This is a genomic window from Ruminococcus sp. AM42-11 (assembly GCF_003480145.1).
GTDB classification, from domain to species: domain Bacteria; phylum Bacillota; class Clostridia; order Lachnospirales; family Lachnospiraceae; genus Blautia_A; species Blautia_A faecis.
Genome location: NZ_QUIO01000007.1, coordinates 1 through 115,343, shown reverse-complemented (window position 1 = coordinate 115,343; position 115,343 = coordinate 1). Strand labels below are relative to the sequence as shown.

The 115,343-nt window shown below is 42.2% G+C and carries 103 protein-coding genes and 7 pseudogenes; 56 read left to right on the top strand and 54 right to left on the bottom strand.

From position 1 onward, the window contains the following. Positions 1 to 129 precede the first annotated feature (129 nt). Entirely contained in the window at positions 130 to 624 is a 495-nt protein-coding gene (locus DW904_RS06285) for a sigma-70 family RNA polymerase sigma factor (RefSeq protein ID WP_118578574.1), read from the top strand. 93 nt (positions 625 to 717) lie between these two features. Here the strand turns inward: DW904_RS06285 and sstT are convergent, their stop codons facing one another. Further along, positions 718 to 1,941, bottom strand: coding sequence for a serine/threonine transporter SstT (gene sstT, locus DW904_RS06280; RefSeq protein WP_118578572.1), 1,224 nt, complete (start codon positions 1,939 to 1,941; stop codon positions 718 to 720). 93 nt (positions 1,942 to 2,034) lie between these two features. Next, on the bottom strand, positions 2,035 to 2,640 hold the full coding sequence (locus tag DW904_RS06275) for a QueT transporter family protein (RefSeq protein ID WP_347562037.1): 606 nt from the start codon (positions 2,638 to 2,640) through the stop codon (positions 2,035 to 2,037). A gap of 420 nt (positions 2,641 to 3,060) precedes the next feature. Between DW904_RS06275 and DW904_RS06270 the strand changes: the two genes are divergently transcribed. Then, the gene (locus tag DW904_RS06270) at positions 3,061 to 4,650 is read left to right on the top strand and encodes a glycoside hydrolase family 43 protein (RefSeq protein WP_118578570.1); all 1,590 of its coding nucleotides are present in this window, start codon (positions 3,061 to 3,063) and stop codon (positions 4,648 to 4,650) included. 319 nt (positions 4,651 to 4,969) lie between these two features. Here the strand turns inward: DW904_RS06270 and uvrB are convergent, their stop codons facing one another. Beyond that, the gene (uvrB, locus tag DW904_RS06265; protein ID WP_118578568.1) at positions 4,970 to 6,958 is read right to left on the bottom strand and encodes an excinuclease ABC subunit UvrB; all 1,989 of its coding nucleotides are present in this window, start codon (positions 6,956 to 6,958) and stop codon (positions 4,970 to 4,972) included. A 250-nt stretch (positions 6,959 to 7,208) separates the two neighbouring features. Here uvrB and DW904_RS06260 point away from each other — a divergent pair, with 250 nt between their 5' ends. The 10 genes and pseudogenes from DW904_RS06260 to DW904_RS06215 all read left to right on the top strand — a co-directional run bounded on the left by DW904_RS06260 (position 7,209) and on the right by DW904_RS06215 (position 17,172). Further along, on the top strand, positions 7,209 to 7,784 hold the full coding sequence (locus DW904_RS06260; protein WP_118578566.1) for a chromate transporter: 576 nt from the start codon (positions 7,209 to 7,211) through the stop codon (positions 7,782 to 7,784). After that, positions 7,781 to 8,350, top strand: a complete 570-nt coding sequence (locus DW904_RS06255) for a chromate transporter (protein WP_118578564.1) — start codon at positions 7,781 to 7,783, stop codon at positions 8,348 to 8,350. The genes DW904_RS06260 and DW904_RS06255 overlap by 4 nt, the downstream gene beginning before the upstream one ends. Positions 8,351 to 8,442: 92 nt before the next feature. After that, the gene (locus DW904_RS06250; RefSeq protein ID WP_118578562.1) at positions 8,443 to 8,985 is read left to right on the top strand and encodes a TIGR00730 family Rossman fold protein; all 543 of its coding nucleotides are present in this window, start codon (positions 8,443 to 8,445) and stop codon (positions 8,983 to 8,985) included. Positions 8,986 to 9,429: 444 nt separating this feature from the next. After that, positions 9,430 to 10,469: pseudogene (gene hrcA / locus DW904_RS06245) on the top strand (heat-inducible transcriptional repressor HrcA). 16 nt (positions 10,470 to 10,485) lie between these two features. Beyond that, positions 10,486 to 11,148 (top strand): nucleotide exchange factor GrpE, encoded by a 663-nt coding sequence (gene grpE / locus DW904_RS06240; protein WP_243110321.1) that lies wholly within the window; start codon positions 10,486 to 10,488, stop codon positions 11,146 to 11,148. Between the two features lie 115 nt (positions 11,149 to 11,263). Beyond that, a pseudogene (gene dnaK, locus DW904_RS06235) lies at positions 11,264 to 13,145 on the top strand (molecular chaperone DnaK). Between the two features lie 151 nt (positions 13,146 to 13,296). Next, a complete protein-coding gene (dnaJ, locus tag DW904_RS06230) occupies positions 13,297 to 14,484 on the top strand; it encodes a molecular chaperone DnaJ (RefSeq protein ID WP_118578560.1) in 1,188 nt (395 codons plus the stop codon). Between the two features lie 160 nt (positions 14,485 to 14,644). Next, positions 14,645 to 15,325 carry a phosphatase PAP2 family protein gene (locus DW904_RS06225; RefSeq protein WP_226815525.1) on the top strand — a complete coding sequence of 227 codons (681 nt, stop codon included), beginning with the start codon at positions 14,645 to 14,647 and terminating at the stop codon, positions 15,323 to 15,325. A gap of 145 nt (positions 15,326 to 15,470) precedes the next feature. Further along, positions 15,471 to 16,423: pseudogene (prmA, locus tag DW904_RS06220) on the top strand (50S ribosomal protein L11 methyltransferase). 2 nt (positions 16,424 to 16,425) lie between these two features. Further along, entirely contained in the window at positions 16,426 to 17,172 is a 747-nt protein-coding gene (locus DW904_RS06215; protein WP_118578558.1) for a 16S rRNA (uracil(1498)-N(3))-methyltransferase, read from the top strand. Here DW904_RS06215 and DW904_RS25070 read toward each other — a convergent pair. Further along, positions 17,169 to 17,339 (bottom strand): annotated as a pseudogene (locus DW904_RS25070) (DUF6783 domain-containing protein); the annotation flags it as partial. The gene DW904_RS06215 and the pseudogene DW904_RS25070 overlap by 4 nt on opposite strands. Positions 17,340 to 17,386: 47 nt before the next feature. Between DW904_RS25070 and DW904_RS06205 the strand changes: the two are divergent. Further along, a complete protein-coding gene (locus tag DW904_RS06205) occupies positions 17,387 to 18,541 on the top strand; it encodes a cysteine desulfurase family protein (RefSeq protein ID WP_118578554.1) in 1,155 nt (384 codons plus the stop codon). Between the two features lie 82 nt (positions 18,542 to 18,623). Continuing rightward, a complete protein-coding gene (gene thiI / locus DW904_RS06200) occupies positions 18,624 to 19,805 on the top strand; it encodes a tRNA uracil 4-sulfurtransferase ThiI (RefSeq protein WP_118578552.1) in 1,182 nt (393 codons plus the stop codon). Positions 19,806 to 19,896: 91 nt separating this feature from the next. On the opposite strand, the gene DW904_RS06195 is transcribed toward thiI, so the two are convergent. Further along, on the bottom strand, positions 19,897 to 20,133 hold the full coding sequence (locus DW904_RS06195) for an HPr family phosphocarrier protein (protein ID WP_021925019.1): 237 nt from the start codon (positions 20,131 to 20,133) through the stop codon (positions 19,897 to 19,899). A gap of 295 nt (positions 20,134 to 20,428) precedes the next feature. Here DW904_RS06195 and mtaB point away from each other — a divergent pair, with 295 nt between their 5' ends. From mtaB to DW904_RS06150, 9 genes are all read left to right on the top strand, one after another. Further along, on the top strand, positions 20,429 to 21,760 hold the full coding sequence (gene mtaB, locus DW904_RS06190; protein ID WP_118578550.1) for a tRNA (N(6)-L-threonylcarbamoyladenosine(37)-C(2))-methylthiotransferase MtaB: 1,332 nt from the start codon (positions 20,429 to 20,431) through the stop codon (positions 21,758 to 21,760). A 231-nt stretch (positions 21,761 to 21,991) separates the two neighbouring features. After that, positions 21,992 to 22,264 (top strand): IreB family regulatory phosphoprotein, encoded by a 273-nt coding sequence (locus DW904_RS06185; protein ID WP_021925017.1) that lies wholly within the window; start codon positions 21,992 to 21,994, stop codon positions 22,262 to 22,264. Between the two features lie 2 nt (positions 22,265 to 22,266). Beyond that, positions 22,267 to 22,716: a Holliday junction resolvase RuvX gene (ruvX, locus tag DW904_RS06180; RefSeq protein WP_118578548.1), complete on the top strand. Its 450-nt coding sequence runs from the start codon at positions 22,267 to 22,269 to the stop codon at positions 22,714 to 22,716. Further along, positions 22,703 to 22,957, top strand: coding sequence for a DUF1292 domain-containing protein (locus DW904_RS06175; protein WP_118578546.1), 255 nt, complete (start codon positions 22,703 to 22,705; stop codon positions 22,955 to 22,957). Before ruvX ends, DW904_RS06175 begins: the two co-directional genes overlap by 14 nt. 198 nt (positions 22,958 to 23,155) lie before the next feature. Further along, entirely contained in the window at positions 23,156 to 25,018 is a 1,863-nt protein-coding gene (locus DW904_RS06170; RefSeq protein WP_243110325.1) for a ribonuclease J, read from the top strand. Positions 25,019 to 25,029: 11 nt separating this feature from the next. Further along, complete coding sequence (locus DW904_RS06165; RefSeq protein WP_118578544.1) at positions 25,030 to 25,368, top strand: YlbF family regulator; 339 nt, start codon at positions 25,030 to 25,032, stop codon at positions 25,366 to 25,368. A 9-nt stretch (positions 25,369 to 25,377) separates the two neighbouring features. Beyond that, positions 25,378 to 25,926, top strand: a complete 549-nt coding sequence (locus tag DW904_RS06160) for an endolytic transglycosylase MltG (RefSeq protein WP_118578542.1) — start codon at positions 25,378 to 25,380, stop codon at positions 25,924 to 25,926. Continuing rightward, complete coding sequence (locus DW904_RS06155) at positions 25,923 to 26,579, top strand: O-methyltransferase (RefSeq protein ID WP_118578540.1); 657 nt, start codon at positions 25,923 to 25,925, stop codon at positions 26,577 to 26,579. The genes DW904_RS06160 and DW904_RS06155 overlap by 4 nt, the downstream gene beginning before the upstream one ends. Then, entirely contained in the window at positions 26,572 to 27,798 is a 1,227-nt protein-coding gene (locus DW904_RS06150; RefSeq protein WP_118578538.1) for a U32 family peptidase, read from the top strand. Before DW904_RS06155 ends, DW904_RS06150 begins: the two co-directional genes overlap by 8 nt. A gap of 89 nt (positions 27,799 to 27,887) precedes the next feature. Here the strand turns inward: DW904_RS06150 and sigK are convergent, their stop codons facing one another. Further along, entirely contained in the window at positions 27,888 to 28,517 is a 630-nt protein-coding gene (gene sigK, locus DW904_RS06145; protein ID WP_118578536.1) for an RNA polymerase sporulation sigma factor SigK, read from the bottom strand. A 308-nt stretch (positions 28,518 to 28,825) separates the two neighbouring features. Between sigK and DW904_RS23705 the strand changes: the two genes are divergently transcribed. From DW904_RS23705 to DW904_RS06095, 9 genes are all read left to right on the top strand, one after another. Next, the gene (locus tag DW904_RS23705) at positions 28,826 to 32,419 is read left to right on the top strand and encodes a DUF5717 family protein (protein WP_243110318.1); all 3,594 of its coding nucleotides are present in this window, start codon (positions 28,826 to 28,828) and stop codon (positions 32,417 to 32,419) included. Positions 32,420 to 32,423: 4 nt separating this feature from the next. Further along, complete coding sequence (locus tag DW904_RS06130) at positions 32,424 to 33,701, top strand: DUF5716 family protein (protein WP_118578532.1); 1,278 nt, start codon at positions 32,424 to 32,426, stop codon at positions 33,699 to 33,701. A gap of 12 nt (positions 33,702 to 33,713) precedes the next feature. Beyond that, positions 33,714 to 34,496 (top strand): hypothetical protein, encoded by a 783-nt coding sequence (locus tag DW904_RS06125; protein ID WP_118578530.1) that lies wholly within the window; start codon positions 33,714 to 33,716, stop codon positions 34,494 to 34,496. A 524-nt stretch (positions 34,497 to 35,020) separates the two neighbouring features. Then, the gene (locus DW904_RS06120; RefSeq protein ID WP_118578528.1) at positions 35,021 to 35,914 is read left to right on the top strand and encodes an amino acid ABC transporter substrate-binding protein; all 894 of its coding nucleotides are present in this window, start codon (positions 35,021 to 35,023) and stop codon (positions 35,912 to 35,914) included. Positions 35,915 to 36,100: 186 nt separating this feature from the next. Further along, positions 36,101 to 36,751, top strand: a complete 651-nt coding sequence (locus DW904_RS06115; RefSeq protein ID WP_118578520.1) for an amino acid ABC transporter permease — start codon at positions 36,101 to 36,103, stop codon at positions 36,749 to 36,751. A 70-nt stretch (positions 36,752 to 36,821) separates the two neighbouring features. Then, positions 36,822 to 37,514, top strand: coding sequence for an amino acid ABC transporter ATP-binding protein (locus DW904_RS06110; protein WP_118578519.1), 693 nt, complete (start codon positions 36,822 to 36,824; stop codon positions 37,512 to 37,514). 96 nt (positions 37,515 to 37,610) lie between these two features. After that, a complete protein-coding gene (gene purB / locus DW904_RS06105; protein WP_118578518.1) occupies positions 37,611 to 39,044 on the top strand; it encodes an adenylosuccinate lyase in 1,434 nt (477 codons plus the stop codon). A gap of 61 nt (positions 39,045 to 39,105) precedes the next feature. After that, positions 39,106 to 40,386, top strand: coding sequence for an adenylosuccinate synthase (locus DW904_RS06100; RefSeq protein ID WP_118578517.1), 1,281 nt, complete (start codon positions 39,106 to 39,108; stop codon positions 40,384 to 40,386). A 250-nt stretch (positions 40,387 to 40,636) separates the two neighbouring features. Further along, positions 40,637 to 41,458 carry an HAD family phosphatase gene (locus DW904_RS06095; protein ID WP_118578516.1) on the top strand — a complete coding sequence of 274 codons (822 nt, stop codon included), beginning with the start codon at positions 40,637 to 40,639 and terminating at the stop codon, positions 41,456 to 41,458. Between the two features lie 195 nt (positions 41,459 to 41,653). Here the strand turns inward: DW904_RS06095 and DW904_RS22780 are convergent, their stop codons facing one another. Further along, positions 41,654 to 41,797 carry a hypothetical protein gene (locus DW904_RS22780; protein ID WP_202187678.1) on the bottom strand — a complete coding sequence of 48 codons (144 nt, stop codon included), beginning with the start codon at positions 41,795 to 41,797 and terminating at the stop codon, positions 41,654 to 41,656. Between the two features lie 59 nt (positions 41,798 to 41,856). Here DW904_RS22780 and DW904_RS24490 point away from each other — a divergent pair, with 59 nt between their 5' ends. Both DW904_RS24490 and DW904_RS06085 read left to right on the top strand, forming a co-directional pair. Next, the gene (locus DW904_RS24490; RefSeq protein ID WP_118578515.1) at positions 41,857 to 42,849 is read left to right on the top strand and encodes an Ig-like domain-containing protein; all 993 of its coding nucleotides are present in this window, start codon (positions 41,857 to 41,859) and stop codon (positions 42,847 to 42,849) included. Between the two features lie 11 nt (positions 42,850 to 42,860). Next, positions 42,861 to 43,397: a hypothetical protein gene (locus DW904_RS06085; protein ID WP_118578514.1), complete on the top strand. Its 537-nt coding sequence runs from the start codon at positions 42,861 to 42,863 to the stop codon at positions 43,395 to 43,397. 153 nt (positions 43,398 to 43,550) lie between these two features. Here the strand turns inward: DW904_RS06085 and DW904_RS06080 are convergent, their stop codons facing one another. The 4 genes from DW904_RS06080 to DW904_RS06065 form a co-directional block, all read right to left on the bottom strand. Next, entirely contained in the window at positions 43,551 to 43,979 is a 429-nt protein-coding gene (locus DW904_RS06080) for a type I-E CRISPR-associated protein Cse2/CasB (protein ID WP_118578513.1), read from the bottom strand. A 268-nt stretch (positions 43,980 to 44,247) separates the two neighbouring features. After that, the gene (locus tag DW904_RS06075) at positions 44,248 to 45,180 is read right to left on the bottom strand and encodes a DUF5688 family protein (protein WP_118578512.1); all 933 of its coding nucleotides are present in this window, start codon (positions 45,178 to 45,180) and stop codon (positions 44,248 to 44,250) included. Beyond that, the gene (locus DW904_RS06070; RefSeq protein ID WP_118578511.1) at positions 45,095 to 46,981 is read right to left on the bottom strand and encodes a type IV secretory system conjugative DNA transfer family protein; all 1,887 of its coding nucleotides are present in this window, start codon (positions 46,979 to 46,981) and stop codon (positions 45,095 to 45,097) included. The genes DW904_RS06075 and DW904_RS06070 overlap by 86 nt, the downstream gene beginning before the upstream one ends. Beyond that, positions 46,974 to 47,369 carry a hypothetical protein gene (locus DW904_RS06065; protein ID WP_118578510.1) on the bottom strand — a complete coding sequence of 132 codons (396 nt, stop codon included), beginning with the start codon at positions 47,367 to 47,369 and terminating at the stop codon, positions 46,974 to 46,976. The genes DW904_RS06070 and DW904_RS06065 overlap by 8 nt, the downstream gene beginning before the upstream one ends. 202 nt (positions 47,370 to 47,571) lie before the next feature. On the opposite strand from DW904_RS06065, the gene DW904_RS24485 reads away from it, so the two are divergent. Beyond that, a complete protein-coding gene (locus DW904_RS24485) occupies positions 47,572 to 48,054 on the top strand; it encodes a MobA/MobL family protein (protein ID WP_202187677.1) in 483 nt (160 codons plus the stop codon). A gap of 11 nt (positions 48,055 to 48,065) precedes the next feature. After that, positions 48,066 to 49,349 carry a MobA/MobL family protein gene (locus DW904_RS06055; protein WP_202187676.1) on the top strand — a complete coding sequence of 428 codons (1,284 nt, stop codon included), beginning with the start codon at positions 48,066 to 48,068 and terminating at the stop codon, positions 49,347 to 49,349. Between the two features lie 575 nt (positions 49,350 to 49,924). Here the strand turns inward: DW904_RS06055 and DW904_RS06050 are convergent. Beyond that, entirely contained in the window at positions 49,925 to 51,571 is a 1,647-nt protein-coding gene (locus DW904_RS06050; protein WP_118578507.1) for an Ig-like domain-containing protein, read from the bottom strand. 124 nt (positions 51,572 to 51,695) lie between these two features. On the opposite strand from DW904_RS06050, the gene DW904_RS06045 reads away from it, so the two are divergent. Further along, positions 51,696 to 52,037: a hypothetical protein gene (locus DW904_RS06045; protein ID WP_118578506.1), complete on the top strand. Its 342-nt coding sequence runs from the start codon at positions 51,696 to 51,698 to the stop codon at positions 52,035 to 52,037. Here DW904_RS06045 and DW904_RS06040 read toward each other — a convergent pair. Next, the gene (locus DW904_RS06040) at positions 52,028 to 52,876 is read right to left on the bottom strand and encodes an Ig-like domain-containing protein (protein ID WP_207664908.1); all 849 of its coding nucleotides are present in this window, start codon (positions 52,874 to 52,876) and stop codon (positions 52,028 to 52,030) included. The genes DW904_RS06045 and DW904_RS06040 overlap by 10 nt on opposite strands. Before the next feature lie 17 nt (positions 52,877 to 52,893). Next, complete coding sequence (locus DW904_RS23690; RefSeq protein ID WP_202187675.1) at positions 52,894 to 53,550, bottom strand: fibronectin type III domain-containing protein; 657 nt, start codon at positions 53,548 to 53,550, stop codon at positions 52,894 to 52,896. A gap of 278 nt (positions 53,551 to 53,828) precedes the next feature. Between DW904_RS23690 and DW904_RS06030 the strand changes: the two genes are divergently transcribed. From DW904_RS06030 to thrS, 4 genes are all read left to right on the top strand, one after another. Continuing rightward, the gene (locus tag DW904_RS06030) at positions 53,829 to 55,148 is read left to right on the top strand and encodes a site-specific integrase (RefSeq protein WP_118578504.1); all 1,320 of its coding nucleotides are present in this window, start codon (positions 53,829 to 53,831) and stop codon (positions 55,146 to 55,148) included. 324 nt (positions 55,149 to 55,472) lie between these two features. Then, positions 55,473 to 55,988 carry an SEC-C metal-binding domain-containing protein gene (locus tag DW904_RS06025; protein ID WP_118578503.1) on the top strand — a complete coding sequence of 172 codons (516 nt, stop codon included), beginning with the start codon at positions 55,473 to 55,475 and terminating at the stop codon, positions 55,986 to 55,988. Between the two features lie 207 nt (positions 55,989 to 56,195). Continuing rightward, a complete protein-coding gene (locus DW904_RS06020; RefSeq protein WP_118578502.1) occupies positions 56,196 to 56,942 on the top strand; it encodes a YdcF family protein in 747 nt (248 codons plus the stop codon). A gap of 494 nt (positions 56,943 to 57,436) precedes the next feature. After that, positions 57,437 to 59,374, top strand: a complete 1,938-nt coding sequence (gene thrS / locus DW904_RS06015; protein WP_334284991.1) for a threonine--tRNA ligase — start codon at positions 57,437 to 57,439, stop codon at positions 59,372 to 59,374. A gap of 172 nt (positions 59,375 to 59,546) precedes the next feature. On the opposite strand, the gene DW904_RS06010 is transcribed toward thrS, so the two are convergent. Both DW904_RS06010 and DW904_RS25065 read right to left on the bottom strand, forming a co-directional pair. After that, the gene (locus tag DW904_RS06010; RefSeq protein ID WP_118578501.1) at positions 59,547 to 60,416 is read right to left on the bottom strand and encodes a shikimate dehydrogenase; all 870 of its coding nucleotides are present in this window, start codon (positions 60,414 to 60,416) and stop codon (positions 59,547 to 59,549) included. After that, complete coding sequence (locus DW904_RS25065; protein ID WP_306467801.1) at positions 60,413 to 60,613, bottom strand: DUF6783 domain-containing protein; 201 nt, start codon at positions 60,611 to 60,613, stop codon at positions 60,413 to 60,415. The genes DW904_RS06010 and DW904_RS25065 overlap by 4 nt, the downstream gene beginning before the upstream one ends. On the opposite strand from DW904_RS25065, the gene DW904_RS25060 reads away from it, so the two are divergent. Further along, the gene (locus DW904_RS25060; protein WP_347562039.1) at positions 60,533 to 60,712 is read left to right on the top strand and encodes a DUF6783 domain-containing protein; all 180 of its coding nucleotides are present in this window, start codon (positions 60,533 to 60,535) and stop codon (positions 60,710 to 60,712) included. The genes DW904_RS25065 and DW904_RS25060 overlap by 81 nt on opposite strands. Before the next feature lie 449 nt (positions 60,713 to 61,161). Further along, the gene (locus DW904_RS06000) at positions 61,162 to 62,448 is read left to right on the top strand and encodes a hemolysin family protein (RefSeq protein ID WP_118578499.1); all 1,287 of its coding nucleotides are present in this window, start codon (positions 61,162 to 61,164) and stop codon (positions 62,446 to 62,448) included. Between the two features lie 123 nt (positions 62,449 to 62,571). Here DW904_RS06000 and DW904_RS05995 read toward each other — a convergent pair whose 3' ends face one another. Together DW904_RS05995 and DW904_RS05990 are read right to left on the bottom strand one after the other, a co-directional pair. Next, positions 62,572 to 63,168, bottom strand: a complete 597-nt coding sequence (locus tag DW904_RS05995) for a YdcF family protein (RefSeq protein WP_330590207.1) — start codon at positions 63,166 to 63,168, stop codon at positions 62,572 to 62,574. 90 nt (positions 63,169 to 63,258) lie between these two features. Beyond that, complete coding sequence (locus DW904_RS05990) at positions 63,259 to 64,023, bottom strand: N-acetylmuramoyl-L-alanine amidase (RefSeq protein WP_118578498.1); 765 nt, start codon at positions 64,021 to 64,023, stop codon at positions 63,259 to 63,261. A 167-nt stretch (positions 64,024 to 64,190) separates the two neighbouring features. Here DW904_RS05990 and DW904_RS05985 point away from each other — a divergent pair, with 167 nt between their 5' ends. Continuing rightward, positions 64,191 to 65,168, top strand: a complete 978-nt coding sequence (locus tag DW904_RS05985) for an ABC transporter substrate-binding protein (protein ID WP_118578497.1) — start codon at positions 64,191 to 64,193, stop codon at positions 65,166 to 65,168. A 112-nt stretch (positions 65,169 to 65,280) separates the two neighbouring features. Here the strand turns inward: DW904_RS05985 and DW904_RS25055 are convergent, their stop codons facing one another. Continuing rightward, positions 65,281 to 65,628, bottom strand: a complete 348-nt coding sequence (locus tag DW904_RS25055; protein ID WP_306467812.1) for a DUF6783 domain-containing protein — start codon at positions 65,626 to 65,628, stop codon at positions 65,281 to 65,283. Between DW904_RS25055 and DW904_RS25050 the strand changes: the two genes are divergently transcribed. Genes DW904_RS25050 through DW904_RS05970 form a run of 3 tightly spaced genes read left to right on the top strand, consistent with a single transcriptional unit; the run spans position 65,557 to position 67,436 of the window. Continuing rightward, positions 65,557 to 65,718 (top strand): DUF6783 domain-containing protein, encoded by a 162-nt coding sequence (locus DW904_RS25050; RefSeq protein ID WP_306467811.1) that lies wholly within the window; start codon positions 65,557 to 65,559, stop codon positions 65,716 to 65,718. The two genes, DW904_RS25055 and DW904_RS25050, sit on opposite strands and share 72 nt — an antisense overlap. Before the next feature lie 4 nt (positions 65,719 to 65,722). Further along, complete coding sequence (locus tag DW904_RS05975) at positions 65,723 to 66,649, top strand: ABC transporter permease (RefSeq protein WP_118578496.1); 927 nt, start codon at positions 65,723 to 65,725, stop codon at positions 66,647 to 66,649. Beyond that, positions 66,642 to 67,436 (top strand): ABC transporter ATP-binding protein, encoded by a 795-nt coding sequence (locus DW904_RS05970; protein ID WP_118578495.1) that lies wholly within the window; start codon positions 66,642 to 66,644, stop codon positions 67,434 to 67,436. The genes DW904_RS05975 and DW904_RS05970 overlap by 8 nt, the downstream gene beginning before the upstream one ends. Positions 67,437 to 67,579: 143 nt before the next feature. Here the strand turns inward: DW904_RS05970 and DW904_RS05965 are convergent, their stop codons facing one another. From DW904_RS05965 to DW904_RS05935, 7 genes are all read right to left on the bottom strand, one after another. Then, a complete protein-coding gene (locus tag DW904_RS05965; RefSeq protein ID WP_118578494.1) occupies positions 67,580 to 68,566 on the bottom strand; it encodes a DUF5688 family protein in 987 nt (328 codons plus the stop codon). A gap of 473 nt (positions 68,567 to 69,039) precedes the next feature. Further along, complete coding sequence (pckA, locus tag DW904_RS05960) at positions 69,040 to 70,644, bottom strand: phosphoenolpyruvate carboxykinase (ATP) (RefSeq protein ID WP_118578493.1); 1,605 nt, start codon at positions 70,642 to 70,644, stop codon at positions 69,040 to 69,042. 474 nt (positions 70,645 to 71,118) lie between these two features. Next, positions 71,119 to 71,595, bottom strand: a complete 477-nt coding sequence (locus DW904_RS05955; RefSeq protein WP_118578492.1) for a low molecular weight protein-tyrosine-phosphatase — start codon at positions 71,593 to 71,595, stop codon at positions 71,119 to 71,121. A gap of 215 nt (positions 71,596 to 71,810) precedes the next feature. Continuing rightward, entirely contained in the window at positions 71,811 to 73,025 is a 1,215-nt protein-coding gene (locus DW904_RS05950; RefSeq protein WP_022214379.1) for a site-specific integrase, read from the bottom strand. A 104-nt stretch (positions 73,026 to 73,129) separates the two neighbouring features. Further along, positions 73,130 to 73,351, bottom strand: coding sequence for an excisionase (locus DW904_RS05945; RefSeq protein ID WP_021650362.1), 222 nt, complete (start codon positions 73,349 to 73,351; stop codon positions 73,130 to 73,132). Between the two features lie 423 nt (positions 73,352 to 73,774). Then, complete coding sequence (locus DW904_RS05940) at positions 73,775 to 74,047, bottom strand: helix-turn-helix domain-containing protein (protein WP_059085550.1); 273 nt, start codon at positions 74,045 to 74,047, stop codon at positions 73,775 to 73,777. Continuing rightward, positions 74,034 to 74,471 (bottom strand): sigma factor-like helix-turn-helix DNA-binding protein, encoded by a 438-nt coding sequence (locus DW904_RS05935; protein ID WP_005426505.1) that lies wholly within the window; start codon positions 74,469 to 74,471, stop codon positions 74,034 to 74,036. The genes DW904_RS05940 and DW904_RS05935 overlap by 14 nt, the downstream gene beginning before the upstream one ends. A 504-nt stretch (positions 74,472 to 74,975) precedes the next feature. Between DW904_RS05935 and DW904_RS05930 the strand changes: the two genes are divergently transcribed. Next, the gene (locus DW904_RS05930; RefSeq protein ID WP_015524620.1) at positions 74,976 to 75,335 is read left to right on the top strand and encodes a helix-turn-helix transcriptional regulator; all 360 of its coding nucleotides are present in this window, start codon (positions 74,976 to 74,978) and stop codon (positions 75,333 to 75,335) included. A 63-nt stretch (positions 75,336 to 75,398) separates the two neighbouring features. On the opposite strand, the gene DW904_RS05925 is transcribed toward DW904_RS05930, so the two are convergent. Next, positions 75,399 to 75,734 carry a hypothetical protein gene (locus DW904_RS05925; protein ID WP_059085549.1) on the bottom strand — a complete coding sequence of 112 codons (336 nt, stop codon included), beginning with the start codon at positions 75,732 to 75,734 and terminating at the stop codon, positions 75,399 to 75,401. Between the two features lie 171 nt (positions 75,735 to 75,905). Here DW904_RS05925 and DW904_RS05920 point away from each other — a divergent pair, with 171 nt between their 5' ends. The 3 genes from DW904_RS05920 (at position 75,906) to DW904_RS05915 (ending at position 76,762) form a co-directional block, all read left to right on the top strand. Further along, on the top strand, positions 75,906 to 76,169 hold the full coding sequence (locus DW904_RS05920; protein ID WP_015541275.1) for a helix-turn-helix transcriptional regulator: 264 nt from the start codon (positions 75,906 to 75,908) through the stop codon (positions 76,167 to 76,169). Between the two features lie 94 nt (positions 76,170 to 76,263). Beyond that, positions 76,264 to 76,437 carry a hypothetical protein gene (locus DW904_RS22770; RefSeq protein WP_005426514.1) on the top strand — a complete coding sequence of 58 codons (174 nt, stop codon included), beginning with the start codon at positions 76,264 to 76,266 and terminating at the stop codon, positions 76,435 to 76,437. After that, the gene (locus DW904_RS05915) at positions 76,424 to 76,762 is read left to right on the top strand and encodes a type II toxin-antitoxin system RelE/ParE family toxin (RefSeq protein ID WP_019162149.1); all 339 of its coding nucleotides are present in this window, start codon (positions 76,424 to 76,426) and stop codon (positions 76,760 to 76,762) included. The genes DW904_RS22770 and DW904_RS05915 overlap by 14 nt, the downstream gene beginning before the upstream one ends. A gap of 47 nt (positions 76,763 to 76,809) precedes the next feature. Here DW904_RS05915 and DW904_RS05910 read toward each other — a convergent pair whose 3' ends face one another. Continuing rightward, positions 76,810 to 77,169, bottom strand: a complete 360-nt coding sequence (locus DW904_RS05910; RefSeq protein WP_019162150.1) for an MmcQ/YjbR family DNA-binding protein — start codon at positions 77,167 to 77,169, stop codon at positions 76,810 to 76,812. A 400-nt stretch (positions 77,170 to 77,569) separates the two neighbouring features. On the opposite strand from DW904_RS05910, the gene mobC reads away from it, so the two are divergent. The 5 genes from mobC (at position 77,570) to DW904_RS05890 (ending at position 80,787) form a co-directional block, all read left to right on the top strand. Next, entirely contained in the window at positions 77,570 to 77,911 is a 342-nt protein-coding gene (mobC, locus tag DW904_RS05905) for a plasmid mobilization relaxosome protein MobC (RefSeq protein ID WP_005426517.1), read from the top strand. After that, a complete protein-coding gene (locus tag DW904_RS25045; protein WP_347562033.1) occupies positions 77,860 to 78,300 on the top strand; it encodes a relaxase/mobilization nuclease domain-containing protein in 441 nt (146 codons plus the stop codon). Before mobC ends, DW904_RS25045 begins: the two co-directional genes overlap by 52 nt. Positions 78,301 to 78,321: 21 nt before the next feature. Beyond that, entirely contained in the window at positions 78,322 to 78,741 is a 420-nt protein-coding gene (locus DW904_RS25040; protein WP_347562032.1) for a hypothetical protein, read from the top strand. An 82-nt stretch (positions 78,742 to 78,823) separates the two neighbouring features. Next, positions 78,824 to 80,065 (top strand): IS256 family transposase, encoded by a 1,242-nt coding sequence (locus tag DW904_RS05895; RefSeq protein ID WP_092072812.1) that lies wholly within the window; start codon positions 78,824 to 78,826, stop codon positions 80,063 to 80,065. Positions 80,066 to 80,307: 242 nt separating this feature from the next. Next, positions 80,308 to 80,787 carry a hypothetical protein gene (locus tag DW904_RS05890; protein WP_243110317.1) on the top strand — a complete coding sequence of 160 codons (480 nt, stop codon included), beginning with the start codon at positions 80,308 to 80,310 and terminating at the stop codon, positions 80,785 to 80,787. A gap of 23 nt (positions 80,788 to 80,810) precedes the next feature. Here DW904_RS05890 and DW904_RS05885 read toward each other — a convergent pair whose 3' ends face one another. The 26 genes and pseudogenes from DW904_RS05885 to DW904_RS25035 form a co-directional block, all read right to left on the bottom strand. Next, positions 80,811 to 81,197 (bottom strand): response regulator transcription factor, encoded by a 387-nt coding sequence (locus tag DW904_RS05885; RefSeq protein ID WP_005426528.1) that lies wholly within the window; start codon positions 81,195 to 81,197, stop codon positions 80,811 to 80,813. Between the two features lie 268 nt (positions 81,198 to 81,465). Next, the gene (locus DW904_RS05880; RefSeq protein WP_243110316.1) at positions 81,466 to 82,386 is read right to left on the bottom strand and encodes an ABC transporter permease; all 921 of its coding nucleotides are present in this window, start codon (positions 82,384 to 82,386) and stop codon (positions 81,466 to 81,468) included. A 102-nt stretch (positions 82,387 to 82,488) separates the two neighbouring features. Beyond that, a complete protein-coding gene (locus DW904_RS05875) occupies positions 82,489 to 83,376 on the bottom strand; it encodes an ABC transporter ATP-binding protein (protein WP_005426530.1) in 888 nt (295 codons plus the stop codon). 69 nt (positions 83,377 to 83,445) lie between these two features. Beyond that, entirely contained in the window at positions 83,446 to 84,210 is a 765-nt protein-coding gene (locus DW904_RS05870) for a hypothetical protein (RefSeq protein ID WP_005426531.1), read from the bottom strand. Beyond that, a complete protein-coding gene (locus tag DW904_RS05865) occupies positions 84,207 to 84,719 on the bottom strand; it encodes an RNA polymerase sigma factor (protein WP_021650349.1) in 513 nt (170 codons plus the stop codon). The genes DW904_RS05870 and DW904_RS05865 overlap by 4 nt, the downstream gene beginning before the upstream one ends. Positions 84,720 to 84,996: 277 nt before the next feature. Then, complete coding sequence (locus DW904_RS05860; protein ID WP_005426535.1) at positions 84,997 to 85,248, bottom strand: transposon-transfer assisting family protein; 252 nt, start codon at positions 85,246 to 85,248, stop codon at positions 84,997 to 84,999. Further along, positions 85,245 to 89,099 carry a DUF3849 domain-containing protein gene (locus DW904_RS05855; protein ID WP_118578491.1) on the bottom strand — a complete coding sequence of 1,285 codons (3,855 nt, stop codon included), beginning with the start codon at positions 89,097 to 89,099 and terminating at the stop codon, positions 85,245 to 85,247. Before DW904_RS05855 ends, DW904_RS05860 begins: the two co-directional genes overlap by 4 nt. Before the next feature lie 54 nt (positions 89,100 to 89,153). Beyond that, positions 89,154 to 94,059: pseudogene (locus DW904_RS23685) on the bottom strand (SNF2-related protein); the annotation flags it as partial. A gap of 1,649 nt (positions 94,060 to 95,708) precedes the next feature. Continuing rightward, positions 95,709 to 96,050, bottom strand: coding sequence for a TnpV protein (locus tag DW904_RS23680; RefSeq protein WP_118049814.1), 342 nt, complete (start codon positions 96,048 to 96,050; stop codon positions 95,709 to 95,711). A gap of 431 nt (positions 96,051 to 96,481) precedes the next feature. Next, entirely contained in the window at positions 96,482 to 96,610 is a 129-nt protein-coding gene (locus DW904_RS24480) for a hypothetical protein (RefSeq protein ID WP_259893456.1), read from the bottom strand. A 22-nt stretch (positions 96,611 to 96,632) separates the two neighbouring features. After that, positions 96,633 to 96,935 carry a hypothetical protein gene (locus DW904_RS23675; protein ID WP_243110315.1) on the bottom strand — a complete coding sequence of 101 codons (303 nt, stop codon included), beginning with the start codon at positions 96,933 to 96,935 and terminating at the stop codon, positions 96,633 to 96,635. 198 nt (positions 96,936 to 97,133) lie between these two features. Continuing rightward, positions 97,134 to 97,235 carry a putative holin-like toxin gene (locus DW904_RS23670; protein ID WP_015524590.1) on the bottom strand — a complete coding sequence of 34 codons (102 nt, stop codon included), beginning with the start codon at positions 97,233 to 97,235 and terminating at the stop codon, positions 97,134 to 97,136. Positions 97,236 to 97,365: 130 nt separating this feature from the next. Continuing rightward, a complete protein-coding gene (locus DW904_RS05845) occupies positions 97,366 to 97,836 on the bottom strand; it encodes a helix-turn-helix transcriptional regulator (RefSeq protein WP_110925748.1) in 471 nt (156 codons plus the stop codon). Between the two features lie 63 nt (positions 97,837 to 97,899). Next, entirely contained in the window at positions 97,900 to 100,008 is a 2,109-nt protein-coding gene (locus DW904_RS23665; protein ID WP_243103315.1) for a SpaA isopeptide-forming pilin-related protein, read from the bottom strand. Between the two features lie 39 nt (positions 100,009 to 100,047). After that, a pseudogene (locus DW904_RS23660) lies at positions 100,048 to 100,137 on the bottom strand (SpaA isopeptide-forming pilin-related protein); the annotation flags it as partial. A gap of 11 nt (positions 100,138 to 100,148) precedes the next feature. Further along, complete coding sequence (locus DW904_RS23655; RefSeq protein ID WP_243110323.1) at positions 100,149 to 101,891, bottom strand: SpaA isopeptide-forming pilin-related protein; 1,743 nt, start codon at positions 101,889 to 101,891, stop codon at positions 100,149 to 100,151. An 11-nt stretch (positions 101,892 to 101,902) separates the two neighbouring features. Then, positions 101,903 to 104,635: a SpaA isopeptide-forming pilin-related protein gene (locus tag DW904_RS23650; protein WP_243110314.1), complete on the bottom strand. Its 2,733-nt coding sequence runs from the start codon at positions 104,633 to 104,635 to the stop codon at positions 101,903 to 101,905. Further along, positions 104,625 to 106,727 carry a DNA topoisomerase 3 gene (locus DW904_RS05835; protein ID WP_044925917.1) on the bottom strand — a complete coding sequence of 701 codons (2,103 nt, stop codon included), beginning with the start codon at positions 106,725 to 106,727 and terminating at the stop codon, positions 104,625 to 104,627. Before DW904_RS05835 ends, DW904_RS23650 begins: the two co-directional genes overlap by 11 nt. A gap of 48 nt (positions 106,728 to 106,775) precedes the next feature. Further along, positions 106,776 to 108,275: a CD1107 family mobile element protein gene (locus DW904_RS05830; RefSeq protein ID WP_005426557.1), complete on the bottom strand. Its 1,500-nt coding sequence runs from the start codon at positions 108,273 to 108,275 to the stop codon at positions 106,776 to 106,778. Further along, entirely contained in the window at positions 108,259 to 108,507 is a 249-nt protein-coding gene (locus tag DW904_RS05825; RefSeq protein ID WP_021652602.1) for a DUF4315 family protein, read from the bottom strand. The genes DW904_RS05830 and DW904_RS05825 overlap by 17 nt, the downstream gene beginning before the upstream one ends. A gap of 12 nt (positions 108,508 to 108,519) precedes the next feature. After that, positions 108,520 to 110,628 carry a CD1108 family mobile element protein gene (locus DW904_RS05820; protein ID WP_243110313.1) on the bottom strand — a complete coding sequence of 703 codons (2,109 nt, stop codon included), beginning with the start codon at positions 110,626 to 110,628 and terminating at the stop codon, positions 108,520 to 108,522. Beyond that, positions 110,601 to 111,359 carry a hypothetical protein gene (locus DW904_RS05815; RefSeq protein ID WP_118578490.1) on the bottom strand — a complete coding sequence of 253 codons (759 nt, stop codon included), beginning with the start codon at positions 111,357 to 111,359 and terminating at the stop codon, positions 110,601 to 110,603. The genes DW904_RS05820 and DW904_RS05815 overlap by 28 nt, the downstream gene beginning before the upstream one ends. Positions 111,360 to 111,386: 27 nt before the next feature. Next, positions 111,387 to 113,909 carry a VirB4-like conjugal transfer ATPase, CD1110 family gene (locus tag DW904_RS05810; RefSeq protein WP_342982470.1) on the bottom strand — a complete coding sequence of 841 codons (2,523 nt, stop codon included), beginning with the start codon at positions 113,907 to 113,909 and terminating at the stop codon, positions 111,387 to 111,389. Beyond that, positions 113,824 to 114,252 (bottom strand): PrgI family protein, encoded by a 429-nt coding sequence (locus DW904_RS05805; RefSeq protein ID WP_005426563.1) that lies wholly within the window; start codon positions 114,250 to 114,252, stop codon positions 113,824 to 113,826. Before DW904_RS05805 ends, DW904_RS05810 begins: the two co-directional genes overlap by 86 nt. A 14-nt stretch (positions 114,253 to 114,266) precedes the next feature. Continuing rightward, positions 114,267 to 115,139, bottom strand: a complete 873-nt coding sequence (locus DW904_RS05800) for a VirB6/TrbL-like conjugal transfer protein, CD1112 family (RefSeq protein ID WP_005426566.1) — start codon at positions 115,137 to 115,139, stop codon at positions 114,267 to 114,269. Positions 115,140 to 115,143: 4 nt separating this feature from the next. After that, a pseudogene (locus DW904_RS25035) lies at positions 115,144 to 115,236 on the bottom strand (Maff2 family protein); the annotation flags it as partial. Positions 115,237 to 115,343 lie beyond the last annotated feature (107 nt).

Below are 115,343 nucleotides of genomic sequence, written 5' to 3'. Positions count from 1 at the left end.
CATTTCTATAGTTAATACATCGCAAGGGGATATATCTTCTTGCGTGTAAAATTTCATATATCTTATTCAAGATAATTACCCTATTGGATAAAGGAAATTTCAAAATTTCCACTATAATACATTATCCCAATGATCATTGGAGAGATTAAGCGGTTTCTTAGGGATGATGGAATTCTGAAGGTGAGCCGCTCCATAAAAGAGAATCAATATAAGATCTGTAAAATGAGGGAGGAACTGGAGAAAAAGTTAGGCCGTGAGCCGGATCTAAGAGAACTTTCAGATGCTATGGATATGCCGATGGAAGAATTGGCGATGACGCTGGAATCGGCTGCAGAGGTGGATTCTATTTACAAGATTGTGTATCAGGGAGATGGAACGGATTTGCAGCTTGTGGACAGGCTTCCGGAAAAAGAGGATCGCCATGAAAAGCTTTTGAACCGGATTTTTCTGGAGGAAATTCTGGAAAAATTGGAAGGAGAGGAGAAAAGACTGATTGTATTTCGGTATTTTCAGGATATGACACAGACAGAGGTTGCAAAAAAAATGGGAATGTCCCAGGTTCAGATTTCCAGGATGGAGAAAAGGATATTGAAGAAGCTGAGAGAAATCTCCCACAAATTGTGATGCACATTTTGCAGAGAGCCTTTTTCAAACACGCTCTGGAAAAGGAGAAAAAAGCAAAGTATTTTCTCATATTTTCCAGAGCATTATTGGGTGTTAGAATTTAATCTCTTTTCCTTCCAGACGCCACTGTCTGAACTCTGCAGAAGCAGAGAGAAGCAGGTCAGAAGATGAGTTAAGGGCTGTCTCAACTGAGTCCTGGATAACTCCGATAATAAAGCCTACGGCTACAACCTGCATGGAAATGTCGTCAGAAATTCCGAAAAGGGAGCAGGCCATAGGAATCAGAAGGAGGGATCCGCCGGCAACACCAGAAGCACCACATGCAGAAAGGGCTGCAAGAAGGCTGAGGATGATAGCTGTTGGGATATCAACGTGGATTCCAAGGGTAAAAGCAGTTGCCATTGTCATAACGGTGATGGTGATAGCAGCTCCGTCCATGTTGATGGTTGCACCAAGAGGAATGGTTACGGAATAGGTGTCACGGTCGAGCCCCATCTCCTCACAGGCTTTCATATTTACTGGAATATTGGCAGCAGAACTTCTGGTGAAGAATGCGGTGATGGCACTTTTTTTCAGGCAGTGCAGAATCAGCGGATATGGATTCTTTCGGATACACCAGTAAACCAGAAGCGGGTTTGTTACAAAGTAGATGAAAAGCATGCTGCCTACCAACAGCAACAGTAGTCTTCCATAGGTAGTGAAAATGTCTAATCCATTGGTGGATACGGTGTTAAATACCAGACCGAAGATTCCGAAGGGTGCCAGGTTGATGATCCAGCTGACCACCAGGGATATTCCGTCTGCAATGTCAGCAAGGACTTTTTTTGTGGTGTTATTTGCTGTACGAAGGGCAAGACCAAGAAGGATGGCCCAGGTAAGGATACCTACATAGTTTGCATTCACCAGGGAAGATACCGGGTTGGCAACAATATTCAGAAGAAGGTTGCTGAGGACCTCCACAATACCCTGTGGGGCACTGGCGTCTGCGGCTGCATTGGTAAGTGTCAGGTGTACAGGGAAAATCATGCTGGCGAAAACGGCAATCACAGCTGCCAGTACAGTGCTGAACATGTAAAGGGCAACTACTGTTTTGATAACGCCGCCATGGGATTTTCCTGCGTTGCACAGTGAACTGAGAACCAGAAAGAATACCAGAAGGGGTGCGATGGCTTTCAGAGCACCTACAAATACATCGCCAAGGATGGCAATGCTGGTTGCACCGGGGGCTGCAACTCCAAGGATGGCACCAAGAATCAGACCAACGACGATTCGTTTCACCAGTGCAATCCCGGTCCATTTGTTCCATAAATTTTTCATTTGTTTCTTTACCTCTTTCCCTCTTTAATTTGATAAAAGATTAATTAATTATATAGTATGCAGGGAGGATTCGCAATAAAATATATGATGAAATTAATGAAAATGAGAGACTTTTTTGAAAAAAAGAAAAAATAGAGAAAAAAATCCGGGTAAGGAGGAGCATAAAAACCTCTTACCCGGGTTTGCAAATTGAAAAAAATTATTTAGCAGCAGCCTGTTTGCCAAACAGTGTATTCTTGTACTTGGAAAGTGCAGTGAGAAGTACCATTCCAAAGATTCCGCAGGAATGATCTCTCCGGCACCTACCGTAAGCATCATAAGTGGAATCGGAAGATTGACGGAATAGCCGTAACGAAGTACGAATGGAACCAGAACTGCATTGGCTACGATTGGTGGAACTGGTGCCAGCCATTTGTTGCTGTTACGAAGTTTGTAAGTAAATACAGCTCCGATGAGGGTTGCGATGCTTCCGAATGCAATATCCAGAGGAATTGCACCGCCAAGCAGGTTGGCAAGGATACAGCCTACAAAAAGACCAGGAATGGCAGCTGGTGTGAAGAATGGAAGAATGGTCAGGGCTTCGGAAATTCGAACCTGAATCTCTCCATAACTAAACGGTGCAAACACCAGTGTCAGTACAACATAGACAGCCGCAATCAGCGCTGCCTGCACCAGAAACAGGGTACTCTTGTTTTTCATATTCATTTGTCTCCTTTAGTTTTGTTTTACGAGTGGAAGGTCACGAACACTCGATTCATTTTCGCGCTGCAATGAGTCAAGCGGCCATGCTTACATGGACATTTGACGAATGCCGCGGAGGCATATACCGGAAGGTATATGGCCTACGCCGGGAATCGGCGGAAAAGCCGCTTAAGACCTTATTTTTCTGGGCTTTTCAACGGGCATCAGTATAACATATAGAATTCCGGTTTTCAAGAGGTTATCCCCAAAATGTTCGGAGCATACCCACATTTTCCCATATTTGCAGTGCCGTTTATACAACTTTTCCTGTAATACAGCAAAAGTTTTTAGGGTTGTTATTCCTTCTGAATCATAGTAATCTATAGATATCTTATGAAGAGAACCGCATTTGTCGGTTTGCAGGTCAGGAGGAAAAATATGCCAGATATCAGAATACAAAAATACAAAAATCCCATTATTTCTGGTTACAATCCAGATCCGTCGATTTGCAGAGTCGGGGATGATTTTTATCTTGTAAATTCAACTTTTGAATTCTATCCCGGAGTGCCGGTTTACCACAGTAAGAATCTTGTGAACTGGGAACTGATCAATTACTGTCTGAGAGATAAAGAGCAGCTTTATCTGGACGGTGTTCGGCCGTCAGGCGGAATTTATGCGCCGATGCTCTGTTACCATAACGGTGAGTTTTTTATGACCACTACCAATGTGTCACATAAGGGACATTTGATTGTACATACCAGCGATATTTATGGGAAATGGTCAAAGCCGGTATGGATTGATCAGGAAGGGATTGATCCTACTTTGCTGTTTGATGGTGAAGATGTTTACTTCGCCTCTACTTCCAGAGATAAAGATGACAGGGATGGAATTTTTATGTGTAAAATCAATCCATACACAGGAGAAAAGCTGTCCGAAAGTGTATGTATCAGTCATGGATGCGGCGGAATCTGTCCGGAGGGACCTCATATTTACAAGCTGAATGGAAAATATTATTTGCTTCTTGCAGAGGGTGGCACAGAATATGGACATATGGTTACCATGCAAAGAGCAGATTCTCCATTTGGACCGTATGAGGTGTGTCCCCATAACCCAATTCTCAGTCACCGGGATAATCCGGATGGCTCTATTTCCTGCACTGGACATGCTGATCTGGAAGTAGATCAGAATGGAAACTGGTGGCTGGTTTGTCTGGGAATTCGGCCTTCTTGCACTCCGCAGCGAGGTCTGAAACTTCATCATCTTGGAAGAGAGACATTTTTAAGCCCTGTAAAATGGGATGAAGAGGGTTGGCCGGTTGTTGGAAACGATGGCAGAATCGCTTTGGAAATGGAGGGACCACTTCCAGGCGACCAGGTGCAGCCGATATGCCGGGATTTTACAGATGATTTTTCGGAAGAGAAATTCAGCCTGCATTATAACTGGGTTCGAACTCCGCATATGGAAAATTATGTGCGTGATACCGCTGCCAGACGGCTTATTTTGAAAGGAACAAGCGTAACTTTAAATGACACGGATACTCCGACATGGGTCGGAATCAGGCAGAAGGAATTTGATGTTGAGGCAGATGTTGTGGTGAGTCTGAAAGGAAATTTTTCAGATGCCTGTCCGTTTTCCCAAGACAGCAACGTCAAAGGTCTAAATAAAAGAGTGGGACTGGGTACATTCTACAATCAATTTTATCATTATGAAATTTACTTAACCAGAGAGGGCGGACAGTACAAGGTTTGTCTTTCCAGGCATATTCATGATATGTTTGCAAGAACAGCTGAGAAGGTAGTATCCTCTGGGGAAAATATTCATTTTCGTATTATCGGTAATCCTCTGGAATATGATTTCTGGTACAGCGAAGATGGAAAATACTATGAGAAGCTGGGCAGCGGTTCTACTGCAGGGCTGGCTACAGAAGGAACTATGTACATGAGTTTTACCGGAACTTATATCGGAATGTTCTCAGAAAATGCGGAAGGGCATTTTAGAAATTTTTCAGTGAAGATAAATAAAAATTAATTGATGAATAATCAAGGTTAACGGAACCCCTTGCCGGGCGGGATCGCACTGCGGCGCAAATATAAATGTGGCCGGAGGCGATCCGCTGCAGGCAGAGAATCCTGTAAATTGTGACGTACATCTTACAGAAATCTTTTTCAAACAGAGACTGTGAGAAAAAGTCTGTAAATAAGATTTTTCTATGATATGCAAGGGCGGTGAGCCTGAAAATCAGGCTTTTCACTCTTCAAACACGCTTTAATCAGATCGTGAAGCGCTCTCTTGAAGCTGATAAATAGTGCCAAATCTGACTGGCAAAATGCATGGGGAAATCGAAGGATTACTTTTCCGCATCTGCAAGATTTTTCTTCAATTCGATCATTTTGTCACGCAGCTCTGCTGCCTGCTCGAAGTTCAAGTCTGCAGCAGCCTGGCGCATCTGTTTTTCCAACTGGGAGATTAGGTTCTTCAGCTCTTTTTTGCTCATGGATTCCGGATCCTTCTTCAGCTTCACTTCAGTTTCAGCAACTGCCTTGGAAACTGCAATCAGATCACGGACTGCCTTCTTAATAGTAGTAGGAGTAATTCCATGCTCTTTATTATAGGCTTCCTGGATTTCCCTGCGACGGTTGGTTTCCTCAATGGCATTTCTCATGGAATCCGTCATCACGTCTGCATACATGATAACGTGTCCTTCGCTGTTTCGGGCAGCACGGCCAATGGTCTGGATCAGGGAAGTCTCAGAACGAAGGAAGCCCTCCTTGTCTGCATCCAGAATAGCAACCAGAGTGATCTCAGGAATATCAAGTCCTTCTCGCAGAAGGTTAATGCCTACAAGCACATCAAATACATCCAGACGCATGTCGCGGATGATTTCTGCACGCTCCAGGGTATCAATATCCGAATGAAGATAACGGACACGGATTCCCACATCTTTCATATACTGGGTAAGATCCTCGGCCATTCGTTTGGTGAGAGTTGTGATCAGCACTTTGTTTTTTCTGGAGGTTTCTTTCGTTATTTCAGAAATCAGGTCGTCTATCTGTCCCTCTACAGGGCGCACCTCCACTTTCGGATCCAGAAGACCGGTAGGACGGATGATCTGCTCGGCGCGGAGAAGCTCATGGTCGTATTCATAATCTCCCGGGGTAGCAGATACAAACAAAACCTGGTCAAGTTTATTCTCAAATTCTTCAAAACTCAGAGGGCGGTTATCCTTAGCAGAGGGCAGACGGAAACCATAGTCTACCAATGTCTGTTTACGGTTCTGGTCGCCAGCATACATAGCGCCAACCTGTGGGACTGTCTTGTGCGACTCATCAATAATAAGAAGAAAATCATCCCCGAAATAATCCAGCAGAGTATAAGGTGGCTGCCCTGGCTCCAGTCCGGAAAGATGACGGGAATAGTTCTCAATACCGGAGCAGAAGCCGGTTTCTTTCATCATTTCAATATCAAAGTTGGTACGCTCGGAGATACGCTGGGCTTCCAGAAGCTTGTCTTCGCTTTTAAAGTAGTCTACCCGTTCTTTTAATTCCTCTTCAATGGCAATGGCTGCTTTCTGAATCTGCTCCGCTGGTACTACATAATGGGAAGCAGGGAAAATACCGATGTGCGCAAGCTGACATTTGATTTCTCCGGTGAGCACATCAATCTCAGAGATACGGTCAATCTCATCTCCGAAAAACTCCACTCTGACAGCGGTATCTGAGCTGTTAGCCGGAAAAATCTCCAGAGTGTCGCCACGGACGCGGAAGGTACTTCGGTGGAAGTCCATTTCATTTCGGGTGTACTGAATGTCGATCAGCTCCCGGATAACCTCATCACGATCCTTAGTCATGCCAGGACGCAGGGAAATCATCATGTCCTGAAATTCCTGAGGAGAACCCAATCCATAGATACAGGACACAGAAGAGATGATAATAACATCTTTTCGCTCTGACATGGCGGCAGTGGCAGAAAGACGGAGCTTGTCAATTTCATCATTGATCGCAGAGTCCTTGGCAATATAAGTGTCAGAAGAAGGCACATATGCTTCTGGCTGGTAATAATCGTAATAGGAGACAAAGTATTCCACTGCGTTCTCAGGGAAGAATTCCTTAAACTCACCATAGAGCTGCGCTGCCAAAGTTTTATTATGGGCCAGGATCAGAGTAGGCTTATTCAGCGCCTGAATAACGTTTGCCATAGTAAAAGTTTTACCAGAGCCGGTGACACCAAGCAGCGTCTCAAACTGATTTCCCTCTTTAAATCCCTTTACCAGTTTCTCAATAGCCTGTGGCTGATCGCCGGTTGGTTTATACTCGGAATGTAATTCAAAATGATCCATATGAGTCCTTTCTTTTATAAAATCAAACACGCTTTAACTGTTTTCAGTATAGCATCCTTTTTTATAAAAGTACAGCAGAATCGAATATTTGTTCTGCCTTCTGAAATGCCAGAAGCATTCCAAAACTTTAATTGACAGACATACCTATAGTGCGTTATCTTAAAAAAGAAAAGCGTGATTGTTCATGACCTGACCAGTAACACGCTTCGCGATGCACAGAAATCATGCAGAATTATTAGGAGTGCCGGAAATGGAAGAAAAACAAAAGAATAAAAGATATGTGCTGAGAAAGCTTTTTTTTGCCTCGTTATATCTTAGTACGTTTACTTTTGGCGGCGGATATGTGATCGTTACTTTATTGAAAGAGAAATTTGTGGATCAATATCACTGGATCGATGAGGAAGAAATGCTGGATCTGGTGGCAATCGCACAGTCATCTCCAGGAGCAATCGCGGTAAACGGAGCAATTGTGGTGGGATACAAGCTTGGGGGAATACCGGGAATGTTGCTGTCGGTTCTGGGGGCTATTATTCCGCCAATGGTGATCCTGTCCCTGATTTCCTTGTTTTATGATGCATTCTGCTCTAATTATTATATAGCAGCTCTTTTGAAAGGCATGACTGCCGGCGTAGGTGCTGTGATCATTTCCGTGGTATACGACATGGGGAAAAACGTGGCGAAGTCAAAAGACTGGGTAAATGTGATTATTATGGTCATCAGTTTTTGTGCAAGCTATTTTCTGAAGGTGAACATTATTTATATAATACTTATTGTGGCTGTATTTGGATTTGCGCGTACACTTGTGAAGGAGGGCAGCAAAAAATGATTTATCTTCAGCTCTTTTTCAGCTTCCTTCAGATTGGTGCATTAAGCTTTGGAGGTGGATATGCAGCAATGCCTCTTATACAGGAACAGGTAGTGACTATGCATGGCTGGCTTTCCATGGAAACCTTTTCGGATCTTGTGACCATTGCAGAGATGACTCCTGGTCCTATTGCAGTAAACTCCGCAACCTTTGTAGGAACCAGGATTGCTGGTCCTGGTGGCGCAGTGGTGGCTACTCTTGGCTGTATTTTACCCTCCTGTATAATTGTAACCCTGCTGGCATATATTTACACGAAATACCGGAAAATGTCCCTTCTCCAGGGAACTCTTACATCCCTTCGCCCGGCGGTTGTGGCCATGATCGCCAAGGCAGGAGTCACCATTTTAGTATCATCCTTTTTTATAAATGGTGCACTGGAACTGTTTCGGGAAAACATATGCATTCGAATGGTGGTGTTCTTTACTGCCGCACTGGTGCTTTTAAGAAAATTTAAAATGAATCCCATTCTGGTGATGGTTTTGTGCGGTGTGGCAAATATGTTGTTTTGCGCGGCTGTCGGAAGCTGACTGGAAAATATATGCCAGCTGACTTTCGTATATGGTGCTGCCGCAGGTAGGCTGCACCTGTGTTTAGAAGAAAAAATAAGGGGGATAACAGATTGAACATATGTGTATATGGCGCTTCAAGTGCACTGCTTAAAAACATTTATTATGAAAAAACAGAAGAGCTTGGAAGAGCAATGGGAAAAAGAGGTCACGGTCTGGTGTTTGGCGGCGGAGCTACCGGAATGATGGGAGCAGCAGCCAGAGGCGTGGCAGCAGAAAATGGTTACATACTTGGAATTGCTCCCCGATTTTTTGACCAGCCTGGAGTTCTGTATGAGAAATGCACGGAATTTATTTTCACAGAGAATATGAGAGAGCGCAAAAAACTTCTGGAAGAAAAATCAGATGCTACGATCGTAGCACCTGGCGGAATTGGTACCTACGAGGAATTTTTTGAGATTTTTACCTTGAAAAGCCTGAAACGTATTGACCGCCCAATTGTGCTGTATAACATTGACGGATATTATGACAAGATGAAAGCATTGCTGGAGTACACAGCAGAAGAGAAATTCATGGATTTTTCCGTGCTGGATCTGGTAGTCTTTCTGGATGAGCCGACAGCAGTTCTTGACTATCTGGAAAATTATAAAAAATAGAGGCTGCTATTCAGCAGGGGCTGTTTTGCGAAACATATAACTGTGAAGGTGCTGAACAGTTACAAAACGGATATGTCGCCTATGGGCGGTATTCCTATATAGGAAAGAAGATGCCAGGGAAAATTTTCTCAAGGCATCTTTTTCATTTATGCGGCAGCAAACATAAGACTGCGTTGGCAGATACCTGATAGTATCCTTGCTGTCCAAAAAAAGTATTGCAGTAAGGAGAATTTAGCCAGAATGGTAAAGTATAGGGTAAAAACTATCAAAAAAGATGAAAAAAATTTGTAAAAAATATTGACAAAAGGAATACTGAGGTGTATCTTAAGAACATAGATGTTAGCACTCCTAAATGATGAGTGCTAACAAAAGGAATTCGAAGAAGCCAGACGGAAATCAGAATCAGGTTTGACCGTCTGCTTTTCAGGAAGGAGCAGATATTTCATGGATGAAGTATTAGATGAGCGCAAACGGAAAATACTGAAAGCAATCATCAAAACTTATATGGAAACAGGTGAGCCTGTAGGTTCCAGAACTATTTCCAAATATCCGGATCTGAATGTCAGCTCTGCTACTATCCGAAATGAGATGTCCGACCTGACGGATATGGGCTACATCGTACAGCCCCACACCTCAGCCGGAAGAATTCCATCAGATAAAGGCTATCGCCTTTATGTAGATGAGCTTACCAGGGAGAAGGAAGCCGAGATCGCAGAAATCCGTGATCTGATGATTGAGAAGTCAGATAAGATGGATAAGGTGCTCAAGCAGGTGGCGAAGGTTCTTGCCACGAATACCAATTATGCGGCTATGGTTGCGGTTCCCCAGTATAAGGGAAGCACCCTGAAGTTCATTCAGCTTTCACGAGTCAATGAGCGGCAGCTGATTGCCGTAGTTGTATGTGAGGGTAATGTCATTCGGAACCAGATCATCAATATTGATGAGGAGATGGATGACCAGACGATCCTGAAGCTGAATCTTCTTCTTAACACGAACCTGAACGGTGTACCCATCCAGGACATTAATCTGGCATGATCGCCAGATTGAAAGAACAGGCGGGAAGCCACAGCGGTGTGGTTGCAGATGTGCTGGACGCAGTTGCAGCTACAATTCACGTGGACGAAGAAGATATGAAAGTATATACATCGGGAGCAACCAACATATTTAAGTATCCAGAGCTTGCAGATACATCCAGAGCCAGTGAGCTGATTTCCACTTTCGAGGATAAGCAGGAACTTGCGGATATGGTCCGTGAGGAAATGGGAGATCCGGAGAACACAGGAGTTCAGGTATACATCGGGGATGAAGTTCCGGTACGTACCATGAAAGACTGCAGTGTGGTCACAGCTACTTACGAGTTGGGAGATGGAATGCGTGGAACTATTGGAATCATCGGTCCCAAGCGAATGGATTACGAGAATGTAGTGGACAGCTTAAAGAAATTAAAAGTCCAGCTTGACGAAATGGTAAATAAGAAAACCTAGAAAGGCGGTTGAAAGCGTGTCAGAAGAAATGAATAAAGAAGCCGAAGTACAGGAAGAAGCAGTTGACATTCCGGTAACAGACGGAAGCGAAGAAGAGGCAGCAGATACAGCCCAGACAGCAGAAGAGGAGACTTCCGAGGAACCAGCACAGACAGAAGAAACTGAGCAGTCAGATCAGGAAGCAGAATCTCGGAAGGAACCGGAAACCAAGACAAAAACTTCTTTCTTCGGCAAGAAGAAAAAAGAGAAAGATAAATTCGAACAGCAGGTCGAGGAACTTACAGACAGACTGAAGCGCAGCATGGCTGAATTTGATAACTACCGTAAAAGAACGGAGAAAGAGAAATCCAGCATGTACATCATCGGCGCCAGGGACATCGTTGAAAAAATGCTTCCGATCGTGGATAACTTCGAAAGAGGTCTTGCACAGGCACCGGAGGATGATCCATTTGCAGAAGGCATGAAGATGATCTACAAGCAGATGATGACAGCTTTTGATGAGATGGGTGTGAAGCCAATCGAAGCTGTAGGTAAGGAATTTGATCCGAATCTGCATAATGCAGTGATGCATGTGGAGGACGAATCCGTTGGCGAGAACATCGTCGTAGAGGAATTTCAGAAGGGATATACCTACAAGGATTTCGTTGTAAGACACAGTATGGTAAAAGTTGCTAATTAACAGAAAGCAGCTTGGAGAATCAAACTTCATCGACATTTTCTAAAAACAAAGTATAAATGTTACTGTTCGTGTAATGGACAGCAACCATGAATTTTTAAACAGGAGGAAAATTATCATGGGAAAAATCATTGGTATTGACTTAGGTACAACAAACAGCTGTGTAGCTGTTATGGAAGGTGGACAGCCAACCGTTATCGCAAATACAGAAGGATCCAGAACAACACCATCTGTTGTAGCATTCACAAAGACAGGTGAGCGTCTGGTAGGTGAGCCTGCAAAACGTCAGGCAGTAACAAACGCAGAGAAAACAATCTCTTCCATCAAGAGAGAGATGGGTACAGATTACCGTGTAACAATTGATGATAAGAAATATTCCCCACAGGAAATTTCCGCTATGATTCTTCAGAAACTGAAAAAAGACGCTGAAGGATACCTTGGAGAGTCTGTTACAGAAGCAGTTATCACTGTTCCGGCATATTTCAATGATGCTCAGCGTCAGGCAACCAAGGATGCTGGTAAGATTGCAGGTCTCGATGTAAAACGTATCATCAACGAGCCTACAGCAGCAGCTCTTGCATATGGTCTTGACAATGAGAAAGAGCAGAAGATCATGGTTTATGACCTTGGTGGTGGTACATTCGATGTTTCCATTATTGAGATTGGTGATGGCGTTATCGAAGTTCTGGCAACAGCTGGTAACAACCGTCTTGGTGGTGATGACTTTGACCAGAGAATTACAGACTATATGCTTTCTGAGTTCAAGAGAACAGAGGGCGTTGACTTAAGCAACGATAAGATGGCTCTTCAGAGACTGAAAGAAGCTGCTGAGAAAGCTAAGAAAGAGCTTTCTTCCGCAACAACAACCAATATCAACCTGCCATTCATCACAGCAACAGCTGAAGGACCGAAGCATTTTGATATGAACCTTACAAGAGCTAAATTTGACGAACTTACACATGATCTTGTTGAGAAAACAGCAGAGCCGGTTCGCCGTGCACTTTCTGATGCAGGTCTTACTGCTTCTGATCTTGGACAGGTGCTTCTGGTTGGTGGATCTACACGTATCCCGGCTGTACAGGATAAAGTAAGACAGTTAACTGGCAAAGAGCCAAGCAAGGCCTTGAACCCAGATGAGTGTGTTGCACTTGGTGCTTCTATCCAGGGTGGTAAGCTTTCCGGTGAGGCTGGTGCAGGTGACATCCTTCTTCTTGATGTTACTCCACTTTCCCTGTCCATCGAGACAATGGGTGGTATTGCAACACGTCTGATCGAGAGAAATACAACTATTCCGACCAAGAAGAGCCAGATTTTCTCCACAGCAGCTGATAATCAGACCGCTGTAGATATCAATGTATTACAGGGCGAGCGTCAGTTCGCGAAAGACAACAAGTCCCTTGGACAGTTCCGTCTGGATGGAATCCCACCAGCACGTCGTGGTGTTCCGCAGATTGAGGTTACATTCGATATCGATGCCAACGGTATTGTAAATGTATCTGCTAAGGATCTTGGAACAGGTAAAGAGCAGCACATTACAATCACAGCTGGTTCTAACATGTCCGAGTCTGATATTGACAAGGCTGTTAAAGAAGCTGCTGAGTTCGAAGCTCAGGATAAGAAACGTAAAGAGGCAATTGATACAAAGAACAATGCAGACTCCATGGTATTCCAGGTTGAGAATGCACTGAAAGAAGCTGGTGATAAACTGGATGCAAATGACAAAGCTTCCGTAGAGGCTGACTTAAATGCATTAAAAGATATCCTGCTAAATATGCAAATACAGATGAGATCGGAGATGCTCAGGTCGCTGAGATCAAGCTGCTCAGGAGAAGATGATGGAAAGTGCTCAGAAGCTTTTCGCAAAGATGTATGAAGCACAGAACCCACAGGGCGGTGCTGGTCAGGCAGGCCCGGGACCGGACATGGGAGGAACTTCCCAGGGCGGTAACGAGGCAGGTTACGGCGATGATGTTGTAGATGCTGACTACAAAGAGGTTTAATTGAATAATAAGTTCCAATATTTCGGAACATGAAACTACAGCCCGGTCATGATTCATGACCGGGCAGTGGTGGTGAAAGACATATTACAGGAATTGCGCCGCTGGCGTCGTCCATAAGATAACCAAATACAAAAAGTTAGGAAAAGAAATCATGGCTGATAAAAGAGATTACTATGAAGTCTTAGGCGTTGATAAGAGCGCCGATGACGCTACATTAAAAAAAGCATATCGTCAGCTTGCCAAGAAGTATCATCCCGATGTAAATCCGGGAGATAAGGAAGCTGAAGCGAAATTCAAAGAGGCAACAGAGGCTTACAGCGTCTTAAGTGACCCGGACAAGAGAAGACAGTATGATCAGTTTGGTCATGCCGCTTTTGAAAACGGCGGCGGTGGCGGAGCAGGCGGTTTCGGCGGCTTTGATTTCTCCGGCGCAGACATGGGTGATATCTTCGGAGATATTTTCGGAGATCTGTTTGGAGGCGGCGGAAGCCGCAGACGTGCCAATAATGGACCTATGAAGGGTGCAAACCTGCGTGCACGCGTGAATATCACCTTTGAGGATGCTGTATTTGGCTGTGAGAAAGAACTTGAGATTACTCTGAAAGATGAATGTACTTCCTGTCACGGTTCTGGAGCTAAGGCTGGTACCTCACCGGTTACCTGTCCGAAATGTAATGGTGAAGGACAGATCGTTTACACCCAGCAGTCCATGTTTGGCATGGTTCGTAACGTTCAGGTGTGTCCGGATTGTCATGGTACTGGCAAAATTATCAAAGATAAATGTCCGGATTGCCGTGGTACCGGCTACATTTCCAATCGCAAAAAAATTAAGGTATCTATTCCAGCTGGTATTGACAATGGTCAGAGTATCCGTATCCGTGATAAAGGTGAACCTGGCACAAATGGAGGTCCGAGAGGCGATCTGCTGGTAGAAGTAAATGTAGCACGCCATCCGATTTTCCAGAGACAGGATATGAATATTTACTCTACTGCACCGATTACTTATGCACAGGCAGCGCTTGGCGGCGAAGTCAAACTGAATACAGTAGATGGAGAAGTTCTCTATGAAGTGAAACCAGGAACTCAGACAGATACCAGAATCCGTCTGAAGGGAAAAGGTGTTCCGTCCCTTCGAAACAAGAATGTTCGCGGTGATCACTACGTAACTCTGGTTGTTCAGGTACCAACCAACCTGAATGAGGACGCGAAAGAAGCTCTCCGCAAATTTGACGAGGCATGCGGCAATCGTCCTGCAGGCAGTGCCGGCGATAGCACAGAAAAGTCCGAAAAGAAGAAAAAAAGCTTCATGGACAAATTAAAAGAGACCTTTGAAGAGTAAAAAATCAGTTTTTCCATAAAAGAATAAAGAAAAGGGGAGATATCCTCTTTTCTTTTTTTGTTACTTATTGTATATTAAAGGGTAGCCGCAACGTTACTGTCCGTGCTGCTGGTCAGGAAATGAGCAGTAACATCGCAAGAGTCCGGAAAGGAGTTTTGCCTTGAAAACAAAGAAAAGAGATTTGTTAAACCGATATATCCCCCTGTGGTCTATTGTACCTCTTGTGACCATCATGGCAGTGAATTGTCTGATTTACTGGGGAAGCAGTGCGCTTACAGCTGGCAGGTATCACTTTGATTTTACGATGGCATTTGACAGGGAAGTTCCTTTACTGCCTGTATTTGTGTGGTTTTATATTCTGGCATTTCCATTCTGGGCGGTGGGGTATTTGCTGGCGGCAAGGCGTGGTAAGGATATGTTTTACCGGTTTGTTGCCACAGATCTGACCATACATTTTATTTGCTTTATCTGCTTTATTTTAATACCGACCACCAATATAAGACCGGAGATCCCAGGAAATACCCTTTCGGAAAAGATTCTCGCTCTGGTATATTCCCTGGATGGCGGGAACAGTCCTTCTAATTTGTTTCCCTCTATCCACTGCTATGTGAGCTGGATGTGCTGGAAAGGTGTGGAAGGCTCAGAGAAGGTGCCGAAATGGTATCAGAGATTTTCTCTGGTATTTGCAATTCTGATCATTATCTCTACCCAGGTGCTGAAGCAGCATTACATTGTGGATGCAGCAGCGGCGTTGCTTCTGGTAGAGTTTTTCTGGAGATTTTATCAGAAAGGGCAGCGACATAAGTGGGTTGTGCATGTTTTTGCACATAAAAAGAAGTAACATGGACATAAAAAACCAGTAATTGGTCAGGTGAATTGAAAAATCAGAATAAAGTAACAGATAACAACCGTTTCGCAAGATGTTAAAAAATACCATATTGTGATTATGAAGAAACAGCTTTCAATAAAAAGATTGGAGAAATAGTATGAAGTGGAATCGCTTTACCATCAAAACAAAAACAGAAGCAGAAGACGTTATCATCTCTGCCCTTGCAGACGTTGGAGTTGAGGGCGTAGAGATTCAGGACAAACAGCCCCTTACCGAGACAGATAAAGAGCAGATGTTTGTGGATATTATGCCGGAAGGTCCAGCGGATGATGGAATCGCCTATCTGAATTTTTATCTGGAAGAGGACACAGAAACTGCGCCTGTTCTCGAGAGAGTACGTGCTGTCCTTGAAGAAGTACGCGGATACATGGATATCGGCGAAGGCACCATCACAGAATCCCAGACAGAGGACAAAGACTGGATCAATAACTGGAAAGAATATTTCCATCAGTTCTATGTAGATGACATTCTTATTGTTCCATCCTGGGAAGAAGTGAAGGAAGAAGATAAAGATAAGATGATCCTTCACATTGATCCAGGTACAGCTTTTGGAACTGGTATGCACGAGACAACCCAGCTGGTAATTCGTCAGCTGAAGAAATTTGTGACAAAAGACACCCAGATGCTGGATGTTGGAACCGGAAGCGGTATTCTTGGAATTGTAGCTTGAAGCTGGGCGCTGCTCATGTTGTGGGAACTGACCTTGATCCCTGTGCAATTCCGGCAGTGGCTGACAATAAAGAAGCTAACGATATTAAGGATGAGACTTTTGACATGCTCATTGGAAATATCATTGATGATAAAGAAGTTCAGGATACTGTTGGATATGAGAAATATGACATTGTAACGGCTAATATCCTGGCAGATGTACTGGTGCCTCTCACACCGGTTATCGTAAATCAGATGAAAAAGGGTGCTTACTATATTACCTCTGGAATTCTGGATGTGAAAGAAGAAGTAGTGGTAAAGGCAGTGAAAGACGCCGGGCTTCAGCTGGTTGAGGTAACCCATCAGGGAGAATGGGTATCTGTCACAGCCAGAAAGGAATAATTATGCAGCGCTTTTTTGTGGAGCCTTATCAGGTCCTGGAGGAAGAACACAGGATCACTCTTACAGGTCCGGATCTGAACCATATGAAAAATGTTCTGCGCATGCGCATTGGTGAGGATGTGTGGATCAGCGATGGCAGTGAGAAGGAATATCACTGTACCATAGAAGAATTTCAGGAGGACAGCGCAGTTCTCCATATCCTTGATGCACAGGAATCCCAGTATGAACTCCCAAGCCGGATTTATTTGTTCCAGGGACTTCCCAAAGGGGATAAGATGGAACTGATCATTCAGAAGGCTGTGGAACTTGGCGCCTACGCTGTTGTTCCGGTTGAAACAAGGAGATGTGTGGTGAAGCTGGATGCAAAGAAAGCGCAGAAGAAGGTTAGCAGATGGCAGCAGATTTCCGAGAGTGCAGCCAAGCAGTCTAAGCGTATGCTGATCCCGGAAGTGAAAAATGTAATGAACTGGAAAGAAGCACTTGCCTTTGCAAAAGGACTGGATGTGGTTCTGATTCCTTATGAGCTTGCCCAAGGTATGAAAGAGACCCGGGAAATCCTGGCGGCAATTCAGCCTGGACAATCTGTGGGGATTTTTATTGGCCCGGAAGGCGGTTTTGAGGAGGAAGAAGTGAGAGATGCCATGGAAGCCGGAGGGAAACCGGTGACCCTGGGAAAAAGAATCCTGCGCACAGAGACAGCAGGTATGACCATGCTGTCTATTCTGATGTATACGCTTGAGTCTGTTTAAAAATATTTTAGCAATCTGCAAGACGTGCCAGAGCCTGTTTGAAAAATCATTTCAGCAATCTGCACGCCCCACTTTGCGGTATGCTTCACCTGAATTCGGCTGCCGCAGCTCGCTGCTGCGCCCTTATCCGGGTAAAGGCTTCCGCAAATTGTGATGCACATCTTGCAGAAAGCCTTTTTTTAACATGCTCTGGAAAAAAGAGGAAAAGTAAGAAATGGAAGCATATTTTGATAACTCTGCTACCACAAGATGTTATCCTGAGGTGGCAGAGATTGTAGTAAAAACAATGACAGAGGATTTTGGAAATCCTTCTGCCATGCATTTAAAAGGTGTGGAAGCGGAAAAGTATGTCCGTGAAGCTGCACAGATACTTGCCAAAATTCTCAAGGTAAATGAAAAAGAAATCATTTTCACCTCTGGCGGAACAGAGTCAAATAATCTGGCCTTGTTTGGCGGAGCGGATGCAAATAAAAGAAGCGGAAACCATATTATCACCACTTCAGTGGAGCATGCAGCTGTAGGACAGCCTGCAGAGCGCCTGGAACAGATGGGATATGAGGTGACGATAGTTCCTGTAGATCACAGGGGTGTGGTTCAGCTGGAGGCGTTAGAGAAAGCTTTGCGCCCGGATACGATTCTGGTATCTACTATGTATGTAAACAATGAGGTTGGTGCTGTGATGCCAGTGGAAGAGATTGCAAAACTGGTTCATGAGAAAAGCCCGAAGGCTCTGTATCATGTAGATGCGATCCAGGCATTTGGAAAATACCGTATTTATCCCAAAAAGGCAGGAATTGATATGCTCTCTGTGAGCAGCCATAAGATTCACGGGCCTAAAGGTGTAGGATTTTTATATATCAATGAGAAAGCCAGGATTCAGCCTCAGATCTTAGGCGGCGGCCAGCAGGCCGGTATGCGGTCCGGTACAGATAATGTACCTGGAATTGCAGGACTGGGTGTTGCTGCAAAGATGGTCTACACGGATTTTGATAAGAAAATTGAGCATATGTATCAGCTGAAGGAACGCCTTGCAGAAGGTTTTCTGAAACTTCCTGATGTTCGTCTCAACGGAATGGAGATAAGAGAAGGTGCACCTCAGATCTTAAGCGCCAGCTTTCTGGGCGTGAGAAGCGAAGTGCTGCTTCATACTCTGGAAGAAAAAGGCATTTATGTTTCAGCCGGAAGCGCCTGCTCCAGCCACAAAAGAAAAGCTGCCGGAACCTTAAGTGCAATGGGAATGGAAGCAGCCCAAAGAGAAAGTACGCTGAGATTCAGTTTTTCAGAGGAAAATACATTTGAAGAAGTGGATTATGCATTGGAAGTGATCGGGCAGGTACTGCCTATGCTTCGGAGATATTCCAGACACTGATGCAGTGAGGAAAAGAAGAATGAAATGCAGCGCCGGGGAAAGTCCGGCAGCCGCATAAAATAAAGAAACAGGAGGAAATCAAATGATATTTCACGCATTTTTAATAAAATACGCAGAAATAGCTATCAAGGGTAAAAATCGATATCTGTTTGAAGATGCCCTTGTGAAGCAGATGAATATTGCTCTTTCTAAGATAGAGGGCGATTACCGCGTTGTGAAGGAGCAGGGCCGTGTTTATGTATTCTGTCCGGAGGAATACGATTTTGAGGAGGCTGTAGCTGCATTAAAAACAGTATTCGGTATTGTTTATATCTGTCCGGTAGTGATCTACGAGGACAAAGGATTTGAGCAGATGCGCTCTGACGTTGTGGAGTACATGAAGAATGTACATCCGGATTATCACGGCACCTTCAAGGTATATACAAGACGTGCAAAGAAGTCCTATCCGGTAAATTCCATGGAAGTAAGTGCAAGAATCGGTGAAAGCATTCTGGATGCTTTTCCGGAGGCAAAGGTGGATGTACATCAGCCTGAACTTACCGTTTCTGTTGAGATCCGTGAGAAAATTTATGTATATTCCAAGAGCATCAAGGGACCTGGCGGAATGCCGGTTGGAACCAATGGAAAGGCAATGCTGCTTCTTTCCGGCGGAATTGACAGCCCAGTGGCCGGATATATGATCGCAAAGCGAGGAGTTAAGATTGAAGCCGTTTATTTCCATGCTCCGCCGTATACCAGCGAGCGTGCGAAACAGAAGGTTGTGGACCTGGCGAAGCTGGTGGCAAAATACAGTGGACCGATCAGGCTTCATGTAGTAAATTTCACAGACATTCAGCTGTACATTTACGATCAGTGTCCACATGATGAGCTTACTATCATTATGCGTCGTTATATGATGAGAATTGCAGAGCATTTTGCAAAGAAGGATAACTGTCTTGGACTTATTACCGGTGAAAGCATTGGACAGGTTGCAAGCCAGACCCTGCAGAGTCTTGCAGCAACGAATGAAGTGTGTACATTACCGGTATATCGTCCGGTGATTGGGTTTGATAAACAGGAAATTGTAGAGCGTTCCTGGGAGATTGGAACTTATGACACTTCTGTTCTTCCATATGAAGATTGCTGTACTATTTTTGTCGCAAAGCATCCGGTTACAAAGCCGAATCTGAATGTGATCCGCAAGTCAGAGGAGAAACTGGCTGAGAAAATTGATGAACTGATGGAAGCGGCACTTAGCACTGCAGAAGTGATTGAAATCCAGTAAAAAAGTGGAAAAGTACTCAGAGACTGCATGAAGTCATCGAAAAAACAAAAAGAGGAACTGTGAACAGTTCCTCTGACAATCGAATATTTAATTATTCAACTGTATATTTGTCGATGATTTCCATAACGCTGTCAAGAGCAGCTCCGTCAGCATGGATATTGAGGTCGATCGGTTTGGATAAATCCAGGCTGAAGATACCCATGATAGATTTAGCGTCAATCACATATCTTCCGGATACCAGGTCGAAGTCGCAGTCAAATTTGCTGATCTCGTTTACAAATGCTTTCACTTTATCAATAGAGTTAAGTGAGATTTTTGCTGTTTTCATTGTGATATAACCTCCCTTGGATTGTTAGTAGTTTGCTTTACAGTACTCATATTACCTGTAGGCAGGATAAAAGTCAAGGTGAAAAAAGAGAAAAAATGGCAGCAGAATTAGTGAAAATGTATAAAAAATTTACAACATTACTGTGTACTGGTAATATTCCGCGGGATGCTTTTCGTGAATGAAATTTACAGAAGATCCGGGAAGTGCGGCACGAAATCACGTATTTGCATGAATTCTGTGCACCGCGGAGAAATTATCCTGCATGGTGTGGACAGTACTAGTTTTGGAGGAAAAAATGAAAAAAAAGGTTGCATTACACAATCTTGGATGTAAAGTAAACTCTTATGAGCTGGAAGCTATGCAGCAGCTTCTGGAACAGGCAGGGTATGAAATCGTACCTTTTGAACCAGGTGCTGATGTTTACGTAATAAATACCTGTACGGTAACAAATATTGCAGACCGTAAGTCCCGTCAGATGCTTCACAAGGCGAAAAAGATGAACCCGGATGCGGTGGTAGTAGCAACAGGATGTTATGTACAGACTGACGAGGGAAAACTGGAAACGGACGAAGCAGTAGATCTGGTACTTGGAAATAACCAGAAAAAAAATATTGTGGAAGTTCTGGCTGAATTTGAAAAAGAACACCAGCGTCAGGCTCATATTATTAAGATTAACCAGACAAAGGAATATGAAGAACTGGAAATCAGCCGTACAGCTGAGCATGTACGTGCTTATATTAAGGTGCAGGATGGCTGCAACCAGTTTTGCACTTATTGTATCATTCCCTACGCAAGAGGCCGCGTGCGAAGCAGGGAAAAAGAGAATATTTTAAACGAAGTGCACAAGCTGGCCAAAGCTGGCTACAAAGAAGTGGTGCTTACAGGAATTCATCTCAGTTCCTATGGAGTGGATTTTCCTGAGGACAAAAAAGAAACTTTGCTTTCTCTTATTCAGGCAGTAAATGAAGTGGAAGGAATTCAGAGAATCCGCCTTGGCTCCCTGGAACCGGGAATCGTCACAGAAGAATTTGCAAAAGAACTGTCTTCTATGTCAAAAGTCTGCCCTCATTTTCATCTTTCCCTGCAGAGCGGATGCGATACGACTTTGGAGAGAATGAACAGACGATACAGAAGCGCGGAGTATAAAGCAAGATGTGAACTTCTTCGCAATTATTTCGGAAATCCGGCGCTGACAACAGATGTGATTGTAGGCTTTCCAATGGAAACAGAAGAGGATTTCCAGGCCTCTTATGATTTTGTGAAAGATATTCATTTTTATGAAACCCACATTTTTAAATATTCCCGTCGCCATGGAACTAAGGCTGCGGCTATGCCCGGGCAGCTGACAGAGGCAGAAAAAGCTGTGAGAAGTGACAAAATGCTGGAGCTGCACCAGAAGCGTGCTGCAGAATATGAGATTTCTCTTCTTGGAAAGACTCTGGAGGTACTTCTGGAGGAGGAAGTGGAGATTGATGGAAAAGCGTATTATCTGGGACATTCCAGAGAATATGTGAAAGTGGCGGTGCTGAAAACGGAGGAATACGGTGTAAATGATATTCTGGCGGTGAAAGTGGAAAAAACTTTGCAGCCACATATTCTGCAGGGAGAAGAAATACAGGTTCTGTAGGGCGTGGCCAGTAACATAATTATTACTGTTCACTGGTAACGTTCCGCGAGATGTTTTTTGTGAACAAAGTTCACAGAAAACCCGCGAATCTCAGCGCGAAGCGGGTTACTGGGCAGGTCGTGACCAGTAACCACACAATTGCGGAAATGACAGGCAATGCAAAATTAGGATTGTAATTTACACGTAATTATATTAAAATAAAAAAGAAATAATCGTAAGGACGTGAGAAAAATGGCAGAAAATAATCTGGGAAGTACACAATATTTCAGAACAAAACCAGATCAGGAGCTTGAAGTAAAAGAAATCCTGGACCTGGTTTACAACGCAATGGAAGAAAAAGGCTATAATCCTGTGAATCAGATCGTAGGTTATATTATGTCCGGTGATCCGACTTATATCACCAGCCATAAGGGTGCCAGAAGCATGATCATGAAGGTTGAGCGTGACGAACTTGTTGAGGAATTGCTGACCGAGTATATTAAGAACAGATCCTGGGAATACTGATTATGAGATTAATGGGATTAGACTACGGTTCCAAGACGGTGGGCGTTGCCGTCAGTGATCCACTGGGACTTACCGCACAAGGTGTGGAGACTGTCTGGCGCAAGCAGGAGAATAAGCTTCGCCAGACGATGGCACGGATTGAAGAACTGATTTCGGAGTATCAGGTAGAGCGTATTGTACTTGGATATCCGAAGAACATGAATAATACTGTAGGCGAGCGGGCGGTGAAATCTCTTGAGTTTAAAGAAAAGCTGGAGAAGAGGACTGGCCTGCCTGTTGTGATGTGGGATGAACGACTGACTACGGCAGAAGCGGAGCGTACTTTGATGGAGACCGGTGTCAGACGTGAGAACAGGAAGCAGTTTCTCGATCAGATGGCTGCGGTTTTGATCTTACAGGGATACTTAGACCGAATGAATATGAATAAGGACGAAAATAATGGAGAAAATTAAATTTCAATCTGAGGATGGGATTATAGAATTTTTTGTGGAAGAACAGACTACAGTTGCAGGAATCACTTATCTTCTGGTTTCCGATTCACAGGACGATGAGGCAAATGCCTATATTATGAAAGATGTTTCAGAAGAGGGAAGCGAAGAAGCCAGCTATGAGATGGTAGAAGATGATGAAGAACTGGTGGCAATTTCCAAAGTATTTGAACAGATGTTGGACGACGTAGATCTTGAAATGTAATAATTTGCTGGGCAGATCGTGAACAGTGATGCGAAATCATGCTTTGCATGTTATTTTGTGCATCGTGAAGCGTGTAACTGTGAAGTTACTGAACAGTTACCAGCCGAAACAAAATAAAGTCGCTTTATCCTGGTAGCGTGAGTTTGGAGGATAAAGTGCGCAAAATGGAGGATAGATTGATTGAAGACGGAAAATGAAATGAACAACAACGGGCAAAGGACTCCGGCAGCCGGAAACGGAACAAGAAAACCAAATTTCAGACATAAAAATTACAGATATAAGGCACAGCCGAAAAAGGAAGGAAAAGATGGTCAGAAACAAGGACAGGATAAGCAGACTAAGGGGAATTATAAACCTCAGTTCCGCGGTCAGGGCAAGCCTGCCTTAAAGAGACCACGTAAAACTAACAATGGCTCCAAGCTGAAGATCATTCCACTTGGTGGTCTGGAGCAGATTGGAATGAATATTACAGCTTTTGAGTATGAAGACAGTATAGTGGTAGTAGACTGCGGACTTGCTTTTCCAGAAGATGATATGCCGGGAATCGATCTTGTAATTCCGGATATTACCTACCTGAAAGAGAATATTTCCAAGGTGAAAGGATTTGTGATCACCCATGGTCATGAGGATCATATTGGTGCGCTTCCATATGTACTGAAGGAAGTAAATGCACCGATCTACTCCACCAAACTGACTCTTGCGCTGATCAGCAACAAGCTGAAAGAGCATAATCTGACTAAGACTACCAAGTTAAAAGAAGTAAAACACGGTCAGGTGATCAATCTTGGTGATTTTGCTATTGAATTTATTAAGACGAACCATAGTATCCAGGATGCATCTGCACTGGCTATTTATTCTCCTGTGGGAATCGTGGTACACACAGGTGACTTCAAGGTGGACTATACCCCTGTATTTGGAGATGCCATTGATCTGCAGAGATTTGCGGAAATCGGACGAAAAGGCGTTCTTGCCCTTATGTGTGATTCTACAAATGCGGAACGTCCGGGCTTTACCATGTCTGAGCGCACAGTTGGTCATGTTTTTGACAATCTTTTTAATGAATATAAGACTGCAAGAATCATTATCGCAACGTTTGCTTCCAATGTAGACCGTGTACAGCAGATCATCAATACCGCATACCGCTTTGGACGTAAAGTGGCAGTAGAAGGCCGCAGTATGGTAAATGTTATTACCACTGCCGCAGAACTTGGCTATCTGCGTGTTCCTGACCAGACTCTGATCGAGATCGACCAGGTAAAGAACTATCCGGATGAGCAGCTTGTTCTGATCACTACAGGAAGTCAGGGCGAGTCCATGGCTGCTCTTTCCCGTATGGCTGCTAATATCCACAAGAAGATTACCATTAAACCTAATGATGCAATTATTTTCAGCTCTCATCCGATTCCAGGTAATGAGAAGGCTGTATCCAAGGTTATCAACGAGCTTTCCATGAAAGGTGCAAAGGTTATTTTCCAGGATGCACATGTATCCGGACATGCCTGCCAGGAGGAGATTAAGCTGATCTACTCCCTTGTGAAGCCGAAATATGCAATTCCGGTACATGGTGAATATCGTCATCTGACTGCCCAGAAGCTTGTTGCAGAGGAACTTGGATATTCCAAGGACAATATTTTTATTCTGAAATCCGGAAATGTTCTGGAGATTGATGAGAATAGTGCGGCTGTTACTGGTTCCGTACACACAGGTGCAATTCTTGTAGACGGTCTTGGAGTCGGAGATGTTGGTAATATTGTACTTCGCGACAGACAGCATCTTTCCGAAGATGGTATTATGATTGTTGTCATGACATTAGAGAGATACAGCAATGTGGTACTGGCAGGACCGGATATTGTTTCCAGAGGTTTTGTGTATGTAAGAGAGTCAGAAGACCTTATGGATCATGCAAGAGAAGTGGTGGAGCTGGCTCTTGACGGATGTCTGGATAAAGGTATCACAGACTGGAGTAAGATTAAGGCAGCAGTGAAGGATGCACTCAGCGACTACGTATGGAAACGTACCAAGAGAAGTCCGATGATCCTTCCAATCATTATGGAGGCATAAGCAGAGGCGCGATGAACGAGATAAAAGACTGTATAGATGCACTTCTTGCAGCTGTACAGAACAGTGAAGAATATCAGGAATTTGAGAAATACAGAGATCTTCTGAAGGAGAACCCGGAGCTTATGGACCGTGTGAATGCATTCAGAGGAAACAATTTCAGACTACAGAATGAAGCAAACAGAGATGAGCTGTTCCGGGGAACGGAGCAGCTCAACAGAGAATCCAGGGAGCTGCGCAGAGATCCCCTTGTAAACGCATTTCTTGATGCGGAGCTTGCTCTTTGTAAACTTATGCAGAAGATATGCAGGACACTTACAGAGGGAATTAATCTGGACATTCCTGAGTTATAAGGAGGAAACATGGGTAATACAAGAGATCAGGTGGGAAAAGCAGGGCTTTTTGTAGCTGGTGGAATTTTTCGTACTGCTTTTTACGTCTGTGTTGCAGTGCTGATTTTCTGGATTGGCAAGTCGGCCTATCAGTTTGGCTACAATGTTTTTAACCAGCAGGCAGTCAGCCCGGGAGCAGGTCAGGAAGTGACAGTTGTGATTCCGGAAGGCTCATCCACGTATGATGTAGCCAAGATCCTGAAAAGCAAGGGACTGATCGACGACAGTCTGGTGTTCTTTGCACAGGAGAAACTTTCTACATATAAGGGACAGATGCAGGCTGGAACTTATCTGTTAAGTACAGCTTACACTCCTACACGTATTATGGGTATTCTTGCTGGTGATGAGGAGCAGACTGGTGTTACGCAGGATAGTGCCACAGCAGCTGATACAGCGGCCCAGACAGATACTCAGACTACAGATGCAGGAACTGATACAGCTGATACCCAGAGTGCAGATGGTACAGCAGATACTCAGGCAGCTGATGGAACTGCAGGGGAAGGAGAGTCCGGACAGTGATCGTAGAGGAGAGAATGCGCACTTACATCAATTCTCTTGATATGGGGAATACTCCTTTTCTGGAAGAACTGGAAAAAGAAGCACTTGCAGGAAGGGTTCCCATTATCCGCAAGGAAATGCAGAGCTTTCTGAAAATGTTTCTTGCAGCAACCCGGCCGATGAAAATACTGGAGGTCGGAACGGCAGTAGGTTTTTCCACTCTGCTGATGTGCGAATATGGACCTGAGAATCTGAAAATAACAACAATTGAGAATTATGAAAAAAGGATCCCTATTGCCAGAGAGAATTTCAGGAAGGCAGGACGGGAATCCCAGATAGAGTTCCTTACCGGGGATGCAGGAGAGATCCTGAAAGAACTTACTGGAACTTATGATCTTATTTTTATGGATGCTGCCAAGGGGCAGTATATGAACTGGCTGCCGGATGTGCTTCGATTAATGCATAAGGGCAGCGTTCTTGTTTCTGATAATGTTCTTCAAGAAGGGGACATTATCGAATCCCATTATCTTGTAGAGAGACGCAATCGTACCATTTATAAGCGTATGCGTCAGTATCTCTATGAACTGAAGCACAATCCGCTGCTGGAGACCTCCATCCTTCCGTTAGGAGACGGAGCCTCCATCAGTGTAAAGAAAGAGGAGTCATATGCGTAAACCAGAATTATTAGTTCCGGCAAGCAGTCTTGAGGTTCTGAAGATTGCCACGGTTTTCGGAGCAGACGCTGTTTATATCGGAGGAGAGGCTTTTGGGCTTCGTGCCAAGGCCCGCAATTTTTCAAAAGAAGAGATGGCGCAGGGAATTGCATTTGCCCATGAGCATGGTGTAAAAGTCTATGTGACAGTGAATATTCTTGCGCATAACTATGATCTGGCTGGTGTAAGAGAGTACTTGAAAGAGCTTAAGGAATTAAAACCGGACGCCTTGATCATCGCTGATCCTGGTATTTTTACCTATGCCAAGGAAATCTGTCCGGAGATTGAGCGTCATATCAGTACCCAGGCAAATAACACTAATTACGAAACCTATCGCTTCTGGTACAAGCTTGGAGCGAAGCGTGTGGTAACTGCCCGTGAGCTTTCTTTAGAAGAGATTCGCCAGATCCGTGCCAATATTCCAGATGATATGGAGATTGAGACTTTCATTCACGGAGCGATGTGTATTTCCTATTCCGGACGCTGTCTTCTCAGCAATTTCCTGGTAGGAAGAGATGCCAATCAGGGATCCTGCACACATCCGTGCCGTTGGAAATATTCCATTGTGGAAGAGTCGAGACCCGGAGAGTATATGCCGGTTTATGAGAATGAGCGTGGTACTTACATTTTCAATTCCAAGGATCTTTGCATGATCGAGCACATGGATGACATTCTCACAAGCGGAATCGACAGTTTGAAGATCGAGGGTCGTATGAAGACAGCTCTTTATGTAGCAACTGTCGCACGTACTTACCGCAAGGCTATTGATGATTATCTGGAAGATCCGGCCAAATATCAGGCAAACATGTCCTGGTATCAGGAGCAGATCGCAGGCTGCACTTACCGTAAATTTACAACTGGCTTCTTTTATGGCAAACCAAGCGAGGAAGCACAGATCTATGACAATAATACCTATGAGAAGGGGTATACGTATCTGGGATTTGCAGAAGCTGTAGATGAGAGAGGCTATGTGCAGATTACACAGAGAAACAAGTTTACAGTAGGAGAGATGATCGAGATCATGAAACCGGATGGAACCAATCTTCTGGTTCCTGTAAAAGCTATCTATGATGAGGAGGGCAATTCCGTAGAAAGCGCTCCCCATCCGCAGCAGAAGCTGTTTGTAGATCTTGGCGGTGAGGCAGAGGTTTATGATATCCTCCGCCGTAGTGAAGCATAAGTCTGAGAGTAATTCAGAAAAATAATCGTTACTGGTCACGGAATGAACAGTAACAAATAATCATAGAGGTAAAACTCGCAGAGCGTGTTTTACCCGTTTTCAGGAAAAAGCGTCCGCAATTTTTGCAGGGCGTTTTTTTCAATTCTGGATACATAGGAGCGGCTGATGTGAAGGTGCCTGGCGATTTCCCGCTGCGTCTGTTCCTTTTGCCCAAAGAGACCGAAACGGCAGCAGATCACCTCATATTCTTTGGAAGACAGTACAGACTTCATGGAATCCAGTACATGACGGATATCTTCTCTGGTGGAATACTCTTCCACAACGTCCACTGCCGGTCCTTCCATTACATCCAGAAGACTGATCTCATTGCCTTCTTTGTCTGTACCAATGGGTTCATACAGCGAGATTTCCCGGGAATGCTTCTTGCGGGAGCGGAACAACATAAGCAGTTCATTGTTGATACACTTTCCAGCATATGTGGACAGCCGGGCTGCTTTTGTGGAATCAAATGTGGAGATGGCTTTCATTAATCCAATGGTGCCAATGGAAATCAGATCGTCCAGTTCTACATCTGTTCCCTGATATTTTTTTACTACATGGGCAACAAGCCGCAGGTTACGTTCTATGAGAATATTTTTTGCTTCCATATCGCCCCTTTGGTACTGCTGAAGATAATACTGCTCCTCGGCCATTGTCAAAGGTTTCAAAAATGTCTTCAAATCGCTACCTCAAAGGGGATTTCTATATAGTCTATGAAAAATACAGGCTTTAAGTGCCTGGCTGCCTTTTTTTACTGCGAAAAAATCGTGGCAGGATTCTTTTTATATTTTACATTGAAATAAAGGGTGAAAATCATTATAATAATGTCAGAGTAACTGCCTGGAGCGTGTTTGAAAAAGGCTCTGGTTCGAAAGAGGCAGTGACAGCGAGTAACAGGATTACTGTTCCGCAGCAATGTTCTGAGAAGCGTGTTGCTGTGAAGTTTGTGGACAGTAACAAGAACACGAAAGACGTAAGGTGAATGATTTTGAAAAAAAAGATCGAACAGCTTTTAAACGGAAAGTTTGAATATGAACAGCCCCAGCTCCTTTTTTCCAAGGAGAAGATTTCCCTGACCATGAAAGCAGGGGAGACGAAGAGAGGGGAAGTGTACGTTGGAACAGAGGATAATCAGAAGATCCGCGGTTATGTTACTTCCTCCAGCCGCCGGGTGGTACCGGGAATGGACCATATTTCAGGAACTACTGTGCGTCTCCCGCTTGGAATTGATACGGTAGGACTTGCCCCAGGAGAAAACCTGAAGGGATGGCTGTGTTTTACTACAAATATTGGAGAGGCCCGTCTTCCTTTTGAAATTGAGATCGAGAAAGAGGAAATACGCAGTTTTTCAGGTGTGGTAGGGAATCTGGACGAATTTGTAAAAGTTGCCCGGGATGATTTTAAAGAGGCATTCCGTATTTTTAAAGATGCCAGCTTCACCAGAATTCTGGAAAATGAGGATCAAAAGATCCAGACACTTTATTATGGTCTGTCCAGACAACCGGTGACGTATCAGCATCTGGAAGAATTTCTCATTGCCGCAGGCAAGAAGGAAAAAGTAACCATAAATGCCAGAGAGGTGGGGAAAGAATACTATGAGCTGAAAGACTCTTTGAAAGAATCTTTTTACATTCAGAGAAGCGGATGGGGACATCTGCGCCTTGATGTGGAAGCAGTTGGAGATTTTCTGGAAGTTCCCCGCAAGGTGGTAACAGACGAAGATTTTATTGGCAGCCATTATGAAGTGGAATATCTGGTGCACAAGGAGAAATTAAGACAAGGCAATCAGTTTGGCAAGATTATAGTAAAAAGCCCTTATCAGGAGATTACTTATACCATTGTTGCATCCACAAGTGGTAAACTGGATGTAGATATCCGTCTGACTCAGGAGAAGAGTAAACTGGATCTTCAAAAAGACTGTCTGTCCTACCTGTGCTATGAGACTGCTGTGGCAAGCTGTCTTGCGGGAAAGGAGAATCCAGGTGTCAACAGCTGGATGGATTTTTCCACCTGGAGTGCGAGCAGCCACTATATTCTGAACCAGCTTCATCAGTCCGGATGTGATTATCCGGAATACCAGATGTATGAGGCCTTTCTTCTTTACATGGAGAACCATCATGAGGAAGCAAGAGCTCTTCTGGAAAGCTATCAGGATAAATCCTATACAAGAGATGATCTGGAGTTTGCTGGAATTTATCTGTATCTGTGCACGCTTACCGGTTTATATAAGGACAAGGTTCACGCATTGTCCAGAATCCGCAATTTTTACATGCAGAAAAGTGACAGCTTTCCGCTTTTATGGATCCTGCTGAAACTGGATCCTGCATACAAGGAGACTCCGTCCAAGGCATTATTTGTGCTGGAAGAGCAGTTTGGCAAGGGCTGCAGGAGTCCGTTCCTCTATCTGGAAGCATGGAAGATCATCTGCAAGGACATGACGCTTCTTCACAGGCTGAACAGCTTCTGGGGGCAGGTATTCCGCTTCGCGGCAAGAAGAAACCTTCTTACAGAGGAGCTGGTAATGCGCCTTGCATATCTTTCCGGGTATGAGAAAGATTATAACGAAAGTATTTATCAGGCATTGGCAAAGGGCTATGATCAGTATTCTTCGGAGGATACCCTGGAAGCCATCTGTAAATATGTGATGAAGGGAAACCCAAGAAAGACTGAATATTTCCGCTGGTTTTCCCTGGCAGTGGAGCATGGGCTGCGTCTTACAAGACTTTATGAGTATTATGTGGAGACTATGGATACTTCCAGACGGATTGAGCTTCCAAAGGCTCTTCTCATGTATTTTACTTACAACAGCGATTCCCTTGGAGATTCCAAGCGGGCATTTATTTATTCCTGCATTATTGCAAATAAGGAAAAAGAGCCGGCAGCATACCAGCGCTATATGTCAGGTATGCGGGATTTCGCCAGGAAAAAACTGGCTGAGGGCAAAATGAATGAGAGCTATGCTGTCTTATATCAGGAGTTTCTGATGGAGCCTCGCACAAAAGAGGCGGCAGATTCCATTGCGCAGAAAATGTTTACCCACCGCCTTTATTTTGATGATAAAAAAGTCCGCTATGTGATCGTTCGTCACAGTCAGATGGAATCAGAGGAGACTTATACCTGTGTTCAGGGCGTAGCTTATCCAAGAATTTATACAGAAGATGCTGCTATCCTTTTTCAGGATGACAAGCAGCGCAGATACAGTGCTACTGTAGATTACAGCTTGAAGAAGACCATGGATGAGGATGGGGCAGTGAGAAAAGTTCTTGCCCTTGGCGTGGACGAGCCAGGTGTGCTTCTTCATTATTGCGAAAGCCATGAACTGGACAAAGATAATCTGGATATTTTTCAAAGACTGGTCAAATCCGATGCTTTTTGCATGGAGTATAAGCAGAAGGTACGTCGCAGGATTCTGGATTATTATGCAGAGCATGTATTTGGCGAAGATCTGGATCAATATTTAAAGCAGATGGATTACCAGGAATACGCCCGTGTGGACAGGCAGAAGCTTCTGGTGGTTCTTATAAGCCGCGGTCTTTTTTCCCAGGCACAGGCCATTGTGGAGGAATTCGGCTATGAGGGCGTGGACATGCGAAGCCTTTTGAAACTGGTAAGCCGCATGATCGTGCGCTGCGACATGCTGGAAGACGAGGAACTTCTGGCTTTGGCATCTGATGTTTACAGAAATGGATTTTATGATGAGGTGATCCTCACATATCTTATGAAATATCGTTTTGGACCTGTGGATGAAATGTTTTCCATCTGGAAAAGTGCTGTGGGATTTGAAATGGATACCTATGATCTGGAGGAAAAAATCCTTCAGCTTCTTATGTTTACCACGGATTACCGCAAGGAGGGAGAGCATGTTCTGGAATCCTACATTCGCCATTCCGGAAGGGAGTGGATCGTAAGCGGATATCTGACCCATGTTTCCTATGGCATTTTTGTAAAAGAATACACCATGAGTCCTTTTGTGAAAAACTGTCTGTTGAATGCATATATGCAGAAATGGATGGTAAATGAAGTCTGCTATCTGGCTTTGTTTAAAGAGCTTTCCAGGGAAAAGAGCAGAAAAGAGGCTCTTCTTTCCATAGAAAAAGAGCTTCTGAAAATGTGCATGGACAAAGAAATGGTATTTTCTTTCTTCCACAGACTTCCACCGGAAATTTTGAGCCTGTATCAGATGGATGACAAAACATGTGTGGAATATCACACCAGCCCGGAGGCGAAGGTAACCCTTGTATATGCTTTGGATACCGGACTTGGACGTGCGCTGGAATATAAGACAGAGCCTCTTAAGAATGTATATGAGGGTATTTTTACCAAGCCGTTTACCATGTTTTACGGGGAAACTTTGCATTATTATTTTTCAGAGGAATGTAATGGACAGACCAAAAGAACGCCAGAGCGGGTACTTGGAATGAGTAAGGTGGAAGGTACACCATTCAGCAAGTACCAGATGATTAATCAGATTTTGTCTGCGCGGAAACTGGACAAGCATCATGAGGTGAAACAGGGACTGAAGCAGTATTTCCGCCAGGAACAGTATGTAAAAGAAATGTTTGTCATTACAGAAGAGGACTGAATATATGAATGAAATTCGTGATTTGATCATAGGAATTGATTTTGGAAAAGATTATTCCCAGATCTGCTATTATGACCGGAAAGGGGAGGAACCCTGCTCTGTGTCCATGAAAGTTGGTGCCCAGGAGTTTGAAGCACCTACCTGTATTTGCAGGCGCGGAGAGCATAAAGAGTACACCATTGGTCTTGAGGCAGTTTATTTTGCCCGGGAAAAAGGGGGACAGATGGTGGATGACCTGTATGGAATCTGTAAGAAAGAAGACAGTGTGCAGATTCTGGGAGAACAGGTGGAGCCATGGGAGCTGCTTCAGGTTTTTCTGGAGGGTATGCTGAAATTTCTGGGAGTTGCAGATCTTGTAAAAAATACAAAATGCCTGGTGATCACAAGTCCTGAGCTTGAGGACCCCCAGGTGAAAAATATGGAAAAAGCCTGCCAGGCCATTGGTTTTTCGAAGAATCAGTACATGCTGATAGACCATGGAGAGAGCTTTTATTATTATTCCCTTACCCAGAAAAGAGAGACCTGGAACCGGAGTATCGGCTGGTATTCTTTTCACCAGGATGAAGTGAAGTTTCAGCAGCTGACTATGGACAGCAGCACAAGGCCGGTGCTGGTACGCCTTGAGGAGCCGAAGAAGACGGTCCTCCCATCTCTTACAGCACCTGAAGAAGAGGGAGAGAAGGCCGTGGAAGCCAGAGATGAGGCTTTCCGTGATTTTATTAAGGAGACTCTTGGAACCGGTCTTTTTTCCAGCATTCAGATCACAGGATATGGATTCAGCCCGGATTGGGCGAAAATATCCATTGGAAGCCTTTGCATGCAGCGAAGAAAGGTTTATTATGGAAATAACCTTTTTGCAAAAGGTGCATGTGCAGCTGGAAAGGAGCGCCTTGAGGATAAGATCCTGAAGGGGTACCGTTATATGAGTCCTGCTCTTGTGCTGAAAGATGTGGGAATGGAAATGCGGGTGATGGGTGCACCGGCATATTACCCGCTTATTGAGGCTGGTAAGAACTGGTATGAGTGTAAAGCTGGCTGTGAGCTGATCCTGGATGATATAACAGAGCTCGTTTTTGTTGTTGGAACCTTCGGCGAGAAGCACAAGAAGAAAGTAATTATGGGACTGCCCGGACTTCCTGAGCGTCCCAATAAGACTACAAGACTGTCTCTGGCCCTTGCATATGTGTCACAGAAGAAATGCCGCGTTGTTGTAAAAGATCTTGGATTTGGAGAAATGTTCCCTTCCAGCGGCAAGGTCTGGGACGAACTGGTAGATTGGTAAAGGAGGCTGGAAATGAGCGGTTATATTTTATGTCAGACAAAAAAGGCGGACAAGCCGTTTTTTGTGGAGAGTATCAATACCAATATTTACTCACTGGAGGAGCTTTGCTACTTTCTGTACCACAATCTTTATCTGGTGGATTCTTCTGTTATAAATGAAAATCTCTGTACCTGGATCAGCGAGGAACTGGATCTGCCAAGGCTGGCAGCCAAGCTACGTCCTCATCTTGGTAAATTTGCCAGTGCGGAGGATGTGCTTTATCCGGTATTTAAGGAGATCAATTATCTTACTTACGATGAGCTGAAGGCATTGAATGTAAAGCTTGCCAAGCTGGATCAGGAGGCACCTCTTCTTCGAAAAAAGAGAAAAGGGGATGCCCTGGTAGCGAATAAGATGTATGTAAGTGCCATCAAGGTGTATCAGCAGCTTCTGAAAAAAGAAGGGCTGGAGCAGATAAGACCGGGACTGACCATGAGTGTGTGGCATAACCTTGGATGTGCGTACAGCTATCTTTTTCAGATGGAGAAAGCAATGGAGTGTTTCTGGGAGGCGTTCCTTACCCAGAGCGATCCTAAGGAGCTGGTTTGCTATCTGCTTGCTTATCGCAGCGTGAAGAAGCCGCAGGAGTATGAGAACAGGCTGAAAGAGCTGAATGTATCGGAGGAAGTGAAGGATACTTTAAAAAAGGCACTGGATGAGTTTGCGCAGAAAAAGGAGGTCAGCATAAGACCAGGGAAGGCGGATGAAATGCTGGAGAAGCTGACTGGAGAGTATCATAGGAGCACAGGTTCGTGATGAACCTGTGCTTTGTTGGTTGGTGAGTGAAAAGTTATTTAAGGCGGACGCATTCGGACAATGGTTATTACTCACTCGCCGGCGCAACGCTACGATGAACTAATCGCTAACTGCGACTAATGCGTTCGGGAGAGCCCTCACGCATAAGTCTTCGTAAGCGCTGGATTTCATCTACGCTAAGAACGCGCCTGAAATGGCTCGCTAGAGCAATAACCATTGTCCAAATGCTATGTATTGGCTATTACTGTTCACTGGTAACGTTCCGCGAGGTGTTTTTGTGAACAAAGTTCACAGAAAACCCGAGAATTGCGGCGCGAAATCATGCTTTGCATGATTTCTGTGCATCGCGAAGCGCGTTACTGTGAACGGAGTGAACAGTAACTATTGGCTGGAACTTGCTCGTCAAATTGCAAAAACTATATTGACAGAATTACTTTCGTATGCTACCATACAACCATGCTTTAACATGGTAGAGTGAAAACGCACTAAAATAATGAGAATTAGATTTCAGGAGGATAGATATTATGAAAAAAAGAATGCTGGCGATTATGATGAGTGCCTTGATGGCAGCAGGTATCTGCTCTGGTGTGACTGTTTATGCAGATGCCGACAGTAAGACCCTGACTGTTGGATTTGATGCAGAGTACCCGCCTTTTGGTTATATGGATGAAAGTGGCGAATATGTTGGTTTTGACCTGGATGTGGCGCAGAAGGTATGTGATAATCTTGGATGGGAGCTTGTAAAGAAACCAATTAACTGGGATTCCAAGGATATGGAGCTGAATTCCGGAAATATTGACTGTATCTGGAATGGCTTTACCATCAATGGACGTGAGGATGATTATACATGGTCTGATCCATATCTGAATAACGAGCAGGTTATGGTAGTCGCTTCCGATTCCGGAATTGAGACACTGGCAGATCTGGCAGGGAAGAATGTTGTAGTACAGGCTGCATCTGCAGCACTCGATGCATTAAACAGTGATGACAACAAGGATCTGACAGACAGCTTTGCTTCTCTTACAGAGAATCCGGATTACAATACTGCATTTATGAATATTGATTCCGGTGCTGCTGACGCTGTTGCAGTAGATATCGGAGTTGCAAAATATCAGCTGGCTCAGAGAGAAGAGGGCAAATATAAGATTCTGGACGAGCCGATCCAGAGCGAGCAGTACGGTATTGGATTTGCCAAAGGAAACGAGGAGCTTCGTGATACCGTATGGACCGAGGTTATGAAGCTGTATGACGAGGGCGAGATTGATAAACTGGCTGAGCAGTATGGTGTAGCTGACATGCTTTGCCTGGGAGATGAGGAAGCAGCAGATAAGACAGAAGAGAACACAGATGCGGCAGAAGAAAATGCAGATTCTGATGAGGCAGCTGATGCAGATGCTGCTGAGGATGAGGCTGAATAATTCACATAGAATATAAACAAGAATATATGTAAAAAAGAGGGTACCTGGCGCACCCTCTTTTCTTAGCGAGAAGGGGTCTGCTCCAAAAGAAGGAGCTTGATTCGCAGAATGTGAATTATAGAATGAAATGAAACGTGAAATGCGATCCCTTAGAACACAAGTATCAACAGGAGGAACACAGTAACTATGAGTTTTAGTGTAATGTTAAGCCAGCTTGCAAAGGGAATGACCGTAACTACGGAAATTTTCTTTGTAACCCTTATATTTTCCCTGCCACTTGGCCTTCTGGTCTGCTGGGGGAAAATGTCCAAAATAAAGATAATCAGATGGATCATTTCTGCTTATATCTCCATTATGCGCGGAACACCTCTTATGCTGCAGCTGATGGTAGTATATTTCGGACCATATTTTATTTTTGGAATCCGAATTTCCATGGGTTACAGCCTGATCGCTGTATTTATTGCTTTTGCAATTAATTATGCCGCTTATTTTGCAGAAATCTACCGTGGTGGAATTGAATCCATGCCAGTAGGTCAGTATGAAGCAGCCAGAATCCTTGGCTACTCAAAAGCACAGACCTTCTTCCGCATCATTCTTCCCCAGGTATTTAAACGGATTTTGCCATCTATTACCAACGAAGTAATCACTCTGGTAAAGGATACTTCATTGGCGTTTGTTGTAGCGGTAGCTGAAATGTTCACTTTGGCGAAACAGATTGCCAGCTCTCAGACCACGATGGTGCCGTTTGTGGTAGCGGCTGTATTTTATTATGTATTTAACCTGCTGGTAGCAGTGATTATGGATAAAGTAGAGAAAAAACTGAACTATTACCGCTAATAATTTATCATCAACCTGCAGTGAATATACATTGTAAAACTGTGTGCGGGTAACCAGAAGGAGTCACTATATGAAATTATTTGAAATGAAACACATAAAGAAAAGTTTCGGAGCCCTGGACGTTCTCCGTGACATTTCCCTGGAAGTAGACAAGGGCGAGGTTCTTAGTATTATCGGTCCCTCCGGCTCTGGTAAGTCTACATTGCTTCGCTGTGCCACTGGTCTGGAGACACCAGACGGCGGCGAAATCATCAAAAACGGAAAAATCGGATTGGTTTTTCAGAATTTTAACCTTTTTCCCCATTTTTCCGTGATTAAAAATATTACAGACGCTCCTATCAAAGTCCAGAAACGAGACAAAAAAGAAGTCTACGCTCAGGCCAGAGAACTGCTGAAGAAAATGGGACTCTCAGATAAAGAAAACTATTATCCATACCAGCTTTCAGGTGGACAGCAGCAGCGAGTTTCCATCGCCAGAGCCCTTTGCATGAACCCGGATATTCTTTTCTTCGATGAGCCCACATCTGCTTTGGATCCGGAGCTCACTGGCGAAATCTTGAAAGTAATCAAAGACCTGGCAGCCGAGCATATCACCATGGTGATTGTTACCCACGAGATGAGCTTTGCCCGTGACATCTCCGACCGGATTATCTTTATGGATGACGGTCTGATCGCAGTGGAAGGCACCCCGGAAGAGGTATTTTCATCAGAACATGTAAGAATGAAGGAATTCCTTGGGAAATTCCATCAGGGGCTTGCTTAAAATCTTTGGATGTTATATAATCCCCTTGTATGTGGAAAAAAACAGTTGATCCGCAAAGTAAATGATAAAAACTTACTTAGAAACAGGAGAGAAAGAATGAGTACAGACAGATATACAAGCCCTTTGTCTGAGCGTTATGCCAGCAAGGAAATGCAGTACATTTTTTCACAGGATATGAAATTCCGCACCTGGAGAAGACTCTGGATCGCTCTGGCAGAGACTGAGAAGGAGCTTGGACTGAACATCACCCAGGAACAGATTGATGAACTGAAAGCTCATGCAGACGATATCAACTATGATGTTGCCAAGGCCCGTGAGAAAGAAGTGCGTCACGATGTTATGTCCCATGTATATGCTTACGGTGTGCAGTGCCCGAAAGCAAAGGGAATCATCCACCTGGGAGCAACATCCTGTTATGTAGGAGATAATACAGACATTATTGTTATGACAGAAGCTCTGAAACTGGTTCAGAAGAAACTGGTAAACGTAATTGCAGAGCTTTCCAAGTTCGCTGACAAATATAAAGATCAGCCTACACTTGCATTTACCCATTTCCAGCCTGCACAGCCAACTACCGTTGGAAAGCGTGCCACACTGTGGACACAGGAATTTATGATGGATCTTGAAGACCTGGAATATGTTCTTGGCACCATTAAGCTTCTTGGTTCTAAAGGTACTACAGGTACACAGGCAAGCTTTCTGGAACTGTTTGAAGGAGACCAGGAGACCATCGACAAGATCGATCCGATGATCGCTGCCAAGATGGGATTCAAGGAATGCTATCCGGTATCCGGACAGACCTATTCCCGTAAAGTTGATACCCGTGTTGTCAATGTTCTGGCAGGAATTGCAGCAAGTGCACACAAGATGTCAAACGATATCCGTCTTCTTCAGCATCTGAAAGAAGTAGAGGAGCCATTTGAGAAATCCCAGATCGGATCTTCCGCTATGGCTTATAAGAGAAACCCGATGAGAAGTGAGCGTATTGCTTCCCTTTCCAGATATGTGATGGTAGATGCCCTGAATCCAGCCATCACCTCTGCTACCCAGTGGTTTGAGAGAACCCTGGATGACTCCGCCAACAAGCGTCTTTCCGTACCGGAAGGCTTCCTTGCAATTGACGGAATCCTGGATCTGTGCCTGAATGTTGTAGATGGCCTTGTGGTTTATCCGAAGGTTATCGAGAAACACATGATGGCTGAGCTGCCATTTATGGCAACTGAGAACATTATGATGGACGCAGTAAAAGCAGGTGGAGACCGTCAGGAGCTTCATGAGCGCATCCGTGAGCTTTCCATGGAAGCAGGCAGGAATGTTAAGGTAGAAGGTAAGGACAACAACCTTCTTGAGCTGATCGCAGCAGATCCGGCATTTAACCTGACCCTGGAAGAGCTTCAGAAGACCATGGATCCGAAGAAATATGTGGGACGTGCCAAAGAGCAGACCGAAAGCTTTATTGCAAAAGTTGTAAATCCGGTTCTGGATTCCCACAAGGAAATGCTTGGAATGACAGCTGAGATTAATGTATGATAAAAGGTTGTTGTTTTCTTTTTTAATGAAATTCAGATCAGACACAGGAGGAATTTGAGTTATGATCAAAGCAGTAGTTGGAGCAAACTGGGGAGATGAAGGTAAGGGGAAAATTACCGACATGCTCGCTGAGAAAGCTGATATTATCGTTAGATTCCAGGGTGGTGCAAATGCAGGACATACCATTGTAAACGACTATGGTAAATTCGCACTTCACACTCTGCCGTCAGGTGTATTTTACGGACACACCACAAGTGTGATCGGCAACGGTGTTGCACTGAATATCCCTGTATTTTTCAAAGAATACAATGAGGTTGTAAGCAAAGGTGTTCCGGCACCGAAGATTCTGATCTCTGACAGAGCACAGATGGTTATGCCGTACCACATTCTGTTTGACCAGTATGAGGAAGAGCGTCTGGGAGGCAAATCTTTCGGTTCTACTAAATCCGGTATCGCACCTTTCTATTCTGACAAATATGCAAAAATCGGTTTTCAGGTAAATGAGCTTTTTGACGAGGATCGCCTGAAGGAGAAACTGGCAAGCGTTTGTGAAACTAAGAACGTTCTTCTTGAGCACTTATACCACAAACCGCTTCTGAACGTTGATGAGCTTTTTGCAGAGCTGATGGAATACAAGAAAATGGTTGCACCATATGTATGCGACGTTTCCCTGTACCTGAATAATGCTTTGAAAGAGGGCAAGGAGATCCTTCTTGAGGGACAGCTTGGAACTTTAAAAGACCCTGACCATGGTATTTACCCAATGGTTACCTCTTCTTCCACACTGGCAGCATATGGTGCAATCGGAGCAGGTGTGCCTCCATATGAGATCCAGAAGATTGTTGTTGTAAGCAAGGCTTATTCCAGCGCAGTAGGTGCCGGTGCATTTGTTTCCGAGATTTTCGGAGAAGAGGCTGACGAGCTTAGAAGACGCGGTGGTGATGGCGGAGAATACGGTGCTACCACTGGACGTCCGAGACGTATGGGATGGTATGACTGTGTTGCATCTAAATACGGCTGCCGTCTTCAGGGTGCTACAGATGTGGCATTTACAGTACTTGACGTACTTGGCTATCTGGATGAGATCCCGGTTTGTGTTGCTTACGATATCGACGGAGAGATTACCACAGACTTCCCGACCACAGCCAGACTTGAGAAAGCAAAACCGGTGATCGAGAAGCTTCCAGGATGGAAATGCGATATCCGTGGAATAAAGAACTATGAGGATCTTCCGGAGAATTGCAGAAAATACATCGAATTCATCGAGGAGAAGATCGGATACCCGATCACCATGGTTTCCAACGGACCAGGAAGAAACGATATTATTTACAGAAATAAATAATTTGGAAAAAAGCGGCTGCGTATCAGACGCTTGTAAGTAAGAATACATTACTGGTTACAGAGTGATCGGTAATTGAAATGTGACTGCGCCGGAGGTTCTCTCCGGCGTATCTTGTATCTAGTACATCGAATATTAAGTAACTGCCATATTGACTTGTCTGATTTTTATTTGCTGCGCCAATATAGCAGAAACTTAATTTTCGATGCTCTAGATGACAAAAAAGAAAACGGATTTTATAAAGGAATAAAGAATGAAAAATTTTAAACGTGCAGCTGCCATTCTGGGAGTGGTAGTCTTACTGGCAGTTTGCTGTCTGCCTATGATCTTTGCTTTTGGCAGCGGCGACAACGCACAGGGGAATTTTAAGGCAGCAGTAGGTACTGTAATTCTGGTGCCAGTGCTGGCTTATGTATTTCTTATGGTTTATAAACTTTTGAAGAAAGAGGAAAAGGAGGTCGCAGGCGAAGTGAAAAACATAATTTTTGATGTGGGACAGGTATTGGTTTCCTATGATTGGGAAAGCTATCTGAAAGCGTTCCACTTTTCGGCAGAAGAAGAGAAGCTGATTGCTGAGAAGGTTTTTAAGAGCCAGATCTGGAATGAGCGTGACCGTGGCCTGTTTCCTGAAGAAGAATACCGGAAACAGTTTATCGCAGAACTTCCGGCCGAGTACGAAGCGGATGTAAAGCGTGTGATCGAAGAATCAGGAAAAACAATTGGAATTAAGGATTACGCCGAAACCTGGACCAGCTATCTGAAAAGCCAGGGCTATCATCTGTACATTCTGTCAAACTACAGCCAATTCATGCTGGATCAGACAAGACCAGGTAAAATGCCTTTTCTGAAAAATATGGATGGTGTGATTTTCTCCTGTGAGGTTCAGCAGATCAAACCGGAGGCTGATATTTATGAGACACTTCTTTCCAGATTCGGTTTAAAACCGGAGGAGAGCGTTTTCCTGGATGACCGCCCGGAGAACTGCGAGGCTGCAAGAAAGCTTGGTATTCATGCCATTGAATTCCATGATCTGAAGCAGGCGGCAAAGGAACTGGAGAAGCTTGGAGTAAAATAGAAAAAAACAGCAAAACAGGAAAGTTAACGCCCCGGCTTCAGCTAGTACTTCAGAAGCCGGGGCGTTTCGGGGAGGATATAAGTATCTTCCCCAAAGCTAAAAAATACAGTAAAAATGCGGCCTTCACAACCTCTAGGAAACAAAGGAAACAGGTAGGAAACATCCCCGAAATGGAAGGTGTTTCTTTTTTTTATGTCAGAAAACTTCATTTTTCAAATTACTCGGCATACTAACTGTAGAAAAATGAAAAATCCATCTTTCAGCATACCAGTGAAATAAAAGAGGGGAAGGTTGAAAACCTGACTCCATCCCTGACTTTTTCTCTCTGATATCTTCCATTCTGTCCTCCTTCGTAGTACAATATGGTCAACAAGATTTGTTTTAAGGAGGACAGATAAATGAAAAAGAAACACTTTTTAACACGGCTAATATTGTGCATAGTGATGGTCATGCTGTTCATTCCTGCCTTATCCATCACGGCGCAGGCAGCATCCAAGAAAACGCCTTCTAAGGTGAGGATTTCCAGTGTGAAGGCAACGGGCTATGACAGAGTGACCGTCAAGTGGAAGAAAGCGAAAAACGCAACCGCTTATGTGATTTACTATAAACAGGCTTCGGCTAAGAAATGGGTGAAGTTGAAGAATGTAAGTGCGAAAACAACAATATATACACATAAGACATCCAAGAAATATCCGTTAAAGCAGGGCGTGAAATATTCTTATCGCGTGAGGGCCTATAACAAGGCCGGTAAGAAGTATGGCGGTTATTCCAAGACTAAGACTGTGAAGATGCCGAAGAAGGCCGTTGTAACTACAAAGCCGACACAGAAGCCACAGCCAACCATTACGGTAAAGCCAACAGCGACACCTAAACCAACAGTTGCTCCAAAGCCAACGGCGGAACCAAAACCTACGGCGGCTCCGCAGCCAACAAAGGCACCGCAGCCGACAGCTACACCGATTCCGAAACCTACGGCGATTCCAAAGCCTACAGAAGTTCCAAAGCCGACAGCGATTCCACAGCCAACGGCTACACCAAAACCGGTTATGGTTTCAAGCATTACATTAAGCCAGACCTCTTTAACACTGACTTCAAAAGGCCAGACAGCAAGTCTTGCCGCAACAGTAAGTCCAGAAAATGCAGAAAATAAAAGTATCACCTGGAGCAGTTCTGATAATAGTATTGTAACAGTAGACACATATGGTACTGTTACAGCAGTTGCAAATGGAACGGCTGATATTACCGCTACTGCTGATGATGGCAGTGGAGTGAGTGCGAAGTGTAGTGTGACGGTGAAAATACCAAATAATGTTAAGACCATTACACTTGAAGGTGGCAAGAGTACAGATTGCTATATTTCACCAGAAAGTGTAGATTCAAGTATAGACTGAAACAGATTGTTATGAAAATTAATGGTGATACATCTATAATTCAAATCAATGGACAAGGATATGATAATTCTTCTTGGTGTGCATTTATTAATTTTACAGCATTAAAATCAGGAGAACTCAGAATTGACGCGGTATATAATGGAAAAATTATTAAAACATGGAAGGTTATTATAACTTCAGACTGGCAGGAATATCTTGAATACACAGCATGGCGACATTCTATTGAGTCTCAAATCTGGACAAGTAACATGTCATTAAAAGATAAATTAGATGCAGCTTGCAACTATATAAAAACCGAATTTTCTTACAAACTCGGATATTGTCAGGCTGTACTAATTTATTCTGATAAGATGTGCGATTGTTTCGGCTCAACTGAAATTTTTGGAGATTTTGCAAAAGATGCTGGGGCGCAGGTAAAATATGCTAGCACATACACTGGCCAGATGTATGATTACCTTGCGGATGCTGTAAGCAATGCTGGTCATCTTTTTAATAAAGTTCTATTAAATGGACAGTGGGTGAACTATGACGCTTGCCCGTTACCGTAATTATTATAAGTTTCGTAAGAATCAAATAAATATCTCAATATATTAAAACACACCACCATCGATTTTGTGATGGTGGTGTAGTATTTTCTTGGTTTTCTTAAAGTGACACTTTAAGCAAGATTGTATTTGATTGTCTATAGAATGTGAATTACATTATGCATCTCTTAAAAAAATCTCTCTTCTCCACTTCTCATATGCCTCATCCATATTATCCAGGTCCTTTATTAACTGCTCCACATCAATCTTGATTTCCTTTGGCTTACCGCGCATCAGCATAATAAGGTTGTCGTAGTTTTTACAGTAACCGATTCTGCGAAAGGCCTTGTCAATCTGGAACATGCGCCGCTCATCATTACCATAATACAGGTCATGGAGCCAGTGAGGAAATTCCAGGGGGCCGTTTTCACAGTCCTGTCTAATATACATAACCAGGCATTCTTTCAACAGGTCTCTTGGAATGCCGCTGTAACAGCCTTCGGTTACGAGGTCACAGAGAACATCATCCCTTCTGTACAAAATTGTTTTCTTTTCGTGACGGGAAAGTTTCCTGGTTCTTTCTAAGATTTTTTCTGTCTGAATCATAAGTTCATTCTCCTTTTCATTTTATTTGTCTATAGTATGCTGGAAAAAGAGACGGCTGGTAAAATTTTGCGGATTTTTAGAAAACAAACAGCCGTCCACGTTTCTTCGTGAACAGCTGCTGTTGTGGTGAATATTATTCTTTTGTGTATTCCATTCTTTTTCCGTCTTCCCTTACAATCTCTATCTGGAAGACGTCTTTTTTCATTTGAAAGTAATTCTGGATTGTTTCCAGTAACATTTCTTTTTTATCCATCTTTGCTCCTCCTTTTCAATGTATCAGTTTATGCTGTCTGGCTGCTTCCAGGACCTGCTCTTTTTCCTGTACGGCTGAGAGTTTCCGACCGTCGTAGTGAAAGAGGTTATAGGAAAGTAAGACATCTGGCGTTACGCTTGATACGTTGACCTGTTGTACCATCTGGCGCAGTTCATCCTGGGTCAGGCCGCTGCTGTCTTTGGCAAGTATCAACTCATGGGTAGAACTGGGGAGGACATAATAAGGCTCTCCAAATTCTTTGTATATGTTCTGCAATACCTCTGGGCAGACTAAGGCATTGGCGCCGTTGATTTGCTCCCTGTTTGTAAGCATGTAGAGGTGACTGTCTGTGTTAGATAAGTAGAGGTCTATTGCCTCTTCTGGAATATTTTGCTCCTGCAAGATTTCACGCATGATATCTTCTGGCTTATGCAGGCAAAATTCCTGGGCCGCCGTATTTTTATAAGCGGCTTCCATGACTTCCCCCTGGCTCATCTGAAACTCCTGCATGTTATCCTTGGTGACCAGGAAGGAAGTAAATTCTCCGTTGTCTTTTGGTACCTGGTATCTTGCTACGATAGCAATGTCCTCCATAGAATCGTGAGGGAGGCTTTCTAACAGTTCTCGGTTGATATCTGCATTGATGACCTGGATGTACAGGCCCTTTTTAAATTCTTCAGCGGTCGTTGGCCCGATTGGGAGGTTATCTTTTCGCTTCTCTATCTGTGAGGTCAGATAACGTCCGAGATTCTGTGGGGATTCCCCGGAATCAAGCAGACCTTGGTAATCATCCGGGTATAGGATGACTGCATAGTTTTCAGAAGGAAATTTACAGGAAATCGCCTCCCTGGTGCCGCCGATTTTATTTATGGTCTCTGCCTTCACCTCGCAGGCGGGCATCCTTTTTTGTATTTCTTTTATGATTCTTTCTATATCTTCTTTTTTCATTGTTTATATCTCCTTTTAGATTCTGCCAGATGGACTGTGTTTTTTCTTTTGCCATCCGGCTGTACTTCTCCGCCAAAGTCTTTGCAAAGCGGAGATATGGATTGGTATTGTCTGTTGGTATTTTTACCGGCATTGGCTGTTCTTTGCCCTCAATGCCAAGGGCCTCCCGGTTGTATCTCTGGATGCGGTCTGACTGCTGGCCAAGGATGGGGTCGTTAAAGTAAGAACATTTTTTGACCCGGCAATAGCTGAACTCGGAGGATATCAGGACCACCTCATCCATCTGCACCAGATGCGAAAGGTCTGAGGGCTCCAGGATGTTCTTATCACGGTAAGTGATGCTGATGCTGCGGTTTTTGCCCGAGCCTGACCAGGTGGTCTCCCGTTCTTTATAAGTACCGGCAAGCTCTGAAATGGTCTTGGCTGTGGTCTGGTCCCGGATATCCAGTGCGGCAATGTAAGCGCAGTTGGCAACAACGCTTAAAATATCGGCTTTTGAATAAGCGGTTTCCAGTGCAGCCAGGGACTGGGTTACCAGAATCAGGGTGATGTTACGGCTGCGGCCTGTCAACAGGAGGCCGTTGTGTAAATATGGGAGTGGTCCCCTCGATACAAGCCTTGCAAATTCGTCAATCACGACCATGACGGGCAGGCTCCCTTCCGGGCGTCTGATGAGTGCACTGAACACCTGGGAGATAATCAGATTGATAACGTTATAGTAAGGCTCCAGCTTTTCCTCCGGGATGGCCAGGAAGACGGCTTTTTTCTCTTCCAGCATCAGGGGACTGGCCTGCCTGGGGTTTACCTCAGCGGCATAGCGGATATCTTCATCTGTGAAGGCTTTTAGATTCTCCTGCTCCTCCTGGACTACACCGGAGAGGGTTTCGTCTGCCAGATTCTTAAAGGAGGAGAGCAGTTTTATTTCTATGGCCTTTGGTGCCGCGTGGTCTATCAGTTCTGCGACCAGTTCTTTGGTATCCCTGGAAAGGATTTCGTTAATCAGTTCGGATAGGTTGTGGATGCCTTTCTGTTTATACAGACCGGTTAATTCGCCGCATAGAAGGCTGCGGGCGCTCTGTTTCCAGAATTTGCTGTTTTCTTTTGCGGGAATCGGGATGAGGCTGTTTGCGATATCTTCCATGCACTCCCGGATATCCTGGTCAGTCACCTGGTCCTTGTGGTTCAGCTGGTATAAAAAGTCCCAGCCGAATCTGCTTCTGTCCTGAAAGTTGACAATGACCACATCCGGGTCATCCATCCGGCGGGACTTTGACCATAACTCTCCTTTGATGTCCACACAGAACATCCCGGTATCCGGGGTGGAAAGAAGGCTTGGGATGATGATGGCAGAACTTTTGCCGGAGCCGGAGCCGCCTATGACGAGAACGTGGGAATTTCTGCAGATGTCTGCCTTTATCGGATTACACAGATAAGCAGTCTGCTTTTTTAGCCGTCCTGTTTCCGTCCTTCCAAGGACAATGCCCTGGGGCGTGTCATATAACAGCCTGGGGTCTGCCTGGGGATACATAGCCTGCATCTTCAGCGGGCTGGAATACTCCGTTGGCCTGTCGTGGAAGATATCCTCAATGCTGAAATCTTTTTTTCCTGATGCTGCCTGCCTCTGGTTCTCTGACCAGACGTAAACAGAAGGCAGAAAAGAGAGTGCAAAGAGAATTAGGTATGAGGTATCCCCGTCCAGTCCCCTTTTAAAGAATAGGATTAATGCAGCCATGGAAAATGGCTGCAGCCAGATGCCGCTTGCAAAGATGCGGTTCATCCACCTCCAGATGTCCTTATTCATATCTGAGTTCCTTTTTCGCCATAGACCTGTCCGGGAGTTCCTGGAAGCCCTGACGGCTTAAGAAATTCTTTTTCTGCCGTCCGGTGCCGATATAGATATCCTGGTATCCGTGTGATTTGGCAAAGGCTTCTGCCGCCTCCAGAAGACGCAGCCGTTCTTTTTTGTATCCCCTGTATGGCTGGAGGTCGTGGATAAACAGGACTGTCTTTTGGTCTATGACCGGAAAATTGATGACTGCAGAGGCAAGGAAGTTTGGTGCGCCCTCTGTTTTTAACGCCAGCAGAAGGGATGTATCCCGGATATTTCCATTTTTCTCAGCCAGGCCCTGGTAAGTAAACAGGAGCTGCAGTGCCTGTCCCTGCGCTCCGGTGGTTTCATTTCCTTTCATGGTTTTCATCTCCTTGTAAGATATTAGATAAGGCTGTTTCCCTTATCACTTTTAATATGACAAATAAAAAGCGGGATAAAAAACGGGTGGTTGTTTTACCGTTTGGGGGATTTTTCATATTAAGAGTGAGCAGGGAGCCTTGTAACTGCCATAAGTGCAGGGCGTAAGGCCTGCAAAAATGAGGAAAACAGGAGGGAAAAATATGGCGATATTTCAATTTGGCATTCAGGTGATTGGACGGTCGGAAGGTAGGAGCGCTGTTGCTGCGGCTGCTTACAGGTCGGCCAGCAAGATAGAGAATGAATACACAGGGACTACGGAAGATTATTCCAAAAAGAAATGGGTGGCATACAGTGAGGTGATGCTGCCTGAGAATGCACCAAAGAGGTTTCAGGACAGGGCGGTGCTGTGGAATGAAGTGGAAGGGACTGAGAAGGGGCGAAATGCACGGCTGGCAAGGGAGATTGAGGTTGCCCTGCCGATTGAGCTGTCAATGGAGGAAAATATCCGCCTTGTGCAGGATTATGTCCAGAATACCTTTGTAAGTGAGGGGATGATTGCGGATGTGAACATCCACTGCCCGCCCGTGACGGATGCGGAGGGAGTGCCGGTAGACGGGCATGGAAAACGCGTGACGGATAAGGCAGTATGGTCTTCCGAAATCCACATGCACACATCCTTTTAACGGTGCGGCCTATGGATGAAAAAGGAAAATGGCTGCCGAAAACACAGAAGGAGTATCTTTGCAGGAGGGGTGACGAAGAAAAGGCCTTTACCGCAGAGGAATTTAAGACGGTGAAATCTGAGGGCTGGGAAAAAGAATACCAGTATTGGAAAGGACATCAGAAAGTGTGGAGGACACCTTCAGAGGCCTTTGCAGAAAACCTGGCAGTAAGAGTATCAAAGAATCCCCGGTCCACCAGGTTTGGCAGACAGGATGAAAGGATGGAGCGGTGGAACTCTGTGGATGCCGTCTTTGCTTACCGCAAGGCCTGGGAACGGGAAGTCAACCAGGCTCTGGAACGTGCTGGAAGGCAGGAGAGGGTGGACTGCCGTTCTTATGCAGAGCAGGGCTCAGACCGGGTTTCCGGCATCCATCTTGGCTCACACGCCTCCAAGAATAAGGATTCTGACCGATACCGGCTGAATGAAACGATTAAGGAACTGAACCGGAAAAATGAGGATATCCGTAAGACCCTGGATGCCCTGGAAAGGGAAATCCGGGGGAAGAATGGGGAACTGTATGAGGCTGTGGCAGAGCGGCTTGGAAAACTGAGGGGCGAGATTGCATCTGCCCGGTACTATCTGGAAGAAATCCAGGAGAGGAAGGATGCCCTTGAAAAAGAGCTGCAGCCTTTGAAGGATTCTGTGGAGAGGGTACGGATGGCAAGGGAGAACATCCTGGAGAAGGACAGGGAGGCCAGGGAAAAACTTGCGAAGCTGCGGCAGGAACAGAAGGGGAACTTCCCGGTGTGGAGTGAACGGCCGGGACAGATTCAGGCAGAGATACTGGCAGAACAGGAGGGCATCCGCTTCCGAAAAGAACGCCTTGGACGGATTCTGGATGAGGAAGGTTTTTCAGATATCCGGGAGTATCAGCAGAAGGCGCAAGAGCTGGTGCAGATAGAGGAAGAGTTACGGCAGATGGAAGGGAAAACATCCTGGTATGAAGAACAGATACGGGAATCGGCTGGCAGGTACGAGGAACTGTACTGCCGGATATCCAAGGAGGAAGCCGCATCCCCGGAGTTTCAGGCCAGCAGGGAAAAGTGGTCACGCATCTATGAGGAACGGACCGTTGACCGTATCAGGAGAAGGGGCAGACACTTCCGGTCGGATGCCTTCCAGAAGGTTCTTTACAAGACAGATTACACCCTGGGACATGCACTTTATTTGGCTGGCAGAACGGAATATGTGATGAGCAGGCTGCAGGCGACTGTAGAGGAAGCAGAGGGAAATGACAGGCATCGGAGCCTGTGACGGGACACAGACAACTCCCCCGGGGCAATTCCCCTGATGTTTTTCCATCCAAGGACGGATACCTTCCGGCAACGAAAACCTGTCGGTGTAAGCCGATAACTTACAGGCTTTACAATACCTGTTGTAAGAACGTAAGGTTTGTAGAGGATTAAAAATGGTTAATATGCATGAAAATATATAGATATATAAGAATAAATTGTATAGTATATATAATGAATACGTATTTCTTACTACTTCTTACAACTTACACAAAAAATACCCACTTTCTATATTCCCGGAAAAAATATACGAATCATTTTTTATCGCAATATTTATACGGCGGCTTCCTTATACGCTGTAAGTCGTGTAAGTTGTAAGACATTCCCAGGATATCCACAAGGGGCCAGTTCAAAATATGTAAGAAGAATGTATGGATGACCGCTTAAACAGATATCCCCCTTACACCCCGCGTGATTGCGAGAGGTGTAAGGGGGATGAATATACTTCGTTCGGAATATCAGTATTCTGCATAAGATATACAGACGTGATGGTGGTGTGTTTTTGTATGCCGAGATATTTATTTAATTGATGCTGTGTTATGATAACGGTGGCTGTGCGTCATAATTTACCCATTGACCATCTAACAAAACACGGTTAAATACATGCCCGCCGTCACTGACAGCATATGCGATATAATCATACATGTTACCAGTATGTGAGCTTACATATTTTACCTGAGCACCGGCGTCTTTTGCAAAATCTCCAAAGAAATCACTTGCAGTAAAGCAATCTGCAATTCCTTCTGCGTATGCATATACATATTGTGGTGCACCGTTTTTGTACTTAAAATGCGTTTTAATATAATTCTGTGCCGCGTCCAATTTGTCTTTTAATGCCATGCTATTAGTCCAAATCTGGCTCTCTACTGTTTTTTTCCAAGAAGTATATTCAAGATATTCGTTCCAGTTTGATGTAACAGAAACATTATACGTCATGATAATTTGTCCGTTATATTTCGCAATAATAACACAACTGCCAACTCTTAAACCTTTAACGCATACAGAAGCAGAGTACATGTTTGAAGAAAAACCAAGAATATCAACAGCCCCTGCATTATTATTTAGTACTTCAAATGTTATATTTGAAAAATCCGAAAAATTAGGGAGTGAAGTATCTGTTGGGCCAACATTCTTTGCTTTACCCCCCTCTAGCGTAATATTCCTTACATTATTCGGCACCCTCACCGTAACACTACACTTCGCGCTCACCCCACTGCCATCAGCAGCAGTAGCAGTAATATCAGCCGTTCCATTTGCAATTGCTGTAACAGTTCCGTTTGCATTTACAGTAGCAATACTTGAATCTGAACTGCTCCAGGTGATACTCTTATTTGCTGCATTTCCTGGGTTTACTGTTGCAGTAAGACTTGCTGTCTGTCCTTTTGAAGTCATGGTTAAAGATGTCTGGTTTAATATAATACCTGAAACCTTAACAGGCTTCGGTGTAGCTGTCGGAGCCGGAGTCGCTGTCGGTCTTGGTGTAACCGTTGGCTGCGGAGCCTTTGTTGGCTGTGGCACAGCGGTTGGCTTTGGTGCTTCAGTAGGCTTTGGAATCGCCGTCGGTTTCGGAATCGGTGTAGATGTCGGCTTTGCTGGCTGAACCGGCTTTGTCGGCTGCGGAATCTGAGTTGGTTTCGGAATCGCTGTCGGCTTTGGAATCGGTGTAACGGTTGGCTTCGGCGCTGCCGTTGGCTTTGGAACAGCTGTCGGTTTCGGTGCTTCCGTTGGCTTTACTGTTGGCTTCGGCGCCTCTGTAGGTTTTGCAGCCGCCTTCTTCGGAACCTTCACTTTCTTAACGGAAGAATACTTGCCCCATTTCTTATTGCCTTTTGCCTTCTTGTTGTATCCACGGATACGGTACTGATAGGTCTTACCCTGTTTTAACGGGTATTTCTTGGAAGATTTGTGAGTATATCCGGTCTTCTTGGAACTCACATTTGCAATCTTGACCCATTTCTTGGAATCAGAAGCCTTGTAATATACCGCATAAGAAGTGGTATTTTTGGACTTCTTCCATTTGAGGCTGACCTTGTTGTAAGATGTTGTTTTTGCACTGGTTAGAGTGACTTTTGTCGGCCGTTTTTTATTAACGGCTGCGTTTGCTGTTTGGCTGGTGGAAGGTATGAACAGTACAGCCATCAGAAAGCAAAGCAGTATTTTGGTTAGAATATGTTTCTTTTTCATAGCATCTGCCTCCTGTGAACGAATTTATTGATTGTATTTTACTACACTAGATGAAGGAAAAAAAGATATCTGTCTAAAAAAGACCAGAATTTGATAGTATTTGTGCGGGTAAAAATGTGTAATTATGCCAATCACAATGACAGACAAACAGGCAAAAGATATGTCTGCGGCAATTGACAGCGGTCGTTATGATAACGATAAAAATTTATGGTTCTTCTATGAGGCAAAATTTGAAGTTACAAATAATGTTACATTCAAGATGCCAACAACCGGAGCCACAGGCGTTTGGAAATTCATATTCTATGGATTTGGAACCATGGCAATTCTTGGAACTGGTTTAATTATCTGCGATTTAAAAAATAAAAAGACCAGAAAACTAAAAAAGAAGAAAAATAATATAAAAAAATATAGAGTATGCGCTTTTGCGTATACTCTATATTTTTTGGGAATCATTGATTATGCATGAGGTGGGTTTGCATCATATATTACCCATTCCCCATCAATAAGAATTCGATTAAATGTATGTCCACCTGCACTTGAAGCAGCAACAAGATACTCATAATACTGACCGGTCAATGTGCTTCCATACTGAGATACAGTTCCTGCATCTTTTGCGAAATCACCCATAAATCCACTTGCTGCAATGCAGTCAGCATACTGTCCTTTATAGATATTCATTGCAGGACAGGCTCCATCTTTATGGATATAATGTGTCTGAATATAATTTTTTGCCGCATCCATCTTGTCTTTTAATGACATGTTGCTTGTCCATATTTGAGACTCGACAGTATGGCGCCAGGAAGCATATTCGAGATATTCCTGCCAATCTGAAGTTACAGTAATATTATATGTCAATAACACACTTCCATTATATTTTGCAAGAATTGTTGCCGTTCCCCTAGTTAATCCTGTAATAGACACTGATGCTGAATATAAGTTTGAAGAAAAACCTCCAATATTAATTGATTTTGATGTATTTTTAATTTCAAATGTTACTTTACTGAAGTCGATTTGACTAATATCGTCCCTGTCAGGTCCAATGCCAATAGATTTTCCACCCTCTAACGTAATATTCCTTACATTATTCGGCACTCTCACCGTTACACTACACTTCGCGCTCACTCCACTGCCATCAGCAGCAGTAGCAGTAATATCAGCCGTTCCATTTGCAATTGCTGTAACAGTTCCGCTTGCATTTACAGTAGCAATACTTGAATCTGAACTACTCCATGTGATATTTTTATTTGCTGCATTATCTGGAGTTACTGTTGCAGTAAGACTTGCTGTTTGGCCTTTTAAGGTCATGGTTAAAGATGTCTGGCTTAATGTAATACCTGAACCTTAACCGGTTTTGGTGTAGCGGTCGGAGCCGGAGTTGCAGTCGGTCTTGGTGTAGCCGTTGGCTGCGGAGCCTTTGTTGGCTGTGGAGCAGCTGTCGGCTTTGGTGCTTCAGTAGGCTTTGGAATCGGAGTAGCTGTTGGCTTTGGCGTAACCGTTGGCTTTGGAGCTGCTGTCGGTTCCGGTGCTTCCGTTGGCTTCACTGTTGGCTTCGGGGTCTCTGTTGGTTTTGCAGCTGCCTTTTTCGGAATCTTCACAGTCTTAGCCTTGGAGTAGGCACCATATTTCTTAATGGTCTTGTTATAAGCCCTCACGCGATAAGAGTATTTCACGCCCTGTTTTAATGGATACTTCTTTGAAGCCTTATGCACATATGAAGTAGTCTTTGAACTTACTGTCTTTAACTTCAACCATTTCTTGGCAGAAGACTGTTTATAGTAAATCACATAAGAGGTCGCATTCTTGGCCTTCTTCCACTTGACAGTCACCCTGTTATATCCCATTGCTTTTACACTTGAAATGGTGACCTTAGTAGGCGTTTTTTTGGATGCTGCCTGTGCTGTGATGGATGCTGCCGGAGTGAACAGCAGAGCCATCAGCAAGCACAGTATCAGCCGTGTTAGAAAGTGTTTCTTCTTCATATCGCCTGTCCTCCTCTGAATAATTTTATTGATTGTATTTTACTACACTAGATACAGGAAAAAAAGATATTAGGTCTAAAAAGGACTATATTTTTGAGTGTTGAATTGTATAAAAGGATTTAATAGAGGGACCATTTTGACGGTTTCTTTTCTAGTGTCAAAATACACAAAACAAATTTGGGGGACTGTCAAGTTGGTTTAAAAAATTCGCAAAAAAATATCGTAAAAATCAAATATCCATATATCTCATGTATCAAATCTTAAGGAGAAAATGATACATGAGAGATACGGCTTTTGAGAATAAAAATAAGGAAATTTCGGCTGACATAATGAATTTAATTGCCAATTATGGTATAATTACACCAGAGGTTGTAGAGGCTGCCAGGAGGAAACAAATGGCAGATTTACTATCAAAATATAAAGTGCAAATTCCAGAGCCATCATATAGAGCGGCGAAAGGCGATTTTTTAGCGAAAACTCCAGCGCGGTATTCCGTAGATAAAAAGAGGTATACAGTCATAGGTAGAACACCGGAAGAGTGTAAAGAAAGATTCCGTGAAAAAATTGTTGAACTTCTTATTATAGTGGAACATGGAGAGAATACAGAAGAAAAGGCAAAAAAAATGACGGTTGAACAAACTGCCGAAGAGTTCATACGCAGTAGCAAAGACGGATTAAAAACTGCTACATATGAAAGATATATGCGTTGCTGGCATAATCATATCAGAGGAACGAAATTCGGCAGCCGAGTATTACGGGAGATTCGACAGCCAGACTGTCAGCAATTCATTGACTCATTATATCACCAAAAACTGGCATATGGTAGTATAAAACAGATGAAATCCATTGTGTCACAGACATTCGATTTTGCAATTGCCCGTGGATACGTGCAGGCGAATCAAATGAAGACAACCAAAATTAACGCCAATTTATGTAGCCAGGAACGTAAGCACGAAACGACCGCTTGGAGCGATGACGAGATACGCAAATTAAGCGAGGGTTCAAAAAGAGCTTGGAAAACGCATCAGTTTTATTACAGTGCGGTGTATATGGCATTAATATTTACAGGTTGCCGCGTAGGCGAGTTATTAGCTGCAAACTGGAGAGACATTGATTTTGAAAGCAAAACATTCAGTATTACTAAAACCGTTATCCGTTACACAGAGTATGATACTGGCAAAAAGATTTTGACTGTAGACAAAACAAAAACAGCAGATGGTCAGCGCATCATTGCTCTTACCGATGAGGCAATCTATTGGCTTAAGGAAATCAAACGCCGAAATGAAGAATTAGGACGGCACAGCGGACAAGTAGTAGAGACGCGCCAAGGTGGATATGCAAAGGCAAATATGATTGATGACAGTGCCAAAAGGTTCTGTAAATTCGCTGGCGTTGACTATCATAGCAGTCATACCTGTAGACGTACATATGCAACAATTCTCATTGATAATGGAGTACCACTTACAGAAATTAGTGCAGACCTGGGGCATAAAAATATTAGCACTACACAGAACTGTTATTACAAAAAGAGACAGAGTGGTGATGATATATTAAGTCAAAAAAATGCAATTTTCAGGGAAACAGTAGGAAACAGATAGGAAATAGCCCTGGAGCCGCAAAAATGGCGGATTCCAGGGCTATCCGGGGAGGATATAAGTTAATCTCGCTTATCTTTTGTAATGCGTCATCATTGAAGGGGGTTCAATGAATTTGTTTGTTCATTTTACTGAACACTCATAGTATGAACCTGTCATTGGCTTTTTATACATATGTTACAGAAAAATAGTATGAATTTTATGGAAAATCTGCAAGAAAATTTTGGAAAAAAAATAAGATTTGTGTTTTTCGGTAAAAGATGGTATAATAAATTTCAGCTGTAAAACGGCATAATTACGAAATTTTGTTGAAAAGAGGAATAAGAAATGAGCGACAAGACCATTTTAGAGCAGTGGCGTGCCATTGCCTATGACCAGCAGGCAGATCGTAATAAACTTCAGCAGTTCTGGGCAAAATATTTTAACATTGAGAAGAACATTTATGCACAGCTTCTTGAGAATCCGGACGAAGTAGTTACTGGTACAGTTAAAGAGCTGGCTGAGAAATATAATCAGGAAGTGCTCACCATGGTTGGTTTCCTTGATGGAATCAATGACAGCCTTAAGGTTCAGAATCCGATCGAGACTATGGATGAGAATACTACCGTAAGTCTTTGCTTTGACAAAGAGCTTCTTTACAAGAATATGGTAGACGCTAAAGCTGACTGGCTTTATAATCTTCCACAGTGGGACAAGATCTTTACCCCGGAGAAACGTAAAGAGCTTTATCTTGAGCAGAAGAAATCCGGTACTGTTGTTAAGGCACACAAGATCGGACGTAACGATCCGTGTCCATGCGGAAGCGGAAAGAAATATAAATTCTGCTGCGGAAGAAATAAATAAGAGAATGTGAATACTGACCGGGATCCGGTGGATTCCGGCTGTGGGGACGGATTGCAATGGTGGATGACTGCCAGGCAATCCGTTTCGTGTATATTTATAGGAAAATTAGTTGATTTATGAGTTCTACAAGTATGAATCAGTTTGCTTTGTGCGAGTAATGAGTGAAACACGCAGAGTGGATTTGAATTTAGAAAGAGAGAAGAGAATTTGAGTTTATTTTGTTTTTGCGCCGGGATTTTAAGCCTGGCTTATTATGTGCTGATCGTGGTATATGCTGGCATTACAGCTGATTTTGCCTGGTTCTGGGTACTTCTTACAGTGTTTTTTGAGGGTGGCGCCGTGCTGTTCCGCTATGGAAGAAATCATCCGGGAGCTTTCCCTGGATGGCTGGGAACGGTGATCATGGTAGCAGTGTTGGTCGGAATTATCTGTTTTGGATTTATCTGCAGCTGTGTGATTTCCGGAATGAAGTCTTCCGGGAAAAAGAACCTGGATTATGTAGTTGTGTTAGGCGCTCATGTAAAAGGAGATGTACCATCCAAGGCCCTGGAACTTCGTCTGAAGGCGGCACTGAAATATGCCAGGGAGAATGAAGATACCACGCTGATCCTTTCCGGCGGACAGGGCTTTGGGGAGGATATTACGGAAGCAAAATGTATGGAGAATTATCTGACAGCGCATGGTATTTCACAGGAGCGGCTGGTGTTGGAAGAGAAGTCTACAAGCACGAAAGAAAATCTGAAATTTTCCGATGAGCTTACCGGGTGCAGTAAGAAAAATACGGGAATATTGTCAAATAATTTTCATGTGTACCGGGCAGTAAAATTGGCGGAAAAGCTGGGATATAAACATCCTTATGGAATTGCGGCGGTATCAGATCCTATTATGCAGGTGCATTATGTGGTGCGGGAAGTAGCAGCACTTGTAAAAGAAAAACTTCGGGGAAATATCTAATTTTTTATCATCTTTATTTTGCAGATTATTGACAAACCCAAAACCCAAGGCTATAATGGGACACAGTGATAAGAAAACACGTTGACGAGAAGAGTAAACTGTGGAATGTTTCAGAGAGAGGCAGGCGGCTGGAAATGCCTTATCAGGAAACAGTTGAAAACTACCTCCGAGTGGCCCTAATCCGGTCCGGTGATTCCGTTACCATCAAATAAGTGGCCTGGTTTACAGATACGTATGCTATGGCAAGCAGGGTGGAACCGCGAGTATATTCGTCCCTTACAGTGTGAGAGCATTGTAAGGGGCTTTTGTTTTTCATGAGCAATGAGTTAAAGTCCACGTTTGTGTGTGACCTTGGAGACTGCAGCTCGTCTCGTCCCTGCATGGGAGTACAGAAAATGTTTGGTTTTCAGTGCTCAGTCAAACGTTACCATACGTTTTTCGTATCAGACAGTTTCCTGCCGGATACAGTTTCAGAAAAAGAAAAGGAGACACGAATCATGATTATCACATTAAAAGACGGTTCTAAAAAAGAATACGCAGAAGCAAAATCCGTTATCGACATTGCGGCTGATATCAGCGAAGGCCTTGCAAGAGTTGCATGTGCAGGAGAGGTTGACGGAGAAGTTGTTGACCTTAGACATGTAGTTGACAAGGACTGCGAGTTAAGCATCCTGACATTTGAGGATGAGGGTGGAAAAGGCGCTTTCCGTCACACCACATCCCACATTATGGCACAGGCAATCAAGAGACTGTACCCGGATGTAAAGCTTGCAATCGGACCATCTATTGCAGACGGATTTTATTATGATATTGACAGCGAGAACCCGATCACCACAGAGGATCTTGCAAAGATCGAAGTTGAAATGAAGAAAGTGGTTAAGGAAGCACTTCCGATTACCCGTTTTACCAAATCCAGAGAAGAAGCGATCGCATTCTTCAAAGAGAAAAATGAGCCATATAAAGTGGAGCTTATCGAAGATCTTCCAGAAGATGCTGAGATCAGCTTTTATCAGCAGGGTGAGTTTGTTGACCTTTGTGCAGGACCTCACCTTATGACAACCAAACCGGTAAAAGCATTCAAGCTTACCAGCATTGCAGGTGCTTACTGGAGAGGAAGCGAGAAGAATAAAATGCTTACCAGAATCTACGGAACTTCTTTCACAAAGAAAGCAGATCTGGAAGAATATATTACCCGTATGGAAGAGGCGAAGAAACGTGACCACAGAAAGCTTGGTAAAGAGCTTGGTCTGTTCATGATGAGCGACGAAGGTCCTGGATTCCCGTTCTTCCTTCCTAAGGGAATGGTTCTGAAGAATACTCTTCTTGATTACTGGAGAGAAATCCATCAGAAAGCAGGATATGTTGAGATTTCCACACCGATCATGCTGGCACGTCATCTTTGGGAGACATCCGGACACTGGGATCATTACAAAGAAAATATGTATACAACTGTAATTGACGATCAGGATTTTGCAATCAAGCCAATGAACTGTCCGGGAGGTATTCTTGTATACCAGTCAGAACCACGTTCTTACCGTGATCTGCCGCTTCGTATGGGTGAGCTTGGTCTGGTACATCGTCATGAAAAATCCGGACAGCTTCACGGACTTATGCGTGTACGCTGCTTTACACAGGATGATGCCCATATCTTTATGATGCCGGAGCAGATCCGTGAGGAGATCAAAGGGGTTGCAAAACTGATTGACGAGGTATATCAGCTGTTTGGTTTCAAATATCACGTAGAGCTTTCCACACGTCCGGAAGATTCCATGGGAAGTGATGAGGACTGGGAGATGGCTACAGACGCTCTTCGCGGAGCTCTTGACGACCTCGGGCTTAATTATGTAGTAAATGAGGGAGACGGAGCGTTCTACGGACCGAAGATTGACTTCCATCTTGAGGACTCCATCGGAAGAACCTGGCAGTGTGGTACTATCCAGCTTGATTTCCAGCTTCCGCTCCGTTTTAATTGTGAATATGTTGGTGCTGACGGCGAGAAACATCGTCCGATCATGATCCACCGTGTTGCTTTTGGATCCATTGAGCGTTTTATCGGTATTTTGATCGAGCATTTTGCAGGTGCATTCCCAACATGGCTTGCTCCTGTACAGGTGAAGGTGCTTCCGATTTCTGATAAATATATGGATTATGCAGAAAAGGTTGTAAACGAGCTGAAAGAGGCTGGTATTCGTGTCGAAATTGATACCCGTGCTGAGAAAATCGGTTACAAGATCCGTGAGGCAAGACTTCAGAAGATTCCTTATATGCTGGTTGTTGGTGCCAAAGAAGAGGAAGAGGGCAAAGTTTCTGTAAGAAGCCGTTTCCTGGGAGATGAAGGTGCGAAGGATCTTGGAGAGTTCATTACTTCTATCAAAGCTGAGATCAAGAGCAGAGAGAACCGTAAGGTAGAGGTTCAGGAAGAGCAGAAATAAGCCGGATTTTCCGAAAAGTTTTAAGTGAATAAATAGGAACGTGATTTCCATATAAAAGAAAGGCGCTGCTGTGAGATGCGGCGCCTTTCTTGAAAATATTAACATTGTTATAAAATATAGCTGGATTAGGTGAAAAAATATATAATCTTGTGAATTATAGCAGATGAATGCATTATTCGGAAAAGTATTTCGCCTTAATTTCCTCCACTGGCATTTCTTTTCCTGTCCACAGACGGAACGCTTCAGCCCCCTGGTAAAGCAGCATATACATACCGTTGAAGGTGCGGCAACCAGCCTCTCTTGCTTCGCGCAAGAATCGTGTCTCACGGGGATTGTAGATCACATCTGACACGATCAGATCCGGATGATAAAGACTGGTATCTTCAATAATGGACCCTTCTGTATCAGGAGCCATCCCCACTGAGGTGGCATTGAGAAGAAGCGCACTCTCGGAGATAGCCTGTGCCAGTTCTTCTTTATCCTTGTTTTCGTGAAGAATGGCCTGGCAGGGAAGAGTGGCGTTGATATTTTCCACCAGCTTCTGTGTGCGGTTCCAGAAACGACTGGTCTCACGGGCAAAAATATGGATTTTTTTTACCCCGTCAAGGGCAGCCTGTGCACAGATGGCAGTAGCTGCACCACCGGCCCCCATGATGGTGATGGTTTTTCCGATCACATCATATCCTGCATCTCTGACAGCCTGCATGTATCCTACACCGTCAGTGTTATAGCCGGTAAGGCGTCCATTGTCATTGACTACGGTGTTCACAGCGCCGATCAGTCGGGCAGCAGGGGAAAGCTCGTCCAGAAGCTCCACGATCTTGTTTTTGTTTGGCATGGTAAGGTTGAAGCCACGGATTCCGCAAGTTTTCAGTCCCATGACAGCAGTTTCCAGATTTTCCTCGTTTACATTGAAGCAAAGATAAGTGTAATCAAGATCAAGAAGATGGAATGCTTCATTGTGCATAAGTGGTGAAATACTGTGTGCCACCGGACTTCCAAGAAGTGCGGTAAGCTGTGTGTGACCGGTAATTGGGATCATAAGGTACCTCCTGAAGTTTCTATTATTTTGAAAGTCCAAGGCAATAGCAGTGACTGATCCGGGGTAGAGCGTGTTTGAAAAATCATTCCCGCAATCTGCACGCCCCACTTTGCGGTATATTTCACCCGAATTCGGTTGCCGTAGCCCGCTACGGCGCCCTCATCCGAGCGAAATCTCCCACAAATTGTGACGCACATCTTGCAGAAAGCCTTTTTCAAACACGCTCTAGCCAAATCCACATCAATCATAAAATCTATATAATCCAAAGGCAGTACAACTGTCCAAAATCAATCTAAAATTATAAACAGGTGAATTTTCACACTGTGATTCACAGTAGTTATTCAGCCCTTAACCTACACTATATCAAATCTTTACTCTTTTGTAAATATTTTGTAATAATTTATTTTTTTACCGAACTGAATTATAACACAGTTCTTCTTTTTTCGACACCCCTAATTCCACTTTTTTCGTTACTTTTCGCAATCCATAAACTCAAAGTACTGTTCATTCCGTGACCAGTAACGCGCTTCGCGATGCACAGAAAAACGAACCTTCTTGTGACAAGCACAAGAAGTAGCGTTTGCTGCGCAAACTTAATTTTCAGGTTTTCTGTGAACTTTGTTCACAAAAAAACACCTCGCGGAACGTTACCAGGAACAGTAACAATTCAAATGCTTTTTCCTTGCATTTTAAGCCTGAATCATGTATATTCTTTTTAATACATAAAAAAAGGAGTGAATATAGTTTGGATTCAAGTGTCCCTATACAGGCGGTCACCATACTGATTCTGGTGCTGTTGTCCGCCTTCTTTTCCTCTGCGGAGACATCCATGACGGCTGCCAACCGCATTCGGATCCATTTCCTGGCTGAACAGGGAAACAAGCGAGCCATTATCCTGGAGAAAATAATTTCCAATTCTGGAAAAATGCTCAGCACAATTTTAATCGGAAACAACATTGTAAACATTGCAGCCTCTTCCCTTGCTACCACTTTTACCATGAAAGTATTTGGAAGCATGTATATCGGCGTGGCTACCGGCGTTATGACATTACTGGTACTTCTGTTTGGCGAGATTACCCCGAAGACCATTGCCACACTGAAAGCGGATGATCTGGCGCTCACCTATGCCAGACCTATATATGCGCTTATGACAGTACTGACCCCGGTTATTTACATTGTGGGAAAACTGGCTAACGGCATTCTTTTTCTCCTTCGTGTTGATCCCAATGCGAAGAAAGACACCATCACAGAGCATGAGCTTCGTTCTATGGTAAATGTAGGACAGGAAAACGGTGTTATCGAGCGGGAAGAAAAGCAGATGATCTACAATGTGTTTGATTTCGGTGATTCTGCTGCCAAAGATGTAATGATTCCCAGAATTGACATGACTTTTATTGACGTGGATTCCACTTATCAGGAACTTATGGATATTTTTAAAGAAGATATGCACACCCGTTTTCCTGTTTATGAGGATAACACAGACAATGTGATTGGAATTATCAATATTAAGGATCTTCTTCTCTATCCGGAAAATGAACCGTTTTCTATCCGTAAGATTCTCCGTGAGCCTTATTTCACTTATGAATATAAGCGTACCACAGATCTTATGATGGAAATGAGAAAAGCTTCCGTAAACCTTGCAATTGTTCTCGACGAATACGGCTCCACTGCCGGTCTTGTCACTCTTGAAGATCTTCTGGAGGAAATCGTAGGTGAAATCCGTGATGAATATGACGAAGATGAGGAAGAACCGATCCGTGAGATTCAGCCTGGCCGGGAGTATGAAGTTCTTGGTTCTGCCAAACTGGATGATGTCAACGAAGCACTGGGTACCAAACTTGAATCAGAGGACTACGATTCTGTAGGCGGATATATTATTGAACAGCTTGACTGCCTCCCACGCGAGGGCGAATCTGTCACTTTGGAAGACGGCATGCATCTTGTTGTAGATGAACTGGATAAAAACCGTATCGAACTGGTGCATATCTGGCTGCCAGAGCATAAAGAAAATCCAGAAGCTGCTGACGCATAAATGAATCTGTCATACTGCTGATTTTTTCATAATCTGCAAGCCTGCAAATGCCGGTATTTCCGGTAGATTTCAATTGTAAAAATCCGAATGTTTCCAAAACGGATCATTCGGATTTTTCTTATCTCACCGATTTCCCAGCATTAAACAAAACTGCTTGACAATCCTGTCTATTTCGCCGGTAACAGCCTCCACACCAGTTTCTGTTTCTCTCCAGTTCTCCCTGGTAATTCCATCCGGGCAGGCCGGACATACCATAATTACCGTCTCCGGATATAAAAGCTGATAATACATCAATGATCTTCTGGCATGGTAAGTTTTGCAGCACAGAATCGCTTTTTTCACCTGAATTTTGTGAAGGTCTGTCACCTGCCTGGAAAAAATTGCATTTTCATAGGTAAAGGTAGCCTGATTCTCCATCAGAATAGCCTCTTCCGGAACTCCGTTTTTCAAAAGTACATTTTTCAGGAATTCCCATTCCGTCTCATAATCTCCACCATATATTTCTTTTTTTGACTGCACACCTGCAAATTTGCCAAGTGTAATACTGTATCTTCCGCTTGGCAAAATATAGGGGGCATATCCTTCTCTATATAAAGAAGCTGCTTTTTCTGCCATATCCGGGAAACCATTTCCCGGCACGAAAATGATATCTGCTTTTTCCGGCTGGCTCTCGGCAAAAACAAACTCCTCCACATTTTTCATAAATTCATTATAATTCACGCTTTTGTTCCTTCTTTCTGCCAGAGGACTTTCCCCTGCACTTATGATTTTCCATTATAACTTTTTTTCCTGCTTTTTTCTACTTTCTTTTCACTTCGTCACAATCAACGTACAGTACCCATCCTCCCGCAATTTCTGTTCCATACGGATAGCATTATCCAGCTGTAAAAATGCACCTACCTGAACCTTATAAAGTTCTCCATCCTGCAAAATATATGCCGGATAACCTTTTTCCTGAAGCAAGTAAAGCATTCGATCCGCATTTTCCCGTTTGCGAAAAGCTCCAGTCTGTACACGGTAATACAAAGGTTCTTCACCCTGCTGCTGATCCAGAGTTCCAAGAATCGCCCCGGCAATAGCCTGCGCGATCTCAGCATTTTTTTCATCATAAAGCTGATTATCTTTGTCAGAATTTAAAAATCCGGTTTCAATAAGCAACGCCGGCATTTTTGTTTTTCGCAGCACAACAAGGCCCGGTCTTGCCTGAACTCCAATTTCACGGAATCCCAATTCGCCCAGAGCACCTACAATATTCTGTGCCATTTCATACTTAATTCCGTTTTTATCATAAACCAGCACTTCTACACCATTATACTGATTCACCTCAGGGCTGCTGTTCCTGTGAAAAGAGATAAAAAAATCCACTTTTGCCTCATTTGCCAGCCTTGCCCGCTCAAAAGGAGAAATGTAATCATCTGTAGTTCTTGTATATAAAACATCAACTCCGTTTTCAGACAGAATTCTTCCAACCTCCATAGCCAGAGCAAAATTGTCATCTTTCTCTCTGCGCCCTTTATATACCGCTCCCGGGTCGTTGCCGCCATGCCCGGCGTCAATCATAATAGAATATGGCATGTCAAAATTTCCTTTTCAAATACTATTTCTCTATTAGGATATGTAAAAAAATTACAAAAGCGACTTGACTTTTACGCTTTAAAGCGGTATTATTTTGTGCAGGCAATACTTTAAAGCAGAAAAAGCACTTTAAAACACGAAAACACTTTTTAAGGAGGAAATAAAATATGAAAAGAAAGGTTTTGTCAGTAATTCTGACCGGAGCTATGGTAGCAGGTCTTGCAGGTACAGTAACCGTACACGCTGAAGAGCAGAAAACATACAACATTGGTATCTGCCAGTTAGTTCAGCACGAAGCACTGGATGCAGCAACACAGGGATTTGAAGATGCAGTAAAAGAAGGTCTTGGCGAAGAAAACGTAACATTTGATGAGCAGAATGCACAGGGTGATTCCGCAACATGTAGTACGATCATCAACAACTTCGTATCCAGTAACGTAGACCTTATCCTTGCAAATGCTACTGCTTCTCTTCAGGCAGCAGCTGCCGGAACAAGCGATATCCCGATTCTTGGAACTGCAGTTACAGAGTATGGCGTAGCTCTTGACCTTACAGATTTTGATGGTACTGTAGGCGGCAATATTTCCGGTACTTCAGACCTTGCTCCTCTCGACCAGCAGGCAGCAATGCTGAATGAACTTTTCCCGGATGCTAAGACTGTAGGACTTCTGTACTGCTCCGCAGAACCAAACTCCCAGTATCAGGTTGATACGGTGAAGGCATCTCTTGAAGATCTTGGATACACTTGCGAATACTACGCATTCTCTGACTCCAACGATATTTCTTCTGTTGTAACAAATGCAGTTGCAGACAGTGACGTTATCTATGTTCCTACCGATAACACAGCAGCTTCCAACACAGAGCTGATCAACAACATCTGCCTTCCGGCAAAGGTTCCGGTAATCGCAGGTGAAGAAGGAATCTGCTCCGGATGCGGTGTTGCTACACTTTCCATCAGCTACTATGATCTTGGAAAAGCAACTGGTGAAATGGCAGTTAAAATTCTGAAAGATGGTGAAGATATCTCTACAATGCCAATCGAATATGCACCAAACTTCACAAAAGAATACAATGCAGACATCTGTGCTGAGCTGGGAATTGAAGTTCCGGATGACTATGTTGCAATCGGTGCTGACGCAGAATAATTACTGGTTTATAACATATGCAGTAATGCACAATAAAAATTTTCATATTTGTTTGACAGTTAATTTAGACATTCAGTTGCTTTTAGAGCTTGTCAAAAGACTCTGACAGTAATCAACACAGACAGCGGGAAGGGAAGCCTCTCTCGCTGTTTGTGTCGTTTCTGAAGGAATGTATTTTTAAGTATATTTTATGCATAATTATGCATAAAATAGCATTTCTTCCAAAATGAATATTTCTGTTTACGCAAATAACAAAAAGCCAGTTACTCCACATACAAAACACTATAAAGATTCCAGTAACTGTCTTTTTCAAACATTTGTCCACAAAACAAATGTTGATGTTCACACAGTGAACACCAGAGTGTATTTGTAAAAGGCTTTCTGCAAGATGTGTGTCACAATTTGTGGGAGATTTTGTCCGGGTGAGGTCGTCGTAACGGGCTACGACAACCGAATTCAGGCAAAATATACCGCACAGTGGGGCGTACAAATTGCGAAAATGTTTTTTCAAACACGCTCCAGCAAACAAATCACGCATGCAGGAGGATAAAGACATGCAAATTGCAAACTTAATCATGGCACTTCCGGGTGCCGCTGCCCAGGGTCTGATCTGGGGTATTATGGCTATTGGCGTATATCTTACATTCCGTGTCCTTGACATCGCCGATCTGACCGTAGACGGTACCATGTGTACCGGAGGTGCTGTCTGCGTCATGATGATGACCAGCGGACATAACGTATGGGTATCTCTTTTAGTTGCCACTTTGGCTGGTATGACAGCTGGTCTTGTTACCGGTATTTTCCATACCTTTATGGGAATCCCGGCCATCCTTGCCGGAATCCTGACACAGCTTTCCCTGTACTCTGTTAACCTGAAAATCATGGGAAAAGCAAACCAGGCTATCAACGTTGATAAATACCCGATTCTGATTTCCTTACGCCGTATAAAAAATGTACCGATCACTCAGAACACAATTCTTATCGTCGCTTTATTTATTGTTGTGATCATCGCAGTTCTTTACTGGTTTTTCGGAACAGAGCTTGGATGTTCCCTCCGTGCTACCGGATGCAATCCAAACATGTCCCGTGCACAGGGTATCAACACTGATTTTTGCAAAGTACTTGGACTTATGATTTCCAACGGACTTGTTGCTCTTTCCAGCGCCTTGCTTGCACAGTATCAGGGATTTGCAGACGTCAATATGGGACGTGGTGCTATCGTAATCGGACTTGCTGCTGTTATTATCGGCGAAGCGATTTTCAGCCGTATTTTCCGCAATTTCGCGCTCCGTCTTCTGGCCGTAGCATTTGGTTCCATTCTCTACTATCTGGTTCTCCAGACTGTTATCTGGATGGGTATCGACACTGACCTTCTGAAAATGCTGTCTGCACTTGTAGTAGCTGTATTCCTGGCAGTGCCTTACTGGAAGGGAAAATATTTCGCAAAACCAGCAAAACGCGGAGGTAAGAACAATGCTTGAGATCAAAAACATATATAAAACCTTTAATCCAGGAACCATCAACGAAAAGGTGGCTCTGAACGGACTTTCCCTGAAATTAAATGAAGGCGACTTTGTTACTGTCATCGGCGGCAACGGTGCCGGAAAATCCACAATGCTGAACGCAGTTGCCGGTGTATGGCCAGTAGACGAGGGACAGATCATCATTGACGGAACAGATGTCACCAAACTTTCCGAGTACAAGCGAGCAGCTTATCTGGGACGTGTATTTCAGGATCCCATGACCGGAACTGCTGCTACCATGGGTATTGAAGAAAATCTTGCCCTTGCAAAACGCCGCGGAAAAACAAGATTTCTTCGTTCTGGTATTACAAAAGCCGAACGAGAAGAGTACAAAGAGCTTCTGAAGATTCTGAATCTTGGTCTTGAAGATCGTCTTACCTCTAAGGTGGGTCTTCTTTCCGGAGGTCAGAGACAGGCACTTACGCTTCTCATGGCAACCCTTCAGAAGCCAAAGCTTCTCCTTCTTGATGAGCATACCGCAGCCCTTGACCCCAAAACAGCTGCCAAGGTGCTGGATATCACAGACAGGATTGTCAACCGCGATCACCTTACTACACTGATGATCACACATAACATGAAGGACGCCATTGCTCACGGCAACCGCCTGATCATGATGATGAACGGAAAAATCATTCTTGATATCCAAGGAGAAGAAAAGAAAAAGCTTACCGTAAAACAGCTTCTTGATAAATTTGAGGAAGCCAGCGGAGAAGAGTTCTCCAACGATTCCGCAATTCTCGGATAGAAATTCATAATTTGGTTTTTAGAAACTGCAGCAGATTGGTTTACAATCTGACTGCAGTTCTTTTTTGCAATCAAAATTTCTGCCGAAAACACCCATTGTACAAAAAGTCCGAAAATGACGTAACTACACTTGTTTCTATCTGTTTATCCGTTCTCTTCACTGTCAGATTTCAACTTGTTTAAATCAATAAATACGGTGCCTTTATACATCAGAAAATCTCCGGTCTCTCTACAATATCTGTATATTTTGTCCGTGAGAAAATCTTCTTCCGGAGTTGCCTCCCGCAAAGTTTCTCTCAAAACATTTTCAAGATCCTCCGGATAGGAATGATCAGCGTTGTGGATCATCACCTCATGAATGCTCGTAAAAACCATATAGAAATCTGCATCCATCAGATCTGCAAGCCTTTTGGCCACGCCTGGCAAGAATATTGCAACGGCTCCGTTTGTCCTTCTGGCAGTGCTCAGACAGCTTCCGATGCTGTCCCTTGTCAGATAGAATTCATGGTTCAGATCCATGAAGCATTCTCCATCATAATCTGGATTGTAGACCAGTTTTTCCCAATAAAAAATTCTGGGCGGCGAAATAAAATACGTGTTTAGAAGAGCTGCGTCAAAAACTGTCTTTTCATCCTTTCCCCATTCTTTTATGTTATCCGTGCGTATTTTCATGCTGCTGATCCGGCCATCCAAATTTCCCACCTGCATGTATAGCACAAGTGCAATATCGCCCACTACACGGTATACTGCCTTCGACAGTTCTCGTTCATGGCGTTCTACATTAAGTGCCCGGATAAAAAGATCATTTTTCACCTTTTCGTAGTTATTCAGATTTTTGGTTTTCTCAAAAAATCCAGCTGTTTTTAATTTACGTATTTCACTTTCCACTGTTTTTGCAATCTGTTCCAGTGAAACACCATCCTCATAATCCTCAAAAAGCTCTTCCGTGTGAATTCCGCAGACTTCTTTTCCCACTGAAGACGCATTGCACTCTACAAACAGCCGGTCGCCGTTTGGTGTCATGCCATTTTCGTCCCGTTCTTCAAAGTAAATCTGTTTCTCATTAAGTCCAAGCCGTTCCATTAGAGATTGGCGCAGACTCTCCACAAATACCTCATACTCTCTGCTCATATATAATTCCTTTCTTGATAAAAACGGGCGAAATGCCCTAACGAATACTGACCTTGCTGTGCACTGCAAATGATCCGTATTTGAAATAAAAGATGGAAGCAGATATTTAGAAATAGATAAGGCTTCCATTTGAGTTGCTGTATGGATAGTATATAAGATATGAATGTGTTTGTAAAGGATTTTCTATCGACAATTTTCCCTTACAATAAAAGCTGTTATTACTGTTCACGACCTTCACAGCAGCACGCTTCGCGATGCACAGAAATCATGTTCACATGATTTCGCGCTGTAATTCTCGTATTTGCTTTAAACTTTGTTCACCAAAAAAACGCCTCGCGGGACGTTAACAGTGAATAGCAACAAGCTGTGGTGGTTGTTTTCTTCATTCATAGAAAACATTTTATAAATATTGCCAGTATAAACAACAAAGGGCCTGCCGTAAATACGGCAGACCCATAAATAATCTTAAATGATTATGCCTGAGGACCAGCTGCAACAAGTGCTTTACCAGCTGCATTTCCTTCATATTTCTTGAAGTTCTTAACGAAACGATCTGCAAGATCTTTTGCTTTAACTTCCCACTCAGAAGCATCAGCGTATGTGTCACGAGGATCAAGGATACCTGTGTCAACGCCTGTAAGCTCTGTAGGAACCTCAAAGTTAAAGAATGGAATCTTCTTAGTCGGTGCTGTTAAGATAGCGCCACTGAGGATTGCATCGATAATACCACGAGTATCTTTGATGGAGATACGTTTTCCGGTTCCATTCCATCCTGTATTAACCAGGTATGCTTTTGCTCCGCTCTTCTCCATTTTCTTAACCAGCTCTTCAGCGTATTTTGTCGGATGCAGTTCAAGGAATGCCTGTCCGAAGCAAGCTGAGAATGTAGGTGTAGGCTCTGTGATTCCACGCTCTGTACCAGCAAGTTTAGCTGTGAATCCAGACAGGAAGTAGTACTGAGTCTGCTCTGGTGTCAGGATAGATACTGGAGGAAGTACTCCGAATGCATCTGCGGAAAGGAAGATAACATTCTTAGCAGCCGGTGCGGAAGAAATCGGGCGAACGATTTTCTCAATGTGGTTGATTGGATAAGATACACGAGTGTTCTCTGTAACGCTCTTATCAGCGAAATCAATCTTTCCTTCTGCGTCAAGTGTAACGTTCTCAAGAAGAGCATTTCTCCTGATTGCATTGTAAATATCCGGCTCAGAATCCTTGTCAAGGTTGATAACCTTAGCATAGCAACCGCCCTCGAAGTTGAACACTCCGTTGTCGTCCCAGCCGTGCTCATCATCACCGATAAGGAGTCTCTTAGGATCTGTGGAAAGTGTAGTCTTACCTGTTCCTGAAAGGCCGAAGAAGATAGCGGTGTTCTCACCGTTCATATCTGTATTTGCAGAGCAGTGCATGGAAGCGATGCCCTTAAGTGGCAAATAGTAGTTCATCATGGAGAACATACCTTTCTTCATCTCTCCGCCATACCATGTATTGACAATAACCTGCTCGCGGCTTGTAATGTTGAACATTACAGCTGTCTCAGAGTTAAGACCTAATTCTTTGTAGTTCTCTACTTTAGCCTTGGAAGCGTTGTAAACAACGAAATCTGGCTCGAAGTCTTTCAGTTCTTCTTCTGTAGGCTGGATGAACATGTTTGTTACAAAGTGTGCCTGCCAAGCAACCTCAACGATAAAACGGATTGCCATACGAGTATCTTTGTTAGCACCGCAGAATGCATCAACTACGAAAAGTCTCTTGTCGGAGAGCTCTTTCTTAGCGATCTCTTTCACTGCTTCCCATGCTTCCTGTGATGCAGGATGGTTATCATTCTTATATTCGTCAGATGTCCACCATACGGTGTCTTTAGAATTCTCATCCATTACGATATATTTGTCTTTAGGAGAACGTCCGGTATAAATACCTGTCATAACGTTAACAGCGCCAAGCTCGCTGACCCGTCCTTTTTCAAAGCCCTCAAGACCTGGTTTGGTCTCCTCTTCAAATAACATTTCATAAGAGGGGTTGTAAACAATTTCTGTAGTTCCGGTAATACCATACTTTGTTAAATCGATTTTTGCCATCTTACACTTAACCTCTTTTCTCTAAAATGGAATTCATCTGCGAATGCAGATTTATAGCTTCAGTCCGCATCTCACCGTAATACATATCAAAGAATATTACCTGCGGTCACAGCTTCTATGGTACAAAACCAAAGGAATGGAACCGGATTGATTCCTCTTTTCCTTATCCTATATTATACATATCTGAGGGATAAAATCAACACAATTTTCCGTTTTTTTGTATTTTTGTTAAAGTTTTATCATATAGAAAACACGCCTCTGACATTTTATGAGACGTGTTTCTAATGATATTTTTATTGCATTAGATCGTCATTGCGAAATTCTTAGATTGAGGTTATTGTAGTCCTGTTGAATAAAATTGTCACTAGAATAGGGAATAGAAAATGTTCAAAATGCACATTTTTGCATTGTTTTTTTGTTTTTACTATTTTTATTTCATCATTACGTTTATCATATTGCGTATACTCTTCCAACCTATATCTTCTCATTTTTCTCCAGATACGCAAGAAATCCTTCGCAGCCTTCTACTACATCTCTGTAAGTAGATTCAAAATCCCCCGTATACCACGGATCAGCAATATCTCTGGGATTATCTGAATAATCCAGTAAGAGCTTCACTTTCCCTTCTGGATCCTTTCCTACAATTCGCAAGATATTCCGAATGTTTCTCTCTTCCATTCCCAGAATATAATCATATTTTCCATAATCTGCTTTGGTGATCTGTACCGCTCTTTTCCCCTCGCAGGAAATCCCATGCTTTGCCAATTCCCGCTTTGCCGGCGGATAAACCGGATTCCCGATTCCATTCCAGATTTCCTCCGTACTGGTGGCTGCAGACGCAATGTAAAATTTAGCCTTGATGCCTCGTTTCGTAACCATATCCTTCATAACGAATTCAGAAATTGGGCTGCGGCAGATATTGCCGTGGCAGACAAATAACACTCTTATCATTGCTTAAAACTCCTTGAAATGCTGTATTTACGCTGTTTACAGGTATTTTCCGATAATCTTCAATCCTGTCATTTTCCTGTATATCACAGCATAAATTCGTATATTTTCTTATCCAAATTTAGTAACTTCTTAGTAATAATCAGCCTGGAAAACAGGCTTTCTAAGAACCTTATAATCAGATTATTTTTAATTCTTTTTTCTATTATTTTATCATACTATGCCAGTTTTGCAATCCTATTCATCTCTTCTTTTGCATCAATTAATCCCAGATGCGTATATACATTTAACGTAACCCCTATATCAGAATGTCCCATTAAATATTGGAGTGCTTTCGGATTCATTCCAGCTTTCGCCATATTGGAACAATATGTATGCCTGCATACATGAGGCGTGATCTTTGGCATTTGTTTCTCATGAGTACGATTATACTTTCCTAACGCCCATTGAAAATGTTTTTCCCAATGGAGTGCTACCTCAGGCATATCTTTTTTATCCAGGAATAGAAATCGACTATATCCATCTATAATCGGCTCAACCCTTACTTTTTTACGGTTTTTCACAATCTGTTCAAAACATTCATAAACTTCATCTGTCATCGGTAACATTCGTGTTCCACTTGAAGTTTTGGTATCTTCAATGACGTACTGCATTCCTCTGGTTCTCTGAAGCTGATGATTCACATTGATTTTTCTCTCCTGAAGATCAATATCTTTCACTGTCAATCCACAAAACTCAGAAATACGCAGTCCAGTCTTAAACAAAATAAACATTCCATTATAGTATTTTGAGTAATGGTCATCATTTCGGATAAACTCCAGAAATAACTCTTCCTGTTCTTTTGTAATTGCCTGTCTTGTAACACTGTCATTTACGACAACTGTACATAATTGAAATTCAAAAGGATTCTTGCGCAGTAAATCATCTTCAACTGCCATCTGAAATGCAGGTCTTACAATTCCACGCACACTGTGAATGGAACTGTATCCTCTTCCATCTGCTTGCAGCTTAATAAACCATGCTTTTGCATCCGACAATTTTATTTTATCTATTCTTCTGGTTCCGAATTCTTCTTTTTTTATTATATTGATCACAAAATCATAGTTCGCCTGAGTGTTATGACGAACCCCCTTTTTTTGTCCAATGTATTTTTGAACCAAATCTAAAACTGTTAAATTTCCTCCGTAAGGTACTATACCATCATGTAAATCTCTTTGGATATTTTTTTCTTTTTCCCTTAGAGCTAAGCATGGTCTGCATCCAGTTGGCAGAGAATCTGTTGGCTCTAATTTCCAACTATACAAAAACTTCTGCTTTCCATAACAATCTGTATATACAAACGCATATCTTCCATCTTTTCTCTGACTTTCTCCGTTTCGTAAAATTCGACCTTTTTTATCCCGTCGTTTTTGGTCACGTTTTGTTTTACCCAAACGTCTTCGCCCCTTTCCACGAAGAAGCCCTAGCACGATATAGGTATTATATCATACCAGGGCTAGCATTTCCACTTTAAAGTGCTAAATTGTTCGTATATTTTTTACAAAGACGTAGTCTGATCCAGAAAGGCCTCAAATTTCTTACGGTTAATCAATGACTTACACCCCACCTGGACTGTAAAGCAACATTCTGAATTTAGATGTTCCGAAATAAGCATCCTTATTTTCTTTTCACCTATTCCAAAATATTGCACTGCTTCATCCACCGTAAGCATATATTTTTCCCAAATTGGAATCTTACCTTTTTCAATTTTAATCGCCACTCTTCTCTCCTCCTTTTCTCTTTGGACAAAACATTTTTATCTGCCCATGACAATTTACAATTTTATACACTGTCATCGGCAGATAAAATTACAATACAGGTGGCAGTTCAGTACTCTGCCCACATCGGTTTTGCACCGTCATTATATATGACCAGATTTTTTCTGGAAGTATCATTATCACAGATATGCTTCGTCGCCCTGTGCAGCTGCTGCACATTTTGTCAAATTCTTCTCGCTCCATACCTTTACTTCAATGTTATATTTCAGCATTTCCTCGTATTTACTCCATTAACAGAGCAGATATATCATGGCGGATTTACCTAGTGGCTCTACATATCTTCACGTCCTGTATGTAAAACAATATACAATTTTCAAGGTACAAAATTCCTGAAGGGGAAAAGGAATCTATATTAAATACTCCCTTTACTGATTACTTTTCCTTACATATGATTTCGTATCAAATCCCAAGGTCTTAGTAATCAGTTTTGCTTCCAGGCGTTGACGCAGAGTTTCATCTACACAGTAATGCACCTGTCCAAATTCGTCAAACATTTTTCTGGTAGCCAAAACTGTTATGTACCCTTCATAATGCTTCAACACTGCCTGGATTGCCTCAGTATCACCAGTTGATGCTGCCTCAATAACATGGAATGGCAGCAAATCAAATGTGCATTTCTGTTTTTTACTTTTTTTCATTTGCAGATTCCTCCATATTTTTTCTCATCAGTTCCAGTGATCGTCTACGATGCTCATTAATTGTGCTGCGTACAAGATTCATTTCTCTGGCAATGTCTGCATCACTCATATCCATAAAATATGATAATAACACAACATTCCTTTTCTTTTCAGTAAGTGTCTGCAGTGCTTCAGCAATCAATGCATCTTTGACTTCTATGTCGTAACCCAGAACCTGAAAACGATGTGTTTCCATTTCATGCTCATCCATTATAAAAAGTCTGCTCAACTCCTTTTCTGATAATTCTGACAACATCACTTCATACTTCTGGCGATATGCCATATGCTTTTCATAATTAATAACTTCACTTTTCAATGCCAGCTTGCACAGAGAATCAAACTGATGTCTGACTGTCTGCTCATCTTGAAAAGAGGATTGCTCCATAAGAGTTCACCTCCTTCCCCGCCGGTAGGCAATAAGCAAAGTTCTTGCTTCCCCTTCACACATATCCCAAACGGATGAGTGCATTTGTCGGGGTGTGGGAAGAAATTTTTAAAAAATTTCTTAATAAATACGAGAAAATTGTTTTTCCTGTATTTTGAGGTATATAAAAAACGTCCTAATGGGTAGTTTTTAGCCCATCGGACGCTATTTATATCAAAAGATAATATTTTGCCATCATTTCTTGTGGCGTATAATTCACTTTTTGAGGTAAAGAAATTTATTTGCTTTTTTGAACTATTTATCTATTTCATCCGTCACGTAATGACGGATGTGATACCAGACAATAAAATTCTTAATCTTTCCAATACCTCCGGATCTGTTTTACGGAAATTCAGAATTTTATATGTCTTTTAAAAAGTGAAATATCACCCTCTTTTTTAGTGAAATATTAGTTCATTTTCTTTCAAGAAAGGGAACTATACACTAAACATGGAGGTGTATCATATGCCAAAACAAACAGATAAAGAACTGGGATTGTTTTTTAAGAACGCCCGACACGAGCAAAAATTGACTTATGAAGAATTAGCTGAAAAAGCAGAAATGTCCAGCCGATATTTAAAGGAAATTGAAAATGGGGGCCGAGTTCCCAGTTTTCATAAAATCAGAAAACTGGTACGCGCTTTAAATGTTCCTCCTGAACCATTGTTTTATCCAAACAATCATACAGATAATCTTGATTATCAACGCCTGCTCATGTACCTGTCAAAATGCAACGATGAGCAAATTACCGCTATCCTTGCCATCGTAGAAGCATACCTGCGCACATACAAAATTCCTACAGACCACGATAAACAAGATCCCTGAAATTCATTTGAATTCTATCTGAATTATTCTGAAGAAGCGGTATGGTTTCCCATACCGCCACTCTTAACGTGCGTATTTTTCCATCATTCTCTTAACATTCGTGGATTTCTTTATTGCCCCTATATTAATAAGAAACTCAACTACATCCATCATTCCCTGGTAATAAGCCCGCTGCTCCTCTTCATAATGGAAATGTTCTAACTGATTCAGATATTTATTCCAGAAATTCTGCTCACGCTCTGGGATTTTTTCCAGATGTAGTGGCAGCTTCTTTTGTATTTGTTTCAAATTCTTCTCTGCTTCTTTCCATTCTTCCGGCTGTACTGTATATTCTCTTTCTCCGGAGTCACAGCGCAATTCCTCAAACAAATTCGATACTGCTTCATAAAATTCATTCATCTTCTTTCCACCTCTCACTAGAATTATTTCTCATTACAGGCAGCATTATCATTTTCTTATTTCAAAAATCAAATAAACTTTCCAAAAACTTCATCTTTAGAAGTATAGTAACAATATTTTTCCTTAAAATCAATAATAATACTTCATCTTTAGAAACTTTTGAGGATCAGAATGATTATTTATTGGGATAAAAAAACGAACAGTAAAAACAGAATAGGACAACGGGTAAAAGAATTACGAAAGGCTCATAATCTTACTCAGAAAACACTCGCTGCCAAATTACAACTTGCAGGATATGATTTTAATGATCTGGCAATCCTGCGAATTGAACAAGGCACACGTTTCGTTCCCGACTACGAAGTTGTCGCACTGGCCGAAGTATTTAATGTTTCCTGCGAATATCTTCTTGGTCTGACGGACGCTCCTGCAAAATAATTCAATTGTATTGCTGCCCATTCTATGCTAAACTATGGATAGATACTTCTGAACAACATACACTATTTATAAACCGTATGATTGGAGTGATTTCATGGAATTAACAAAAAAAGTCCCTACAACCGATAAAAACCAGGAAAACAATCATCTTCTCCGCATGTTAGACCGGGGAATTGATGATATGGAAGCTGGTCGTGAATTGCCACTGGAAGATGCTTTTCGCAAAATCACAGAATTAAGGGATGCACGAAGAAATGCAAGAATATAAAATTATTTTAACCTGGGAAGCAATTTACGATGTCACAGACATTGCAGATTATATTGAAGAAGAATTCGGCCAGCAACGTGCTGACCGTTTTCAATCTGATCTGAAAGAACAAATGCAGAATTTAGGCCAGTTCAGTACTGCCTTTCCCCGAACTCAAATTCTGTACAGAGGATATTCCATACATAAAAGATCTTTTCCGCCATCTATTATTTTTTATATTATAATGGAAGAAACAAAAGAGATTCATATTCTCCGAGTGTTGCGCCATGAACGAGATTGGGAAAATATCCTGTTGCAAAGATCAACTTATACATATCCAGAATGAATACCTGGGAGCCGATCAGAGATTTTTCTGAAAGGCTTCCTTTTTTATTACTTCCCACTGTCAATTAAATCATAACTCATATCCAGAAAATCCAGCGTCTTAGCTTCACTGACAGAATCATCCAAAAGAATCGTAATCCAGTGTTGCTTATTCATATGATACCCCGGTAAAAATCCATACGTTTGAATAATCATCCCAACCAGATCAGGATCACATTTTACATCCAGGATGTCAATGTTTCCATCTTCTTCTAATCCCAGTATTTTCTTTTCCACTACCATAATTATAGCATACCATTTTCCATTTTTATGTCGAAGCACCGCAGAATCAGGATCTTTTTTCCATAAATATTCCGGTTCAGTTCCATATTGCTCTTTTACATATTGAAAAATTTCTTCACGTTTCAAATTTATCCCTCACTTACGATTTCTTTCTCTGATTATACGCTATCAGGATTGTATTCTCAACCACTTCTCACAGTTCTATTTATGTTTTATAGCTTTTGCATAGCCTGCTTTGCAGGCTACACCCCAAAAGAAGCAAGCACTGCCAGTGTCATGACACCTGGCTCATTTTGTCAAATTCCCTTTCCGGTTCATTCTACCAAAATGTATCAGGGAGTATCCCTGGCCCTCTCATATTTTATAATTTCTTAATTTGACGCTTCCGCCTACTCCTGTTAAAATAAACTGTAGACACATCTATCCAAAACATCATACAGTCAAGTAATATAACTGTCATAACCGAACTGGTTAGACAGTTTTTTTGTACTCTTTTTTATAGAAAAAAACGAATTGGAGGATTTCAATGAGCAAACGTACCAGAATTCATCCCGTACAATTTTATTTGAATGATGACGAACAATACATTTTAGAAGAAAAATATCGTCTTTCCAGGATGAAAAGCAAATCTGCCTTTCTACGGAAAATGATCTTATATGGATTTGTATATGAAGTAGACTACTCTCATATCCGAAAAATGAATACCCTGTTGGGCAATATCAGCAGCAATTTGAATCAGATCACCCATCGTATAAACAGTACCAATACAGTTTACCCAAAGGACCTGGACGATATAAAGGAGTTAATGGAAAAAATATGGCAGTTACAAAAATCCATGGTATCAAAACAACCGTTAATAAAGCAATAGAATACATCTGCAATCCAGATAAAACTGACCAGAATCTATATATTTCTTCCTTTGCCTGCTCTCCCGAAACAGCCGTTCTTGACTTTAAATACACTTTGGATCATACACATGACTGCAGAGATCCGCACAATACAAATAAGGCATTTCATCTGATTCAGGCATTTTCCCCTGGTGAAGTTTCCTATGAAGAAGCCCATCAAATTGGCAAAGAACTTGCGGATCGCTTACTGGAGGGAAAATACTCCTATGTTCTGACAACACACACTGATAAAGGTCATGTACATAACCATTTAATTTTCTGTTCTGCAGATAACATCACTTTTTCTCATTACCATGACTGTAAAAAGAATTACTGGAAAATACGAAATCTCAGCGACACTTTATGCTAGGAACATAACCTGTCCACAATTATGCCAGATGGTAAAAAAGGAATGAAATACAATGAATGGGCTGCAAATAAATCTGAATCCAGTAAAAAAGCGCAGCTGCGAAAAGATATCAACCAGACAATCCGAATTGTTTCCACTTACTCAGAATTTCTTGCATTTATGGAAGCTAAAGGATATGAAATAAAAAACGCAGAATTTGGCGAAAACAGCAGAAAATACATTACCTTTCGTTCTCCCGATATGTCCCGTCCAGTGCGTGGAAGTGCTAAATCTTTAGGAAAAAATTTTACTAAAGAACGTATCAAAGAACGCATTGAAAATAAACGTCAGAAAGCTATTTTTCCTTCTGTTCATAACAAATTAATAGATACCAATGCTCCCAATATAGCAGGAAACATTGGGCTTCAGAAATGGGCAAATAAGGAAAATTTGAGACTGTAATTAATTCTGTGTAAACTCTAAAAGAGCTATATATCCTCTTGGATTGATGTTAAAATAAATATCAATTTAGGAGGATTTTTTTATGGCACGAAGAAGAAAAATGGATCCGGAACGCAAAGCGTTCATCAGTAGCTTGTTGGAACACTATCAACCAAAGGATGCCCAGGACGTCCAGGACATGCTGAAAGACCTGCTAGGCGAAACGCTGCAAGGTATGTTAGAAGCTGAAATGGATGATCACCTTGGATATTCCAAGTATGACTACAAGAACAAAGAGACAGACGATAGCCGTAATGGTTATAGTCCTAAAACAGTCACCTCTTCAATGGGGACGATCGATCTGGATATACCACGAGATCGAAAGGGAGATTTTGAACCGCAGATTGTGAAAAAGAATCAGACAGATATCTCAAACATTGAAGATCAGGTACTCTCTATGTATGCAAAAGGAATGACGACAAGGGATATCTCCGCTCATCTCAAAGATGTTTATGGTGTGGATGCATCAGCAGAAATGATATCACATATGACAGATCGAATCCTTCCTATCGCAAAAGAATGGCAAAATCGGCCGCTGGAAAGAAAATATGCCATTGTTTTTATGGATGCGGTACATTTCCATGTTCGAGAAGACAATCGAACGGTAAAAAAAGCTGTTTACGTTGCTATAGGTGTTAAACTGAATGGAAAACGTGAGGTTCTCGGCATGTGGGTAGGAGGAAATGAAAGTGCGAAATACTGGTTGTCCGTTCTCAACGAGATAAAAAACAGAGGTGTGGAAGATATCATGATCGTATCCGTAGATGGATTGACCGGATTCGGGGATGCCATCCATGCAGTATTCCCACAGGCGGAGATCCAGAGGTGTATTGTGCATCAGATTCGTTATTCTACAAAATTTATCTCTTACAAAGATTTAAAACCATTTATGGCGGATTTAAAGCTGGTTTACAAAGCTGATACAGAAGATCTTGCGCTCACAGCCTTGGAAGATCTGGAAGAAAAATGGGGCAAAAAATACCCTGCTTCCATTGGATCTTGGAGAAATAACTGGACACAATTATCCACTTATTTTAAATATCCATCTGAGATACGTAAATTAATATACACTACAAATTCTATCGAAAATTTTAACCGCCAGCTACGCAAGGTTACGAAATCCAAGACTATTTTTCCGACCGATGATGCACTTTTCAAGATGCTCTATCTGGCAATGATGGATGCTACAAAAAAATGGACCGGAAAGGCTTGGGACTGGGGTCTGACACTGGATCAGTTATGCATCTATTTTGGGGATCGGATCCAGCCAGAGGATATCGATTAAGCACAGATCCAATCGCATATCAAGGGTAAATAAACGCCCGATTTTCTCGGGCGCCCTTGACATGCAATAGAATCCATGCTACTAAATAAACAACAGGCTGAACAGCAAAGTATGCCATTCAGCCCATCACATTATATTTTTGTATTCTATAAACCTATGATTTTATCATCAATCTGAGATGTTTACACAGAATAATTTACACTACCGAAAATTTAAAAATTGTCTCTGCTGAATATAACAAGATGCTCACACATAATCTACATAATTTTTCAGAACTTGAAGACCGCATAGCCTTGTTACATATGCAGCAAAAAGAGGTAAATACCTCTGTTGTTTCTCTCGAGTCTCAGATACGTCATCTTCGAGAAATGCTAAAATATGCCAAACAATATCAGAAAAATAAAATTTACGATGACCATTATAAAAGTTCCAAAGATCCGGATCGTTATTTCCGTAAATATGAATCTCAAATTATTCTTTTCGCTGGTGCTGAACATATTTTACAGGAAAATGGTATAGACCTGAAACATCTTAATTCCAATAAGTTACAAGAGCAAATTGCAGATCTTATTTCCAGAAAGGAATCACTAAATACTCAATACGTTTCTTTTAAGCAAGAAATAAAAGAGTTGGAATTGATACATCAAAACCTGTCCAAATATCTCAAACAGAATGCTCCTAAAATACAAAGATTTTCTCATAACAAACTTCCTTCTTTGTAAAACCATAATAATAGGCAGCGATTTCACTCGCTGCCTAAATTTCCGTTAAACCGATATCCTACACCGCGCACCGTTTGTATATATACCGGATGTCCAGGATCATCTTCTATCTTTTCTCTAATGTTGCAGATATGTCGCATAACAACATTGTAATCACCCGAATAGGGTTCATTCCAGATTATATCATATATTTGTTCTTTACTAAACACTCTTCCAGGACTTCGCATTAATAAATGCAAAATTTCAAACTCTGTAAAAGACAAATCTATTTTTTTCTGCTTTCGGAATAATTCTCTTGTGGCTAATAAAATAACAATATCTCCATAATGTATTTTCAATGGATTTATATTTTTTTCATCACAATATATATTTCGTCCGGTTTTCAAAGCAGCAAGAACAGACTCTATCATTTCTTCTTCACTATCTTTAAACGATAATAATAATATTTTTCCTATGTTTTCACTCCCTCTAACAGATGTTTCTTCATCTAATTATAAACTTCTTTTCTGCGATATATAAAATAAATAACTGGAACAATCAATAATAGCAGAATGGAGTACGATATTATTAAAATAGGAACTGCGCAAAACACTTTTCCTCCGATTTCATACAAGTTAAAAAATTTAACTACCTGATTCATTTGAAGCATTTGATCTGGAAGAAGTCCCAAAATTTTATTTAATAATGGTAGACTTGTTCCTGATAAAATGATGGAAGAAAAATCAAAATAAAAGGCACGATTACCGCTATTACTGATGAGTTTGTCTTCGCAGAAACCAACATAGTTAGAGATTGCATAAATAAACATCCCAGATATCCACCAAGAACTATCAAAATATATTCCTGAGCATTCGTGATATTATAAATACTCTTCCACCCACTCATACTAGACTGTATGGGACAATTTGCTCCGTCTACACCAAGAATTCCCAAAACAAGCATAGTGTATAACAACATAACCGCCCAGTAAATAGCCGTTATTATGATTGCTCCTGCTTTCACTTTTGCCCATACAGCCTTATTTCTGCCATAATAAGAAGAATAAAAAACTGCATTCGCTTTCAGCTGAAATTCACCTGAAAAAATACCTGCACAAAGGAAACCTAATACCAATGTCAAAATCATAATTATTGAGGGTGAATATTGAAATAAGTTTTTCCATCCCGCTTGATAATCATAATATAAAGGGGGTTTCATTTTTTCATACGCTCTTATTAAATAACTTTTTTCCTTTTCAGAAAACTGATCCTTTCCATCAGTTTCTAACCAATTTTTCAAATTTTTGATACGATTAGAATAAAAATCTACTGCTTCATCAGGAGAAAGAGAATCTGCCAGATAATAATTATAATCGTTAAACTCTCCATAATCACAATTTAGTAAATCCCTTATATCCATGAAACCCTGTCTTTGACTATATGCTATATCATTCTGTCTAAAATCATTCGACTTAGCTTCCGGTGTCTGTGAAATCCTGACATTTTCTTCAATAATTTTTCTAAGCACATCCTCTGTCAGTTCTCCTGACCATTCTTTTTTCAACTCACGAACCTTTAACATAGCCGATATTCCACTTTCCGCATCACCATTACGATTCACATATTTATTATCCCCGATGATAAAAGACAAGACTACTGAAATTACAATAAAAATAAATATCAGCGCAACCTTACTTCCTTTTTTGAAAAAACTTTTTTTATTTCATAATACGTCATAATCATCACCTGTTTTCTCTCCGAAATAATATAAGAATATGTCCTCCAAAGTCATCGTTTCCTCTTTCGCATTATAGTGTGGAGATTTTTCAGACAAAATGCGTAATTCTATTCCATCCGAAAGTGTTTTCATATTTGAGACTTTAAACTGTTTTTGCCACATTTCAACTTCATTATTTGCAACTACACAACTCCATACTTTTACTGGTACTGACTGAATAATCTCTTCTTGTGTTCCTGAATGGCTAATCTTTCCATCTTTCATCAATAACACCTGGTTGGCAATGTATTCAATATCCGACACAATATGTGTTGATAATAGCACGAGACGATCCTGTGACAATTCACTGATCAGATTTCGAAAACGTATCCTTTCATTCGGATCCAGACCTGCAGTAGGCTCATCGAGGATCAAAATCTTTGGGTTATTTAGCATAGCTTGGGCAATCCCTGCACGGCGTTTCATTCCTCCAGACAATTTTTTCATTTTTCTATTCTGCATTTTAGCCAACCCAACCTGCCGCAGAAGTTCTGTTACACGCTTTCGTGCAATACTTATTCGCATTCCTTTAATTGACGCAATATACATTAAATAATCATGAACCGAAAACTCCGGATAAAATCCAAATTCTTGAGGTAAATAACCAAGAATTCTCCTATATTCGCCATCCAATGCAAAAATATCTTTTCCATCACATAATATGCTTCCCGAAGTAGGTTTAATAAGTGTGCAGAGCATTCTCATCAGCGTTGTTTTTCCAGCACCGTTGACACCAAGAAGCCCATAAACTCCATTACTCATCGTCAGCGTGATATCATCAACTGCTTTAAATCCCTGAAATTCTTTTGTTAATTTTTTCAATTCTAATTCCATAATCAAATTCCTCACATTTCTCTGATTACGACCGTTGTGTGATTTCTCGTAATTGACACCATAATAGTCTTATACACTTGCCCCATTACTCTCGTAATATCTTTCACTGCATTTCCATACTCGCCAAATACTGTAACACAAATATAAAACAGATAATATCATCATTCCACACCATATTGATGTAGATATATGCTCATAAATACTATCTTTGAGAACTACAAGCGTCCAAACAGCGATCCAAATCAGACAGGAAAATAATGTGGAAGATACATAATCATCTCCTTTACTGCAAAGTAATCGAAAACATATGCAGCATGTCACATTCATTGGCAAAATAAATTGTATTAAGATATCCATAAATGCAATCTGTAACACAAAAGTGCTGGTTATCAAAAACACACTCAATAGGCAAACATCTACCATGCCGAAGAGTAGCATTCGTGCGGCATATATATTCTTTATGGAAAAAAATGTTGCACCTTCTACTTCCATAGCCCCATTGCTTCTATTTTTCCAGAGTTCCGGAAGTATCAATATTACAAAACTCGGTGCCAAAATCCCCATGCAGCGCCTTGTATAAATACTACTGTCTGATAAGAACATTGTCATCCAAAGGATTAGTAATACTGCCCCTTGAGCAAACCACCAGTGCTTCTGTATATACGAAGCTTGCTGATATAAAAATTCTAACCATGACATATTTCTTTCGATTTCTCCATCCCAATATGCTTCTTTCGATTTTATAATGGTCTGTTGTAATTTTTTCTCATCTATATTTCTATCCTTCTGATTTTTTGCATACGCATGCAATTTTTCATCAACTGTCATCATCATTTCTTATCCCCCAGATAAACACTCAACAATTCTTTTGCTTTTCCTATCCTATATTTTACAAGAGGAAGTCCTATGCCAATAATATCTGCTACTTCTTTTAATTTCAAATCCTGAAAATAATGTAGAATAACTACTTCCTGCAAATCTTCTGGAAGTTTTTTTATTGATTCTTCTATATCTATTTTATTCTCAATTACAGCAATTGGATTTTCCCCCTTATCTGGTAACGCTTCCATCACAATATCTCTTTTTTTCTTATAACTATCCCGACATAAATTTCGAGCAATCACATACAAATAATTAGCAGTCTTTCCCAAATGATGATACGATCTAAATGATCGAAAAAAGTGTTCAAATGTTGCTTGAGTAATATCTTCTGCATCACAGTCTGTGTATGTATGTAATCGACAATAATTCCGTATAGTTGAATAGTATTTTTTTACGAATACCTCTATAGCTTCTTCATCACCATTTTTCATTTTGTGAATCAAAAGAAAATCTGCATCCACTTCTTTCCTCCTTTTTCTACTGAAAGCACTTTCTATTATATATAACGAATAAATTGTACAAAAAGATAGTCAAAAATATTTTTCTTACTTTTTATTATATCATTAATTACACTGCTCTTTTACATACTCGCTTTATTTTACTATGATGCATTGTGAAATTTAAAAGCCAATAATAAAATTTATCATATTAATAATATGTGCCAGTTTCTCAATCGGATTGGCTACTTTCTCCAATTTAAATAAATTCTATCTAACACTAATTCACACAAAATATTCTCTATTTTTTATAATTATCTTCCAAATCCGCTTTATAATCTTCCAGATCCATAAGAAAAATTTCATAGCCTTCATCACTCATGCAGAACAGCTTTCTTATGGTATTGCAGACAAGCCCGATCATATCCGCATCCCCTTTCAGAAATGGAATGATATTGTCGATAGCTTCCATCGTATCATTTCGGTTGCCTTTATCAAACATTGCGGTCACTAAGCATTCATCTGTATCAAAGTTCATTGCAAGATTCATCATAATTCTACATTTCCCTTCTTATGTGCTTTGGATTTTTCAGTTGCCATTTCTTTCTGCTCCTGTGCTTTTGCTCTTGCCTGGAACTCTTTTAACGACTGCAGCACGGATTTTTTCAGTTCCCCTTTTCCACCCTTTGCAGGCTCTTTGTTTTGTTCCCGGTTCGATTCTACTGATACGGATTCTTTCTTGAATGGTGTTTCTGAAACTTTCTGTTTCACTTCCACGGTCTGTTCTGCCTCCTGCACTTTTCCATGTTTCTCATTCAGATACTTTTCCATGTCATTGATTGCTTTCTGTACCAATGGGCTTTCCTTATAATGTGGAATCATATCAATCAGATCCCTGTCTATCCTGTCTCCACTCATGAGTCCGTATTCCCCGGAATAATCCTCATCCCCGTCCTGCAGATCAAAACCAATCCCTTTGATTCCATGCAGGCGTTCTGCCGGAATACTTTCATAGATTTTGATTGCTTCTTCCAGAGTAAGATTATTATGGTACTCACCCATGACCGGGAACTCCATGCACTCTGCTACATAGAAACTGATCGTAGCTTCTGGCTGTTCCTGTTCTGATTGTCTGGTAAAGATAGAAAAGGTTTCTGCATTTTCTAAACGGGAGAGCAGTGACCGGGCAGTTATCACATCACTGTCTATATCAGATTCTTCCGATACTTCAACCAACCAGTCCTTTAAACACCCTGTTTTCTTATTCAGAATGTCCTCTGTGATTTTCTTCACCTGTTCTTCCCTGTTCTCAACGATATCTTTATACTCGTAAGTGTCATATTCATAGCTGAAATTATCTAAATCCACCGCCAGCTTTTCGATTTCCTTCTGATCAAGATAGGCTTCTGACTCTTTCATATATTCTGCCAGAGTGATTCTTTCTTCTGCGATAGGATTGATGTCCACCTTAATACCTGCCATTGCTATACCATGAGCATTTAATTCATTGAAGAAACTGTCCTCCCGGATATTGCCACGATAAGAAAGCACCACATCAAGGTCAGAATCATCTCTGTAAAGTTCCTCTCTGCTTCTGGAACCATGCACCCTTGCTGCAAGCAGCTCTACTTCATTTTCTAATCCCATATCTTCCAGAATACCCTGTGCGTGATACAAGACACCCCGTTCCACTTCTGCCCTGCTAAGACCATTTAATGCTGCTTCATCTCTTCCAATCTCAGAAGTCGCACGAAGCTCACCTGCCTGTAGTAAATCCTTTGAATGTTGGATGGTCATTGCCTCAAATTCTTTATAGTCCACTTTGACACATTCCATATCATCCATTCTTTCACTTTTTAAGATTTCATAAGTAGCTTTCTGAACAGATACTTTGGGATCGTCATAATCATTGGAATGGATTTCGTGCAGGTCAGAATCATAAAAAATATAAAAATAGCCTTCTTCCGTTGCCTGTACGGTCAGATACCCTTTGCTCTTGGTAAACTGCATTACAATTCCCTCACAGGTATCCACTGCTCTTTCCCTGTCATAATCCTCAAAAATACTTGGTGGACAATTCTTTAATAACTGTGCCAGCTGCATCTGCCGTTCGCCTGCTTCTTCCACTTCTGCCATCAAATCCTCATAGTCAACGGGAACGGCATTTTCCAGGGACATATCCTCATCTTCAAGAATATCTTCCATTGCCTGACGCATAGAAATATCAGGATTATCATAGGCACCGCCGTCGATCTCATCATAATCCAAAGCATAAAAGGTATAATCATAGCCTTCCTCTGTTCTCTGGATTGCAAAATACCTATCGTCAATCTTATATGCCAGTTCATCCGGCTCCAGTTCCGGCATAAGTCCCTCTACAGAAATCCCTTTCTCCTGCAGATATTCTGAAATAGCTTCCAATGCTCCTGCATCATACCCATTCCAGAGATCTTCTGCAATAAGCTGACCATGTTCCGATACGATAATCCCTGCCACATCTGAACCATACTCATCATGTTCCATGAAGAAAAACTTCTCCCCTGCATACTCTCTTTCATCCACCGTATGCCAGGTTCCCGCATGTCCATCTGCTTCAAATCCTCTGGTATCTGCTGTAATGGTAACTTCCGCTTCATCTAACGCCTGTTCAATCTTCTGCATCCGGATCTCTGCCCTTGCCATATCAATAAAACCATCTAACACTGCTGGATGGCTTTCTATCACATAATCCTGATTCAGATTCTTCCCCTGATTGATATTTTCCGGGATTTCGATATGTTCTGCCCAGTCTTTGTTCTGCCTGGAAAATCTGCCGTCATAAGAAAGTTCCCGGAGCGTATTTGCCATAACAAACGTCATACGTTCTTCTCCAAACTGCTCTAACACTTGCGTTGCGGCATCTTCCTCTAAATGCAATCCGTCAAATTTTAATGCGATCGCTTCCTCGATTGCTTTCTTACAATCAATGTTTAACTTTCTGGAATCCAGATAGGCATCTACATCCCTTTCTTCCATTGCCTGAGCAAGTGTTCCTTTATAGACTGGGGGATAGGCTCTGGTATGATTATTTTCCAGCATCTCCATTCTCTGCTGTACAAAGTCCGGAAGTTCCTCAAAGCCGAAAGAATCCACATAATAAGCCTTTGTCTCCGCCGTCCGGTTTATAACTATGACGTCGCTTACCGATAAGGAATGTCCATGAAAATCGTTCGGGCGGTTGATATTAAATCTCTCAAAAATATCCTCTAATGTAATCGTTGGTGTCCACGGAGCCGCATACACCATCCTGTAGTCTTTCCCCTCAATGGTATAGCCTAATTTTTTAGCCGATTCAAACCCCATAAACTGATAAGTATGCTCTCCGCCCGTATCCATCTGATAGATTGCAAAACGACCGCTTTCTCCATGAAAAAGCAAAGTTTCATCAATCATTTCCGCACTGTCCTGTTCCAGTTTTTCTTGTCTGGTGGCAGATGCTTCTTTTTCTTCATATTGCATGGTATTTTCTCTTTCCAGCTCATGCATCTGCTCCTCAATGTTCCCAATGATCTCTGCAGATGTTTTTCGGATGGTATCCATTGATGCTTTCAACGCCTTCATATCCCTGCTCTCGCACCAGCTGGCGATATAGGTAAACGAATATTCTGAAGTATCCAGACCAAAATGGTTGCAGACTATGTAAGCGATACTTTCTGCTTCCACTTCCTTTGTTGTCTGGTCTTTTAAGACGCCTTCCGCATCCATTACTTCCCGGTCATGCAGCAATGCGTGGCTCACTTCATGGACTCCGGTTTTCATCGTCTGGACATTACTCATATCTTCCTTTATCGCAATATATTTTTCTGTCTGGTGATAATAGCCTTTTGCTTCCCCTTCCACATTCATCATGCGGATCGGTACAGGAGAAATATTCTGCAATGCCTGCATGAACGTATCATAAAACTGTACACTTCCGGTAAGCTCCGGCACCTCCAGTTCTGCGATCGGTTCTCCCTCTGTCTGGCTGACATCAAACACTGTCGTTATGCGGAATCTCGGTATCACCATCTCCACAATCTCTGTTTCCGGCTGTCCATCATCCCCAATCACAGGCTCTTTTGTTACCGGGTCGATCTTTTCAATCTCCTGTTTCTCCCGGATCGGTGCTGGTGCAATGATCTGGATTCCTTTCTCTCCACGTTTTACATGACGGTTAAACTTCTTCTGCCATGCCTGATACCCTGCCACCAGTGTTGCTTCCGGTTTCTGCATGGTGATCAGCAGCGTGTTATTAAAGCTGTAATTATGGAACTTTGACATGGTATTCAGATATTCGGTATATCGCTCCGATGTAAAGATTTCCTTTACTCCCTGCTCCAGCCGTTCCGATATTTCTTTTAACTGTTTTTCTATATTATTTGCCATAAACAAACCCTCCATTTTATGTCCCCGCCAGAGAAAACTCTGACGGGAAATCTTTTATAACTCCTGTTCGTGTTTTTTCTTTGCAGCTTTCTGTACAGGTGGCTGTTCCGCTGTATTCTGCTGTGCCTTCTCCTGCTTTAAGCGTTCCAGAATAGATGGCTTATGGATTCTGTCTGCTGTTTCCGGAAGTTCTTTTTCTTCTGCAGTATCCCTGCTATCTGTGCTACTTCCTTCTCTGCCAATATCCTCATCTGCCATAATCGTCTCATTACCCTTTTCATCCATGTTCAGCAATGCATTTAACTCGGATAACCGTTCCATCTTTTCATTCAGCTCTGCTTCTTTCGGGAATGGTTTCTTTACCTCTTCCTGTGCAGTAGCAAGCTGCTGTTGTACGGTTTCCAATTTCTGCTCACTTTCCGTCAGCTTCCTGTCAATGGAAGAAAGGGTGTTATGGATACGCTGCATATTTCCTACCGGGTCTTTTCCGATCTCCAGCTTATAAGAGCATTTTCCTTTGACCGTCAGTTCAAACGCATTGGAGAACATATTGTAGGAAGCGGATAACGTAAACCCATGATATTCTCCGACCTTTCCGCCGGTGCTGACGGTTTTTAATCCTGCACAAGCAGCGATCAACGCTTCGCCTGCTTCTTTCTTATCTTCATAAAGGACATTCCCTACCGTCATGACAAACGTGTCATTGTCCTGTAAATCCACGCTTTTTACTACCTGGGAATCTATCTGCATCCCGGCAATCCGCTCTTTCAATGCACTGATCTGTACCGGGAAATTCTTTGCAATATCGGATTCCAGACGATAAATCTGACTGGTGTGGTTTGCCTTTAGAAGTTTCAGCTTACTCACCTGCACATCCAGATCCATTTTTTCCTTAATGTACGGATTACCTGTAGCAAGAGCCTTAATCTCGGCATAGGACAGTGCCGTATCATCCACATCTTCACAAGCTCTGACCGGGGATTTACTGGTCATGATCTGGCTGATGAACTTCTGCTTATTCTCCAAAATCTGCCACATATACGCATCAAAAGTATTTTCCGTCACATACCGGAATATCTTTACTTTGTCATTCTGGTTTCCCTGTCTTAAGATACGTCCTTCCTGCTGCTCCAGATCAGACGGTTTCCATGGACAGTCAAGGTGATGGAGAGCAATCAGTCTGTCCTGTACGTTGGTACCTGCACCGAGTTTTGGAGTGGAACCCATCAGGATTCTCACCTGTCCAGCCCGTACCTTTGCAAACAGTTCCGCTTTCTTTGCCTCCGTGTTGTATTCATGGATAAAAGCAATCTCTTCTTTCGGGATTCCCCTGGCAACCAGTTTGTTTCGGACATCATCATATACATTGAAAGTCCCATCCCCTTTTGGAGTAGACAAGTCACAGAAGATCAGCTGTGTTGTCCGGTCTGCTTTTCCCTCGTCCCATACCTGAAAAGCATTTTCCACACAGGTATTGACCTTGCTTTTTTCTGCATCCGGAAGGAGTTCATTTAATAGCCTCTGATCCAATGCACATTTTCTTCCGTCATTGGTAATCTTGAGCATGTTGTCCACCGTTGGATTCACAAGACCGGCTCTTACTTCTTCCGCACGTTCCGAAAAGGCACTGACCATTTCCTGCTGTTCTTCACTTGGTTTTAAGACTTCATTGATAAACTCTGCTTCCGGTACAGGAAGATTCAGCATATCCGATGTCTGAATATCCGCAGCTTCCTTAAAAATGGAGATCAGCTCTGGAAGATTAAAAAAACGGGCAAACCGTGTTTTCGCACGATAGCCCGTTCCTTCCGGTGATAATTCGATTGCGGTTACTGTCTCCCCAAACGTTGCCGCCCAGGAATCAAAGTGTCCCATACCCATACGCATGAGTGTGTCATACTGAAGATAACGCATGATAGTGTAAAGCTCGGTCATACTATTTGATACAGGAGTACCTGTAGCAAAGGTGATTCCTCTGCCGCCTGTCAGTTCATCCATATACCGGCATTTCATAAACATATCCGAACTTTTCTGTGCATCCGTCTGTGAGATACCCGCCACATTCCGCATTTTTGTATACAAAAAAGTTCTTAAAACTATGGCTCTCATCCACAAACAGCCGGTCTACACCCAACTGCTCAAAAGTTACTACATCATCCTTTCTAGTCTGGTCATTGAGTTTCTTCATCCTCGCCTGCAGACTCTTCTTTGTTTTTTCCAACTGCTTGATGGTATAATTCTGCCCTGCCTGATGTGCCGCTTCTTCAATGGAAAACGTAATATCTGCGATCTGATCTTCCAGCATGGCAATCTGCCGTTCTCTTGAAAGAGGGATTTTCTCAAACTGCGTATGGCCGATGATCACGGCATCATAATCCCCTGTCGCAATACGGGAACAGAACCGTTTTCGGTTTGCCGGCTCAAAGTCTTTCTTCGTTGCCACCAGGATATTTGCTCCCGGATAGAGACGTAGGAAATCACTGCCCCACTGCTCGGTCAGATGGTTTGGCACAACATAAAGATTCTTTTGTGAGAGTCCCAGCCGTTTTGATTCCATACCGGCTGCGATCATCTGGAACGTCTTTCCTGCTCCTACGCAATGAGCCAGTAACGTATTATTTCCATACAGCACATGAGCCACTGCGTTTTTCTGATGCGGCATCAAGGTGATCTCCGGGTTCATGCCGACAAACTGAATATGGCTTCCATCATATTCCCGTGGACGGATGCTGTTAAATCGTTCATTATAAATCTTACAGAGATCTTCCCGTCGGTGCAGGTCTTTAAATATCCACTCTTTAAATTCCTCTTTGATCAGCTCCTGCTTCTGCTGTGCCAGCATTGTTTCCTTCCGGTTTAATTCCCGGTGTTCCCCCTCGGCATCCTGTACCGTGTCATAAATCTTGGTATCTCTAAGGTTTAAGGCATCTTCCAAAAGACGGTAGGCATTGGCTCTCTGTGTTCCATAAGTGGAAGTGACAAGGGCATTTCCGTAGCTGTCCACATTCTTTCCCATAACATTCCATTGTCCGGTCACTTCGGCATACTGGACTTTGACCTTGCTCCCTACATAATATCTTGGTGTATGGAATGTCTCTGCCATGAACTGTGTGATATAGTTCTCTGAAATCCAGGTTGCTCCAAGTCTTGCCTCAATCTCTGACGCATCCAGATCTTTTGGCTGTACCTGCTCTAAATACTGCACATTCACCTGATATTCTGGGTGATCTTCTGCAAACTGTTTGGCGATCTGCAGTTTCTCTCTTACATTTCCAGAAAGATATTCGTCCGATGGCTCCCATTTTTCACTAATCGGATTCTTAAAGATTACCCCCGCCAGTTCTTCGGTAAGCTTCTCTTCTGTTTTCCCGGAAAGCTGTGCCATATAGGAAAGGTCAACGCCTGCCCTCTCACCGATAGAAACCGCAAGTGCTTCACTGGCAGTATCTACAGAAGTTACCGTTTCTGCCCTGCGGATTGTCCTTTTGGTAAAAATATCCGCTTTCCGTTTCAGTTCTCCCTTATCATCCAGAAATTCCAGAGAAGTCAAAAGACAATAGCTGCTGTCCTGGCTGAATGCCCGCTTATTGGCATTGCTGCTGATAAGACCATATTTTGCTGTAAAGGCATCATATTCTTCATTGAGTTTTTCCTGCAGCTTTGTGATCTGTTCAGCGCTTCCCTCTTCCATTTGACACTGGATCAGTTCATTCGTAACATCACGGATCTTCACCATCCCTTTGACACGTTCCGCTGTCATTGCCGGAAGCTCCATGCGGTTCATCACAGAATTTTCCCGGTAATAGACTTCATCATTCACTACGGTAAAACTGAAATTCTTTACCTCCGGGTCTGCCGGGATAGAGACAACATCCTCCTCCAGCTCTGTATCCGAAAGTTCCAGTTCCGTGATCGTGCCATGGATATTCTGGACGGCTTCTTTTAACTGTTCTTCTAAGGTAATTCCTTCTTTTGGTTTTACGGTCACTTCCTGCTTTCCATACTGGGTACTTTCTGTAGTAAACTCACCAAGCACCATTTCCGGATGCTCTGCAAAATAAGCATTGACTGAATAGCCTTCCTGTGTTTCCTTTAGATTTAACCATTCCGGTTCCTCAATGGATGCCCTGTCCCTTTTCTGGAAAAACAGAATATCAGAAACAACGCTGGTATTGGCATTTCTCTGGAATGCATTATTCGGTAATCGGATGGCTCCAAGCAGTTCTGCCCGGTTTGCGATATACTGTCTCACTGCCGGATTCTGCTTATCCATCGTTCCACTGGAAGTTACCACTGCAACTACGCCGCCCGGACGCACCAGATCAAGGGATTTTGCAATAAAATAATCATGGATCATAAAATGATGCCGGTCATATCTGCGGTCACTGACCTGATACGCCCCAAATGGAACATTGCCTATCACACAGTCGAAAAAGCTGTCCGGATAACTGGTTTCCTCAAATCCCTGTACTGCAATCTTATTTTTCTGGTAAAGCTGTTTTGCGATCCTGCCCGAAACCGGGTCAAGTTCCACACCATACATATTGGCTTTGCCCATACTCTCCGGGATCAGTCCCATAAAGTTACCGACACCACAGGACGGTTCCAAAATATTTCCCTGTTTCAGTCCCATATTTTCCAGTACTTCATACATACTTCGGATCACGGTCGGGGACGTATAAAAAGCGTTTAAGGTCGATGCCCTTGCTGCACTGTATTCTTCTGATGATAAGGTATTCTTTAATTCCAGATACTCATTCGCCCAGCTGCTGTTACTCTCCTCAAATGCCTGTGGGATGCCACCCCATCCAACATAACGGGATAAGATTTCCTGTTCTTCGGGTGTTGCCAGACGTTCTTCTTTCTCCAAAGTCTGTAACAAATGGATGGCTTCCATATTTGTTTTATACTTTGCCTTCGGACCGCCTGCACCAAGGTCATTATCCTGGATACGGAAGTTGTGTGGTTCTAACACAGCTTTTTCCTGTTCCTGACTTTCCGGAATATCTTCTTTGGCAGTAACCTCTTCCTCTTCTATTTCCTCTACATCTGACATATCTACTACGGTCGGTTCTGTTACCGACTTAGTATCTAAGAAATCAAACATGGTCATCTGATGACCAGACGGCCCCGCAAAGGATGGTTCTGCTTCCGGTGTTGGGAATATTGTGTAAGTCCCCTCTACATACTGATGAAGTTCCGAAAGAAGTTCTGTTTTCTGCTGATAGTTTGTCCCATATGCTTCAAAATCCAATGGCAGAGCTGCCAATGCCGCATCCATCTTCTGTAACAGTTCCTCTGTCTGCTCTGTTCCTTCCAACACTGCCATCAATTCTGCTCTCGACACATCCCCAAAAAAGTCATTGGTAAATGGTCTGTCTATTCCTTCCGGAAGACGAGCATAAAAACTAAGTATCTTATTCGCCATCTGTTCCCGTTCATACTCCGACATATGGACATAATCTTCTGCCTGCAGGAACTGGTCGTTCTTTATCAGATAGGATATTCTATTGGCAACTTTCTTCCAAGATAATGAAATTGAAGTATATGGACTATTATCATCACCTCTTGCAAGAAGCAGTCCTTTCCTATCATAATTTACATAAAACTCATCTACATCAGGCAGTGCATGAATCCTTTTATTGGTTCCATACTTTTCTTTAATAAAATCCGTTCTGGATTTTTCATTTTCATTTAACAAATAAAAAGAATAAGTTTTGAGCCTATCTTTTGAATAAGGGCCACCCCTTGCGAGAAAAGCATCTATCTCATCCTGGGTAATGAACATCTGATGTTCTTTCCATGCAAACCCATCTCTTGCCTGATAAGGGATGACCTCCGCAGCAAACTTCTGAAACTGCTTTGAGATATTTATCGGATTATAGTGATGGAAACGCATAAGAGAGCTGTCCATTTCATAGGCTTCTGCCAGTGCATCCAGTCTCTCATTCAGTTCCGAAAGCCACTGGGGATCTTCTATTTTTTCTTCTAAATAATCCGTGATCTCTGGATAAATACTGCGAAGATGTGGTAAGTCCTCTTCGTCAAAGACAATCTCCGCTACTCCTTCTGCCATATCCCCTTTCATATAGGCAAGAGCCTGGGCGTGTTCTTTTACTGCATTACTTCTTGCCGCATCCAATACAGACTGTGGTGCATATTCACCCTGGTCTAAAAGCTGATGGATACGTCCGCTGACATCCTCCCATGATAAAAATGCCTTATCTAAGATATGGTCTGTAACCGTATGCCCCACTGAGATCTGCATCCCAGTTTCATCAAACCAGACTGAATATTCATTTCCATCAATCTGAAAGCCTTTTCCACCTTTACGGTATTCACGCTTTACAAACTCCGTATATTCCTCCGGTGTCTGTTCGCTCATGAAATTATAGATGATCCGGAGCTGGCTGGCTTTCCGGTTTCCTCCTGTCCGTAAGATCTCATCAACAACTTCCTCTGGAATCGGGATTTCTCCGGCATAAAGGGCAGCTGCCCTTTCCTCGATCTGCCGTCTTTGTTCATTTGCGGTTGGATATTCGGGCAAAGATAAAGCAGAGGCGATCTCTTCCTCTGCTTTACTCAATCCATCTTCTCTTGTATCTTCGACTAACTGTATACCAATTCCGTCAAGATGCTCTCTTCCGCTGTTGCCATCAGTGCGTTCATGTGTGCTGTCCATGCCATCGGATCTGCTTCCTTGTCCGGTGCCGGATTCTTCTCCAGTAATTTCTCCATCTGGCTGTCCATTCTCTCCTGTGCTGCTTTCTCGATCTGTTCCAGATGGCTGTTCAGCTTCCCGGTCAGGAACAGGCTCTGATAAAGGCTGTTCTTGTGTTCCTTCAGAAATGTCCTCCGCAGCATCCCGTATTTCCCGATCGTCACTTCTTCCTCTTCGACGGTCAGATTCGGAAACAGGTAATCTCCCTTGCGATGATATGTCAGTTCCATAATCGGTTCCTCCTTCATTTTCAATATTTTCTTCTTTTTTCGTTTCTGCATCCCGGTTTTTAGTTTCACGCATTAACGTGGTAAAGTTATTATAATTCCTTTCCTTTGAAATTTCAACCTCTTTTCTCGCTTCTTCCAGAGAAATTTTATGTACAATTCTTCCAATATCGATCAGAATACTCTCACTGAGCTGACTCACTGCATTTCCAAGGAATGTAAGGGCAGACAGATGGTTGTAATCTGTGATGTGCATGAAATCCTCTTCTTCCAGAAGTTCCATTGGCTCAATCCCACATCGTCTGGAAAGCATATAGTAAACACTGTCTGTTACCAGCTGACGGAAATCACTGCGGATCGTCACCTCATCCAAATCTTCCAGATAAGTATTTTCTACTGCATATTCCAATCCATCCAGATATTCTTCCAGATTGTCACTGACCATCTCCCTTGCGACCGCCATCAATGCGTCCTGCAAGGTTGCCGTATCCTTTTCTTCCAGACCATAGACCTCTTCCAGATGCGTAAGGATCTCTTCTCTCTGGTGTTCCTGCATCTGCCACAGATACGGGCTTCTGCCTCCGGCTACCATGTGGGTGTCCGAAATATCAAACACATAACGAAGTTGGTGTTCTGCCAGGTTTCATCAAACAGGGCAATTCCTCTTGCACCACGATTTACCCAGCGTAACATCTTTTCATTCCATAGTTCCAGTGATGCACAGGCTGTTGCGTCTGGACGCTGTGCATGGATCAGAAGCTGGTCTGAAAAAGAATACCGATATAACCTTGATGCTGTGTCCATATAATCCATCCAATCCCCTGGCGAACTGCTCACTGATACGGCATGTTCCTGTATCAAGTTTCGGATGTCCTGTAGTTTAGACATTTAACTTCCCTCCTGTCAATAAAAAACAGCCTACTCTTTTTAGAATTGGCTGCATAAAATGTACTTTACTTTTCGGAGAGAAAATGCTATATTCTAATTGAAAAGAGTAACCGCCCACAAGGTGGATGCTCCTGGATTAGGTTTTAATTTATTTTGCTCTCAAAGAGAGCTGCCTATCCTGTTGGCAGACAGGGTAGGCTATTTTTTTCGCTTGTTGTCCCTATTATCCAAATAGGCAAGCAAAGCAATCAGAAACGTACCGCCTAAGAACAATAAGCTCAAGACTTCGTATGTATCCATTCGCTCCACCTCCCTTCTTCTGTATCCCTTAACGGGATCTGAAAATCCAGGAGGTTTTTACCAACCCTGTACACGGTTACTCCAGTAATATTCTAACAGGTAACTCTCCGCAAAGCAATTCCTTTTTACTTCATACGGTTTTATATTCTGTTTTTCTCTTATCCTCTGGCCAATGCAGTTTCCATTCCAGATATTCCTCTTCTGTGATTCTTCCATCGCCCAGTTTCTGCTTTTTCCCCATCCATTCCTGCAGATAAGACATTGTTTTTTTATCCCTTATTGTGATTCCAACTGTTTCACTTTCTGAATCATTTAGCAGGAACAGATGAAAAAGCCCTCTATTTTCTTCATCCATCCAGAATAAAGTTTCCATTAATTCGTCCATTGTCGCAATTCCAGGACTTAAAAAATTCCGGACATCAACTTCCAATATTTCTGCTATCCGGATAAGCGTTTCCTGCTTCGGTGTACGCTGTCCACTTTCATATTGGGCGATTCTCACATCCGCACTACTTTCCCCATATCCTAACCTGCGTCCCAATTCCTTTTGAGTTATGTTGCGAAACATACGGATTTTTCTTATTCTTGCTCCTAATTTCAATTTCTTCTCCTTTTCAAAATGGGGCTGTGCAGTAACCACAGCCCCAGAACACTATTTATATTATCATTTGCGTTTTCTCTTAACTGTCACTACAGTTCCCAGACATCCTGCTGATACTGCAAGTGCCAGCACAAAAATAGCAATATTTGTATTATCTCCTGTTTTTGGTGAATTGGATACAGAAGTCGCATCAGAACCATGGGAACCAGGAGTGCTGACTCCCTGGTTTTCTGATGTTTCCGGAGTGTCTTTTTCCGGAGCTTTCTTATTTGTCAGATCCAGAGTATATTCAATCACAGGAGTACGGTCATTGACATATTCAAACTGAATCTTATGCTCGGTTTCATCAAGCTGATAGCCATCCAGTGTTTTTGTTTCTTTCAGGATATATGTGATTGCTTTTTTATACTGCCCATTCTTAAAAGTCGCAATCGGATAATTCTTTGATTCTGCATGACCAGCACTGTCTGTTACCAGAGTTTCCAGAACTTTACCTTTGCTGTCACAAAGGGCAAATTCTACACCTTTCATTGGCTTCTTGGTATCTTTATCCGTTTTATTTAAGATTACCTTGCCCATTGCCTGTTCATCTTCCATTTTGGCTCCCTGAACATCTCCGGTGTCCTTAACCTCAAATGTCACTTTATTTGCCACAATATAGCCTTTCGGTGCTGTTTCCTCCAACAACGTATAAGTGCCGACTGAAAGTTTCTCTACATAATGGGGCTGATCACCAGATGTCCAGCTTTCCATAACTTCCTGGTTTTCATTAAGAATATACAGTTTAGCACCTTTGACCTCGCTGCTTCCATCTGTCATATCAACTTTACTGATCAGAATTTTTGTTGTATCATCCTGCATTTCTACTTTCTGTATATCTGCAGTATTTTCTACTACAAACGTAATGGATTCTGCAGTTGCATAACCATCAGCAGGAATTGTCTCTGTTAATGTATATTTCTTTCCAACTTCCAGTTCCTTAATGATGTGTGGTGTGCTTCCGGAAGTCCACTCATCCACAACGTTTCCCTCTGAATCGGATACTTTCAGTTTTGCACCTGGTAATTCTTCCCCGGTTGTAATATCTGATTTTGTGATTTCAAAAGTAGTTGGCTCATCTTCATAAGTGAACTCAAAGGATACTTCTGCAACCTCTTCTCCCGCATAAGCAAAATCAAATTCCTTGATTTCTTCTGTTGTCACAAATCCAGCAGGAGCCTGCACTTCTTTTACATAGTAGTTGCCATTGATTGGAAGATCTGCCGTAAATACAATCCTTCCATCCTGATCCGTAGCTTTCTGCTCGATCATGGTATCTGCTTTCAGGATTACTTCGCCTTCTGCATTTAAAATATCATTCTTTGTATAAAGTGCAAATACTCCGCCTTCCAGAACACGGTCTGTATTTTTTTCTTTCTTAACTACAGTTACTTTTGCTTTCTGGCGGTTATTCTGCCAGTCCTCATCATAAGTCACAACCGGAGTATTCTGATCACGATAAGTCAGATCAACCTCTCTGATTTCTCCATCCAGAACATATCCATCCGCCGTCTCTTTTTCCTTTACATAATATTTGCCTAAAGGAAGATCTTCTGATCTTGCATATCCAAGAGCATCTGTCGTAATTGTTGCTACCAATTCGTCCTTTTTATAATAATCACTGCTTTCCCCATCTGCAGCCTTGATATCCTCCGCTGCATAAATTTCAAAAGTAACATCTTTCAAAGAACCTGTAACATAGCCAAATGCTGCGTCCATGCCGCCTGCCAGCATATCTTTCCAGGTAACTTCCTTGACAAATTCACCTTTTTTATTGATGATGATTCGTCCAACCGGAACAGCATCCTTCATTTCTACTTTTTGAACATCTGCAGTATCAGAAACTGTAAATTTCACTTCCTCCGCCTGCAGATAACCATATGGTGCAAACTCTTCCCGAAGTGTGTAGGTTTTTCCCACATGGAGTCTTTTTATTACATGAGCTTTTCCTTTTACAGAAGTCCATTTTTCTACTTCTTTTCCGTCTGAATCCAAAACCGTCAGTGTTGCTCCGTCAAGTTCCACACCTGTTGTAATATCTGATTTCGTAAATTCAGTTGTTGTCGGCTCATTCTTAAAAACGGTTTCCAGTTTTACTGTTTTTACTTCCTGTCCCTGATATTTCGCAGTCACCTCAATCTGCTCATCTGAAGATACAAAACCATCTGGTGCTGCCAGTTCTTTTATATAATAAGTTCCAAATGGCAGATCCTGCTCAAAAACAGTTTTTCCATCTTCACCTGTTACCGCTTTTGTAAGCAGTTCGTCTGCTTTTACCAGTACCTTATCCCTGCTTTTATATCCTCTTTTGCGTAAAGACCAAACTCTGCTCCAGAAAGCCCTTTCTCATTTTCAGCATCTTTTTTCACAACTGACACTTCTACTTTCTGGCGGTCATTTATAAACTCTGCACTCTGTGAGATCACTGGTGTATTCTGGTCTGCATAGACGAAAGAAATCTTCTGTTCTTCTTCATTTAATACAAATCCCTCCGGTGCAGTCTTTTCTACAACTTTGTATTCTCCTAGAGGCAGATTATCAAGCTCTGCTTTTCCGGATTCATCCGTTGTCAGTTCTGCAACTTTTTCACCCTTTGCATATTTCAGGATTCTTTTTCCTGTATCATCTTTCTGGAAATCTGCTGTATAGATATCCTCTGCAGCATATACTTCATATACTGCACCGGAAAGGTTTTGAACTTCATACCTAAAATCATTCTTATAGGTCGAAAGAACCTCTCCTTTTTTCTGTACAGTGAGTTTTCCTTTCACCGAATGGTCCTCATATACCACTTCAATGACCGCATCACCTGAAACCGGATCCGTCTGATACAGGGTATTGGTATCCACCTGTATTTCGACATAATTTTTGTTAATGGTATAACCGTCCGGTGCTGTTACCTCTTCGATTCTATAATGACCAATTTTTAAATTCTGAGGCAGTATCAGATATCCATCTATATCTGTGAAATATGAGGTATGTGTAACAGTTGTCGGGTATGTAGTTACCTGCTCTACATATTTTTCATGATCCATATCATAAATTTTAAACTCTGTTCCCGGAATTAAAACTGATTTTTTAGTCTCATCATCCTGTTTGATGATTTTCAGTTTTGCAGAAAATTCTTTGTCCAAAAGAACTCTCCATGTCTGCGGCTCTGTTGGTTTATTCTCTGTAATCCGGACAATAAAATCATCTACAGGTTTGTAATTATGGGGTGTTGTAGTTTCTCTCACCAGATATGTTCCATATGGAATTGCAATGGATTTTACATAACCTTTCTCATTTGTAAAAATTTCTGTTGCTCCATTTTCACCGATCACAACCGGCTCTGCAGAGGAAAAATCATAATTTCCATCCTCTTTTACCACCAAAGAAGATACCAAATATGCACTAAATCCAGCTCCGGATAGTAATGCAGCATCTGTGTCTCCATTATTGGCAGCTTTAATAAGTTCAAACGGCTGTTTCTTCACCGTTTCCAGTGAGGTACACTCTTTTTCTACAACCGCTGTCAGATCACCTTCATCACTGCATACAAGATCATATTCATGCTCGTCTGCCAGATATCCTACGGATGGGGTAATTTCCTTGATGTAATACTCTCCAAGATAAAGATTCTCTATCCTTGCTTTTCCTTCTTTATCGGTAGTTAGCGTACCAATCTGGCTTCCGGCTTTATAAATAACGCCTGTCTTTCCATCTGGATGGGTAATGTCGTTTCTTGCATAAAGTCCATACACCGCATTTTCCAGGGAAGCATCTCCCTGTGCCTTATTTTCTTTTGTCTCGGCATCTTTTTTATTCAAAGAGATTGCAGCACTGACCCTGTCATTCACAAAAGTATGACTGAAAGAAATTTTTGCCTGTTCATCATTGGTATAACTGAATTGGAAAGAATAAGTATCTTTCTCATTTCTGACATAACCAGCCGGAGCCTGGACTTCTTTTACATAATAAGAAAATCCCACTGGAAGATCTGCTTTAAATGCTGCTTTTCCATCAGTACCAGTAATTGCAGTCTCAATCAGAGCATCTTTTTTACTGCTACTTTTCCATCCACAGTTTTCATATCCTGCGCTGCAAACAGAGCAAAATGCCCTCCGGATAGTGTATTTTCAGTATCTTTGTCTTTCTTTATCACCTGCACCACTGCTTTCTGACGGTCATTTGTAAAGGTAGTCTCTGAGAAAGCCGCTTCTGCAGTCTGCCCTGCATAAGAAATGGTTACTTTTTTTGTTTCTTTTGCATTATAAAAATTTTCCGGGGCCTGTGCTTCTGTTACATTATAGCTTCCAAGCGGAAGATTCTTTACCGTTACAGAACCGTCCTCACCTGTGATCAGATTTTTCGCTACTTCTGCGCCTTTTTTGTAAACTGTTTTTCCACCTGCTGTTACAATATCCTCGGCAGCATATACGTTATAAACGGCTCCTTTCTGACGGCGTTTCTCGTACTGGAATGAAGTTCCATTTTCATCAGATACAGCTCCTACAAAAACTTCTCCCTCTTTATAAACGGTCAGATTTCCTTTCTGCTCTTTGTCCGTTACAGTCTGTTTGGTTGTACTGCCAACTACTAATTTCACTCCATACGAAGAAGCCTGGACAACATAACCTTCCGGTGCTGTAATCTCTTTTAAGTAAACAGTATCCTGTGTCTTGGTAAGAGTTACACGTGAAGAACCATTGCTGTCTGTTGGCGGCATCTTAACAATCAGCTTTGTGCAGGCGTTATCACTATATACCCCATACACGGCTCCAGCTAGATTTTTTCCAGTATCTCCATCTTTCTTTGTAATTTCAATAACTGCTTCTTCCGGCCAGTCAACTGTAATCTGCAGGTCAGAGGAATCTGTATAGTAGCCAAAACCAATGTCCTGTGAACTCTCCAGTTTTAAAAGCATTGCATGGAAATCCAGGGGAAAATTGGAAGTGATCGCATACTTTCCTTTCAGACTGCCCATATTGGCTGTTGTAGCTACAAGATGGAATTTCTCTCCACCCTTTACAGTGACATTTCCAGATGCCGTTTTTCCTGTGGTTTCATTAACAAGGCTTACTCCGTTCTCCAGATGAATGGTAATGGTAAATGCTTCATTTGCCTTCCAGGTAAAACTTTCAGTTTCCTTTCCCGTTGCATTAACGGAAAGTCCTGGAAGAAGTTTCATTGCTGTCGGATCAGGCATTTTAGCAAGAGCTGCTTTAATCTCTTTCAGCATATTTTTAGCGGTTGTAGAAAGCGCACCTCCAAATCCGGATTCGCCATCATATAAATAGTCAACCAGGTAATGCTGCATGGCTCTTGTCTCAGAACTGCATCCATATTTTTCCATAATGGATTTTACATTATATCCATTGAATGTATGTCCCCATCCTGGACCGCCATATCCATAGAATAAGGCTTTTCTCAAATATTTATCATCTCCGCCTTCATCCAGTTCAACCATATTTTTATATGTTGTCCCACTTGGAGGTGACTGCATGGAGTGCTGCATACAATACGCATTTACTGTATAAGTCTTTCCGCCTGCTTTGTAACGAACATATTTGTAGCTGTCATTTCCACCCTGTCCCATAACTGTATCAAACGGATGAAGCTGGCCATCTGAATAATAGTAATATTTATTTGCTTCAATATTTGTTGCATCATCCCATGGAGTATCGGTTGCAAGTAACATGATACCGTTTTCTGCCTGATCCATGGAAACACTTAGATCAATGTCATCTGCTGGCATTTCAAAACTGAATTTATCCGATTCTTCGTGATAAGTCACCTCAGAATACAATAAATCTTCTGTATTCTCTGTCTGGTTTGCCTGTACTTTTGTTGTTCCTACTGCAATTAAGCTGCCTTGCGGCATATCTCCGGAAAAAACAACGGTTTCTCCTGGCTGATACTGTCCATCTTCATGGTTCAGCTCAATATGAAATTCCTCTCCACGAACAATATTTACCTGATAATTTCCATCTGCATCTTCTGTTTTCTCTGTTCCATCTGTAAAAGAGTCGTCTGTCGCCTCTGGCATTTCTTCCGGATCTGTATCTGTAATTTCTTCAAATGTGCTGTCTGTATCCGGATTATCATCTATGGCAGGTTCTTCTGTTGAAACTTCCTCAGACGGGTTTTCCGGGATTGGTGTATCTATTGGCTCTTCCTCAACCGGAATTTCTGTCGGAGTTACTTCTTCATAGATTTCATCCTCTGACGGAATTTCTACATTTACCTCATCCTGCACAGGTTCTTCACTCTCTGCAGTGCCTATGGCTGGTTCCTCGCCTTCTGCTTCATTCTCATCTTCCTGGTTGCTTACAGATTCCTGATTCTCAGATTCAGCAACCTGCACCACCGCTTCCTTTACAATCAGCTTACGATTGATCTGATAAATTGGGTGGCCACTTACTGGCTCTACATAATAAACAGCTTTGTATGTATCTTCGTAATCTGTTGTAAAGTCCTGCTTTTCCTCATTTTTTGCCTCATGGAAAGTGATCTTCACCTTTTTTTCATCTGGTATTTCCAGTCCGGTAAAATCTTTCTCCACTTCAAAAATACTGCCTGTTTCCAGTTCCAGATCTTTTGCTTTTACCACCTCATCTGCATCAAGTTCATTTTTTACCGCTTCGTATAACGGTGGCTCTTCTGGCACTGGCACTACATCTGCCGCATAGGACAGTATTGGAGATAGCATTGTAGATAACACTGTAAGCATTGCCAAGAATCCCGACAAAAATCTTCTCATATTTTTTTTATTCTTCATTCTTTTTTCCTTTCTTCCGTTCCGGGAAAATCAACTGAAACTTTGGATTTCCGGTTTCTGAAACCTCCATCTTTATAGTTGCTTCATACTTCCTTTTTGTTTTCTCTGATACCAGATCTTTGAAATGCACCTGCTTCTCACTCAGCAGCTTCCTGACAGTTGCTTCATCAAGTGTTTTTCCTTGACTCTCAAAAAATCGGTTATTTTTCCATAAAGTAAAACTGCAATCACTTCCTGAACAATAATAATTTCTCTTTCCCACATAAACCTTATTGTCGCATCTTGGGCATTTTCCAATTTCTTTCCGACCATCTGAAAATAGTTTCTGGTATTCTTCCACTGGCTGTCCATTATCACTTACCAATTTGGTAACCATTTTTTCAATTTCGAAGAGAAATTCTTCTACATTTTTCTGGCCTCTGGAAATCAGTGTCAGATCATTTTCCCATTCTGCTGTAAGTTTTGGTGATTTGATCATTTCCGGAAGAATCCTGATCAGATTTCTTCCATCTGCTGTAGGTAATATCTGCTTCTTTTTACGCTCAATAAAGCCTTTCTCAATCAGTTTTTCAATAATCGCTGCCCTGGTAGCCGGAGTTCCAAGCCCTTTTCTCTCTGCGTCTTCTATCGTATCCGAGCTTCCAGCGTGTTCCATGGCACTAAGGAGCGTATCCTCCGTATAATGTTTCGGCGGTGCTGTAAAATGTTCACTAAATTTTACAACAACACATTCAAATACCTGTCCTATTTTTATATCTGGAAAATCACTTTCCTCCTCTTCTGGCTTTTCTGCATTTTTCCCATATGATTTAAAGAACCGTTCTTCCACTTCTTTCCATCCATATTGGAGAACATTCTTTCCAGATGCAGTAAACAGTTCTCCATGACAGGAAATTTCAGTCTTAATACTCTCATATATGTATTCCTGTTCCGATGCACATAATAACTTTGATGCAATCAGCATGAGAATTTCCTTTTCTCCACCCGGAAGTGCTTTTAAATCCATGTTTGTAATTTCTACCGTTGGTATAATTGCATGATGATCTGATACCTTTTTACTGTTCAAAAGTCTCTTTATATCTGGTTCTGAACCCTTTATTGACATTTCAGGAAACATACTATTTACTGCCCCGACAACCAGAAGAGCATTTTCTTCCATATCATCTGTAAGATATTGGCTATCCGTCCTTGGATACGTCACCAGTTTCTTCTCATAAAGGCTTTGGGTATAGTCCAAGGTTTGCTGTGCCGTAAATCCAAGAAGACGATTTGCTTCCCTCTGTAATGTGGTCAGATCATATAATTTCGGCGGCTGTACCTTTTTCTTCTCTTTCTTTACTGAAAGAATCTGTGCAGTTTCATCCTTCATATCCTCCATCATCTGAACGGCAGCACTTTTCTCTTTTATCCGGCTGCTTACAGCATCCAATCCATCCATCAGAAGATGAACCAGATAATACTTCTCTTTCTGGAAGTTCTCGATGCTCTTTTCCCGTTCCACCAGCATTGCAAGTGTAGGTGTCTGCACCCGACCTACAATCAACCGATGGTGATACAGTACCGTAAACAGTCTGGTGGCATTAATTCCTACCAGCCAGTCTGCTTCACTTCGCGCCACTGCAGAATAATAAAGATCATCATATTCATGTCCATCTTTCAGCTGCTGAAATCCTTCCAGAATTGCTTTTTCCTCCATGGAAGAAATCCACAGTCTTTTAAAGGGAAGTTTACATTCTGCCTGGTTATATACCAGACGGAAAATCAACTCCCCTTCTCTTCCTGCATCTGTTGCACATATAATTTCTGTGACATCTGCTCTGTGAAGCAATTCCTTTAAAATCCGAAACTGCCCTTTGGTACTTTCTTTGATCTGATATTTCCAATTCTCCGGGATCATAGGAAGTGTCTCATATCTCCATGCTTTCCAGTCATCCCGGTACTGATCCGCACTAGCCAGTTCAATCAAATGCCCAATACACCAGGAAACCAGATATTCTTTTCCTTCCAGGTAGCCATCTTTTACGTTTGTGGCATGAAGCACCTTCGCAATGTTTCTGGCTACGCTGGGTTTTTCCGCAATTACAAGCTGCAATTTTCAATCTCCTTTCTGCACCTGTCGCTGTAATTAAGTGAAACAAAGTTATTCCTCTGATTCTTCGTCTTCTACTTCACCTTCCATTTCATATTCTTCTAATTCTTCATCATCCTCACGAATTGTATCTTCTTCCTCCTCATCGTCGTCCTCGTCCTCTTCATAATCAAAAGAAGTATTTCTTCCTTTCATAAATTTCCAATAATAGTAAGCACCACAAACTCCTGCCAGAACCAGCAGCATTAATAAAATCGTGCCGGAATTATTGCTTTTCTTCTCAGGTTCTTCCTTTTCTTCCGGTATGATCGTAACTTCTGGTTCCGGTGTCTCTGTGATCTTCTCTGTTTCAAGTGGCAGTGCGGATTCTGCAATAGCCTGGTTCTGTGGAAGTGTGACCATGTTGGTATCCGTAAAGTTCAAAAGATCATTTTCGCCTACCTCTGTAAGAAGATAAACATTTTCATCCGTTTTATCCTTATCTACAATCAGATAAAAAACCTTATCACTTTTTGTCTTGATCGTATAAAATTCCTTTCCCCCTTTGTCCTGAACTGTTCCTGTTGTCATGCCGGAAGCAGAACTTTCTCCCTGCACCCGTCCGGTATCTGCTTCTGTATCCGTTTCATTTCCTGTGTTTTCTGGTTCTGTTGGTGCAGTAGCAGTCTCGTTCGTTGTCTGATGTTCCGTTACGGTTGCCGTAGCACTGGTGGGCTTACTTGCAGTTCCATCGGCTGGCAAAGAAGCTGCATTCTGCTCCGTTCCGGAAACCTCTGTATTCTCTTTTACTGCATCTGGATTTTCATAATAAGGGTTTCCTACTTTATAGATCTCTGACATATTTCCTGCTTTGTCTTTTGCCTGCAGGGTAAAGTATTCATAGGAAGTATCCGCTTTTTGCAAACGGACATTTAACGTATTATTCGTCAGTTCTGTGAATTCATTTCCATTGACATACAAAGCAGCAATTCCCGATTCCGCATCAACTCCCTGCACGATCAGTATCCCATTCTTCGCAGCCGCAATAATAGTTGGTTTGGTTTTATCAAAACACTCTATGTAACGATTCTGCTCATAAGTATTTCCATTCTGATCGGTAACTCTCACATAAACACTACAATTAGAAGAGATGGATACTTCCATATTTCCGGTTATGTCTGACCATCCTCCATTTTCTGAAAGTCTTGCTTCTACTTTTGCAATAGAAAAAGCACCTGTATTCTTTGTATCTTCCACTTGAATTTTTACGGTTGCCGTATCTGTCTGCCAGCCTTCGGGTTCTGTAAAGGTAATCCCTACTTCTGGTGTTTCCGTCACATCATTTCCTGCATCTTCCTGTGCCTGTTCCACTGGATCTGCATGAATTTCAACTTCTGATCCATCTGAAAAATCAACATCTTCCGGGCTGCTTTCTTCTGATGATTCCACTTCTACATTATCTGCCCATACAGTCAGACTTCCGGGCGAACTATAAAAGAAAGCTCCTGCCGGAAGTCCTGCTAACGTAGCTGCGGTTAAAAATACAGCTGCTCTTTTATGAAATTTCTTCATTTTCTGTCTGCTCCTTTTCTCTGGTTTCCAATATCTTTTTTTGTTCCTCCTTGCTGATATCAATCATCAACTGAAGTTCCTCTGCGGAAACTCCATTGCTTCGGATAATTTTCAGATACTCCATATCCTCTGCCTGTTTCTTCTGTTCTTCCAGATCCCTTGCTTTTTTCTGTAGCTTTTCAATCTTAACGTAGGTTCTTGCAAGTTCTTCTTTTATTCGTTCAATGTTCAAATACGCCCCTCCTTATGGCCTGCCAAAAGCATAAAAATGAGACTGCCAGTATGCAGAATTAATGGACGTATACTGAATTGGATTTCCACAATGGATCATCTGTCCATCTCCGGCATAAATTCCTACGTGGGTAACCGGCTCTCCCGCATCATACGTCCCAGTGAAAAAGATAATATCTCCTGGCCTTGCTTCTTCTGGTGATACAGGCATACAAATGTCATAAATTCCCTGTGCAGTAAGTCTTCCCATATTGCAGACACCCGAATTGGTAAACACATAGCTTACAAAACCAGAACAGTCAAAAGAAGTCTCCGGGCTGGAACCGCCCCATACATACGGCATACCAAGATATTTGTCTGCTTCCGCAAATAATCTCCGCACAGTCTCATCATCATAACTGCCGCCTCCACCATACAGCCCGCTATCTCCGGTACTGATATAAAAAACAGGATTATAATATTCCCCATCTTTGACCAGTTCCAAATATAACTGGCTTCCGGTTGCACTTCCTGTACTTCCCGTTGTACCAATTACAGTATCTGTTGTTACTTCCTGACCATTTGCTACCGAAATGCTCTGCAGATAAGCGTATTTAATCTGCACACCTTTTTTATCCTGCGTAACTACATAATTTCCAAAAGTTCCGCTATATCCTACATCTACAACAAAACCATTCATCGCTGACTTCACTTCTGTCCCCTGTCGTACATTAACCGTCACACCTCTGTGAAGTTGTGTCTGCCCGGTTCCATTGTTTACAGAATACCCATAATAGGTACTGATATAGGCATACCAGTTTAACTCAACCGGAGTTTTATATGTCTGTAAATTTCCTCTGTTGGAATAGACCTCTTCATAAATTTCCTGCTCATCCTCTTCCATTCTGGACAGAATAACACTTCTAAGCGGTTTTGCCTGAACAGAAACATTCAGTACATCTGCAGTTACTGTACGGGTAACTTCCACAGAGTTCTGATTGCCCTCTGCCAGAAAACATTCCCAGGTCTGATGACCATGTGCCTCAGCTACTGCGTGATTATCATAATAAACATCAAACTGGACACCATACTGGGCAAAGTTTCCAGTATCTTCTACGGTGTACTCAATCCCATTCATCACTACTTTCGTCCCCATTGGAAGAAATGGGTTTGCAGCATCAACCGCAAGCGTATGATTAGCCTGTGGCATTGCCCCTGAAGCAGTTGGTCCTCCACTCCACACGCCACAGCAGATAGGACAGTTACAGTATCCACTGGTCACAACATTTCCCAATGACTGCCCTACCTGTATTGTAGATGTTTCCTGCCGGGTTTCACTTTTTTCCTCTACGGTGATTCCGTACTGTAAAGAAAAAATTGTTTCCAGTTCTCCTTTTATCTCATCAAACTTAAAATCCCCATACCTGGCAGTCAGATAACTGATCAATGTATGGGGATCATGGCCGATTTCACCAATGTTATATCTGTATTCATCTTTTCCTGGATACCGGGCTTCCATCTGGTTTATTTTCTGTTGAAGACTGGCTTCCAACTGCGTATAATACAACTCTGCTTTTTCAATTTCGTCCGGATCCGCAATGTAACTGGAAGCGATTACCGTAGAAATTCCATTAGAAAACATAGCCGAACAGGAAGCAAATCCTGTCATTACGGAAAGAAGCAAAATCAATAACAACCCCATTGAGATCAGAGTAGTTACATTTCTTACAAATACTTCCTGTGCCTTTCTTGCAATTTTAGTAGCAAGATTTACTGACCGGATTGAGGTGTCTTTTGTTTCTTTTGCAATCTTCCCAGCCCGGTATGCCATCTGATACTCTCGCTTAATCCTCTGCTTCTGTATTAATTTTCTGATCAGCTTTTTCTGCATCTCTGGATGTTCTTCCAGATATTTCTGATATTGATACCTGGATGCACTCTTCCAGGCTCTTTGCTCTAAACGGTTTTCTTTATGTATCTGACTGCGGTTCTTCCGGATATTTCTACTGCTATGTTCCTGTAATATCCACTCACCTGAACGCACCAGCTTATGTGCTGCATCTACAGCACTGTTTTCCTCTTCGTCTTCGCCTGCTTTCTGATATACTGCATTTTTTAATGCTTTCTTTGGAACAGAAGACAAGGTTTTCTTTTTACCATCCGTTTTCCCTGTTTTTTGTCGAAATATAAATGGTACTTTACCTTTGCTTTCTGTTCCTCATTTGTTTTCTTGGTATAAACAGAATCTTTCGGAATTTTGTTCTGCCTCTCAGCTTCCTGTTTTCTTGCAGCCTTATCCACTTCCTGATAAGTTTTTATTGTTTTTCGGCTATATTTCTGCTTTCCTTTTTTTCGGTTTGTAGAAACATCATTCTTCTCTGCCTGAAAATGTCCTCCATCTGTTTCAGCCGAAGTTTTCTTTTCTTTCTTCAGACTTCCATCTGTCTCCAGTTTTCCAAACTGCAGTCTCTGCTGTTTCTTTTTCTGTCGCTGATACTGGCTCCTGTGTTTTTCTTTGCGCTCACGTATTTCTACCGCTGAATCCACAGATACACCTGCAGGCTTGTCCCGATATCTGTACCGTCCCTGTGTTTTTCGTTTTCCCGGAGGACTGTTTGCAGCCTCTTCTTTTTTGGCAGGATTTCCCTCCTGAACTTTTTCGGAAAATTGTTTCTTTTCAGCTTTTTTATGAGAGTTTTTCTTCTTTTCAGAAGTAATAAATGCCTGTTCTACATCCTTCTGTTTATAAGGCAACTCCTGATCGCTGTTTGTAACTTTTCTGGTCTCCTTTGTTGCAAGATTTTCCTCAACCAGACCATTTCTGGTCATACGGCTGACTTTCTTCTCTTTCGCCGTATATTTTTGTTTTCCCAATGTACCTCACCTCTGCTTTTTTGTCCGTTAAGTCTGAATCTCATCCGGTTTAGTACTCATCAAAGCATAGGTTCTGGTATCCTGCGGATATCTGTCTGCAAAAGGTATGATTACATTTCCGTAAAAAAGCAGCCCTTCTCCTGCATTACTGTTATTTACAAAAGAAATCTGATGCTTGGAAATATTCAATTTCTCCGCAAGGATCTTCTGATCCCCGCTGTGCTGATTTAACATCAGGATAAAATCACTGTTTCCCACAATACTTTCTACTGCCAGAGAGCCAAGAAAATCTGTTACATTCTGACTGATTCCTGTAATGATTCCACCCCACTTACGAAATCTCTTCCACATTTCAATAGAATAATTAGCAGTCTGTGGCTGGTTCAGCAAAAGGTGAAATTCATCCACATAATAACGGGTTGATTTCCTGCGACTGCGGTTCTGTGATACTCTTGTCCAAACCATATGCTGGACAATCAACATCCCTGCTTTTCGTAGTGTGGTTCCAAGTTCCCGGATATCAAAGCATACCACTCTGTTCTGCGTATCGACATTACTTCGATGGTTAAATACATTCTGCGATCCTGTTACATACAACTGCAGACTGTTGGCAATGTTCTGTGCTGCTGGTTTATCTGGTGCATAAAAGTTCAGACGTTCATAGAAATCCTGCAGAGTCGGCATATTTTCCGGTTTTGGATCATTGTAAAGATATTTTTTATAAATGTCTTTTACACACAGGTCAATCATGGAAACCTCATCACCATTTAATTCTGCATTTTGAGGTTTCTTCATAATGACCTCGCAGAAAGATGTGATAAACTCTGCTTTATCAGCAATAATGGTATCAATATCCTCCACATCGCCATTAATCCTGTATTTCTCCGGATGATAAATAACATCCAGGTTCACTTCCATAGGATTGATGTAATCATTACTTTTTGCACTGATTTTAATAACTTCACCATTTAAGGCATTTACCAGCGGAAAATATTCTCCCTCCGGGTCACAGATAATAATGTCATCGTCTGTAATCAGGAAAACATTGAGAATTTCTCTTTTCGTTGCAAAACTCTTACCGGAACCAGGAGTACCCAAAATCAGGCCGTTAGGTGTTTTCAATCGTTTCCGATCCACCATAATGAGATTGTTTGACAGTGCATTTAAGCCATAGTAAAGAGCTTCACCGCCTTGGAAAAGTTCCTGTGTGGTAAACGGAACAAAGATTGCTGTAGAAGTCGTAGTCATAATTCTCTGTATTCCAGTCTGGTTCATTCCCAGTGGTAGTGATGCCACAAGTCCCTGTTCCTGCTGATATTGAAGTCTCCGTATATTGCAATTATATTTCTGGGCGATTCCTGCAGTCTGATACACAATATTGTCCAGTTTTCTCTTATTGTCCGCTGTATTCATCAGCAAAAAAGTAAGTTCAAAAAGTTTCTCATTCCTGGACTGGATTTCATTGAGCAATCCCTCCACATCCTCTCCGTATGTAGAAATGTCCGTTGGAATAATATCCATATCATATCCGCTTCTGACCGCTTTCTTCTGTTCTTCAATTTTCATTTTCTGAATATTTGACAGCGTACTTTTCAGGCTTTTAATAGCTGCCTTGGGATCAATTGGACGCAGGTGCATATTGATGATAAGATTCTCTTCCAGATCCAGCAGATCTGCCAGCAGTTTATCCGTAAGTTCTGGTGATGTAATCTGTAAATATGACACGCATCCAAAAGTCTGTCCCATCCGAAAATAGCTGTCATTGCGAAAATCAAATCCGGTAGGTGCAATAAAGTCTTTTGTCTGCAGACCTGTTTTTGCAACCATCCCATAATGGAAATGGAAAGATTCTTTTGTGTCCATATTCATCACATCATGCAGAATTTTCAGACGTTCTACCCCATTTAAAGGCTCTGCCATGGCTCCCATCACCTTAAAATTATTCAATACACTGGCTTCAATTCTCTCCAGCCTGGATTTTGCATTTCGCAGATTATCCGCCTTAATGGAAAATGTAATATATTTTGTTTTTACAAGCCCATTATTTCCTTTGGAAAGCTGCATTTTCAACATATCCGAATATTCTTTCCGAATATCATTGAAACAGTCATCCTGCTCTGGAATATCAATATTTTTTGCATACTCATCAAAATTCACCTGTTGATTAAGAAATGTAATTTGTACCTCAACAGAGCTGTCAAATGAATTCAGGAACTCACAATAGTTCTCAAAAATAGCCGCTTTATCATCATTCTGCGCTAACTGGTAATTTATATCGTAGAACTGCACCATCTTTGAATAATAGTTATCATCTGTCCTGCAGATACCATCCTTATATATTTCCTTATATGGAATCGTATCCTGCGCTGTAAAAGGCTTCCTCTTCTTCTGATTCTCCGCTTTTATCATCCGAAGTTCTTTCAGACGCTTTTTTTCTTCTTTCGTAAGTCCGGTTTTCTGTTTCTTATTTTTTTCGGTCTGCTTTTTTAAGGAAATGGAACGGATTTCTCGCTTCCCTGGCTTCTTTTGCCTTTTTCTCAAGCCATGCACCCTCTTTCTCTAATTTATCGTACTCTATAATCCGGTCATATAAGTTTTGGGAACGATAGACCCTGATTCCAGGTCTTAAAAATTTCTGCCGGATAATGTGAAGCAATATTTTCTCTGCTGGAAATCCATCCTTTTCATACATTGCAAAAAAGAAAAATGGCAGCATCACTATGATCATAAGCGTTGCTGCCACATCTGTTCCCAGTCCTGCTTTTGTCAGCAAATAGACCGGAACACCACAAATTCCTGCCAGAGAAAAACATATAATTTGTCTTTTAGTTAAATTCAGTGCTAATTTTGTCTTTATTTTTGAAAAATCTTTCGGCACTGGAACATATGCCATATTCTTGTTTCCTCCTAATGTGCATTGAAGATTGATTTTGCCAGGGAACTGGTCTTAAACAGGCTGAAACATAAAATAACTGTATATGCTGCAACTGACCAGATAGCTGTATGAAGATTATCCGCAACTGTAATAGCATTTACCAGAACTGCATAAATCGCAACACATACCATCATAAAAAATCCCTGGAATCCCAACGCTAATAATGCCTTCACGTAATTATTTCCAATACTTCCCCATTCCCTGTTCGTAAATGTTGAAAACGGAATAGGTGCCACAGAGACATAAAGATATATTTCTATCATTCGTCCATATAAAATGACGGTAATCAGGACTGATATGATTTTTAGACATAAACTGACCAGCATCGTTTCCAGACCAAGCCCCAGTAATTCTCCGATTCCCATATCTTCAATCTGCGTTTCAAGAAGCGTTTTCAATGCTTCTGTAACATCAATAGATGCGGAACCGGTTATCATACCGCCAGCATTGGATACCACATGATTCGCTACATCAAAAATTGCCATCGCAATATCAAAAGTATGAGTAACCAGATATACCGCTACCCACATCTTAAAAATGTATTTGAAAAACATAAACGTATCCGTATCGTGCATATTGTTTTTTTCCATAATCATGGAAATCAGCTCATAACACAGTACAAATGTAATAATCATCCCCGCAATGGGGACAATGACATTATCCGACAGATTTTTTATCATGGAAAAAATGCCACTGTTCCAATTTTGGGGTGTTTTCCCAACCTCTGTAGCAATCGTTTCTACTTTGGTATTTACATCGGTGAACATGGTATCCAGGTTTGATGTGATCCAGCCTGTTAGCAGATCCTTTATGAACTCTGTTATTTTTTCGGTTATTCCACCCATTTATTTATCCAAACAAAGTTGCAAGCTGTGGAATCAGGTTTATTCCAATCAGTACGATGCCACCGCCCGCCATCAACTGTTTTATTCCTTGTGACTTTACTGATGTGCGATAAAGAAGTAATAGAAGTGTAAAAAATTTTGCCGTTCCTATCCGGCACTTGCGCATTGTGTCGGATAGGTCGGGCGGTTATTCGGGCAAGTCCA

Coding starts and splice junctions, on each gene's coding strand:
- DW904_RS05985 (WP_118578497.1), top strand. CDS start 64,191: ATGAAAAGAAAGGTTTTGTCAGTAATTCTGACCGGAGCTATGGTAGCA.
- DW904_RS06170 (WP_243110325.1), top strand. CDS start 23,156: ATGAACAACAACGGGCAAAGGACTCCGGCAGCCGGAAACGGAACAAGA.
- DW904_RS25050 (WP_306467811.1), top strand. CDS start 65,557: ATGTGTGTCACAATTTGTGGGAGATTTTGTCCGGGTGAGGTCGTCGTA.
- DW904_RS06260 (WP_118578566.1), top strand. CDS start 7,209: ATGGAAGAAAAACAAAAGAATAAAAGATATGTGCTGAGAAAGCTTTTT.
- DW904_RS06045 (WP_118578506.1), top strand. CDS start 51,696: ATGCCAATCACAATGACAGACAAACAGGCAAAAGATATGTCTGCGGCA.
- DW904_RS06050 (WP_118578507.1), bottom strand. CDS start 51,571: ATGAAAAAGAAACATATTCTAACCAAAATACTGCTTTGCTTTCTGATG.
- DW904_RS06065 (WP_118578510.1), bottom strand. CDS start 47,369: ATGAAAGGAAATGAAACCACCGGAGCGCAGGGACAGGCACTGCAGCTC.
- DW904_RS06175 (WP_118578546.1), top strand. CDS start 22,703: ATGGAGAAAATTAAATTTCAATCTGAGGATGGGATTATAGAATTTTTT.
- DW904_RS06270 (WP_118578570.1), top strand. CDS start 3,061: ATGCCAGATATCAGAATACAAAAATACAAAAATCCCATTATTTCTGGT.
- DW904_RS06275 (WP_347562037.1), bottom strand. CDS start 2,640: ATGAAAAACAAGAGTACCCTGTTTCTGGTGCAGGCAGCGCTGATTGCG.
- DW904_RS25045 (WP_347562033.1), top strand. CDS start 77,860: ATGGCAGTTACAAAAATCCATGGTATCAAAACAACCGTTAATAAAGCA.
- uvrB (WP_118578568.1), bottom strand. CDS start 6,958: ATGGATCATTTTGAATTACATTCCGAGTATAAACCAACCGGCGATCAG.
- DW904_RS05885 (WP_005426528.1), bottom strand. CDS start 81,197: ATGATAGAGTCTGTTCTTGCTGCTTTGAAAACCGGACGAAATATATAT.
- DW904_RS05935 (WP_005426505.1), bottom strand. CDS start 74,471: ATGGAGCAATCCTCTTTTCAAGATGAGCAGACAGTCAGACATCAGTTT.
- DW904_RS06030 (WP_118578504.1), top strand. CDS start 53,829: ATGAGAGATACGGCTTTTGAGAATAAAAATAAGGAAATTTCGGCTGAC.
- DW904_RS06100 (WP_118578517.1), top strand. CDS start 39,106: ATGATCAAAGCAGTAGTTGGAGCAAACTGGGGAGATGAAGGTAAGGGG.
- pckA (WP_118578493.1), bottom strand. CDS start 70,644: ATGGCAAAAATCGATTTAACAAAGTATGGTATTACCGGAACTACAGAA.
- DW904_RS05805 (WP_005426563.1), bottom strand. CDS start 114,252: ATGGCATATGTTCCAGTGCCGAAAGATTTTTCAAAAATAAAGACAAAA.
- DW904_RS05800 (WP_005426566.1), bottom strand. CDS start 115,139: ATGGGTGGAATAACCGAAAAAATAACAGAGTTCATAAAGGATCTGCTA.
- DW904_RS06075 (WP_118578512.1), bottom strand. CDS start 45,180: ATGAAAAAAGAAGATATAGAAAGAATCATAAAAGAAATACAAAAAAGG.
- DW904_RS05895 (WP_092072812.1), top strand. CDS start 78,824: ATGGCACGAAGAAGAAAAATGGATCCGGAACGCAAAGCGTTCATCAGT.
- sstT (WP_118578572.1), bottom strand. CDS start 1,941: ATGAAAAATTTATGGAACAAATGGACCGGGATTGCACTGGTGAAACGA.
- DW904_RS05955 (WP_118578492.1), bottom strand. CDS start 71,595: ATGATAAGAGTGTTATTTGTCTGCCACGGCAATATCTGCCGCAGCCCA.
- DW904_RS05830 (WP_005426557.1), bottom strand. CDS start 108,275: ATGAAGAAATTTCATAAAAGAGCAGCTGTATTTTTAACCGCAGCTACG.
- mtaB (WP_118578550.1), top strand. CDS start 20,429: ATGAAAAAAAAGGTTGCATTACACAATCTTGGATGTAAAGTAAACTCT.
- DW904_RS06185 (WP_021925017.1), top strand. CDS start 21,992: ATGGCAGAAAATAATCTGGGAAGTACACAATATTTCAGAACAAAACCA.
- DW904_RS06150 (WP_118578538.1), top strand. CDS start 26,572: ATGCGTAAACCAGAATTATTAGTTCCGGCAAGCAGTCTTGAGGTTCTG.
- DW904_RS06095 (WP_118578516.1), top strand. CDS start 40,637: ATGAAAAATTTTAAACGTGCAGCTGCCATTCTGGGAGTGGTAGTCTTA.
- DW904_RS06130 (WP_118578532.1), top strand. CDS start 32,424: ATGAATGAAATTCGTGATTTGATCATAGGAATTGATTTTGGAAAAGAT.
- DW904_RS06115 (WP_118578520.1), top strand. CDS start 36,101: ATGAGTTTTAGTGTAATGTTAAGCCAGCTTGCAAAGGGAATGACCGTA.
- DW904_RS06160 (WP_118578542.1), top strand. CDS start 25,378: ATGGGTAATACAAGAGATCAGGTGGGAAAAGCAGGGCTTTTTGTAGCT.
- DW904_RS06285 (WP_118578574.1), top strand. CDS start 130: ATGATCATTGGAGAGATTAAGCGGTTTCTTAGGGATGATGGAATTCTG.
- DW904_RS06010 (WP_118578501.1), bottom strand. CDS start 60,416: ATGATCCCAATTACCGGTCACACACAGCTTACCGCACTTCTTGGAAGT.
- DW904_RS23650 (WP_243110314.1), bottom strand. CDS start 104,635: ATGAAGAATAAAAAAAATATGAGAAGATTTTTGTCGGGATTCTTGGCA.
- DW904_RS06195 (WP_021925019.1), bottom strand. CDS start 20,133: ATGAAAACAGCAAAAATCTCACTTAACTCTATTGATAAAGTGAAAGCA.
- purB (WP_118578518.1), top strand. CDS start 37,611: ATGAGTACAGACAGATATACAAGCCCTTTGTCTGAGCGTTATGCCAGC.
- DW904_RS06205 (WP_118578554.1), top strand. CDS start 17,387: ATGGAAGCATATTTTGATAACTCTGCTACCACAAGATGTTATCCTGAG.
- DW904_RS06110 (WP_118578519.1), top strand. CDS start 36,822: ATGAAATTATTTGAAATGAAACACATAAAGAAAAGTTTCGGAGCCCTG.
- ruvX (WP_118578548.1), top strand. CDS start 22,267: ATGAGATTAATGGGATTAGACTACGGTTCCAAGACGGTGGGCGTTGCC.
- thiI (WP_118578552.1), top strand. CDS start 18,624: ATGATATTTCACGCATTTTTAATAAAATACGCAGAAATAGCTATCAAG.
- DW904_RS06125 (WP_118578530.1), top strand. CDS start 33,714: ATGAGCGGTTATATTTTATGTCAGACAAAAAAGGCGGACAAGCCGTTT.
- DW904_RS23690 (WP_202187675.1), bottom strand. CDS start 53,550: ATGAAGAAGAAACACTTTCTAACACGGCTGATACTGTGCTTGCTGATG.
- DW904_RS05970 (WP_118578495.1), top strand. CDS start 66,642: ATGCTTGAGATCAAAAACATATATAAAACCTTTAATCCAGGAACCATC.
- DW904_RS06165 (WP_118578544.1), top strand. CDS start 25,030: ATGAACGAGATAAAAGACTGTATAGATGCACTTCTTGCAGCTGTACAG.
- DW904_RS06055 (WP_202187676.1), top strand. CDS start 48,066: ATGGATGAAAAAGGAAAATGGCTGCCGAAAACACAGAAGGAGTATCTT.
- DW904_RS05920 (WP_015541275.1), top strand. CDS start 75,906: ATGATTATTTATTGGGATAAAAAAACGAACAGTAAAAACAGAATAGGA.
- DW904_RS23675 (WP_243110315.1), bottom strand. CDS start 96,935: ATGTCTAAACTACAGGACATCCGAAACTTGATACAGGAACATGCCGTA.
- DW904_RS06080 (WP_118578513.1), bottom strand. CDS start 43,979: ATGATTCAGACAGAAAAAATCTTAGAAAGAACCAGGAAACTTTCCCGT.
- DW904_RS05870 (WP_005426531.1), bottom strand. CDS start 84,210: ATGATGATGACAGTTGATGAAAAATTGCATGCGTATGCAAAAAATCAG.
- DW904_RS05890 (WP_243110317.1), top strand. CDS start 80,308: ATGCTCACACATAATCTACATAATTTTTCAGAACTTGAAGACCGCATA.
- DW904_RS23680 (WP_118049814.1), bottom strand. CDS start 96,050: ATGGAACTGACATATCATCGCAAGGGAGATTACCTGTTTCCGAATCTG.
- DW904_RS06120 (WP_118578528.1), top strand. CDS start 35,021: ATGAAAAAAAGAATGCTGGCGATTATGATGAGTGCCTTGATGGCAGCA.
- DW904_RS22780 (WP_202187678.1), bottom strand. CDS start 41,797: ATGGAAGATATCAGAGAGAAAAAGTCAGGGATGGAGTCAGGTTTTCAA.
- DW904_RS06070 (WP_118578511.1), bottom strand. CDS start 46,981: ATGAATAAGGACATCTGGAGGTGGATGAACCGCATCTTTGCAAGCGGC.
- DW904_RS06025 (WP_118578503.1), top strand. CDS start 55,473: ATGAGCGACAAGACCATTTTAGAGCAGTGGCGTGCCATTGCCTATGAC.
- DW904_RS25040 (WP_347562032.1), top strand. CDS start 78,322: ATGCCAGATGGTAAAAAAGGAATGAAATACAATGAATGGGCTGCAAAT.
- DW904_RS05855 (WP_118578491.1), bottom strand. CDS start 89,099: ATGGCAAATAATATAGAAAAACAGTTAAAAGAAATATCGGAACGGCTG.
- DW904_RS23670 (WP_015524590.1), bottom strand. CDS start 97,235: ATGGATACATACGAAGTCTTGAGCTTATTGTTCTTAGGCGGTACGTTT.
- DW904_RS06215 (WP_118578558.1), top strand. CDS start 16,426: ATGCAGCGCTTTTTTGTGGAGCCTTATCAGGTCCTGGAGGAAGAACAC.
- DW904_RS05915 (WP_019162149.1), top strand. CDS start 76,424: ATGCAAGAATATAAAATTATTTTAACCTGGGAAGCAATTTACGATGTC.
- DW904_RS06040 (WP_207664908.1), bottom strand. CDS start 52,876: ATGACCTTAAAAGGCCAAACAGCAAGTCTTACTGCAACAGTAACTCCA.
- DW904_RS25065 (WP_306467801.1), bottom strand. CDS start 60,613: ATGTGCGTCACAATTTGTGGGAGATTTCGCTCGGATGAGGGCGCCGTA.
- mobC (WP_005426517.1), top strand. CDS start 77,570: ATGAGCAAACGTACCAGAATTCATCCCGTACAATTTTATTTGAATGAT.
- DW904_RS06255 (WP_118578564.1), top strand. CDS start 7,781: ATGATTTATCTTCAGCTCTTTTTCAGCTTCCTTCAGATTGGTGCATTA.
- DW904_RS06085 (WP_118578514.1), top strand. CDS start 42,861: ATGAAAATTAATGGTGATACATCTATAATTCAAATCAATGGACAAGGA.
- DW904_RS24485 (WP_202187677.1), top strand. CDS start 47,572: ATGGCGATATTTCAATTTGGCATTCAGGTGATTGGACGGTCGGAAGGT.
- DW904_RS24490 (WP_118578515.1), top strand. CDS start 41,857: ATGAAAAAGAAACACTTTTTAACACGGCTAATATTGTGCATAGTGATG.
- DW904_RS05965 (WP_118578494.1), bottom strand. CDS start 68,566: ATGAGCAGAGAGTATGAGGTATTTGTGGAGAGTCTGCGCCAATCTCTA.
- DW904_RS05875 (WP_005426530.1), bottom strand. CDS start 83,376: ATGGAATTAGAATTGAAAAAATTAACAAAAGAATTTCAGGGATTTAAA.
- DW904_RS05975 (WP_118578496.1), top strand. CDS start 65,723: ATGCAAATTGCAAACTTAATCATGGCACTTCCGGGTGCCGCTGCCCAG.
- dnaJ (WP_118578560.1), top strand. CDS start 13,297: ATGGCTGATAAAAGAGATTACTATGAAGTCTTAGGCGTTGATAAGAGC.
- DW904_RS05925 (WP_059085549.1), bottom strand. CDS start 75,734: ATGAATGAATTTTATGAAGCAGTATCGAATTTGTTTGAGGAATTGCGC.
- DW904_RS05940 (WP_059085550.1), bottom strand. CDS start 74,047: ATGAAAAAAAGTAAAAAACAGAAATGCACATTTGATTTGCTGCCATTC.
- DW904_RS22770 (WP_005426514.1), top strand. CDS start 76,264: ATGGAATTAACAAAAAAAGTCCCTACAACCGATAAAAACCAGGAAAAC.
- DW904_RS05930 (WP_015524620.1), top strand. CDS start 74,976: ATGCCAAAACAAACAGATAAAGAACTGGGATTGTTTTTTAAGAACGCC.
- DW904_RS05860 (WP_005426535.1), bottom strand. CDS start 85,248: ATGATGAATCTTGCAATGAACTTTGATACAGATGAATGCTTAGTGACC.
- DW904_RS05990 (WP_118578498.1), bottom strand. CDS start 64,023: ATGCCATATTCTATTATGATTGACGCCGGGCATGGCGGCAACGACCCG.